This window comes from Saccharomonospora sp. NPDC046836, assembly GCF_040645195.1.
Taxonomy (GTDB): domain Bacteria; phylum Actinomycetota; class Actinomycetes; order Mycobacteriales; family Pseudonocardiaceae; genus Prauserella_A.
The window spans coordinates 1-115,104 of the sequence record NZ_JBEYXW010000018.1 but is presented as its reverse complement, the minus strand read 5'-3'; the positions used below and the strand labels follow the sequence as shown (position 1 = coordinate 115,104).

The window sequence follows — 115,104 nt, the reverse complement described above, 5'->3', positions numbered from 1 at the left end:
GCGTTCGAACCGGAACAGGTACTGCAGGTCGGCGGCGCGCAGATCGAGCTTTCCCGTGATGTAGGCGTCTTCGACCTGCACGATCGGCGCGTTCGTCGCCTGCTTGCGCCAGCGGAGCAGCCCACCGCTGCCTGGTTCGATGAAGGGGCGCAGGAGGTCGGCGGCTCGCACCTCGTACTGCTTGTCCGGATTCGATGCGAACGGGTCGAACGGCGGCCGTTCCGGCTCGCCCGCCGTCTCCGCCAGTCCGTCCTCGACCTCACCCGGGTCACGCCCCCCGAGGCGGCGAAAGCCCGGCATCGGCCTCTCCTCGCGCTCACGTCCTCCTGACGGCCCCAGCGAAGCCGATCTTGAGGAGGTTGCGCAATCGGCCGTTCGGAGCACTCCAGGTGTTCGGACGGCTGCGCAGCGCTGCCGGTTCCGGGTTATTCGTTGGCGTGTACCGGATTGAGCACCCGGTGCAGGAAGGTCTGCGTCCGTTCGTGCTCCGGCGCGCCGATGACCTTGGCGGCCGGGCCCTCCTCGACCACGACGCCACCGTCCATGAACAGCACCTTGTCGGCGACCTCGCGGGCGAACTGCATCTCATGGGTCACCACGAGCATCGTCATGCCCTCCTCGGCCAGCTGGCGCATGACCGCGAGTACGTCCCCGACCAGCTCCGGGTCGAGTGCCGACGTCGGCTCGTCGAACAGCATCACCGCAGGCTGCATCGACAGCGCCCTGGCGATCGCAACCCGCTGCTGCTGCCCGCCGGAGAGCTGCACCGGCATCGACCGCGCCTTCTCCTCGAGGCCGACCTTGCGCAGGTTCTCCCGCGCGATGGCCTCCGACTCGGCGGCGCTGCGCTTGAGGACTTTACGCTGGGCCACGGTGAGGTTGTCGAGCACGGAGAGGTGACCGAACAGGTTGAAGCCCTGAAAGACCATGCCGATGGTGCGCCGGGCCTTGTCGATGTCGGCGTCGGGGTCGGTGAGCTCGAAGCCGTTCACGACGACCGTGCCGGCATTCGGCTCCTCCAGCAGGTTGACGCAGCGCAGCAACGTCGACTTGCCGGAACCGGACGGGCCGATGATGCACACGACCTCGCCTCTGGCGACACTCAGGTCGATGCCCTTGAGCACGTCGAGCCTGCCGAACGACTTGTGCAGGCCGGAGACCTCCACGATCACGTCACTCATGCCGTCACCTTCAGTCCTTCGTCCTGCTTGCGGCCGGTCCGGCGCTCCAGGTACCGCGAGAGGTAGCCGAGTGGGACCGTGATGATCAGGTAGCACAGGCCGGCGAGCAGGATCGGGGTCAGCGAGCCGGTGGCGTTCAGCCCCTCGCGGCCGAACTTCGCCAGTTCGTACTCGTCGCGCACCAGGCCGAGCAGGTAGATCAGCGACGAGTCCTTGGTGAGCAGGATGAGCTCGTTGGTCAGCGGCGGCAGGATGATCCGGAATGCCTGCGGGATCACCACGGTCAGCATGGTCCGTGTCTGCGACATCCCGAGGGAGCGGGCCGCCTCGATCTGGCCGGGCGGCACGGCCTGAATGCCGGCACGCAGGGTTTCCGCGATGTAGGCCGAGCCGACGAGACCGAGCGCGATGGCCGCGGTCGAGTAGATGTCGAACCGCAGGTTGAACGCCAGCGGCACACCGTAACCGAGCGCGATGAACACCAGCAGCGCCGGGATGCCGCGGAAGAACTCGATGTAGATCGTCGCGAGCCACCGGTACGGAGCGACCGACGACAGCTTCATCAGCGCCAGCACCAGGCCGAGCGCGAGCCCCAGCGCGAAACCGAGCACCGTGTAGATGATCGTGTTGACGAGTGCGGTGGAGAAAACCTCAGGGAACTGCGTGGACGCGGCGTCCACATTGAAGAATGCGTGCCGGATCTGGCCCCAGTCGGCGAACACCGCCAGGAGCACCACCACCAGCACGAGGATGGCGTACTGGACGCCGCGGAATGTCTGCGCGCGCTGGCGCCGCGACATCGCCATGAACAAACTCCTCGAGAAGCGGCTCGCCGGGTGCGCCAGTCGGCTGGCGCACATCGGCGAGTCTGTCGTCGGCTACTGGCTGTCCGGCGTCGTACCGAACCACTTCTCGTAGATCGCGTCGTAACGGCCGTCCTGCTTTGCTGCGGCGAGCACCTCGTTGACCTTGGCGAGCATCGCGCCGTTGCCCTTGCGCACCGCGATGCCGTACTGCTCACCGGTCTCGAACTCGGTGGTCACCTCGGTGTCCGGGTTCTTCTTGGCGAAGTCGAGGAACACCGAGTTGTCGTTGATGCCTGCGTCGATCTGCCCGGTCTTCACCGCGGTCTGCAGCAGCCCGAGGTCCTCGAACTGGCGAGTGGTGTAGCCGTGCGCGTCCTTGTGCTCCTCGGCGTAGTCCTCACCGGTCGTGCCGAGCTGCACGCCGAGCACCTTGCCGTTGAGGTTCTCCAGCCCCGTGATGCCGGAGTCCGTCTTCACCAGCAGCGCCTGGTTGGCGTCGAAGTACCCGTCGGAGAAGTCCATGACCTGCTGACGGACGTCGGTGATCGTCATCGCGGCGGCGGCGACATCGCACTGGCCGGTGTTGAACGACTGGCCGGACTCGATGCCCTCGAACGAGGTGTCGAAGATCTCCTGCTGAACGCCGAGGTCTTCGGCGATGAGGTCGACGAGCTCCACGTCGAAGCCGACCGTCTGGCCGTCCTGGGTGAACTGGAACGGCTCGTACGGCAGGTGTGTGCACGTGGTGAGCTTGCCCTCGGCGATCAGCGAGATCTCCTCGCCGGCCTGGGTGTCTTCGCCGGTGTTGACCTCCTCGGCGCAGGCTGCCGTGGTCGCGGCCAGTGCCAGGGCGGGCAGCAGGATGAGCGCTCTGAGGTTTCGTCGACGCGCCACTATGTTCACTCCTAGTAGTTCATACTGGTCGAGTTCACGCATCCTGCCACTCTCTGGGGGTACTGCACAGCATTGGGGACGTTACGGAGACGTTGCGAAGGGTTCAGCCGCTGTTGCAGGGCGCTGCACAATCAGCTGATCACCTGCAGGTGATCAGGCCCCGAAACCCCCACGGAGTCCACAGTGGACGGTTCGGCTGACCCTGCTCGGATAAGCGCGATTCAGGACGCGTCGGCGAGTGGCTGTGGCCGCTCGCCGAGCAACCTCCTCCGGAGCGGGCAACTCGCGGTCTGGAGCGGGCAACTCGCGTGCCTTAGCGGGGGACTCGCGCGCTGGAGCGGGGGACTCGCGCTGCGGAGCGGCGGCCCAGCAGTAGGAACCAGGCCAGGTAGGCGCCGCCTAGTGCCGAGGTGACCACGCCGACCGGCAACAGCGACGCGTCGAGGATGCGCTGCCCGAGGTAGTCGGCGAGCACCACGAGCAGTGCACCCATGACGGCTGACGGCACCAGGTTCGGCCCCGGTCGCCGGGTCAACCGCTTGGCCAGCTGCGGCGCGGCGAGCGCGACGAACGGCACCGGACCCGCCGTCGCCACCGCCACGGCGGTCAGCGCGACCGCGAGCACGAACAGCACGCGCCGGACCCGGTCGACGTCCACGCCGATACCGGTGGCGGTCTCGTCGCCCATCTCCAGCATCAGCAGCGGCCTGCCGTACAGCAGCACCACCGGCACGAGTACCGCCAGCGCCACCACGATCGGCCACAGGTAACCCCAGCCACGGCCGGCCAGGTTGCCCACCTGCCAGGTCACCGCCTGCGACGCCGCCTCCACCGTCGCCCGCGTGAGCAGCAACGAGTTGACGCCGACGAGCACCGCGCTGATACCGATGCCCACCAGCACCAAGCGATCACTGCGCAGCCCCCGGGGCCCGCACAGCACCGACACGACCAGACCGGTGAGCAGCCCGCCGGCGATAGCACCGAGCGCGACGGTCGCGGTACCGGCGCCGAAGATGATGATCGTCGCCACACCGCCGGTAGCCGACCCCGCCGTGAACCCGATGACATCGGGGCTGCCAAGCGGATTCCGGCTCAACGTCTGGAACACCGCACCGGACACGGCGAGTGCGACACCCACAGCCACCGCGACCAGCACCCGGGGCAGCCGCTGCTCGGTGACGATCAAATAGTCGTACCGGCTGCCCTGCCCGGCCAGCGTGCGCAGCACCGCGCCCGGGCTCATCGGGTAGTCGCCGGTGCCGATGGCCAGCACCGCGACGGCGAACGTCGCGACCGCCAGGCAGGCGACGACTGCCGTGACCCTGCTTCTCACTTGCGTACCGTCCTCAGCCTGCGGATCAGGAACACGAACACGAGGCCACCGACGACATCAGTGACGATGCCCACCTGCAGCTCCGCCGAGCCCGCTACCAGGCGGCCGAGGATGTCGCAGGCGAGCAGCACCACGGGGGCCGCGAGGACCGAGAGCCCGAGCACCCACCGCTCGTCCTGGCCGGCGACGAGCCGCACCAGGTGCGGGACCATCAGCCCGACGAAGGCGATCGGCCCGCACGCCGCAGTCGCCACCGCGGCCAGCAGCCCGACCGCGACCATGCCCAACAACCGGATCACCGCGGGTTTGGCGCCGAGGCCATGCGCGGCGTCGTCGCCGAGTGCGATCGCGTTGAGGGAGCGGCCCAGCAGCAGCGCGAGCACCACACCGGCGACGAAGAACGGCACCAACCCGGTGAGATCGCTGAGATCGCGGTTGGCCAGCGAACCCACCAGCCAGAACCGCATCCGGTCGAGCGTGCGCGTGTCGATCACCATCATCGCCTGGTTGATACCGACGAACATGGCCTGCACCGCGACACCGGCCAGCGCCAGCCGCAGCGGGCTACCGGCGCCGCGGCTGCCGCCGATGGCATAGACGAGGGCCGTCGCGCCGAACGAACCGACGAAGGCGAACCAGACGAGCTGGCTCGGCGCGGTGATCCCGAACGTCGCGGACGCGAACACGATCAGCACCGCGGCCCCGTGGTTGATACCGAGGATGCCGGGCTCGGCGATCGGGTTACGGGTGACCGACTGCAGTAGCGCCCCAGCCAGTCCCAGCGCCATCCCGGCCACGATGCCCAGCAGGGTCCGCGGCAGCCGGGTATCGCGCACGACGACGTCGCTGTAGCTGCCGTCGTAGGCGAACAGCGCGTGGAACACGGCGCCGAGCGGCAGCCGGTAGGAGCCGAGCGCGATAGAGGCCAAGACCACCGCGACCAGCGCGGCGAGCACGCCGGCCAGCGCGAGCATCCGTACGGAGCGGCGAGTGTCCCGCGCCGAGATGGTCATCACCATGGCCATCAGAGTAAGGCCAGGCTAACCTCATTGCGTGCAACCCTTCAGTGACCTTTCCCGCAGACGGTTCCTCGGTGGCGCACTGGCGCTCGGTGCCACCGCTGCGCTCGCGGCCTGCGGTTACCAGGAGGACACCGGTGCGGACTCCGGGTCCGGTACGGCGAACTGGTCGTACACAGACGACCGCGACCGCAAGCTTGACGGCCCCGTACCGCAGCGCATCGTCGCCCAGGTGACCGCCGCGGCGGCGCTGTGGGAGTTCGGCATCCGCCCAATCGGCATCTTCGGCCCGTCGAAGCTGCCCAACGGCGACAAGGACCCGCTGGCAGGCAACATCGATCTGTCCACAGTGGAATCCCTTGGCAACGTCTGGGGCGAGTTCAACTACGACCGCTACCTCGCGCTGAGGCCGGACCTGCTGGCGAGCGTGATGTACCTGCCTGACGAGCTCTGGTACGTCCCTGCCGAGCAGGCCGGGCAGGTGGACCAGGTCGCCCCGAGCGTGGGCCTGGACCTCGCCGGGGTGTCGATGCCCGACGGCATCGAGAAGTTCCGCGCGCTGGCCAAGGCACTCGGCGGCGACGTTGACGCCGCCTCTGTCACCGAGGCGAAGGCGGCGTGGGACCAGGCGAACACCGACTTCGCCGCGGCTGTGCAGGCGGCGAAGGGCAAGCGGCTCATGCTCGTCTCCGCGACGCAGGACGGCATCTGGGTCGGCAATGCGCAGGGCTTCCCGTCGAGCAAGCACCTGGACGACAAGGGCCTGACGTTCGTCGAGCCGGCCGCACCCGGCAACGGCAACTACTGGGAGCAGCTGAGCTGGGAGAACGCCGGTAAGTACGAGGCCGAGGTGATCCTGCTCGACAACCGCTTCGGCAACCTGCAGAACGCCGACCTCACGTCGTTCCCGACGTGGCAGCAGCTGCCCGCGGTGCGGGGCGGTCATGTGTTCGGCTGGAACCCCGAGACCCCGTTCTACTACCAGGCCGCGACGGAGCAGCTGAACAGCATCGGCACCGCGTTGCGGAACGTGTGACGCACGTCTACGGCGGCGTTTGCGGCGAAGGGTTACCGTGCGACACGTGCCCGCACCACGTGCCTCGCTACCAGCGACGAACCTCGCCAGGACGGTCGTGTTCGCCGCGTTCATCGCCGTACTCGGGATGTTTCCCGGGATCTATCTCGGCGGCTCCGGCGTTCCGATCGTGCTCCAGAACGCCGGTCCGCTCCTCGCCGGTGCGATCCTCGGCGCGCGCAGGGGAACCGCCGCGGTGTTGTTGTTCCTCGCGCTCACCGCGATCGGGTTGCCGCTGCTGTCCGGCGGCCGTGGTGGTCTGGCACCGTTCGCCGGGCCGAGCGGAGGCTTCCTACTCGGCTGGATCCTCTCCGCACTGGTGGCCGGCCTGATCGTGCAGCGTGCGGCGCGTCCCGGTCTGCCGGTGCTGTTGCTGGCGACCACCGGGGGACTGCTCGCCGACTACGCGATCGGCATCCCGTTCCTCGGCGCCTACACCGGCGACCTCGGCGCGGCTTTCGTGCAGTCGCTCGTGTTCGTGCCCGGTGACGCGATCAAGGTCGTGGCGACAGCGGTGGTCGCAGCCATCGCGCATCGTGCCCTGCCGGACACCGTGCTGCGCCCGGCGGTGCGTAACGAGTGACGCTCGCCGCACCACCGATCCTCGGCAACGCCGCCGTACCTGCCGACCTGCTCGCCCGCGCGCACGGTGCGGCTCGGCAGCTGGCCGGACGGGGAATCGGAGTGGGGGCGCGGGTCGCGGTCGATTCCGCCGACGTCCTGCCCTGGCTGCTCGGGGCGGACCTCCTCGGAGCAGCGACGCTCGTGGTGGAGCCGTCGTGGTCACCACGGGAGCGCGCCGCCGTGCTCGCCGACGCCGCACCGGACACGCTGGTCACCGGCAGCCCAGCACCCACACACGACGGCGTGACGCCGCGGGGCGATGACGCGACACAGTTCTACCTGGCCACGACGTCCGGCAGCAGCGGAAGGCCCAAGGTGCTGGTGCGCACGCGTGCGTCGTGGCTACGCAGCTTCGCCGCACTCGGCGCCGTGCCCTCGCCGGTGCTGATAGCCGGGCCACTGAGCTCGTCGCTGTTCACCTTCGGCGCTCTGCATGCACTGTGGTGCGGCGCCGAACTGCGGTTACAGCCGCGCTGGCGTCCCGAACAGGCCCGCGCCGCGGCAACCGTGCACGTCGTGCCTGCCATGCTGGCCGCGCTGCTCGCCGAGCTGGACCGCAGGCCCGGAGGGTGTGCACTGCGGACGGTCGTGTGCGGCGGTGCCCACCTCGGCGCGGAGCTGCGCGCACGGTTCGCCAGGCTGCTGCCCCACGCGGAGCTGATCGAGTACTACGGCTCGGCGGAACAGTCGCTGATCGCCCTGCGGCGCGGCGGCGACGAGGCACTGTGCCCGGTCCCCGATGTCGAGCTGGACGTCCGAGACGGCGAGCTCTGGGTGCACTCGCCATTGGCGTTCAGCGGGTACCTGCGCGCCGGCCGCCTCGACGCCACCCCTGTCTGGTCGAGTGTCGGCGATCGCGCGGAGTTGTCGGCCTCGGGCGCGCTGACCGTGCACGGCCGCAGCGCGGCCATGGTGTCCAGCGGCGGCAGGCTCGTGCCAGCCGAGGAGGTCGAGGCTGTGCTACGGGCGGTACCTGGCGTGCGTGACGTCCTGGTCGCCGGGACTCCGCACGGCACGCTCGGCGCGGTGGTCACGGCGATCGTCGAGGCCGACGTTCCCCCGTCGCTGCGGGAACTGCGCGCGTCGGCGCGGGCCGGGCTCGCGCCCGGCAAACGGCCTCGCCGTTGGCTGGTGACGAAGGAGCTGCCGCGCACGGCCGCCGGTAAACCGGCGCGTGCCACGGCAACCGCGCAGCTGCGGGACGGCACGTTCCCCGCGGAGCCGCTGTATGACTAGCCACGGTGAACCCACGTGTCCGGTCGTGGTCGCCGCGCGCCGCACACCGATCGGCACCGCGGGCGGGGCGCTGCGCGGGTTCACCGTCGACGAGCTGGCCGCCCCGGTGCTGCGCGCGGTACTGGACGATGCCTGCCTCGACTCCGTGGACGATGTGGTGCTCGGCAACGTGTTCGGCCCTGGCGGCAACCCGGCCAGGGTCGCAGCGCTGCGGGCCGGGCTCCCCACGTCGGTGCCGGGCGTGACGATCGACCGGCAGTGCGCGAGCGGGCTAGCCGCGATCACGCTCGCCGGAGCGCTGATCCAGGCCGGTGCGGGTGAGGCCTACCTGGCGGGCGGGGTGGAGAGCGCTTCGACCGCGCCGTATCGCGCCTGGCGCACCGAACCGTCGACCCAGTACACGCGGGCCCCGTTCGCTCCGGCCGACGTCGGCGATCCCGATATGGGCCCCGCGGCCGACCGGGTGGCTGCCGAGGCCGGGATCTCCCGCGCCCGTCAGGACGCCTTCGCCGCGCGCAGCCACGCCCGCGCCGTCGAGGCACAGCGCGCCGGCCGGTTCGCCGCAGAGCTCGTGCCGCTCGACGGGGTGACGACCGACCAGCGGCCGCGGGACAGCTTCACTGTCGAACGGCTCGCCCGCTTCCACCCCGCGTTCACCCCCGATGGCACCGCCACCGCGGCGAACTCGTGCGGCGTCAACGACGGTGCCGCCGCGGTGCTCGTGGTGAGCGAGCGGCTGCGGCGCGAGCGTGGGCTGCCGGGGCTGCGACTGGTCGCGTCGGCGACCTCGGCCGTGGATCCGAACCGCCTCGGCCTCGGTGCGGTACCGGCAATGCGGTCGGTGCTGCGCAGCACCCCGGATGTGGTGGAGTTCAATGAGGCGTTCGCCGGGCAGGCGCTGGCCTGCCTCGACGCTGCCGGAATCGACGAGCGGACGGTGAGCCCGGACGGTGGCGCGATCGCGCTCGGTCACCCGTGGGGCGCATCCGGCGCGGTACTCGTCGTCAGGCTGTTCTCACAGCTGGTCCGCCAGGCTGCGGGCCGTTCAGGGCTCGCGGCGCTGTCCGCGGGCGGCGGGGTGGGCGTGGCCACGTGGTGGGAGGTTGTGCGGTGATCGAGTTCGCCGGTGTCGGGCACCAGTACGGCGAGCGCACCGTACTGTCCGATGTGGACCTACAGCTGGCCGAACGGCGGGTGGCTTTCGTCGGCGCCAACGGCTCCGGTAAGTCCACACTGGCCCGCATGATCAACGGCCTCGTGCTGCCCAGCTCGGGGCGAGTGCTGGTCGACGGCCTCGATCCCGCCAAGGACGGCCGCAAGGTACGGCGCCGCGTCGGGTTCGTGTTCACCAATCCGGACAGCCAGATCGTGATGCCGACGGCAGGTGAGGACGTGGCGTTCTCCCTGCGTGGCAGCGGACTGTCCAAACAGGAGCGGGCGCGGCGCGCGGCGGACGTGCTCGCCGAGTACGGCCTCGGCGGGTACGCCGAGCACCCCGCGCACCAGCTCTCGGGCGGGCAGAAGCAGTTGCTGGCACTGTGCGCGATGCTCGTGCTCGACCCGGACGTGCTGGTGTGCGACGAGCCGACGACCCTGCTGGACCTGCGCAACAAGCGGCTGTTCGGTGAGCTGCTGGCCGGGCTACGGCAGCAGGTGGTGCTGGTGACACACGACCTGGACCTGCTGGGCACCTTCGACCGGGTGGTCGTGCTCGACGCGGGGCGGGTGGTGGCCGATGACGAACCGGAACCCGCGCTGCGTCACTACCGGAAGCTGGTGCTCGGATGAGCGGCCCCGTGTCAAGCCGCAGCAGTCAACGTGGCGACCACGCGCGCTCCGGCCGTCAGGCCCCGCTATCGGGGCGGCGGTGCGCCCTTGTCGAGGACGTGAGTCGATCGGGTATGGAGCGCACTGTCGACACGATCGCGGTCGCGCGCAAACTCGCGGAGAGGAAGGCATGACACCGCTCGGGCTGTACGAGCCGGGAACGAGCGTGCTGCACCGCATCCCGGCAGGCGCGAAGTTTCTCGGCGTGCTCGTACTCGCCAGTGCGGTGCTGGTGCTGGACTCGCCGGTCGCGCTCGGCGCGCTGTGCGGCGCCGTGGTGCTCGGCTACGTGCTGGCGCGCATCCCGGGCCGCCGCTGCTGGCAGATCGCGCGCACGCTGCTCCTGCTCGTCGGATTCGTGTTCGCCCTGCAGTGGTGGCTGCTCGGGTTACCGGCCGCGGCAGTGGTGTGCCTGCGCCTGGTCGCCGCACTGGCCGCGGCGAACCTGTTCACGCTCACCACGCGGGTGGATGACGTGGTATCCGCTGTGGAGCGCGCGCTGCGGCCACTGCGCCGCTTCGGGGTGCGCCCGGACCGGATCGGGCTGCTGGTCGGGCTGACCCTGCAGGCGGTCGCGGCGCTGTCGGTCATCGCGGGTGAGGTGCGCGAGGCCGCCCGCGCCCGCGGCGCCGATCGCTCGGTGACGGCGTTCGCGGTGCCGTTTCTGGTACGAACCCTGCGCCACGCCGACGAGCTCGGCGAGGCACTGGCCGCCCGCGGCGCCGGCGATCGGTAACGCTCCCCAAATTCTCAGCCGCGGGCGTGGGCGTCGAGGATGTGGGCTACCGCCTCGGTGACCCGCTGAGCCTGGTCCAGGTGCAGCCATTCGTCCGGAACGTGCGCGTTGGAGTCCGGACCGAGCGCACCGGTCACCAGGAACTGCGCCTCCGGGTACTTCTCGCCGAGCAGCCCCATGAACGGGATCGACCCGCCGAGGCCGACACCACGCCACTGCTGGCCGAACACACCGTCGCTGACCTGCGCGAGAGCACTCACCAGCCACGGGGCCAGATCGGGGGCGTTCCAGCCGTCGGCCGACTCGACACCGGTCAGCTCGACCGTCGCGCCGTAGGGAACATCGGTGGTCAGTGCCTCGCTGATGGCGGCGAGTGCCGCAGCCGAGTCGGCGGTCGGCGGGAGCCGGAAGCTCAGCGCGAGCGTGCTGTGGTCGCGCAACACGTTGCCGGCGTCGGCGGGCTCGGGGAAGCCGCTGGCGCCGATCACCGACAGCGTCGGCCGCCAGCCGTTGTTCAGCAGCAGTTCCAGCTCGTCGTCCGACACCGGCCGCGTGTCGCCGTACAGCGGGAAGGCCTTACCCATCGCCCCCGGTGCGACCTCGGCGGTCGCCTTGGCCTCCGCGATGCGGTTCGCGGGAATCTCCACAGTGCACTCGGCGAGCGTGACCTCGCCGGTCTCGGCGTTCTCGACCCGTTCGAGCAGCCTGCGCAGCACCCGGAACGAGCTGGGCACGACCCCGCTCGCCAGCCCGGAGTGCTGGGCGGAGTCGAGCACGCGCACGGTGACGTGGACCTGCGCGAGCCCGCGCAGGCTCGTGGTGAGCCAGAGCCGCTCGTAGTCGTTGCCGCCGGAGTCGAGGCACACCACGAACGAGACGCGACCGAGTCGCTCCGACAGGTGCTCGAGGTAGGCGGGCAGGTCGGGGCTGCCGGACTCCTCGCCGGTCTCCAGCAGCACCACCGCACGCGCATGTTCCCCGCCCGCCGCACGGACCGCCTCCAGCGCGACGGTGGCCGCGTAGCCGGCGTAGCCGTCGTCGGCAGCACCGCGACCGTAGAGCCTGCCGTCCTCCAGCACCGGCTTCCACGGCCCGAGCCCGTCGGACCAGCCACCGACCGGTGGCTGCTTGTCCAGGTGGCCGTACAGGAGCACCGTGCCCTTGTCCTGCGCTCCCGCAGTGGCGGGCACGTCGAGTAGCAGCACGGGACTGCGGTCGCCGAGCCGGACGACCTCCACGCTGGCGCCCGGGATCGAGCGGGCGATCAGCCACTCCCGGACGTGCTCGACCGCCGCGTCCAGCTGGCCGGAGCGCGCCCAGTCCTTGTCGAAGGCCTGCGACAGAGCCGGGATCTCCACCAGGCCGGACAGGCTGGGCAGGACGTCGTTCGCCCACAGTCCACGGACGGTGTCACGCACGGTTCGCTGTTCCACGCGCCCATCCTGCCACCCGTCGGCGGGGTCAGGCCGTGGCGTGGGCGTGCAGGATCCTGGCGACGGCCTCGGTCACCCGCTCGGTCTGGTCCAAGTGCAGCCACTCGTCGGGAACGTGCGCGTTGTTGCCCGGTCCGCGCGGGCCCGTGACCACGAACTGCGCGTCCGGGTAGGCCCGGCCGAACAGCCCGAGGAACGGGATCGTGCCGCCGAGGCCGAGCGCACGCCACGGCTTGCCGAAGACCTCGTCGCTCACGGCGTCCAGCGTGGCCGCGAGCCACGGCGCACGGGGCGTTGCGGCCCAGCCGTCGGCGGCCTCCGCACGGGCGATCTCGACCCGCGCGCCGGAGGGCACGTCCGTGGTGAGAGCCTTCTCGATCGCCTGCAGTGCAGTGCCCGCGTCGACGGTCGGCGGCAGGCGGAAGCTCAGCTTGAGGCTGGTGTAGGGGCGCAGGACGTTGCCGGCGTCCAGAATCGGCGGCAACCCGTCGGCACCGGTGACCGACAGCGTGGTGCGCCAGGTGTTGTTCAGCACCAGCTCGACCGGGTCGTCGCTGGTGAACCGGACACCGTCGGCCAGCGGCAGCTGCGGGGTGAGCAGCCCTTCCTCGACCGCGGCCCTGATCTCGGCGAGCCGCTCGGCGGGGATCTCGACAGAGAGCTCGGGCAGCTTCATCAGCCCGGTGCGCGCGTCCTCGATCCGGTCGAGCAGCGCCCGCAGCACGCGGAAGCTGCTGGGCACGAGGCCGCTGCCGTGTCCCGAATGGACTCCGGAGGTGAGCACGCGCACCGTGAGGTCGAGGAACGCGATGCCGCGCAGGGACGTGGCCAGCCAGAGCCGCTCGTAGTCGGCGCCCGCGGTGTCGAGGCAGATGACCAGCCCGACGCGGCCGAGCCGGGCCGACAGGTGTTCCAGGTAGGCCGCGAAATCAGGGCTGCCGGACTCCTCACCCGTCTCCAGCAGCACGACCGTGCGGGCATGGCTGCCGCCGGCGGCGTGCAGGGCCTCCAGTGCGGCGGCTGCCGCGTACCCGGCGTAGCCGTCGTCACCGGCACCACGGCCGTAGAGCCGCTCGTCCTTGACGACGGGTGTCCACGGCCCGAGTCCCGGCGACCAGTCCCCGGCCGCGGGCTGCTTGTCCAGATGGCCGTAGATCACCACCGTCTCGGGGTTGGTCGCCGCCCGCGCGGGCACGTCGAGCAGGAGCACCGGTGTGCGGCCGGGCAGCTCGACAACCTCGGCCGTTGCCCCGGCGATGTTCCGGGCTTCGAGGTAGGAGCGGACGTGCTCGACGGCAGCGTGGATGTGCCGCGTGGCCGCCCAGCCGGAGTCGAACGCGGGCGAGAGCGCCGGGATGGCCACGAACTCCGCGAGACTCTCCAGCGCCTCCCTGCTCCACAGCCTGTGTACCGTCTCGCGCACCACCCGCTCGTCCATTCCCTGATCGTGGCATGAACTCGCCGTGTCACACGTCACACTGCGTCAGATGATCGACAGTCCGCCTTGCCATCCAGCGCCAAGATCACCGAGAACCGGAAGGTTAACGCTGGTTCGCATCACCGACTTTCGGCTGGCACATGGTCGGTATTCCTAGCGTTTTCGCAGTTCAGGAGGCGATCGCGGGCAACGAATCGGCCTCGGGACCTCTCCAGAACCGCTCCGTTCGTGCCAGGATGGCGGCGTGAACCGTCACCGCCGACGGCACCCGAGCGCTCGGACCCGTGCGTGCAGGTTGCCGCCGGTGCGCCGACGTAGCCGCCACAAGCGGCGCGCGGCACGACCCAAGGAGATAGCGCATGCCGTCCCCCGAACAGTGGACGCGCCCGGAGCCTGGCGCCGGACCGGCCGCCACAGCGGCGGAACCGACTCCAGAACAGGTGATTGCGGGTTTGCGAGCGACGACTGAAGGCGGGGCTGAGCTCACTCAGCTCCTCACCCCCGAAGGCGAACGACGCACATCGGCGCAGTTCGATCCCTACGTCGCCGACATCGACGACGAGGCACTTCGCGGGCTCTACCGGGACATGGTGCTGGTCCGTCGCGCCGACCGGGAATCCAACGCCATGCAGCGGCAGGGCCAGCTCGGCATCTGGGTACCGCTGCTCGGCCAGGAAGCGGCACAGATCGGTTCCGGCAGGGCGCTACGGCCACAGGACATGGCCTTCCCCAGCTATCGCGAACACGGCGTCGCCTACACGCGCGGCATCGACTTCCGCGAGCTGCTCGGCATCTTCCGGTGCACCGATCACGGCGGGTGGGACTTCCACCGCTACGGCTTCCACCCTTACACGATCGTCATCGGCAACCAGGTCCTCAACGCCACCGGCTACGCCATGGGGCAGAAGTTCGAGGGCAAGGTCGGCGACGACGATGGCGAGGCCACCATCGTCTACTTCGGCGACGGGGCCACCAGCCAGGGTGACGTGCACGAGGGCTTCGTGTGGGCCGCGGTGTACGACGCGCCAGTGGTGTTCTTCTGCCAGAACAACCAGTGGGCGATCTCCGAGCCCACCGAACGGCAGTCGCGCCTGCCGCTCTACCAGCGGGCCCGCGGCTACGGCTTCCCCGGCATCCGGGTGGACGGCAACGACGTCCTCGGCTGCCTCGCGGTGACCCGCTGGGCGCTCGAAGAGTGCCGGCACGGCAACGGGCCCGTGCTGATCGAGGCGTTCACCTATCGCATGGACGCCCACACCACGACCGACGACCCGACGCGGTACCGGCTGTCGGAGGAGCTCGAGGTGTGGAAGCACAAGGACCCGATCGAGCGGGTTCGCGTGCACCTGGCCCGCAGCGGTGCCGCCGACCAGGCCTTCTTCGACGACGTACAGGCCGAGGCGGACCGGTTCGCAGCCGAGCTGCGCGACTACTGCTTCAACATGCCCGATCCGCCACCGGAGCGGATCTTCGCCAACGTCTACGCCGAACCCTCCCCGGTGCTGGACGCCGAGCGGGAGAAGTACCTGGCGTACCTGTCCGGCTTCAGCGGGGCGGGTGAGCACTGATGGCGGCTCCTGTGAAATCCACAGTGGACGAAGCGGTGTCCAAAGTGCAGAACCTCACGATCGGCAAGGCGCTCAACCTCGGCCTGCGCACGGCCATGGAGGCCGACGACAAGGTCATCGTCATGGGCGAGGACGTCGGCAAGCTCGGTGGCGTCTTCCGTATCACCGACGGCCTGCAGAAGGACTTCGGCGAGCAACGCGTGCTGGACACGCCGCTGGCCGAGTCCGGGATCATCGGCACCGCCGTCGGACTGGCCGTGCGCGGGTTCCGGCCGGTGTGCGAGATCCAGTTCGAGGGCTTCATCTTCCCGAGCTTCGACCAGATCTCCAGCCAGCTCGCGAAGTTGCACTACCGCTCACAGGGCCGGATCAAGATGCCGGTGGTGATCCGGGTGCCGTTCGGCGGCGGGATCGGCGCGGTCGAGCACCACTCCGAGTCGCCGGAGTCGCTGTTCGCGCACACCGCCGGGCTCAAGGTCGTAGCGTGCTCGAACCCCGTCGACGCGTACTGGATGATCCAGCAGGCCATCGCGTCCGACGATCCGGTGCTGTTCTTCGAGCCGAAGCGGCTGTACCACTCCGGCGCGTTGAAGGCGCCGGTCGACACCACGGCCACGCCCGATCCGCTGTTCGCCTCGCGCGTGGTGCGGCGCGGTGATGCCGCCACGCTGGTGGCCTACGGCCCTTCGGTGAAGGTGTGCCTCGACGCCGCGACCGCGGCCGCGGAGGACGGCACCTCGCTGGAGGTGATCGACCTGCGCACGCTCTCCCCGCTGGACCTGGAACCGGTGTTCGAGTCGGTGCGCCGCACCGGCCGGCTGATTGCGGTCAGCGAAGCGCCTTCGGAGGCCTCGCTCACGTCCGAGATCGCCGCACGCGTACAGCAGGAGTGCTTCTACTCGCTGGAGGCACCGGTGCTGCGCGTGGCCGGATTCGACACGCCGTACCCGCCGTCGAAGCTGGAGGAGCACTACCTGCCCGACCTCGACCGGGTGCTGCATGCCGTTGACCGCGCCCTGGACTGGTGAGGGGGACACGTGCCTGAGTACAAGCAGTTTCCCCTTGCCGACACCGCGGAGGGGCTGACCGAGGCCGAGATCCTCAACTGGCGGGTCGGGCCCGGCGACGAGGTGACCGTCAACCAGATCGTCGTGGAGATCGAGACGGCGAAGGCGGCTGTCGAGCTGCCGATCCCGTGGGCGGGTGTGGTCACCGAGCTGCTGGTGGAGCCGGGGCAGACGGTCGAGGTCGGCACGCCGATCCTCACCGTCGACGTCGACCCGGGCGGGGCACCGGCGCCGACCCCGGCGGCCAACGGCTCGGCACCCGCCGCCGCACCGCCCGCCGAGGAGGAGATGAAACCCCTCGTCGGCTACGGCTCCAAGCAGGTGGTGGCCAAACGTCGCCCGCGTAAGGTCGCCACGGCCACACCCACGCCGGTCCCGGCCAACGGAGCCGCTCCGGCTCGCGGCGGGTACGTCCCGTTGGCGAAGCCGCCGGTGCGCAAGCTCGCGAAGGACCTCGGGGTGGACCTGCACGGGCTGACCGGTTCCGCCGAGGGCGGCGTGATCACCCGCGAGGACGTCGAACGTGCCGCGGCGCCACAGGCCGCACCAGCGCCGGTCGGGACCGGTGCGCGGGAACGCCGGGTGCCGATCAAGGGCGTACGCAAGGCAACCGCGCAGGCCATGGTGGCGAGTGCCTTCACCGCACCGCACGTCACCGAGTTCCTCACCATCGACGTCACGCCGATGATGGAGCTGCGCGAGAAGCTCAAGGCAGCCCCGGCCTTCGCCGGTGTGAAGCTCACACCGCTGGCCTTCGCGGCGAAGGCGGTGTGCCTCGCGGTGCGCCGCACGCCCGACGTCAACGCGGTGTGGGACGGCGACGCCGGCGAGATCGTCTACAAGGACTACGTGCACCTCGGGATCGCCGCGGCCACCCCGCGCGGCCTCGTGGTGCCGAAGATCCGCGACGCCGACGGCAAGTCGCTGGTGGATCTCGCCGGTGCGCTGGAGGAGCTCACCACCACGGCCAGGGCGGGCAAGACACCGCCGGAGGCCATGCTCGGCGGCACGTTCACGATCACCAACGTGGGCGTGTTCGGCGTCGACACCGGCACGCCGATCATCAACCCCGGCGAGTCGGCGATCCTCGCGCTCGGCGCCATCCGCGACATGCCGTGGGTCGTGGACGGCGAACTGGCCGTGCGCAAGGTGATGCAGCTGTCGCTGAGCTTCGACCACCGGGTGATCGACGGTCAGCAGGGCTCGCAGTTCCTCGCCGACGTCGGCGCGCTGCTCGCCGACCCGGCGATGGCGATCACGTACTGATGCCACCGAGCTGCCGGAGGTACTGCTCCGGCAGCTCGGTGTCCAGCGAGGGAGCAAAACGGCTACGTCACGCGTTGTCTCCGGTATGGCCGTCGTGTTCTTGCTCTATGTGGTTGCCGAGGTGGCCGCCGTCTGGGCGGTCGCGTCGCTGATCGGCTTTCTCGGGACGCTCGGATTGCTGCTGGCCGGCGCGTTCCTCGGCTCCTGGCTCGCGCGTCGGGAGGGTGGCAAGGCGGCGAGTGCGTTCATGATGACCGCCAGGGCAGGCCGTCCCGCACACGCCGAGGTCACCGACGGAATGCTCGTCGGGCTCGGCGGCCTGCTGATCCTGCTGCCCGGTTTCGTGAGCGACATCGCCGGCCTGCTGCTCCTGCTGCCGCCGACCCGGGGCGTCGTGCGCCGGGCATGGCTGCGGCGGATCGAGCGGCGCGCCCCGCTCGGCCAACCGCGGCAGGGCCGGGTGATCGTGGTCGACAGCGAGGTCGTCAGCGACAGCACGCCCGCCAAGGACCAGCCGCCCCGGGTCATCGATTCCCAGTAGCCGCACCGCGCCCCTCGGCAGGTAGCGTCTCCTCCGAGCAGGAGGTTCGCAGGTGGCGCAGGATGTCAAACGCTCGTCCGAACGGGCCAAACGGCTCCCCCGAGCGGTCCGGGAGAAGCAGATCCTGGACGCCGCGGTGTCCGTGTTCGCCCGCCTCGGCTACCACTCCGCGTCAATGGACGAGATCTCCGAGGTGGCCGGCGTTTCGAAGCCGATGATCTACAGCTACCTCGGCGCGAAAGAGGACCTCTTCCTGCACTGCATCCGCCGCGAGGCAGACAGGTTGCTGCAGGCCGTGCGGGCAGGCATCAAGCCGGAGCTGTCGCCGGACATGCAGCTGTGGCACGGGTTGCGCTCGTTCTACGGCTTCGTCGGCGAGTACCGGGAGTCCTGGACCGTGTTGCACCGGCAGGCACTGACGGTGGGCGGTCCGTTCGCCGGTGAGCTGGAAGCCTTGCGCGGCAAGGCAATCGACCTCGTCGCCGAGCTCGTCGTGTCCGCGGGCGCCCGGAAGGGGCTCGGCGCGCAGGCCGAGTTCTCCGGCAAAGGCATGGCGGCCGCACTGGTCGGCGCGGCCGAGTCGCTCGCCGACTGGTGGCTCGACCACCCCGACGTCTCCGACGCCGTACTCGCCTCGTGGTTGATGAACCTGACCTGGCTCGGGTTCAACGACCTCATCGAAGGCCAGGTGTGGCGGCCTACGGAGTCGTGATCGTGCCCGCGAGGTGCGGTTTCGGCCTGCTGGCGTGCCACAGCTCGAACGCCCAGCCGGCATCGGCCCGCCAGGACGTGAACCCGACCCTCGATGGCAGCAGCACCGGCAGCTTGAACCGCACGTCGACGGTGTAGGCGCCTGGCAACCTGCCCTCGAAGGCCGCCAGGCAACGCGCCTTGGTCCACATGCCGTGCGCGATCGCCCCGCGGAAGCCGAACATCCGTGCCGTCAGCGGGTGGAGGTGGATCGGGTTGCGGTCGCCGGACACCTCGGCGTAGCGCCTGCCGATGTCGCCGGGCACCCACCAGATCGCCCCCGCCGACGGTGGCGCCAGCGACGTCTTGCCGCCACCGGAGCCGGCACCGGCACCACGCCGCAGGTAGGTGCTCACATCCGTCCACACCGTCTCGCCACCGGTGACGACCTCGGTCACGACGTCGAACTCGGTGCCCTTGTCGTGCGTGCGCAGCCGCTCCGCACGCACTCGGAGCGTGAGCTCCTCGCCGAGGCGTAGCGGCCGGTGCAGGGTGATCCGGTTCGCCACGTGCACCATGCCGAGCAGCGGGAACGGGAACTCCGGCTCCGACAGCAGCGCCACCTGCAGCGGAAACGCCAGTATGTGCGGGTAGGTCACCGGCAACTCGTCGGTGAGCCTGAACCCGCAGATCCGGTTGTACGCCGCGACGTGGCCCGGATCGGCGCTGACGCCGGCGTACACGTACTCGGTGTCCGGCAGGGTCTCGCCCCCGGCCTTACGCAGCCCGCCGAGCACCGCTCTGGGGTAGAGCTTCGCCAGGCTCGGCGCGCGGTGGAGCTCCTTCACAGTCACCGTCACGCTCCCAGGAACGCCTGACCGCAGACCCGCACGACGTTGCCGTTGACGGCGGACGATGCGGGGTTGGCGTACCAGGCAATGGTCTCGGCCACGTCGACCGGCAGCCCGCCCTGCGCGAGGCTCGACAGCCGCCTGCCGACCTCGCGGATCACCACCGGGACCGCGGCGGTCATCTTGGTCTCGATGAACCCTGGTGCGACGGCGTTGATCGTCCCGGGATGCTCGGCCAGCCGCGGTGCGGCCTCGTCGACCATGCCGATGACACCGGCCTTGCTGGTGGCGTAGTTGGTCTGGCCCAGGTTGCCCGCGATCCCGGCAATGGACGAGACGCCGATGATGCGGCCGCCCGCCCGCAGCACGTTGCCCGCGAGCAGCTTGTCGTTCGCGGCGAGCTGGGCCAGCAGGTTCACCGACAGCACGGCATCCCAGGCGCCCTCGGTGAGGTTGCCCAGCGTCTTGTCCCTGGTGACCCCGGCGTTGTGCACGACCACATCGACGCCACCGTGCCGCTCGGTGAAATACCCGGCGAGCCGGTCCGGCGCGTCCTCGGCGGTGATGTCCAGCTGCAGCGCCGAACCGCCGATGTCGTTGGCGACCGCGGACAGGTCCGCGCCCTGCGCCGGGATGTCGAGCACGACGACGTGGGCGCCGTCGCGGGCCAGCACCTCGGCGATCGCGGCGCCGATGCCGCGCGAGGCACCGGTGACGAGAGCGACCTTGCCGGCGAGCGGCGCCTCCCAGCTCGGTGGCGCCTGCGCCTCCGTGACCCCCGCTGTGCCGATGCCGATGACCTGCCCGTCGACGAACGCCGACTTGGCCGACAGCAGGAAGCGGAGGGTCGACTCGGTGGCCTCCTCCGCGCCGGCGGCGACGTGGACGAGCTGCGCGGTCGCGCCGCGCTTGAGTTCCTTGCCGAGCGAGCGGGTGAACCCTTCGAGCGCGCGCTGCGCGATGCGCTCCCGGCCCTCGGCCAGTTCGGGTGGGGTGCCGAACACGACGACCCGGCCGGACGGGCCGATTTTGCGGATGACCGGGTGGAAGAACCGGTGCAGCTCACGCAGTTGCGCTGGTTCGGTGATGCCGGTCGCGTCGAATACGAGCGCACCGTAGCGGGCATCGCCGACGGGGCTGCAGAGGACCTCGATACCGACGGAGGCGAGCTGCCCGCCGAGCGTCTTCTCCAGCCGCCCGCCGGGCGCGGCACCGAGAAGTGCGGGACCATCGAGGGCGGGTTGACCCGGCTGGTAGCGCCGCAGCGTGGGCGGGTTGGGCAGGCCGAGCCTCGGCACCAGGAATCTGCCGACCGGTGTTCTGGTGAACTGCTGATACCTGTCCGCCATCGGTATCCCTCCCGTGCCGATTGTGCACTGTCAGCCTAATCTACTCACGAGTAGGTGCGTCGACGCTGACCAGGAGGAGCGATGACCTCAGCGCAGAAGCCGCGGAACACGAGCAGGAACAACACGCCGGCCATCCGCAAGGTCGCGATCGTCGGCGCCAACCGCATCCCCTTCGCGCGGTCGAACGGGCCGTATACCGAGGCCGCCAACCAGGACATGCTCACCGCCACGATCGACGGCCTCGTCAGCCGGTTCTCCCTGCAGGGCGAGCAGATCGGCGAACTCGCCGCGGGCGCGGTGCTGAAACACGCCCGCGACTTCAACCTCGCCCGCGAATGCGTGCTCGGCAGCAGGCTCGCGCCGACCACACCGGCCGCGGACGTACAGATGGCGTGCGGGACGGGCCTGCAGGCGGTGGTCAACGTCGCCAACAAGATCGCCCTCGGGCAGCTCGACTCCGCGATCGCCGGCGGGGTCGACACCACCAGCGATGCGCCGCTCGCCGTCAACGACAGCCTGCGCCGCCTGCTGGTGCGGTTCGCCGCCGCAAAGACAGTGGGCGAGCGGCTCAAGCTCCTCACCCGGATCCGGCCCGGCCACGTCGTTCCGGAGATCCCCCGCAACGCCGAACCACGTACCGGACTGTCGATGGGCGAGCACGCGGCGCGCACGGCGAAGGCGTGGGACATCTCGCGCGGCGAGCAGGACGAGCTCGCCGCCGCCAGCCACCAACGCCTCGCCGCCGCCTACGACCGTGGCTTCTTCGACGACCTGGTGACGCCCTACCTCGGCCTCACCCGCGACCAGAATTTGCGGCCGGACTCGACCGCGGAGAAACTCGCGAAGCTCGAGCCGGTCTTCGGCGGACCGGAGGGCACGATGACGGCCGGCAACTCGACGCCGTTGTCCGACGGCGCGTCCACCGTGCTGCTGGCGACCGAGGAGTGGGCGCGGGAGCGCAGCCTGCCGGTGCTGGCGTACGTGACCTTCGCGCAGACCGCAGCCGTCGACTACGTGCACGGTGACGAGGGCCTGCTCATGGCTCCCGCCTACGCCGTGCCCCGGCTGCTCGACCGGGCCGGGCTCACGTTGCAGGACTTCGACTTCTACGAGATCCACGAGGCGTTCGCCTCGCAGGTGCTCGCGACGCTGAAGGCCTGGGAGGATCCGACGTTCGCCAAGGAACGGCTGGGCCGCGACGAGCCACTCGGCTCGATCGACCGCGGCAAGCTCAACGTCAACGGTTCCTCGCTCGCCGCAGGCCATCCGTTCGCGGCCACCGGTGGCCGGATCGTCGGCACGCTGGCGAAGCTGCTGCACGAGAAGGGCTCCGGGCGCGGACTGATCTCCATCTGCGCAGCGGGTGGCCAGGGCATCACAGCGATCCTGGAGAGGTAGCCGGTAACAGCCCCCAAGGCCACCTTGGTTGCGTTCAACGCAACTATGGTGGCCTTGGGGACGTAAATCGGTGCCGATCTGTCGGTGGGCGTCCCTACCCTGGCGACATGTCCTCAACCGACAACGGTGTCGCGGTACGGGCGCGCGGCCTCGTCAAGACCTATGGCTCGACACGCGCGCTCGACGGCGTGGACCTGGAGATCCGCACGGGGCAGGTACTCGGCCTGCTCGGGCCGAACGGCGCGGGTAAGACCACCGCCGTCCGGATACTGACGACCCTGCTCACACCGGACTCCGGCGACGCGGAGGTGGCAGGGCACAACGTACTCACCGAACCGGACGCGGTCCGCCGGTCCATCGGGCTCTCCGGCCAGTACGCGGCAGTCGACGAGCACCTGACCGGGTTCGAGAATCTGTACCTCGTCGGCAGGCTCTACGGCCGCAGGCGGGCCGCGGCGCGGGAACGCGCCCGTGAGCTGCTCGACCGCTTCCAGCTCGCCGAGGCCGCCGACCGGCCGGCGAAGGGCTATTCCGGCGGCATGCGGCGCAGGCTGGACCTGGCGGGCGCACTCGTGGCCGAGCCGAGCGTCGTGGTGCTGGACGAGCCGACCACGGGGCTCGACCCGCGCGGCCGGATCGAGATGTGGGAGGTCATCGGGGAGCTCGTCGCCACCGGCGCGACCGTGTTGCTCACGACTCAGTACCTGGAGGAAGCCGACCAGCTCGCCGATTCCATCGTCGTCATTGACCGCGGCCGGGTCATCGCCCGCGGCACGGCGGACGAGCTCAAGGCGCGGATCGGCGGGGAACGGCTGGAACTGGTCGTGGCCATACCCGAGGAGCTCCCAGTGGCGGTGCGCGTGCTGAACGAGGTCGGTGTCGGCGAGGCAACCGTTGACGAGCACACCCGCAAAGCCGACGTGCTCGTGGACACCGGACCGAAGGCGCTGGTCGAGGTTCTGCGCAGGCTCGATGCGCAGGACGTCACGGTGCAGGACGTCGGGCTGCGCAGGCCATCGCTCGACGACGTGTTCCTGTCACTGACCGGGCATTCGACCGGCGAGGAGGTGGCCAGGTGAACGGGCTGGCCAAGCTGGTCTCCGACAGCGGGGTGATCACCTGGCGCAACGTCATGAACGTGCGCCGCAACCCCGAATGGCTACTCGGCGCGACGGCGTTCCCGATCATGTTCGTGCTGATGTTCGCCTACGTCTTCGGCAACGCCATCGGCGGACCGGGCGGCGACAGCGCCGACTACCGCGAGTTCCTGATCGCCGGGATCTTCGCGCAGACGGTGGCGTTCAACTCCTCCTACACCGTCATCGGTTTCGCCAACGACCTGCAGAAGGGCATCATCGACCGGTTCCGCTCGCTGCCGATGTCGCGGCTGGCCGTCATCATCGGGCGGACGACTGCCGACCAGGTGCTGAGCGTGTTGGTGCTGGTGGTCATGACGTTCACGGGCCTGCTCATCGGCTGGCGCATCCACAGCAGCGCGGCCGACGCGGCGCTCGGCTACCTGATGATCTTGCTCTTCGCGTTCGCGCTGTCGTGGGTCGGCGCCTACATCGGGCTGCTCACCCGCAGCGTCGAGGTCGCCAACAGCGCCGGGCTCATCTGGCTCTTCCCGCTCACGTTCGTCTCGTCGGCGTTCGTGCCACAGGAGAGCCTGCCCGGCGTGCTGGGCACGATCGCCGACTGGAACCCCTTCACCGCGGCGGTGAACGCCACCAGGGACCTGTTCGGCAACACCAACCCGGCGGGCTGGCCGCCACCGTCGGGCTGGCCGGCGGAGAACGCGGCACTATACGCGGTACTGAGCTGCGTAGCGATCATCGCGATCTTCGCGCCACTCGCCACCGCCCGGTACCGGAAGGTGGCGAGCCGGTAGTGCACGGCGGGTAGTGGACGTGTTGCCCGCTACCCGCCGTCTTCAGTCGTCTACAGTTCTCTAGCTTCAGATCTAGACAGCGCTAGAAGCTCTTACCTTTGGCCGGGTAGGCCTTGGGCAGCCGGAAGCCGTGCTCGGCAGCCACCTCGCGGAGCCGATCCGGATAGTCGGTGATGATCCCGTCCACACCATCGTCGATGAGCTTGCGCATGGTGTTCTTGTCGTTGATCGTCCACGGGATCACCTTGATGCCTGCCCGGTGCGCCTCGTCGACCAGCGCCTTGGTCGTGAACGGGACGTAGTTCGGATCGTTGATCGTGCCGCCCTGCGGGTTGCCGTGCACGGGCGAGAGCGCACTCGCACCGAAGGAGGCCACCGCCCGGACCGGGCTGCCACCGAAGTCGTCGATGTCGAGACCACCGAGCCATGGCGACTTGCCGGGCTGGCCAACCTGCAGGAACTCCGGCTGGGTCAGCGCGACCACCGGCAGCCAGGGCGCGCGCTCGCGCAGGAGCATGAGCGCACCCCAGTCGAAACTCTGGATCGTGACGTTGCGGGCGAACCCGGAGCGGCCGACCTCGCGGATGACACGGTCGACGAACTGCTCCCGGGGAGCCGTCTCGTGCGGCGCTGCCGCCTCGACCTTCGTCTCGATGTTGAACCGGATGTGCGACGCACGGCGCTCGCGCACGAGCGCGAACAGCTCGGCGAGGGTCGGCATCTTCGCGCCGGGGGACAGCTGCTGGTCCGGGTAGTTCGGCAGCCGCTGCGACCCGCAGTCCAGCGACCGCACCTGCGCGAAGGTCAGGTCCTTGATGTACTTGCCCGCGTACGGGTACTGCGGGTCGCCGGGTGTGACCGGCGCGGTGTCGGCGCATTTGGCCGGGTTGATGCGACGATCGTGGGTGATCACGTCGCGACCGTCGCGGGTGACCTGGATGTCGAGTTCGAGAGTGGTCACGCCGAGGTCCATGGCGCGGGCGAACGCGGCGAGTGTGGCCTCCACGGTCAGGCCGATGCCGCCTCGGTGAGCTTGGATGTCGAAGTACTTCTGCTTCGGTTTCGCGGTGGCCAGGCCACCACCGACGAGCATTGCCACCAGTCCTGCCGCGATGATCGCGAGCACACGCTTCGTCATGGTCACGGCGGTGACCTTGGCAGCCCCGGGTGACCAACAGGCGAACCTTAGTTGTCGACCTTGACCGCTAGCGATTTCTGCCGACGTATTGGATCAGTCCTAGATGATCCAATAGTGTCCAACGATGGACCCGGTACGGAATCCTTTCGCCCCCGGCGCGGGCCAGCGCCCGCCCGAGCTGGCCGGCCGCGAGCGCGAGCTGGCCGCCTTCGACGTGGTGCTGGAACGGGTCGCCAGAGGGAAACCGGAACGCAGCCTCATGCTCACCGGACTGCGCGGGGTCGGCAAGACCGTGTTGCTCGGCGAGCTGCGCTCGATGGCGGTTCGCCGCGGCTGGGGCGCCGGAAAGATCGAGGCGCGGCCGGACGCCGAGCTACGCAGGCCGTTGTCGGCCGCGCTGCACAGGGCGGTCCGCGACATCGCCGTCCGACATCGTGCGCCGGACCGGGTCGATGAGGTGCTGGCGGTACTCAAGGCGTTCGCCCTCAAGGCCACCAAGCCCGACGCCAAGCTTCGCGATCGCTGGCAGCCGGGCATCGACGTGCCGCCTGCACAGGGCCGCGCCGATACCGGCGACATCGAGATCGACCTGGTGGAACTGTTCACCGATGTCGCCGAGCTGGCCACGGACGTCGGCACCGGAGTGGCACTGCTGATCGACGAGGTCCAGGACCTGATACCTGAGGACGTGTCGGCGCTGTGCGCCGCATGCCACGAGCTGTCCCAGTCCGGTGCGCCGCTGGTGGTGGTCGGTGCCGGCCTGCCGCATGTGCCCGCCGTGCTCTCGGCCGCGAAGTCCTACTCCGAGCGACTCTTCCGGTACACGCGAATCGACCGGCTCGGCCGGGAGGATGCCGACCGCGCGGTGCTCGCCCCGGTGGAACGGGAGGGCGCCGAGATCGCACCACGAGCGCTGGACGAGCTCTACGACGCCTCGGCCGGCTACCCCTACTTCATCCAGGCCTACGGCAAAGCGGCCTGGGATGCCGCGCCGTCGAACCCGATCACGGAGGAGGATGTGCGCGTCGCCGCGCCGGAGGCCGAGGCGGAACTGGCAGTCGGCTTCTTCGGGTCCCGCTACGAACGCGCAACACCTGCCGAGCGCGAGTACCTGCGTGCCATGGCGGAGCTGACGCGCGGCCGCGACGAGAGCGCGAGCACGTCCGACGTCGCGGTCTACCTGGGCCGCAAGCCGTCCTCGCTCTCACCCGCCAGGGACAGCCTGATCAAGAAGGGGCTCGTGTACTCGGCGGAACGCGGGCACATCGCCTTCACCGTGCCGCACTTCGGCAACTACCTACTCGGTCGCGGCGACGATTGACGTCGCTAGGGCTCTCTACAGTCAGTTCTAGACGACCCGATAAGCCTCTAGCCTGGATGCTCGTCGGAAGAAGTAATCGTCTGCCAACGATCTTTCGTTACGTAAGCCATCTCACCGGACAATCGAGTGGCAACTTTGTGAAAAAAGGTACATACTTGGAGGGAAAGGCAAGCCAACGAGACCCCCAAGGGGATGCTGCAGAGCCAATGAACAACATCGCTGCCCGACTCCGTGCCCGTCGTGCCGAAACCCGCACCCGCCGTGCCATCAACCGAGCGATCGACAACGCGGCCACCGCGACCGTTCGCCAGGAGCTGATCGCGATCGCGCAGACACGCCCGCGCCGCGAGCAGCCGCCCCGCGTGTGACTCAAGTTACAATCAGATAGAGGTGTAACGCCGCCGAAGGCGCGGTCGATACCTCTCATGACCCCGTGATGCTGGCGGACCCCCGACCTGGCAGCATCACGGGGTTTCCAATTTTCAGGCCCCGACAGCTAACATTGACTAAGTCAATGAATACGTTGGGGTAGTCAATGATGGAGCTGTCCGAGCGGATCTCCGGTGTCCGCGCCTTCAACCGCCTGTACACGCGAGTGATCGGCGTCCTCGACGAAGGGCTCGTCGGAACCTCGTACTCACTCGGCGAAGCCCGGGTGCTCTACGAACTCGCCCAGCACGATGTCGGTGAGGTGCCCGAGCTGCGCAAGCGGCTGGCCCTGGACCCGGGATACGCCAGCCGGTTGCTGGGCCGGCTCGAAAACCGCGGGCTCGTGGTGCGAAGCCCGGCGCCCAGCGACGCGCGGCGACACATCGTGGGCCTGACCGAGGATGGACGCGCCGCCCAGAGCGCTCTCGAAGAACGCACCAACACCCAGATCGGCGAACTGCTCGCCACACTGCCGGAGATCGAACAGCACCGGCTGCTCGCCGCCATGCAGACGATCACCGGCCTGCTCGACGAGCACCGGCGCGATCCCGTCCTCGTGCTGCGGCCACCCCGCCCCGGCGACTACGGATGGGTCGTCCAGCGACACGGCGCGCTCTACGCCAAGGAGTACGGCTTCGGTCCAGCGTTCGAGGGGCTCGTCGCCGGGATCATCGCCGACTACGTGGCCGCCGAAGGCAGCCCCGGCCAAGCGGGCTGGATCGCCGAGCTCGACGGTGAGCCGGTCGGTTCGGTGTTCTGCGTGCGGGGCAACGACGCCGACACCGCGAAGCTGCGGCTGCTGCTGGTCGAACCCCGTGCCCGCGGTTTCGGTGTCGGCAGGCGACTGGTGTCCGAATGCGTCGAGTTCGCGCGCCGGTCGGGCTACCGGGCCATGGAGCTGTGGACACAGAGCAACCTGACCGCTGCCAGGAACATCTACCAGCGCGCCCGGTTCACGCCGGCAGGCAGCGAGCCGCACCACAGCTGGGGCCAGGAACTGGTGGCCGAGGTGTGGCGGCGAGAGCTGTAGAAGTCAGCGGCCCATCGTGTAGAACTCGGCATTCGGCCGCAGCGCCGTCAGGTGGGCCAGACGGTTCGACATCGCGAACAGTGCGGTGATCGCGCCGACGTCCCAGATCTCGTCGTCGGTCAGGCCCGCAGCCCGCGCGGCGGCGAGCTGCTGCTCGCCGAACTTCGCGGAGTCCTGCGCCAGCGTGAGCGCGAGGTCGACGATCGCTCGCTGCCGGTCGTCCAGCTCGGCCTGCCAGGGGTTGCTGGACACGCGATCGGCGAGCTCACCGTCCTTCGCCCGGATCCGCAGGATCGCGCCGTGCGCCACGACGCAGTACGTGCAGTGGTTGGCTCCCGAGGTCGCGACGACCACCAGCTCACGCTCGGCCTTGCTCAGTCCCTCGGCCCGGTTCATCAACGCGTCGTGATAGTCGAGGAAGGCCCGCAGCTCGTCCGGACGGTGCCCCAGCGCGCGGAAGATGTTCGGCACGAAACCCGACTTCTCCGCGATCTCGCCGATGCGCACACGCAGGTCGTCAGGCAGTTCCTCCGGTTCGACGACGCCGAATCTGCTCACTGTGTCCGTCATGGATGTCACGCTAGTTGTGTCAGTTTCGGCTGTCCTCGTTCGTCTGCCGGGTGACCATCGAGAAAGGGAGGGACACCATGCCCCAGTACGTCGGTCTGCTTCGCCACGTCGAGGACTCCAACGCACACCAGAGCCCCGACGAGGCACAGCGGACACTCGAGGCCTACTTCGGTTGGAGCGCGGACCTGGAACGGGCGGGCAAGCTCGTGTTCAGCGGCGGGCTGTCGACGAGCAACAGCCGGGTGGTCAGGTTGGCCGACAACGTGCTGACCTCGGCCGACGGGCCACACACGGAGGCGACCGAGGTCGTCGGCGGGGTCATCGTGATCGAGGCCGGCGATCTGGACGAGGCCGAAAAGATGTTCGGCACCCACCCACACCTGAACTTCGGCCCGATCGAGGTGCGCAAGCTCGGGGACAACGGCTGCGAGCCGTGACATGACCGAATCGGCCGGCGTGGTAGAGCATCTGTTCCGGCACAGCGCCGGGCAGATCATCGCCACGCTGGCCAGCCGGCTCGGGCCCGCACGGCTCGACCTCGCCGAGGAGGCGCTGGCCGACGCGTTCGAGCAGGCATTGCGCACCTGGCCGCACAACGGCGTCCCGGACAACCCCCGGGGCTGGCTGTTCCGCGCAGCACGCAACCGGGCGATCGACCTGGTACGCCGGGAGCAGACGCTACGGGCGAAGCTGCCGTTACTGGCGGAGCTGGATCCCGACACCCAGTCTCCCGGCCGGGACGCCGAGCTGGCGATGATGCTGCTCTGTTGCCATCCGGAGCTGCCCCAGACCTCGCAGGTGACACTCACCTTGAAAACCGTCGGCGGGCTCGGTGTGCAGGAGATCGCGGCGGCGATGTTGACCAGTCCGGGTGCCGTCACACAGCGGCTGGCGCGGGCGAAGCGGTGGCTGCGCAGCCGCGAGTCACTGGAGCTACCGCCCGCCGCGGCACTCGCCGAGCGGGTGGACAGCGTGCTCGCTGTGCTGTACCTGCTGTTCAGCGAGGGCTACGACAGCACGACCGGTGATGCCGCGGTGCGCCGTGAGCTGTGCGGTGAGGCCATCCGGCTTGGCAGGCTGCTGCTCGCCGACCTCCGCACCGACCTGCCACGGGCGCGGGCGCTGGTCGCGCTGCTGCTGTTGCAGGCGAGCCGGTTGCCGGCCCGCGTCGACGACGAGGGCGAGGTGTTGCTGCTCGCCGAGCAGGACCGCTCCCGCTGGGACAGTGCACTCATCGCCGAGGGCACCCGGACGTTCGCGGCGGCCTGCACCGGCTCCGAGTTGTCCGCCTACCACGTGGAGGCGGCGATCGCGCTGTGCCATGTGGCGAGCGAGGGACCGGAACAGACGGACTGGCCACGGATTCTGCAGCTCTACGACCAGCTCGCCGCGTTGCGCCCGTCACCGGTCACCTGGCTCAACCGGGCGATCGCGCTGGCGATGGTGCAGGGGCCCGCGGCGGGGATCGCCGAGCTGGAGCGGCTGGAGAACGACGAACGGCTCGCCGGGTACCGGCCACTGCCGGCCGCGCTCGGCGCATTGTGGCTGCGGGCGGGGGAACCCGGCAGAGCCGCCGCGTACTACCGGGCGGCACTGGCCCTGCCGGGCTCGGAAGCGCAACAGCGGTTCCTGCGCCGCCGGCTGGCCGAATGCGCAGGTTGAGCGGCCAAGCGAGCTCAGTGCCCGGCGGCCACCGGCCGCAGGTTCTCGTCACCCTCGTCCACGTGGTAGTCGGCGTCCTCGGTGGTGTCCGTGCCGTTGAACGCCTTGACGCCACGCGCGATCAGCGTCACGACGACCGCGACCAGCAGGTTCGCGATCAGCGCGACGATCCCGACGTAGATCTGCACCGTCGAACCCGCGAACGGCTGCCAGCCGAAGATGTTCAGCTTGTCCAGCGCGAGCGCCGACCCGCCGAAGTGGGCCCGCCCTGTCGCCGGGTTCGGGATGTTGTAGAGCAGCAGCATTCCCCAGAACATGCCGACGATCCACCCGGCGACCAGACCCCACCGGTGCAACCACCGGGTGTAGAGCGCGATCGCGACCGCCGGGAGCGTCTGCAGGATCATCACGCCACCGATCAGCTGCAGATCGATCGAGAACTGCGGGTCGATGAACAGGATGAACGCCACCGCACCGAACTTCACGATCAGCGACGCGAACTTGGCCTGCCGTGCCTCCTCCGCAGGCGTGGCGTTGCGCTTGAAGAACTCCTTGTAGATGTTGCGGGTCCACAGGTTCGCCGCGGCAATTGACATGATCGCCGCAGGCACGAGCGCGCCGATCCCGATCGCGGCGAACGCGATGCCCGCGAACCACGCCGGGAACTCGTTATGGAAGAGCTGCGGGACGATGGTGTTGGTGTCCGGGTTGCCGGTCGCCTGGTTGATGAGCGGCTCGGTCCCCGCAGCGATCGCGGCGAAGCCGAGCAGCGCCAGCAGACCCAGCAGCAGCGAGTACGCCGGCAGCGCCGACATGTTCCGCTTGAGCACGTTGCGACCACGCGAGGCGAGCACGCCGGTGACCGAGTGCGGGTACAGGAACAGCGCGAGTGCCGAACCCAGCGCCAGCGTCGCGTACTGCAGCTGGTTGTTGGAGTTGAGCAGCACGCCGTCATTCGGTGACGGTGTTTCGGCGAACTTCTGCTCAGCCGCGGTGAAGATCGAGTCCCACCCGCCCAGCCTGACCGGCAGGTAGATCACCGCGACCAGGATCACCACATAGATCAGCAGATCCTTGACGAACGCGATCAGCGCGGGGGCACGCAGCCCGGACTGGTAGGTGTAGACCGCCAGGATGATGAAGGCGATCAGCAGCGGCAGGTGGCCGAGGAAGCCGCCTGCGTTGAGCCCCATCGAGCGCAGCACGGCCTCGAGACCCACCAGTTGCAGCGCGATGTAGGGCATCGTCGCCACGATGCCTGTGATCGCGATCAGCGTGGCCAGCAGCGGCGAGCCGTACCGGCCGCGCACGAAGTCGGCGGGCGTGACGTAGCCGTGGGCCCGCGACACCGACCACAGCCGCAGCAACGGCAGGAACACCAGCGGGTAGGCGATGATCGTGTACGGCAGCGCGAAGAACCCCATCGCCCCCGCACCGAACAGCAGTGCGGGGACGGCGACGAACGTGTACGCCGTGTAGAGGTCACCACCAATGAGGAACCAGGTGATCCAGGAGCCGAACTTGCGGCCGCCGAGCCCCCACTCGTCGAGATGGTCGAGAGTCTGCCCCGCCCGCCAGCGCGCGGCGACGAAACCGAGCACTGTGACGACAAGGAAGAGCAGACAGAAGATGATCAGCTCAGGTACCTGCAGGTCGCTCACCGCGCGCTCCCCTCATCCAGCTCGTCGACGTCGGTGGGCCTGCTGAGCGGGGCAACGGCGCGCCTGTCCTTGGTCGCGAAGTAGACCACCACCGTGCAGGTGACACCGATCGCGATCCCGACGAACTGGAACCAGTAGAAGAACGGCATCCCCCACAGCGTGGGGTCCGACCGGTTGAACAGCGGAGTCAGCAAGATCCAGAACGGAATGATGAGCAACAGGTTCCAGGGACTGAAGTGCAGCCCTGTCCCCTTTCGGCCGGTTGGCGCTGCCATAGGACTTCACCAGCTCTCGTCACGGTGTGTGGTTGACCAACAACATGAGTTGTCGACCTTAAGCCGTCCGAACACGAACTGGGTAATGTCACGGCCGATGTCGAGACATTGGCGAGTACTGTTCGCGGTCGTGCTGCTGGCCGCCGTGCCGCTGACCGGGTGCGCGAGCGAGGTCAGCGGCACTGCCACACCGGCGGAATCCGGAACGACCACCAACGCGCCGGACGCCGGGTCGGCTCCCGCCGACCCGCCGGCACCCGCGCTGGCCGGCCCAGGCCAATGCGTGGACGGCAACGACCTCACGCCCCTGGACTGCGCCCAGCCGCACACGGTCGAGATCACGAAGGCAGGCACCTTCGGTGCCGACCTGCCTGCCGAGCCACCGGACCGCGCGGCGGTGTTCGCGGCGGCGTTCCCGCAGTGCCGGGAGGCGGCCGCCATGTTCCTCGGCAACACCAACTACGACGCCACCACCCTCGGCGCGTGGTTGCTGTGGGCCGGCGCCGACGAATGGAAGAGCGGCAACCGGTGGTACCGCTGCGGAGTCGCGCAGCTGAGTGTGGCCGGGGAGGCCGAGTCCCGCACCGGCTCGGTCCGCAACATCCTGGCAGGCGATGGTCTCTACGAGTTCCAGATCTGCTCATCGGTGCGGCCCTCTGAGGAGCTTCCACAGCGGGTGGCGTGCACCGGTGCGCACACCGGCGAGGCGATCGGCGCCGTTCGGATGGGGACGCCGGACCAGCCCTTCCCCAGCCAGCAGCAGTTCGACGCCACGGCGGCGCCGGCCTGCCGGGCGGCACTGCGCGAGTACCTCGGCGCCACGCGTGACGACGTGGCCGCCTCGTGGCGCTGGCCGGACGAGGCGAACTGGAAGCACGGCTTCAACAACATCACCTGCTATGCCGAGACCGCCCAGCCGGTGACCACACCGCTGCGCGGCATCGGTACCTCACCACTGCCCCGGTGACGGGCGAGCTTGCCTCGCCACGCGTTCGCCGCTTCAATGTCGGCGCGACATCAAGATCAAGGGGCAGTGGACATGACAAGAATTCGCCTCGCCGTGCTCGTTCCGGCGGTGGCAGGCACGTTGCTGGCCGGGGTGGCACCGGCCGTGGCGCTGCCGATGGCTCCTCACCCGTCGGCCGATGCGGGCATTCCCGAGCACTACGCAGGTCAGCGACTGGATTGGCACCCCTGTGCCGACGACGAGCTGCCCTCGGAAATGCCATCGGGCGCGGAGAACATCGAGTGCGCCAGCTACCGCACGCCCCGTGACTGGACCCGACCGGACGAAGGTGTGGACCTCACCATCGCGGTGAGCAGGCTGGCGGCGACCGAGGGCCCGGCGACGGCGAGCGTCGTCACCAATCCGGGTGGTCCCGGCGCACCGGGGCGCAGCTTCCCTGCACGCCTGCGCGACCAGGACCGGCTGCGCGCGCACCAGGAGATCATCGGGTTCGACCCGCGCGGTACCGGCAAGAGCACCAACATCACCTGCGGCGGAGCGATCGGCACCGGCAACTCACTCGACCCACGTGACCGCAGCCGGGACAACCTCGACCTGATACTGGACGCCACGAAGTACGCGGCGGAGTCGTGCCGGGTCAAGTCCGGCGAGCTCGGTCCGTTGGTCAACACGTACCAGACCATTCACGACCTCGACCTGCTGCGGGTGCTGCTCGGCCGCGACACGATCAACTGGGTCGGCTACTCGGCGGGCACGTGGCTGGGGGCGCACTATGCGCAGGAGTTCCCCGAGCACACCGGGAGGTTCGTGCTGGACTCGGCGACCGAGTTCACCGGCACCTGGCAGGAGTCGTTCGAGTGGCAGCCGCGTGGCTTCGAGCGGCGCTGGCGGCAGGACTTCCTGCCGTGGCTGGCGAAGTACGACTCGCACTACCACTTCGGCGCTACCGGCGAGGCCGCCAGGCTGACCTACGAGCGAATGCGTGCCGCGCTGGCGCAACAGCCTGTGGACCTCGATGGTGAGCAGGTCGGTCCGAACGAGCTCGACTCGGCGATCGCGGGCCAGCTGTACGACAAGGAGGACTTCCCAGGGCTCGCCGACTACCTGGTGAGCGTGCGGACGCTGACCGGGGACACCGAGCCACCCGCCCGGGAGGCGGCGGCACTGGAACTGGTCGCCGAGAAGGTGACCGATGTGGTCGGCCCACAGCCGCTGATCGTGCCGAGCGAGTACGACGATGCCTACGACGCGAGTTTCTGGACCATTCCCTGCAATGAGGGTCGGTGGTTCGGCAACCGGGGCAGCGTGATCCGGCAGTCGGAGGTCCTCGGCAGGCAGTACCCCCTACTCGGCTGGGGCTGGCTGGTGCAGCCGTGCATCTTCTGGGAGGGCCGGCCAGTGCAGCTGCCCCGGCTTGACGGTGCGGGGGTGCCGCCGGTGCTCATCGTGCAGTCGGAGCACGATCCGGCGACGCCGATCGAGGGCGCACGGCGAGCACATGAGGCGTTCGCGGGCTCCCGGATGCTGACGATCACCGACGAGGGCGACCACGGCATCTACGCGGGCGGCAACGCCTGCGCCGACGGTGTGGTGGAGGACTACCTGGTGGACGGCATCGTTCCCGACGACACGACGTGCCCCGGCATGCCGCTGCCAGTTCCCGAAGGCGCGTAAGTAGTCCCCCAAGGCCACCTTGGTTGCATTGAACGCCACCAAGGTGGCCTTGGGGGACACTTCTCCACAGCCTGTGCACAGAGTTGTCCACAGGCTGTGTGTAATTCGGACGCTCCGGTATTAGTATCGGCCCCGTGGTGCGACTGCCGTTGAGCGAAGCCGAGCGTGCCCGTGGCGAACGGCTGGGAGCCGTACTCCGCGAAGCGCGCGGGGAACGGAGCATGGTCGAGGTCGCCGCCGAGGCCGGGATCTCCGTCGAGACACTGCGCAAGATCGAGACCGGCCGGATACCAACCCCGGCGTTCTTCACGGTCGTCGCGGTGGCCGATGCCGTGGGCGTCTCGCTCGATGTACTGCGCGGGGCCGTGGACGCGGGGGCCGGAAATGACCGATTAACGGCGGTTCCGCTGAGACCGTGATCACGTTACCTTGCCAGGCATGTCTCAACGAGCCGGTGAGGAACAGCAGCTGACAGAAGTCCCGCTGGGTTGGCGGGCCCGGCTGCGGCAGGTCGGTCCGGGGATGATGGCGGCGGCGACCGGCGTCGGCGCAGGCGACCTGGTGGCCACCATGGTCGCGGGCTCTCGCTACGGCTACACCCTGCTCTGGGCGGTGATCGTCGGCACGATCTTCAAGGTCGCCCTCGCCGAAGCCGTCGGCCGCTGGCACCTCACGTCCGGGCAGACCATACTGGCCGGCTGGCGCTCGCTCGGGAAGACGGTGCTCGTCTACTTCGGCGCGTATGCCGTGGTCTGGGGCTTCGTCTACGGAGCCACCGCGATGTCGGCGTCGGCGCTCCCGCTCAACGCACTGTTTCCCGGGCTTTCCGTGCGGTACTGGGCGATCATCTGCGGGCTGATCGGGTTCGCGCTCGTCTGGTTCGGCCGGTACGCGCTGATCGAGAAGATCATGACGATCTTCGTCGGGATCATGTTCGTGACCGTCGTCGGCACGGCCATCCTCGTCGCACCGAACCTCCTCGACGCGGCGGACGGCCTCGTGCCCCGCCTGCCCAGTGGTTCGTTCGTCTACGTGATGGGCCTGATCGGCGGCGTCGGCGGCACGATCACGATGGCGGCCTACGGCTACTGGACCATGGCCAAGGGCTGGCGCTCACCGAAATGGCTGCCGATGATGCGGCTGGACAACACGGTCGGCTACATCACCACCGCGATCTTCGTGCTGGCCATGCTGGTCGTCGGCGCCGAACTGCTCTTCGGCCAGGACGTGATCTCCGGCGACGCGGGCCTGCTCATGCTCGGCGACATCCTCGCCAACGACTACGGCCAGTGGGCGCGCATCCCGTTCCTCATCGGCTTCTTCGCGGTGTCGTTCACCTCACTGATCGGCGTGTGGAACGGCGTCAGCCTGCTCTTCGCCGACTGGTGGCGCACCTGGCGGCTGCCCTCCGGTGCGGCCGACAGCGCCGACGACTACGACCGCAAGGCAGGCGAGCGCAGCCCGGCGTTCCGCGCCTACGTCCTGTGGCTGACGTTCCCGCCGATGGCGTTGTTGTTCCTGGACCGGCCGTTCCAGCTCACCGTCACCTACGGGGTGCTCGGCGCACTGTTCATGCCGTTCCTCGCGGGAACACTGCTGGTGCTGCTGAACTCCCGGCGGGTACCGAACGAGGCACGCTCGCGGTGGATGTCCAACGGCCTGCTCACCATCTGCCTGGTGCTCTTCGCCTATCTCGCCGTCAACGAGATCATCGGCCTGTTCGAGTGAGGACGCCGCTCAGCGCAGCACACACCACACGACGAGGACGGCCGTCACCAGCACGGTGACCAGTCCGAGCGGCACAGCAGCAAGGAGCCACACCCCGACGACACCGAGGTCCGGTCCCCGCACCAGCTGCGCCACCAGGCGCACCGGGGCCGGGCCGAACGGGGTGTCCGTCTGCCCTGGCGCCTCGTAGCTGATCGGCGGCCGGGTGGCGGTCCGGACCACCGCACCGACCATGACCGGCAACGACAACCACGCCGCGGCGGACAGTGGAGCCCCGAGCAGCACCGTCACCACCAGCACGACCAGCGCCCATCCAGTGGCGACGGCGGCCAGGCCTGCGGCATGCCATCCGCGCAGCGCCACGTCGGGCCCGTCGAGCCAGCGCCGCAGCCCGGGGGAGCGCCACAGCCAACCGAGGCCACCGGCGAAGGGCATGACGGCCGCGTACGCACCGAGCGCCACCAGCACCACGTCGGGCAAGCCCGGCAACGCCGCATGCGCGAACGCCACGAGTACCGCGAGCAGCAGCGCCGGGACGGCGTAGCGGGATCGGCCCACCATTCCGGCGAGCACGAACCGGGGCAGCGACCCCAGCCGGTGTCCCGGTACCGGCCGCGCTGCCGGCAGCATCAGCAGCGGATCCAGGAAGGTCACCGCGACGACGCGCACGATTCGTTCATGCCACCCGGCCACGAGGCGCGGCCTACCCGCCGCGAGCGCGACCGGCAACCGCAGGGCGTGCCCCACTCCGGCGGCCAGCGCCAGCACCACGACCGCGGTGGTACCGAGCACAGCGGCGCCGACGAGCACTGTCCACATCGGAGCCCGAGCGACCGCGGCCAGCAGCGCACCGGTATAGGTCAGCGCGAGCAGGCGCAGCAACCACACCGTCCACACGCGAACGCTGATGCTCCGCGCACGGTCGCGGCCGGTGAAGTCGAGCCACGTCAGCGCAGCGGGCTCAGCCCACAGGAACGACCTGCGCAGTAACGGGGCCCAGGTGAGCAGAGCCAGCACGGTGAGCAACGCGAGCAGCAGCCGTGGTGTGGTGCCGCCCGCGCCAAGGAGCACCGAACGCCAGCCGTCCAGCTGGTAGAAGGCGCTGCCGAGCCAGGCGGCGCCGAACCACGCCAGAAAGCTCGTGGTCTCGCCTGTGAAGAGCCCGCCGAACCGCGCGCGTCCGGGTACCCGGACCGCCGCCTTCGCGGTCATCCCAGCTCCACCACCTGATCGGCCGAGGCCAGCAGCGGCGGATGGTGAGTGGCGAGTACCACTGCCGCACCGGACTCGACAGCGCGTGCGACGACCTCGGTGAGCCACTCCTTGCCCGCGGCATCCAGTGCCCGCTCCGGCTCATCGAGCAGCAGCACGTCGAACGGCCGGGCCGTCGCGCCGAGCAGCAGCAACCTGCGCCGCTGCCCTGCGGAGAACTGCCCCGCGGCCACGGTCGCGCGCTCGTTGAGGCCCGCGTCGGCAAGCAGCGCGTCGTAGTCCAGCTCGACACCGAACGAGCCCGCGATCAGGTCGAGGTGCTGGACAGGGGTGAGCTCGGCGAAGAAGTCGGAGTCGTCCAGCAGGGTCGACACGGCACGTCGGAAGTCCCGCTGCCGTTCATCGGGTACCTCACCGCCGACGGTGACCACGCCCTCGGTGGGTTGCTGCGTGCCGTAGAGGCAGCGCAGCATGGTCGACTTGCCGCTGCCGTTGGGACCGACGAGGGCGAGGCATTCCTCTGCGCCGACGCGCCAGCCGAGGCCGCGGAACAGCCAGTGGTCGCCGGCCTGCACCCCGACGTCATCGACGTCGATCATCGCAGCAGACGGATCACCCTGGCGAAGGTCTCCAGGTCGGGCTCGTGCACCGTGACGTAGCTGAAGCCGAACGCCTTGCGCTGGGCGAGCACCTGTTCGGCGATCTGCTCCGCAGTGCCGGCGAGCAAAATCGGCACTTCGCCGATTTCCTCGGCGCTCAGGTCCGGGCTGTACTGCCTGAGCTGGTCCAGCGCCGTCGCCCGATCGTCGGTGACCACGACCTTCTGGATCAGCACGTTCAGCTCGATCTCCTCGAACCGATCCCCGGCTTCGGCACGGACGAAGTCGACCCGCTGGGCCAGCTCCCGCGGCCCCGCCAGGGTGGCGGAGGAGCCGTCGCGGTTGAACCGGACACCGCTGAAGCCCACGATGTCGGCTTCCCGTGCGGCCAGCCGGAGCATCCGGTCCCGCTGCCCGGCGAGCAGCAGCGGCGGCCCTGGCTGCTGCGCAGGCCGGGGCGCGCCCTCAGCGAAGTGCGTGCGCAGCTCCGCGATGGTGTTGGCGAGGTGGTCGATCCGCTCACCCGGCGCCGAAAACGGCAGGCCCGCGGCATCGAACTCGGCCTTCACGTAGCCGGTGCCGAGTCCGAGCTCGAGCCTGCCGTCGACCAGCTGGTCGGTTCCGGCGACCTCGCGAGCGAGCAACGCCGGGTTGTAGAAGCTGGTGTTGATCACGTAGGGACAGAGCCGCACGCGTTCGGTCGCCTCCGCCGCCAGCACCAGCGCGGGGAAGGGGGCCGGCAGGCCGAGGTGATCCGGGGCCCCGATGACGTCGTAGCCGAGTTCCTCGGCGCGGCGGCACTTGTCCACCCAATCGCTCCGGCCGCCCATGGCCACCATGTTCACCCCGAACCGGAAGGCACGCGTCGTCGCAGCTGTCACCCATCCGACCGTACCGAAAAAGGCTCGACTCAGCCCAGGCGCTGCTTGAGGGCTGCCAGCTCGTCGCGCAGGGCGGACGGCACCTTTTCGCCGATCTTGTCGAACCACTCCTCGATCAGCGGGATCTCCTGGCGCCACTCGTCGACGTCGACGTCGAGCGCGGCCTGGATGTCGGCCAGCGGCTCCTTCAGCCCAACGATGTCGAGGTCATCGGCCCGCGGCACGTAACCGACCGGCGTCTCCACCGCCGCAGCCGTGCCCTCGATGCGCTCGACGATCCACTTGAGCACACGCGAGTTCTCGCCGAAGCCAGGCCACAGGAACCGCTTGTCGTCGCCACGGCGGAACCAGTTGACGTAGAAGATCTTCGGCAGCTTGACGCCGTCGGCACCCTTGCCGATCTCCACCCAGTGCTGGAAGTAGTCGGCGGCGTGGTAGCCGAGGAACGGCAGCATCGCCATCGGGTCGCGCCGCACCTCGCCGACCTTGCCAGCCGCGGCAGCGGTCTTCTCCGACGACATCGTGGCGCCCATGAACACCCCGTGCTGCCAGTCGCGGGCCTCGTTCACGAGCGGCACCGTCGTGGCACGGCGGCCACCGAAGAGGATCGCCGAGATCGGCACGCCCTTCGGGTCGTCCCACTCGGGTGCCAGCGTCGGGCACTGCGACATCGGCGTGCAGTACCGGGAGTTCGGGTGCGCGGCGGGCTCGGTCGACTCGGGCGTCCAGTCCTGCTGCTTCCACGACGTCAGGTGCGCGGGCTTGCTGTCCATGCCCTCCCACCAGATGTCGCCGTCGTCGGTGAGGGCGACGTTGGTGAAGACCGTGTTGCCCTTCTCGATGGTGCGCATGGCGTTCGGGTTGGTGTGCCAGTCGGTACCGGGCGCGACACCGAAGAACCCGAACTCGGGGTTGATCGCGTAGAGCCTGCCGTCCTCACCGAAGCGCATCCACGCGATGTCGTCGCCGAGCGTCTCGGCACGCCAGCCGGGGATGGTCGGCTGCAGCATCGCCAGGTTGGTCTTGCCGCAGGCGCTGGGGAACGCCGCCGCGATGTAGTAGGCCTTGTTCTCCGGGGAGATCAGCTTGAGGATCAGCATGTGCTCGGCGAGCCAGCCCTCATCGCGGGCCATCACCGACGCGATCCGCAGCGAGTAGCACTTCTTGCCCAGCAGCGAGTTGCCGCCGTAACCCGACCCGTAGCTCCAGATCGTCCTGGTCTCCGGGAAGTGGCTGATGTACTTGGTGTCGTTGCAGGGCCACGGCACGTCCTCCTGGCCCTGCTCGAGCGGCGCGCCGACGGAGTGCAGCGCGGGCACGAACTCGCGCTCGGTGCCGTCCTCCTTGACGAACTTGTCCAGGGCGGCCTTGCCCATCCTGGTCATCACGCGCATGGAGGCCACGACGTAGGCGAAGTCGGTGATCTCGATGCCGAGCTTGGGGTTGTCATCACCGAGCGGGCCCATGCAGAACGGGATGACGTACATCGTGCGACCCCGCATGCAGCCCCGGTAGAGCTCGGTCATGGTCGCTTTCATCTCGTCCGGGTGCATCCAGTTGTTGGTGGGCCCCGAGTCGGACTCCCGCTCCGAGCAGATGAAGGTGCGCTCCTCGACGCGAGCGACGTCACTCGGGTCGGAGGCGGCCCAGTACGAGTTGGGCTTCGCCTTCAGCGGAACGAAGGTGCCTGCCTCCACGAGCTCGGTATTGATGCGCGCGGCTTCCTCGTCGGAGCCGTCCACCCATACCACGCGGTCGGGGGTGGTCAGCTCCGCGACCTCCCGCACCCAGGACAACACGCCACTGTGTGTCGTTGGCGCATTGTCCAGCCCGGGGATGGCTACTGCAGTCATCTCATCTCCTGTCTTCGACGACAAAGCCCACAACCGAACTTCGTCGTCCAGACGCAGGCTCCGAGCTCGTCAGACCGAATGGCTTCGCGCACCGGCAAGCGGTGTGCTCGTTTTTGGGGATTCCCTGAGCGTAGCGGCCAAACACGCGCCGATCCGAGCGCTGACCTGTCGGTTCTCTCACAAGAACGATCAGGGAATCGATTCAGTTCTTGCTGAATCGCGCCAGCAAGAAAGACTTTCCTGCGCAAAGAAGGAAGACCCGGCACGAAATTCGTGCCGGGTCTTCGCGTTCTGCAGCCTCACCCATTCAGGGGATTAAGTGCCGAGGTCGCGCAGATAGGGGTCTTGGATCAGCGGGCGGTGATCCAGGTGACAAGCCCAATTGACAAACAGGTTTTCCTAATGACATCGTGAGGCCATGGCCAAGGGACTCGACGTCCTGCGCGAGGCCGACTTGCGTGGGGAACTGTCACCGCTGCGCAGGCGGATCCTCGCCGAGGTACGCGAGCCCGCCTCGGCAACCGTGGTGGCCACCCGGATCGGCGAGAGCCGGCAGCGGGTCAACTACCACCTGCGCGAGCTCGAGAAGGCCGGGCTCGTCGAACTGGTCGAGACCCGGCAACGGCGGGGTGGCACCGAGCGGGTGGTACGTGCCACGGCGCGGACCGTGGTGGTCGCGCCGGAGGTCCTGGGCGACCTCCCGACCGACGACCAGGACCAGTTCGCCGCCGAGACCCTGCTCGCGACAACCGCCCGCACCTTCCGCGATGTCGCCGCGATGCGCGACCAGGCCGGCGATGCCGGCAAGCGACTGGTGACCTTCACCATCACGGCCGACGTCGGGTTCTCCGAACCGGCCGACATCGCACGGTTCGCCGAAGATCTCGCGGCGCACGTCGGCGACCTGGTGGCCGCGTACGACACGCCACGGGCGCGCCGACGGTACCGCGTCATCATCGGTGGTCATCCCGCGGCCGACCTGACCGAGAAACCTGACCAGAACCCCACTCGAGAAACCAGCTAGGGAGAGACTGATGAACACCAGCAGCCCGACGGGCGACACCAAGCGGCCGATCCTCGAGTTGGTGGTCAACGCCTCACAGGCCGAGGTCTGGCGGGCGGTGAGCACCACCGAAGCCCTACACGAGTGGTTCGGCTACGACTACGACGATCGACATGGCGGCCGTCCGGAGCGTCCCGCTGCCGGGCTCGATGACGAGGTACGCGCCTTCGTGGAAGATTCGACACTCCTCCCACCCGGGCGCATCGTGTTCGAGGACGACACCGAACTCACCCTCACCGCCGACGGCCGGCACACCATCGTGCGTCTCGTGGTACCCGAGGTCGCGGACGCGACATGGGAGGAGCTGTACGAGGGCGTCGCGGAGGGCTGGCGCTTCTACCTGGAACAGCTGCGCTTCTGGCTGGAGGCGGCACCGAAGGGCGCTCGCCGCACCGTTTACCTGGCCGGGGAGGCGACGGGACCAGAGGTGATCGCGCTGGTAGGCCCGGGCACGCCGTGGTACGACGCCAGCGTGGTCACCCGCGACGGCTGGCTGATCTCCGTCGGCGCCGACCCGAACGCCATGGAACTCGCCCAGGTCAACGTGATCGTATCCACCTACGGTCTCGACGACACCGCTTTCGCCGCCATCCGGGAGAACTGGGCCGCCCGCTGGCGCGCCACAGCCAAGAACCCTGAGGTCATCACCGTGGAACGCGCGGCGATCTAGTCCCGGGCGCGACCGTGCCTTAGTTCTGGCTGATCCACTGGCCCGTGGTCGAGTCGATCTTGGCAACGCCCTCGACGGCCTGCTGGCCCCCACCCCAGAGGCTGTCGCTGCCAGCGGCCACACCGGACCCGCTGCCCTTCTCGGTCCACTCGCCGTCGCCGGTGTGCTCCAGCACCGTGGACTCGCCGTCCGGGCCGATGACGACCGCAACGTCGGCCTCGCCGTCACCGTCGACATCAGTGAACGCGATCGTGTTGCCGCTGCCGTCCTCGACCACCGCGGTGTCGTTGACGCCGTCGGAGTCCGTGTCCACCGTGGCGGGACCGACCTCGACATCGCCCTGGGGCATGTCGGCCGTGATCACGCCACCCGAGCTGGTCTGTGTCTCCCCGGCGTCGGCGCCGGGGTCACCGGACTCGATCGACACCCAGTCGCCGCTGGCCTCGTCGTAACTCGCGTGCGCGACGATATCGCCCTGCGCGTCGATCGCGATGTACTCGTCGGCCTCGCCGTCGCCGTTGTTGTCGATGAACGCCTGACCACTGCCGTCCGAGTGCTCGATGAGTGCGGTGTCGTTGACGCCGTCCTCGTCGATGTCGAAGTTGACGTCGGCGGAGTAGTCCTCGCCGTCGACGGTGACACTCATCTCATCCGAGGTACCGGTGGTGTCACCGGTGTCCGAGCCACCGTTCTCGTCGACCCACACTCCGAACGCCCCCTCTGGTCAGGGTTGCTTGCTGATTCTTTCTTGGGACTCACGTTATTCCGGTTCGGTTCCCCGCACCAGTTCCTTACTCTGCCCGGGCCCGGTCACGCAGAGTGCGGATTCGGCCGAGGAAGGCCTCAGCGCGCTCTCTGCCCTCGGCCACGTCCTTGATCCGCTTGGTGACCAGTGCGAGCTTCTTGGACCGCTCCTGCGCATCCATCTTGATGGTCTTGTCGACCTCCTTGAGCTCAGCCTCGATCGCCTCGATGCGCCTGCTCAACGCATCGTCCAGTGCCAGTGCGAGCTGCTGCTCCGCCTCGATGAGCTGCTCGGCGACCAGCTGGTCCAGCGTGGAACGCGCGTCGGCGATCGACTCGACGAGCCATTGCTTTGTGTGCTGTTTGTCAGCGGCATGCCTGCGCGTGCGTGCCATCCACCAGCCCGCACCGAGCCCGATCACGATCGTCGCGGGCAGCACCACCGGGTTGAACAGCGCGAAGCCGGCCAGCGGCGCGGCCGCGAGTTTCGCCGCCCCGGCACCGCCGGAGACGCCCATGAACACCAGCAGCTTGTCCTCCGCGGTCGGCGGTCGCTTGTCCGGTGGCCGCAGCACCACCGGCGGACCGCCGCCACGGGCGAACTGGGCACGAATGATGTCGAGCTCCTCCGCCGAGAACAGCTCGGCGAGCGCGACATCGGTGACCTGGTTGAGCCGGTGCGCGAGCTGGCCCGACACCCGCTGCGAGATCGTCTGCAGCGCCATGTCCACCTGCTGCGGCAGCTGCACGAGCTGCTCGCGATCGGCGGAGTCGATCTGCTGGCGGAAATACGACTGGGCGTCCCGCATCTGCCTGCTTGCCTCGTGGCCGAGCTCGACGCGCGTGCGCTGCACCTCGCCGCGCAGCTTCAGCTGCCAGCCGCGGGTGGACGAACGGCGTTCCACGGTGAGCTCGTCGCGCCGGGCCCGCAGCTGCTCGGCCTCCGACTCGCCGGACGACAGCGCCCTGCGCTCGGCGTTGAGGATCGCGTGCTGCTCGGCGAGCGCGCTGGACAGCGCCCGCAGGGTGTTGGCCTCGCCGAGCATCACCGACCGGCCGACCAGCAGCTCCTGCAACGCGCCCTGCAGCTCGGCGACGCCGGACTTCTCCCGCAGCATGGTCGCGGCCTGCTCGTTCGGGGCCCGGCCGGCCATCTCGAACATGCGCGCCGAAACCGGGTGGATCAGCGCGTCGGCGAAACGGGGCGCGTGCTCGGCAAGCAGGGCACGGTCGGCGTCGAGCACCTCACGCCAGCCACGGAACTGGTCGATCTTCGACAGCGCGAACAACACGGTCTCGACCCGGTCGGCCATCGCGCGCAGGAACTGCAGCTCGGTGGCGGTGAACGGTGCGGAAGCGTCGACGACGAACAACAGCGCCGTTGCGTTTGCGGCCGCCTCCATCGCGAGCTCGCCGTGCGCCGAGTCGAGGCCGCCGACACCGGGCGTGTCGACCAGCGAAAGGCGTTCCAGCAGCGGGACGGGGCCGCAGACCTCGACATAACGTGGTGGGAGCTGGCCCTCGGGAAGCTCGTGCGCTGCCGAGACCCAGCGGATCAGCTCCTCCAAGGGGAAGCCGACGGGCGCCAGCTGCCCTGGATAGCAGGCCTTGGCGAGCCAGTCCTCGGCATGGTCGAACACCAGGTACGTCGCTGTGGCGACCTCGGCGTCGACGGGGGAGAGGCCCGGCGTGGCCAGCAACGCGTTGACCAGCGAGCTCTTGCCACGATTGGTCTCGCCGACCACCACCACCGACGGCTTCGTCGAGCGTGCCCGGCGCTGCTCCTCGACCCACTTCGCGACCTGCGGGTCCAGTTCCCGCAGCGTGGCCAGCAACGACTCGCGTGCCTGCTTGACCTGCGCGGGCAGTGTCGGCTTGCCGGCCGAGGGTGCCGTGATCACAGCACCGGACTTTATCGCCTTGTGTAAACGGTCACGATCGGCGCGCGCAGCAGCCGGTCGTGATCGAGAAACCCGACGACCTCGGTCTCCGCGACGGTGCCCTCCAGGCCGGCGTCCTCGGTCGGCACCGCACCGCCCGCCTCGTGCAGCGTCGGGTCGAACCGCTGACCGTCGGGGCGCAGGGCATGTACGCCGATCCCGGCGAGACCCTGCTCGATGCGCTCGGCGACGCCACCGCTGCGCGCGCGGTCCATCGCGTACAAGCACAACTGGATCAGTGCCTGGCGATCAGCGAGCGCCTGCTCGTGGTCGATCGGGATGGCGGCGAGTCCTACGGGTTCCACGTCGCCTTTCGACGCGGTACCCGCCGGTGCGGTTCCCCCTCCGAGCGCAGGGATCTGGCCGGTCGGCTCGTCGTTCTGCTTACGGAACCAGGAGCTCACCGGGCACCGCCCACCTGCTCGCGCAGCTGTTGCCAGATGAGGAAGTAGGCCCGGTGCACGACGTGCGCCACCCGGCTCTGCGCAGGCGTCGCGCCGAACGAGGCGAAGGAGCGCCACCAGCCCGCCCGCTCCAGCGCGTACGTCGCGAGACCGGCTCGCGACTCGCCGGGCTTGCCGAGCTGCGCGGGGATCTCGGCATTGCTGCCGACGCGCAGCACCTCCTCGCTGAGATCCGGCGGCATCTCCACTGCCCCGGATGCCACGAGCGTGAGTGCCTCGAGCAACCGCAGCTGGTGCGCCTCGGGCTTGGCGAGCAGCACCTCGATGGCGTCGTGCACGCGCTGGCGCTCCGCCGGGTCACCGGAGGCGTGCGCCAGCGCGGTGATCGAGGCCAGCGCGGCGGCGGCCTTGATCCCGTCGGCGCGGGCGGCGAACACGGTCGCCAGCCGCGAGCGCACTGCGGCTAGCCCCGATGCCTCCAGCAGCCGACGGCGCAACGTTCCCGCGGTGATCTCCGGATCGGCACGGATGATCTCGACAGCGTGCCGGATGCCGAAGAGATCGAGCTTCTCCAGCAACCGCACCCGCACACCGGCAGGCACCTCGCACTCCCAGCTGGTGAACATGTCCGCCGAGAGCAGCATCATCTCGAGGATGTCCTCCTCGAGGCCGACCAGGCGGCGCAGCGCGTCCGCGTCGGCCGAGGTGAACTGGCCCGACTCGGCGGTCTCGGCGAGCAGCCCGATCACCGGCAGCACGTCGGCAACCCGCGGCTTGAGCGTGTCGGCCTGCCGCTCGGCGAGCATGGACGCGGCCTTCCACACGTCGCCGTCCGAACCGTCCACCGACTCCGGCGCGATCGTGTCGGCCTTGTTCAGCGCGGCGATCGCGTTGACCGGCCCCGCCTCGCGGCTGGCGGTGGCCGCGGTGAACGCGGCGAGCGCCTGCTGGTCGTCGGCCCTGATGCCCTGCGTGACCACGTAGAGCACGGCCTCGGCACCGGCGACGGCATTGCGTGAGGTCTCGTCGAGCTCGCCGGTGCCGTCGCCGTCCCCGTCGTCCTCGGCTGCCTTGGCGGCGCCGAGCAGCTGCTCGGTGCGCGACACCGACGCCGCGTCCAGCGAGCCGAGGCCGGGGGTGTCGATCACGGTCATGCCCTGCAGCACCGCGTTGGTCAGGTATGCCTCGATGTGGGACACCTCGTCGATGTCCACGCCCAGCTCGGCCGGGATCATCCCGTCCGGCGCGAACGGCAGCACCTGCTTGCGCCCGTCGGTGAACACCACCTCGATGCGGTCAACGGTGCCGTACTGAAAGCGGGTGACGAGCCGGGTGCACTCACCCACGTCGGTCGGCGCGACGCGGCGCCCGATCAGCGCGTTGACCAGTGTGGACTTACCGGACTTGATCCGGCCGGCGACAGCGACCTGCAACGGCGCGCCGAGCCTGCGCAGGACCTCGGCGAACCCGGTTGCCGTCCGCGGTGAGACCTGCGGCTGCAGCCGACGGCACAGGTTGGCCACCGAGGTCGACAGTGGACCCGCCAACCGCACGCCTTCCACCGCCGTCATGCCGCTCACCCCTCGTTCGCTCCGGCGATCCTCCCACCGCGTCATCCTGTACGCGCAGCCGCAGTGCGACTGCAGGTGGACGCGGGGCGATGTCCTCGCACCCTACTGTTGGACGGTGCGCCGGCTCAGTCTGTGGATGCGGATGCACCCGATGGTCGGCGACAGCCTCATCGCGGTGCTACTGCTGCTCATCGACACCGCGTACTTCTTCGTGTCGATGTTCGAGGTGGTCCCGCATCACCTCCCGCCGTGGTACCTGGCGCTGCCGATGGACATCGTCACGGTGCTGCCGCTGATCCTGCGCCGGAAGTACCCGGTGTTCTCCGCCTACGCCCTGCTCGTGCTCGGCGCCGTGCATGCGTGGCTGGCTCTCGGTCTCACCGCCGCCGTGGCGAGCGGGATCAGCGTCTACAGCGTCGTCGTCTATGTGGGCCGACGGCAGGGCGTGCTGTACCTCGCGTCGATCACCATCGCCTCGGTGGGCCAGCTGTATGTGCAGTTCGACGAGGAATGGGTCATCAACGCCATCGTGTCCACCCTCTACATGGCGTTCTGCTGGGTGCTCGGTGAGTTCGTCGGCGCACGCCGCGCCTACCAGGCCGAGCTGGAAGCGCGGCTGCACCTGCTGGAGACCGAACGCGATCAGGCGGCCCGGATCGCCGTCGCCGAGGAGCGTGGACGTATCGCCAGGGAGCTGCACGATGTCGTCGCCCACGCGGTGAGCGTGATGGTCGTGCACGCCGACGGCGCCTCCTACGCCATCCGCGCCAACCCTGGCCTTGCCGAGACCGCCGTCCGAACCATCTCCGACACCGGCCGCGCGGCGCTGGCCGAGCTGCGCAGGCTGCTCGACGTACTGCGCGGCGAGGAGACCGACGCCGAGCCGAGAGTGCCGCAGCCGACCGCTGCCGACCTTGCCGATCTCGTGGCACGGATGCGCAGTGCGGGCCTGCCGGTGGAGCTGGACGTCGGCGAGCTGGGGGAGCTGCCGGCGGGCGTGTCGCTCGGCGTGTACCGGATCGTGCAGGAGTCGCTGACCAACGCCTTCAAACACGCCGGCAACGGGGCGCGGGCGCAGGTTCAGGTGCATCGCTATGTCGACACGATCGACGTCGAGGTGAACGACGACGGCGCTGGAAAGGCGCGGCAGCTGGTGCCCGCCGACGGCGAGCGGCCGGTACCCGGCGGCAACGGCCTGATCGGCATGCGCGAGCGCGCGAACGTTTATGGCGGAACGCTCACCGTCGGCCCGCGCCCCGGCGGCGGCTGGCAGGTACACGCCCGGTTGCCCGTTAGGTTGGACCGGTGATCCGGGTCTTGGTGGTCGACGATCAGGAGCTCATGCGCGTCGGGTTCCGGATGGTCCTCGGCGCGCAGGAGGACATCGAGGTCACCGGTGAGGCGGGGGACGGCGCCGAGGCGGTGCGGCTGGCAGGGGAGCTGCTCCCGGACGTGGTGCTGATGGACGTGCGGATGCCGGTGCTCGACGGTGTCGAGGCGACAAGGCGGATCGTGACCGCGGGCACCTCGAAGGTGCTCGTGATGACCACCTTCGACCTCGACGAGTACGTGTACTCGGCGCTGCAGGGCGGTGCGAGCGGGTTCCTGCTGAAGGACACGCCACCGGACCATCTCGTGTCGGCACTGCGCGCGGTGGCCAGCGGCGACGCGGTTGTCTCGCCCGGGGTGACCAAACGGCTGCTGGAACGCTTCCTCGGCGCGGGCGCGCCGGCGCCGCGCGATGCCTCGGTGCTCGACGCCCTCACCGGCCGGGAGCGGGAAGTGCTCACGCTGGTCGCGAAAGGACTGTCGAACACCGAGATCGCCGAGAAGCTCTTCCTGTCCGAGGCGACGGTGAAGACCCACGTTGGCCGGATCCTGGCGAAACTCGACCTCCGCGACCGGGTGCAGGCGGTGGTGCTCGCCTACGAGACCGGGCTGGCCCGTCCAGGACTCGGTTAGGTCAGTCGGTGACGTACCACTGACCGTCGATGAACTCCAGCACGGAGTCGCCGAGGTCGCCGCTGGTGAACGTGGCCGTGGCCTGGACCGCGCTCGCTGGGATCGCGACCTTGGTCGGCGACTCCACGGTGATCCCGTTCTCGTCGACAGTGGCGCCCCGCAGCGCCTGCTTCTGGTCGGGCGAGATCAGCTGGAACATCAGGCCGAAGGTCTCGGCGCACGAGCCGAATCCCTGGTCCTCTGCCCTTTTCGCGGCCGGGCCCGCGATCTCGCAGGCAGTGTCGGTGTCCTCGCTGCCCACCGCGGCGAGGAACTGCTCGAACCGTTCGATCGCGCCCGCGGTCCCCGGGCTGGCCTCCTCCACCGGGCTGGTCGTCTCCACCGGAGCCGACGACTCCGGCGACGAGCTCGGCGTTGTGGTCGTCGCCTCCGCGGCGCCGGACGTGGGCGAGGCGGGCTCCGACTCTGCCGGTTCAGTCCCGCCACACCCAGCCAGCACGGCAGCGGCCAACATGATCACGCCCGCGAATGCCCGCATTACTACCCCCGTCCGTCTAGTGACAGCGGAAGCATAACTGTCACAAACGGGTCCGATGGGCAATACGGGAAAAGTCAACCGTTCCGGTACTGCGCCATGTCGACGGCGTGGATGTCCAGGCCTGCCTGGAAGACCTCGCGGAACCAGCGGCCGAAGTCCGGCTGGGTGCCGTCGACGTCCGTGATGCCGTAGGTGTGCATGAGAGTCCACGACGCGAGCGTCTGCCCGGCGAAGCGGTCGACCTCCGGGTCGGTGGCGAGCGCGACGACCCCGCGTGCGAGATAGTAGGGCGTCTCGGACAGGGCGAACTCGGGACGTTCGTCGGTCACGGCGTCCCGCCAGTTGTCCTCGGTCACGCCGTAGAGGTCCAGCATGGCCTCCGAGCGCAGGTAGCCCGGCGTGACGGCCAGCCCGGTGCAGCCGTGCTTGGCGAGCTCGGTGCCGAGTGCCCTGCCGAGTGCCCGGATGCCGGATTTCACCAGATAGTAGGGAATTCCCGCACCGACGTAGTCATCGGTGTCACCGTCGGTCACCTCGATCACCAGGCCACCAGCCTTACGCGTGACCAACGGCAACAGCCGGTGTAGTGCGATCAGGTGCGTCTCCACGCCGTTGCGCACCATGGTGAGCGCGTTGTCCAGATCGGACTCCCAGTAGGCGGCCGTGAAGTCGGCATACGGGTCACCTCCCCAGACGTCGTCGACGAGGATGTCCAACCTGCCATCCACTTCGGACTCGATGCGGGAGCGAAGTGCGTCCACATCGGGCACCGAGGTGAAGTCGCAGCGCACCGCGATGCCAGTACCGCCGGCGGCGGACACCAGCTCCGCCGTCTCCTCGATTGTTTCCGGCCTGCCCATCGGCGACTGTTGCGCACGCGTCGTGCGTCCGGTGACGAACACCGTGGCACCGGCCCGGCCCAGCTCGACGGCGATCGCCCGCCCGCAGCCCCGCGTCGCTCCGGCGACCACAGCAACCTTGCCCCGCAGCGGCATGTTCATCCGTACCAGCTCCCCACTATCGAATCGATGTCCTCGGCGAGACGGTCTGCCAGCTCGCCGTCCGGCCGGATCGACCAGTCCACGGCCGCGCCGTTCACGGTTGCCAGCAACGCACGGGCCGCCCGTTCCGGCGCGGGTCCGCGCCACCCTGGGCCGGTTGCGCGCCGGATGAGCTCGCACAGTTCGGCTTGCAGCGCGGCATACTGGAGGCCGAGTAGCTTGCGCAGCACGGGATCGCCGATGTCGACGCCGAGCTGGCCGAGATGGTTTGCCGCGGTGGCCGCATCACCGAGTCCGGAGTAGACAGCCACGAGTGCATCGCGTAGTCCGTCCCGCGGTGTGGCCGCCGCATCGGCGACCGTACGCAGTTGCTCGACGGATTGGCGTGCACCTGCCTCACTCAACGCGCGCAACAGACCACGCTTCGAACCGAACCGTTGCGCCACACTGCCGACGGCCACCCCGGCCTCCTCGGCGACCTGCGCGAGCGTGAATCCGGGCCCTGTCCTGCCAATCACCACACTCAACGCGGCGAGCAGGCGCTCGTCACTGATACTCCGCGGTCTCGCCACCGTGTAATTGAACCACCATTCATTAACTTTGGCCAACCGAGTTCAGGGTTCTCTCAGGGTCATCACGGATCGCGGACTACTGCCGGATGGTCCAAGCTACGACTACAGGGGAATGACAAGGTCGGTCTGCAGGATGACGCGCCGCGGGGGCCCGTTGAGTCACGATGGGTACGGGCGCGGGCAGAAAGACCCGGTTCATCGCCCCGCATACCAGGCAAGCGTCACTGCGGCCGCCCGCCGCACCAGGAGGACATGATGATCGAGGCACAGGGCCTCACCAAGCGGTACGGTAAGACGCTGGCGGTCGACAGTCTGTCGTTCAGCGTCACTTCCGGCCGGGTCACCGGCTTCCTCGGGCCGAACGGCGCCGGCAAGTCCACGACAATGCGGATGATCCTCGGCCTGGACAATCCCACGACCGGTCAGGTGCGCATCGGTGGCAAGCGCTACCACGAACTCACGCATCCACTTCGGACAGTAGGAGCACTGCTCGACGCGAAATGGGTGCACCCCAACCGCTCCGCACGCGCGCACCTCGCGTGGATGGCGAAGTCCAACAAGATCTCACCGAAACGGGTCGACGAGGTACTCGAGATCGTCGGACTGACCAGCGTCGCGAGCAAGCGCGCAGGCGGGTTCTCGCTGGGCATGTCGCAGCGCCTCGGCATCGCCGCCGCGCTGCTCGGTGACCCTGAGGTGCTGCTCTTCGACGAGCCGGTCAACGGTCTCGACCCCGAGGGCATCCTGTGGATCCGCAAGTTCATGCACCGGCTCGCCGAGGAAGGCCGCACGGTCTTCGTCTCCAGCCACCTGCTCTCGGAGATGGCGCTGACGGCAAGCGAGCTCGTCGTGATCGGCAAGGGAAAGCTGATCGCACAGAGCAGCACCGAGGAGTTCGTCGCGCGCGCCACCGACAGCACCGTCAAGGTGCGCAGCCCGCAGCTGGGCAAGCTCCGCGATGCACTCGCCAAGGCCAGCGCCCAGCTCGCCGACAGCGACGGCGCGCTCATTGTGTCCGGTTTGGACAGCGCGAAGATCGGTGAGATCGCGATGGACAACGGCGTTGTGCTGCACGAGCTGAGCCCGCAGCGCGGCTCGCTCGAGGAGGCGTTCATGCAGATCACCGGTGACTCGGTGGAGTACCACGCGGACCTCGAGGCCGAGGCTCAGCACGTGACCGCCCCCACCGCCGGCTGACGACTTACCCAGAAACCGAGGAAACGATGACTCTGCTCGCAGTCGAACGGATCAAACTGCTGACCACGAGGTCGCCGTGGTGGTGTGCTGCGGCCGCCATCGCACTGACCGTGGGCTTCACCGCGCTCGTGGTCGCCAACGCCGACGAACGGTTCCCGGCGACCGTCGCCACCACGCAGTTCGGTTACAGCTTCGGACTCGCGGTGATCATGGTGCTCGCCGCGCTGGCGGTGACCACCGAGTACCGCTTCGGCACCATCCGCACCACCTTCCAGGCCGTGCCCAACCGCGCTGCCGCACTGGTCGCGAAGACCACGGTGATCGCGATCCTTTCGCTGGTCCTCGGCGAGATCATCGCGTTCGCGTGCTGGGGGCTGTCGACGCTCCTGCAGCCCGAAGCCGACCTCGCGCTCAACAGCACCGCGGACTGGATCAACGTCGCGGGCGTCGGGGTGGTCTTCGCACTCACCTCGGTGATCGCGGTGGCCGTCGGCATCCTGATCCGGCACAGCGCGGGCGCCATCTCGCTGCTGCTGATCTACAACCTCGCCGTCGAGAGCCTCATCCGGCTCATTCCGACCATCGGTAACGACATCTACGAGTGGCTGCCCTTCAACGTCGCCAACAAGTTCCTCACCGGTGACGGGGCATCGAACATGGGCCGCGCTCCGGATGCAGGGGCGCCCATGTCCACCTCGACGCTGAGCCCCGGCTGGGCACTCGCCTACTTCGCGGGCGTCGCGGTGGTGCTGCTGGCCATCGCGATCACCACCGCACGGCGACGGGACGCCTGAGCACGAAGAAGACCACCACAGGGAAACATCCGCATCCGCTCGCAGCATTCGGGGCGTGACGGAGGCGGATAACGGGGAAAGGTGACGAGGTCCGGGCCGCGATCGGGGGCGGCCCGGACCTCGTTGCGTTATGCGGCATCGAAGCACCGCATTAAGACCCGGTTAACTCTCTGTGAGAGCCCCCACTTGGCCCAGCGTATGGCCCTGGAGCGGGGGATATTGGGGGCGACCCGTCAGGACTCTACGGAGGTGACCCTTGACGGTGACAGATATTCCCCGCTTGGAACCGATGGTCGAGCTCGAATGGTCGCGGGCCATCGAACTACCCAGGGCCGCAGGGACGGCGACCCGACCGGCCGACATCCGTGTTGCGTGGGTGCACCGCGCGCCCGAGGACCGCGTGCTGGCGCTCTACCGTGCCGCGTGCGCAAACGACGAACCCGTGCCGTCGCCGTGGTGGCTACGTGCCGTGGCCGCCGGTGCACTCGAATCACGCGAGCTCGGCTTCCGCATCGAGGACCGTATCGACAAACTGCTCGGTAGACGCCCCGGGTGGGAGTACGTGCCGTGGGCCGCCGACGGCGAGTCGGGCTACTGGGAGTTCATGCCGTCCGAGGGCGGGCGCAGCGGTCATCGCATTCCCACCACGATCCTCAACACCGAACGCCACCCTGGCTGGATCGACGTCCTGCCCGCGCACAGTGGGATCACCCCGGAGCCGATCGCCGTCGCCGGGCTCGGCGGGCTGCGTGCGCGGCTGGGGGAGTTCGAAGCAGTGCGCTGAACCGCGGCTATCGTGCCTGCTCGTGGAAAGCGAGCAGCAGCCGCGGCTGCGCAGCGTGGTCAGCTACGTCAAGCGTGGCGGGCGGATGACGGTCGGGCAGCAACGTGCCTGGGACACCGTGTGGCCGAAAATCGGACGGCCGGTGCCCCGGCTCGACCCGGGCCCGATCGACTTCGCCGGGTGGTTCGGCCGGTCGGCGCCGGTCATCCTGGAGATCGGCTCCGGCATGGGCGAGACGACCTCGCAGCTGGCGGCGGCGGCTCCCGAGGTCAACTACGTCGCCGTCGAGGTCTACGACGCCGGGCTCGGCCAGCTGATGCTGCGTGCCGAAACGCTCGGGGTGGAGAACCTGCGCCTGCTGCACGGCGATGCTGTGCCCCTGCTCACCGAGCATGTGCGGCCGGAGTCGCTCGCGGGCGTGCGGATCTTCTTCCCCGACCCGTGGCCGAAGAAGCGGCACCACAAGCGGCGGCTGATCCAGCCCGACTTCGTGCGGCTGATCGCCTCACGGATCGCCGTCGGCGGCACGCTGCACCTGGCCACGGACTGGGAGAACTACGCCGAGCAGATGCTCGAGGTGTGCGCTGCGGAGCCGACCCTGCGCAACCGGTTCGACGGCTGGGCACCGCGGCCGGAATGGCGCCCGGTGACGAAGTTCGAGCGGCGGGCCGAGGAGGAGGGCCGGGCCAGCCACGACCTGATCTTCGAGAAGCTGCCGTGACCGGCGAGTGCTGCACCTTGGGCTCACCGACCTCGAGCAGGCACAGGTGAACACCTTCCGGCATGCCCTGCACACCTGTGCCCGCCGCCTGACCACCACCCGTCCCAGCGCGCCGTGAGGGTCGCTACTCCTCGGCGAGGGACTCCGCGCGCACCCGGTTCAGTGCGGGGCGGCAGACGGACGCGGCCAGCACGGCCACCCCGGCACCCAGCACCACCGGCGCCAGAATCCACGGGCTCAGCACAACCGCTCCGTCCTCGACGAGGATGAACAGGCCCATCCCGACGAGCACGCCGACAGCCCCGGCACCCAACGTGGCCACCAGCGCGGGCATCGCGGCCTCGGTACGCAGTGCCCGCGCGAGCAGGCGCACCGGCGTACCGGCTGCGATCAGCGCACCGAACGTACGGCGCCGGTCCATGACCGATCCGGCGGTCGCGATCGCCGCGCTGCACCCGCTGAGTACCGCAGCCACGATCAGGCCGAGCACGGTGACGCGTCGCAGGTCCGACAACAGCATCTGCTGATCAGCGAGCAGCGCCTGCCTGCTCTCGATCTGCAGACCCCCGGCCGCACCTGCCAGTGCCGTGCGCACGACCTCGCCGTTGTTCGCCGCCGTGGGCACCGCGACGGTCACCTGCTCGGGAGTGACCCCGGCAGGCAGGACCGCCGGATCGATGATCGGCGTACTGGACATGCCGGGGTCCGTCGCGCGGATGGGCTGCGTCGGGATGTTCGCTGCGAGTGGTACCCCCGGCGCACCCCATTCGGTGGTCACCGTGACACCACGCAGGGCGAGCGGGTACTGGCTGTAGATACCGGGTGTTCCCGCGCAGGCGTCCGACATGTCCAGCCGCAGGAGCGTGCCCGCCGTCACGCAGTCGAGCACCAGCGCCTCCTGCCCGGAGTCCGGCCCGTTCATGAGCATGACCGAACCGACCGCGACAGCACGTTCCCGCTGCCCGTAGCGAGCAAGCTCGGTGTTCGTCCGCTCGACGATCTGCCCGGCGCCGGCCGCATCGGTCGTCACGTACAGCACGGAGTCACGGAACGGCGAGCTGGAACCGGCCATCGACTCGAACGTCGGCAGCAGCGTCAACGCCATCGAGCCGGTGAACACCGCGAGCACGACACCGGCGGACGCCCGGTAGGCGCCACGCGGGTCGTCCCGCAGGCGCCGCCCGGCCAGCAGCGTCGCCGGCCTGCGCCAGATCCGCACGAACACGCCGCCGATCGCCGAGGTGACCCACGGCCCCACGAACGCGGCGGAGCCGACGATCAGCGCGAGCCCGAGAAGTGCCGGCGACAGGTCCGATGATGTCGAGACGACGTAGCCGAAGAACAGTCCGGCCAGTGGCAGAGGCAGCAGCCGCCACCAGTGCAGCGGCTTGCGCTCGTGTGCGCCGGTGGCCCCCAGCGGCGTCAACATCACCCTGCGCAGCCCGAGGACGGCGGCGAGCAACACGAGTGCCGGGATGGCAAGGACGAGCACCACGGCCAGTACGGCAGGCAGCTGGAAATCGGAGGGCTGCCAGGTGCCACCGCCCCACGGGATGATCGCGGCGAGCCGGTGCAGCAGCAGCGGGCTGATCGCCGCACCGAGCAGGGCACCACCGGCCGCGGCGATCGTCGTCTCCGCCGCCACCATCGCGATCACCTGCCGCGGAGTGGCACCGGCCAGCCGCAACGCGGCCAGTCTGCGCTCCCTGCGCGCGGCGGTGAGCCGCGCCGACGACGCCACCAGCACCAGGCTCGGTACCAGCAGCACGACCACGCCAACACCGGCGAGCGCCTGCAGCAGTGGGTCCTGCTCGGCCCCACCGACACCGAACCCGTGCTGCTGCCAGGCGACCGGCGGCATGGTCGCCGGATCGTGCCCGACGAGGGCGACCAGCTGGTCCGGGTACTTCAGCGCCTCCGTGCCGATGGTCCCGATCACATCACCGCCGAACCGGTCGGCGAGCTGCGACCCCGGCAGCCGGTCCGTGAGCCGGGCCAGTGCGGGCGAGAGCAGCGCCTCACCAGGGCCTGGCAGCCGCTCGATGCCCGGCGGCAGCTCGATCGTCGCCGGATCGCTGAGCGCGGCAACGTCCACGCGGGTGATCTTGTCGCCACGGGTGAAGTCGTCGGTCGTGGTCAGCGCGAGCGTGGCAGGGCCGTCCTCCCCCGACCCGTAGGACGGCACCTGCCACATCGACCGCTCGCCCCGTGCCTCGGTGGCGAACGGCAGGCCGACGAGCAACAACACCAGCCCGGTCGCGACGGCCACGCCGAGACCGGTCAGGATCGCCGAGGCCCTGGTGCGCCGGTCGGCACGCAGCACCCGCAGCGCGAGGCGGACGCTGTTCATGCCGTTGCCCCCGCGTCGATCCGGCCGTCACGAATGGTCACCGTCCGGGGAACGGAAGCGGCGAGGTCGCGGTCGTGGGTCACGAGCACGACCGCGGCACCGGACTCACCGGCAGCGGCCAGCAACGCGGCCATGGTGGCCCGTCCGGTGCGGGAGTCCAGTGCGCCGGTCGGTTCATCGGCGAAGATCACGCTCGGCCGGTGCGCCAGCGCCCGCGCGATCGCCACCCGCTGCGCCTCACCCCCGGAGAGCTCACCCGGCCTGCGCTTCTCCTTGCCGGAAAGCCCGAGCCTGCCCAGCCACTCGCGCGCGGCGGACAGCGCGTCCGACCGCGACCGCCCGCCGAGGAGCAGGGGCAGCGCGGCATTCTCCTCCGCAGTGAGCTCGGCGACGAGGAACCCCGACTGAAAGACGAACCCGAACTCGGTACGGCGCAGCTCGCTGCGCTTGGTCTCGCCAAGCTGGTCGATGCGGGTGCCGCCGAGCAGCACCGCACCCGAATCAACAGGCAGGATGCCGGCCAGCACGTGCAGCAACGAGGTCTTGCCCGAGCCGGAAGGGCCGACGATGGCGACCGCCTCGCCCGGCTGGATGTCGATGTCCACACCGGCCAACGCGTGCTGCGTGCCGTAGCGTTTCACGAGGCCGCGCCCGGACAGCGCGGGGCGGGTTGCTGTCGCAAGTGGACCGCGCGGATCTGTCGTCTGTGTTGGCATGCACGAAAGCGTCCCGCGTCGGCCCGGGTCACCACTTCGGACAGAAGGTCAGGTCCTGACCCGCGGACCTCAGCCGATCGGCCGAGGCGACACCGGCCTGTCGGCCAAGGTGCGCGGCGACGGAAATCCTCTACGGTCGCCATTGTGTTCGCACCACAATCCCGGCGCAAGGTCGCCGACTTCCTGCAGCGGCTCGGCCTACCCGGCATCGTGCTGCTGGCCGCACTGCTGTGCGACCTGGTCATCATCGGCTTCGCCAGCTTCGACCACATCGGACCCATGGGTTCAGACCTTTTCCTGCTGCCAGGAATCCTGGCGCTGTCGGCCTGTGCGCTGTGGGCACGGACGCAGCCGGTGGCGGCAATGTGGACCGGCGCCGTCACCATCGTCGCCAGTACCGTCGTGATCCGCACCGCCCACGCCAGTGCCTACACCGCGCTGCTGCCGCACATCTCGTTCGCCGAGACCGTGGCCGGTCTCGAGCTGGTGTTCTTCTGCGTACGTGCCGCCAACGCCGCGATCGCGTTCGTGTCGACGTTCGCCTTGGTCAGTGCCGCCCTGCTCGCTGTGCTCGGCCGGGCCTCGATCATCGGCAGCAGCTCGAGCCTGACGGAAGCAGCCGTGGTCGGCCTGGTGTTGCTGGTCGTGACCGTCGTGGTCGCAGTGCAACTACGCAAACCGGTACCGCGCAAGGCTCCTTCCGCGGTGATGTCACTGGTACGCAGGCAGTGGCCCCTGGTGGGCGCACTCACGCTGGCACTCTTCTTCGACACCTACGTGTTGATGTTGTTCTCGTCCAACATCGCGGGATTGCTCCTGCTGTGTACCTCGGCCGGTGCCGCACTGGCCGCCGTTCTGGCAGCGCGCTACCCCCTCCGCGCCGCGCTCGCACTGGCCGGCCTGATGGCGGTGGGCGCGCTCGCGATGACCGGGCTCGGCCTCGGCGGGCCGTACTACAACCTCGGCGGGTTCACGTTCACACACGTGCTCGCGGGGATGACCGTCGTGGTGCTACTGGTGCGGCAGGAGCGGCCGGGACCGGTAGCAGGCAGCATCGGCCTGCTCAGCGCGGTCATCGCCGGTGGCGCCGTCGTGAACGTCACCCGCAACGATGTCGACGCGGTGCGCCTTCTCGGCGTCGGGGCACTGCTACTGCTGGGGATCGCCGTGGCGATCGGGCTCTACCTCCGGGCCCGTGACTCCGAGCGAACGCGGGCAGTCGAGGTGGCGGTGAGCGACGCGCAGACCGCCGAGCGGATGGCGCTCGCCCGCGAGCTGCACGACGTGGTCGCCCACCACGTGACCGGGATCGTGGTACAGGCACAGGCGGCGAAGCTGCTCGGCGCGAAGGACCCGCACGTCATCACAGATGCGCTCGGGCAGATCGAGAACGCAGGTACCGAGGCGCTGGCCGCGATGCGCAGGCTGGTGCGGAGCATGCGCGGCGACGCCCCCGCTGGCAGCAGCGAGTTCAGTGAGCAGGCCACCACCGATTTCGTCGCCGACCTGCAGCGCCTCGTCGAGGCGGGTAACCACGGAATACCCACAGAACTCGAGCTGGACCTGCCGCCGGGACTGCCTCAGGAGGTGTCGCGCTCGGCGCTGCGGATCGTGCAGGAGTCGCTGACCAACGTCGGCAAGCACGCCACGGGTGCGAGCAGGGCAGTCGTGTCGGCAGGCGTCGCAACCGGGGAGCTGCACATCCGGGTGAGTGACGACGGGGCCGGTGCGTCACCACCGGCGGGATCGGGTGGATACGGTCTGATCGGTATGCGCGAGCGGGTGGACCTGCTGCGTGGACGGCTCTCGGCCGGTCCAGGCCCCGACGGTGGCTGGCTTGTCGAGGTGTGGCTGCCGGTGGACGGGGAAGGGGAACAGTGATCCGGGTACTGATCGCCGACGACCAGGACATGGTACGGATCGGGTTCCGCATGATCCTCGACGCGCAGGATGACATCGAGGTGGTCGCCGACGTCCCGGACGGCATCGAGGCCGTGCGCAGGGCCCGTGAGCTGCGGCCGGACGTGTGCCTGCTCGACATCCGGATGCCGGGTATGGACGGTCTGCAGGTCACCAAGCAGCTCGCCGGTCCGGACGTCGCCGACCCGTTGAAGGTCGTGGTCGTGACGACGTTCGACCTGGACGAGTACGTGAACGCGGCATTGCAGGGCGGCGCGTCCGGTTTCCTGCTCAAGGACGCCGGGCCGGCGTTGCTGATCGAGGCGATCCGCGCCGCCGCCCGAGGGGACGCGTTGGTGTCCCCGCAGATCACGGTGCGGCTGCTCAAGCATTTCGGCACGCAGCCGAAGTCCCGCGTGGTGGCCGAGCAGCCGGCGGAGCCGCTCACCCCGCGCGAGCTCGATGTCGTCAAGGCGACCGCGCGCGGGCTCACCAACACCGAGATCGGCGCAGAGCTGTTTCTCTCGGTGTCCACCATCAAGACGCACCTGGCCTCCGTGCAGGGCAAGATCGGCGCGCGTAACCGGGTGGAGATCGCCGCGTGGGCGTGGCGCAACGGCGTCGTCGACGACGAGTAGCTCACTAGAATCGGCGCCATGACTCGCCGGCTGCGCGCTCCGATCGTCCTGCCCGCCGACCCCGCCTGCACCGTCGTGCGGGACGGTGTGGTCGACATCGATGACGCCGGCCGCATCGGCTACTGCGGACCTGCCGCGTCGGCGCCGGGGGAGGCCGACGTCACCGAGTTGCCGGGCATCCTCCTGCCGGGGCTGGTGAACACGCATGCGCACAGCCCGATGGTGTTGCTCCGCGGCATGGGCAGCGACCTGCCGCTGCTGCGGTGGCTCCGCGAGGTCATCTGGCCTGCGGAGGCGAAGCTGCGGCCCGAGGACGTACGGACCGGGATGCTGCTGGGTTCCGTGGAGATGCTGTGCCGGGGCGTCACGACCAGCGCCGAGATGTACTTCCACGCCGAGCAGCTGGCCGACGCCGTGCTCACCACCGGCGCCCGCGTCGTGCTCGGCGGTCCCATCATCGACCTGCCGGGGCTGGACTGGCGCGCCATGCTCACGGCAACCGAGCGGTGGATCGACACCGATGGCCTGCGCTTCGGCCGCGGCGAGCGCATCGAGCTCTCCTACGCCGCGCATTCGGCTTACATGCTGCCGGTCGACGCACTACGCGCCGTCGCCAAATCCGCGTCCGCCCGCGGCGCACTCGTGCAGATCCACGTAGGTGAAGCCGCCGATGAGGACGAGCTGCAGCGGGCCGAGTTCGGTTCGGTGCCACGGCTGCTGGACCAGGTGGGACTGCTCGACGGCAGGCTCATCGCCGCGCACGCCGTGCATCTGTCCGATGAGGACATTGCGCTGCTCGCCGCGCGGGGTGCCGGTGTGGCCCACTGTCCGGGGTCGAACGCCAAGCTGGCATCGGGTATCGCGCGGCTGGCCGACCTGCGCGCGGCCGGGGTACCGGTCGGGCTTGGCACGGATGGTCCGGCGAGCAACGACGACCTTGACCTGTGGGAGGAGGTCCAGCTCTCGGCGTTGCTGGCCCGTCTGTCCACTCAGGACTCTACTGCGGTGACGGCTGCCGATGCGCTGCTGCTGGCCACCCGCGGCGGCGCCGAAGCACTGGGGCGCAGCGACATCGGCTCGCTCGAGAGCGGGCGGTGGGCCGATGTGGTGCACGTCGACGTCGACGACCCGGCGTTCGCAACGGGCCTCGACGTTCCCGACGACCAGTTGCTGGCGAACCTGGTGTGGGCGGCGGGCTCGCGCCGCGTGCGCGAGGTGTGGGTGGCCGGCGAGCAGGTGGTGGCCGGCGGGGAGCCGGTGCGTGTGGACCGTGCCGAAGTGCAGGCGAAGGTGGCAGCCGCCGCCACCCGCCTACGGCAGTGAGACCTGTGGGCGTGGGCGGATGGTGACCTCGGTCAGGTGGGCATCGGGGCCGGCGGTCACGGCGGCGACCACAGCGGCCGCGACCGACTCGGGGCGCAGGTACTTCTCCGGGGCGTAGTCGCCGCCCTCGCTGGCGACAACGGCCTGCTGCATTTCTGTGTCGGTCCGGCCGGGGAACACCGAGGTCACGCGGAGCCCGGCGGCCTCCTCCTCGGCCCGCAGCGCGTCCGCGAAGGCGCGCAGGCCGAACTTGCTCGCCGCATAGGCACCCCATCCCGCACGCACGGACAGTCCCTGGCCGGAGTTGATCAACACGACCTGACCGCGCGCGGCACGCAGCGCGGGCAGCAGCAGCCGGGTCAGCTCGGCCACCGCCACCACGTTGACCTCGAAGTGCCGGCGCCACACCTCGGCCGGCGATTCCTCGACGGTGCCGAGCCGGGCCACACCGGCCGAGTGCACCAGGACGTCGAGTGAGTCGATCTCCGCAACCGCACGCGCGACAGCCGAAGCATCGGTGAGATCGACTGCCCAGGGCCGTGCCCCCGGCAGCCGACTAGCGAGCTCGGTGAGCGCAGCCTCGTCGCGTCCACCGAGCAGCAGTTGGTGCGTCGGAGCGAGAGCCTGCGCCACCGCGGCGCCGATTCCACGCGAGGCGCCGGTGACGAGTGCGAGCGGTTGGTCAGCCATGCCGCCTACCGTAGACGGCATGGCTGAGCCGGCCATTCAGCTACCGGACGCCGATCTTGCCGGTGCCGAACTTGCCCTTCTTCCACACCGCGACGATCGAGGGCCGCGGGTTGGCCGAACCGCCGTCGGGCCAGTGCGACAGCGGGTCAGCGGCACTGGAGCCCTCACCGGGGTGCTGCACGGCGACCAGCACGAGGTCGTCGGTCACCACCGGGCCGCAGGTCTCCGCGGCGATCGGCACGGTCAGGAACTGCTTGACCTGGCCACGGTTCGGGCCCTCGACCGGCACGGAGAACAGGCCGTCGTTGGAGCCGAGTGCGTTGCCGTCGGTGGAGATCCACAGGTTGCCGTACGGGTCGAACGCCACGTTGTCCGGGCAGGAGATCGGGCTGACCTGGTCCTTCGGGAAGCCACCGAAGTAGGTGTCCGCGGTTGCGGGGTCACCGCAGACCAGCAGCAGCCGCCAGGCGAAGGTGGTCGACGCCGCGTCGCCGCGGTGCTCCTCCCACTCGAGGATGTGACCGTTGCGGTTGCCGTTGCGCGGGTTGGCCTCGTCGGCAGCGCCCTTGCCCGCGGCACCGCGGTCGCTGTTGTTGGTCAGCGCGGCGTAGATGCGGCCGTTGACCGGGTTGGGCTCGATGTCCTCGGGACGGTCCATCTTGGTCGCGCCCACCTTGTCGGCTGCGAGCCGCGTGAAGACGTAGACCTCCTCGGCGGTGAAACCCTCCACAAAGGACTTGTTGCCCCTGGCGAGCGGGATCCAGGTGCCGTAACCGTCGAACTCGCCGTCGGCGGGGAGCTTGCCGCTGCCGTCGATCTCGCTGACCGGGCTGTCGCCGACGAACTTGGCGACGTAGAGCGTGCCGTCGTCGAGCAGGCTCGAGTTGTGCCTGCGGGCGAAGGCGCTGGTGCCCTTCTTGTACTTGCCCTTGGAGACGAACTTGTAGATGTAGTCGAACCGCTCGTCGTCACCGGAGTACACGGCGACCCGGCCGTCCTTGGTGATCTTGATGGTGGCGGCCTCGTGCTTGAAGCGGCCGAGCGCGGTGTGCTTGATGGGCTTGGCGTCCGGGTCGTTCGGGTCGATCTCGACGACCCAGCCGAACCGGTTCACCTCGTTGGGCTCCTGCGTGACGTCGAAGCGCTTGTCGAAGCGCTCCCACTTACGGCTCGTCCCACCGCTGGTGATGCCGTACCGCTTCAGCCGCGCCGACGCGACCGGGTCGGTGACCGCACCGGCGTTTGCGAAGTACTGGTTGAAGTTCTCCTCACCGGAGAGCACCGTGCCCCAGGGCGTGACGCCGCCTGCGCAGTTGTTCAGGGTGCCGAACACCTTGCGACCGCTCGAGTCGGCCGAGGTCTTCAGGTACTTCGAGCCTGCGACGGGACCGCGGACCTCGAATTCGCTCTGCACGGTGATGCGGCGGCTGTACCGGCTCGGCACGACCTCGAGGCCGCCCCTGGACTTCCGGACCGCCTGCACCACGGTCAGCCCGTGCGCGGCCCAGCCGATCTTCACCTGCTCCTCGGTCGGGTTGTTCGCGTCGTAGGTGCCCGCGGGGAACATCTCGCTCTCGGTGGTGTACTCGTGGTTGACCACGAGCAGGTTGCGCCTGCCTGCACCGTCCTGCGGGATGAGCCCGACGAAGTCGTTGTTGTAACCGAACTGCTTCGCCTGCGCGGCGGCGGTCTGGTTGTTGAAGTCGAACTTCGGCGCACCGGGCAGCACCGCGTCGCCCCAGCGGATGACCACGTCCTGCTCGTAGCCCTCCGGGGTCACGACGGCGTCGGCGGTGTTCGGGGCAACCGCGTCGAAGTCGGTGCCCGGCACCGGGCGACCCGGCTTACCCGGCTTGCCTGCCAGCGCGGGCGGCACCGTACCGGCCGCGGCCGCGGTACCGGACAGGGCGGCGAAACCGGCGGCGGCCGCGGTCATCACGGCACCCGCGCGCAGGGCACCACGGCGGGAAAGCATGTTTCTGACGACGTCGCCGAAGTACTCGTTGTCGGATGTGTTGGGTGCCGGGTGCGCACATGCGTTTCCGCACCGGTACTCGCACGTCACGGCGGACCGGCCGGAGCGGTGAGAGGTCAGCAATGGGAGATAACGCCCGGGCTCGACAGACACACGGCCTCCAGTTCACTCAGTCAGGGGAACGAAAGTGACCGTATGTGTCCAAAGCGAGCCAATTACGTCCAGCAGGTAAACGGACGGCGAATGGTCACACCTCTTCGCCGATCAACGCGGCCCCGGCCGGCATCGTGCGGGAATCGGAAGTACGGCTGCCGACGGCGAGCAGTCCACCCGCGAGCACACACAGCACCGCGGCGATCAGGAACGGGCCCTGCGCGAAGCCCAGCCACTCCGCCAGCTGGCTCACGAGGGTCGCGGCGGCGGCACCACCCAGCCAGCGGCAGAAGTTGTAGCCGGCACTGGCGACCGGACGCGGCGCGTCACTGACCGACATGGCCGTGCCGGTGAACAGGGTGTTCAGCAGCCCGGACACCAGTCCACTGAGGATGATCGCGACCACGAGCAGCGGTTTGCTCGGGACCAGCATCACCAGCAGCAGGGCCGCGTAGCCGAGCACGGCGACCACCGTGGCCCTGCGCTCACCCAGCCGGGCCGCGAGCCGCGGCGCCAGCGCGACACCGGCGACGGCGACACACAGGCCCCAGCCGCAGAAGATCAGTCCGATTGCGACAGCGCTCCACTGCAGAACGAACGGCGACCACGCCAGCACGGCGAAGAACGCCGCCGTGTAGAACGCCGAACCGATCGAGGTGCGCAGCAGGCCGCTGTGGCCGAGCGCCCGCAACGGGTCCAGGATCCCGGTGCGTGGCCGGTCGGCACGGGAGTCGCTGGTGAGGAACAGCGCGCACAGCACGAGCGCGCAGGCCATCAGCACCGACGTGCCGAGGAACGGGCCGCGCCACGAGAAGCTGCCGAGTAGTGCGCCCAGCAGCGGGCCGACCGAAAGACCGAGGCCGAGCGCCGCCTCGTAGAGCAGGATGGCACCGGCCTGCCCACCTGCGGCGGCCCCGACGATGACCGACAACGCGGTCGCGATGAAGAAGGCGTTGCCGAGCCCCCACACGGCCCGCAACGCGACGAGCTGCTCGATGGAACCAGCCATGGCACATAGCGCAGTGGCCACCACGATGAGGGAGAGCCCGGCCACCACGGTCCGTTTGGCACCGAACCGGGCGCTCGCCGCGCTGGTGACGAGCATCGCGACGACCTGGACGGCGAGATAGGACGAGAACAACAACGTCACCTGCGACGGCGTCGCGTGCAGCCCCTCGGCGATGGACAGCAGGATCGGGTCGACAAGGCCGATGCCCATGAAGGCGATGACGGCGGCGAACGCGGTGATCCAGACCTGCTTCGGCTGTCCCTTGACGGCGGCGAGCAGGCTGGAATGGTGGTCAGCGTTCATCGGCCGGTACCTCCTCCTTGGTCTCCTTGGTGCTGCTGGGTACCAGCAGACGCCGCAACGCCGGGATCGCGAGTTCGATGGCCCCCCGGTCCTCGGGCGGCAGCACACTGAGCCGCTCGCGCAGGAACTCCTCACGTGCGGCGACCAGCTCGTCGTAGAACCGGCGGCCCTGCGCGGTCACGCTCACCAGCACGGCGCGACGGTCGGCCGGATCGGGTACGCGGATGACGAGCCCGTCGCGTTCGAGCCGGGTGACGACGTCGGTCAGTGAAGGGAGGCGGACGCCCTCGAGGTCGGCCAGCACGCTCATCCGGCGCGGACCGCCGGCGACGAGCTCGGCGAGCACCGAACCCTGGGTGAGGGTCAGCGTGTGCCGTGGGCCGTGCCGCCGCACCAGGTAGTAGAGGCGGAACACCAACGGGCGCAGTTCATGGGCGAGCTCGGCGACTCCTGACATCACTTAGCCAGGCTAACAAAAATGCTTAGGGTGTCGAAGTAATCCGCGGCACACGTAGGCTGCGGGCATGGACGCCGTGGTATTCGATCTCGACGGGGTGCTCGTCGACTCCGAGCAGCTGTGGGACGAGGTGCGGCGCTCGGTCGTCGCCGAGCACGGCGGGACGTGGACCGCCGAGGCGACCAGGGCGTTGCAGGGGATGAGCACGCCGGAGTGGGCGCGCTACCTCGTCGAGGAGCTGAGCACGCGGCTCACCCCGGAAGAGGCCGCCGACGTGGTGGTCGGCGAGATGGCCCGGCGCTACGCGGACGGTCCGCCCGTGCTGCCGGGCGCCGAGCCGGCCGTGCGCGCGGTGGCGCAGCGGTACCCCGTTGCCATCGCGAGCTCGTCGCCGCCCGTGCTGATCGACGCCTTCCTCAGCGCCACCGACCTCACCGGCCTCGTCGGCGCGGCGGTGTCGAGCGAGCACGTCGGCGCTGGCAAGCCGGCACCGGACGTGTACCTGGAAGCGGCGGCCCGGCTCGGGGTCCCGGCCATGGCCTGCGCGGCTGTGGAGGACTCGACCAACGGACTGCGCGCGGCGCTGGCCGCCGGGATGACCGTCTACGCCGTGCCGAACCCGCACTTCCCACCGGACCCCGCCGTGCTCGCGCAGGTCCCGGTGGTGCTCAGCCAGATCAGCGAGCTACCCGCGAAGCTGCCGTGACAGCAAGGGAGCGGAGGCACACTCGGTGCGTCCGCTCCCTGGCACTAGCGACCTGCCGGGCTCAGCGTTCGGCCTCGCCACTGATGAACTTCTCCACCGCGTCGCGGGCAGTGGAGTCGTCGTACTGCTCCGGCGGCGACTTCATGAAGTAGGAGGACGCCGACAGCAGCGGGCCGCCGATGCCGCGGTCCTTGGCGATCTTCGCGGCACGCACCGCATCGATGATGATGCCGGCGGAGTTCGGCGAGTCCCACACCTCGAGCTTGTACTCCAGGTTCAGCGGAACGTCACCGAAGGCGCGGCCCTCGAGCCGGACGTAGGCCCACTTGCGGTCTTCCAGCCACTGCACGTAGTCGGACGGGCCGACGTGCACGTTGGCCTTGCCGAGGTCCCGGTCGATCTGCGAGGTGACGGCCTGCGTCTTGGAGATCTTCTTCGACTCGAGCCGCTCCAGCTCCTTCATGTTCTTGAAGTCCATGTTGCCGCCGACGTTGAGCTGCATGGTGCGGTCGAGCTGGACACCACGGTCCTCGAAGAGCTTGGCGAGCACCCGGTGCGTGATCGTGGCGCCAACCTGCGACTTGATGTCGTCACCGACGATCGGCACGCCGGCCTGCTCGAACTTGGCTGCCCACTCCGGGTCGGAGGCGATGAACACCGGGATGGCGTTGACGAAGGCGACGCCGGCATCGAGCGCGGCCTGTGCGTAGAAACGCGCGGCCTCCGTGGAACCCACCGGCAGGTAGGCGACCAGCACATCCGCGCCGGACTCCCGCAGCGCGGCGACCACGTCGGCAGGCGGCTCGTCCGACTCCTCGATGGTCTCCTGGTAGAAGCGGCCGAGCCCGTCCAGCGTGTGGCCACGCAGCACCGGAACACCGAGGGGCGGCACGTCGCAGATCTTGATCGTGTTGTTCTCGCTGGCCAGGATCGCCTCGGCGAGATCCTGACCGACCTTCTTGGCATCGACGTCGAATGCGGCGACGAACTCGATGTCCCGGACGTGGTAGTCGCCGAACTGCACGTGCATCAGGCCAGGCACGCGCGAGTTCGGGTCGGCGTTGCGGTAGTAGTGAACACCCTGGACCAGCGATGCCGCACAGTTGCCGACCCCAACGATGGCCACCTTGACACGGCGGTTCTCGCCCATGCCGGTATCTCCCTTACTCGTCTTCATGTGTAGGTCTGCCGAGCCGCGACTCAGTCCCGCCCCTCTCGCTGCTCGGCCTGTTCGTGCGCGATCAACTCGTTGAGCCAGCGCACTTCCCGCTCACTTGCCTCCAGCCCCAGCTGATGCAGCTCACGGGTGTAGCGATCGATCTTCTCCTCGGCCCTGGCCAACGCTGCCCGAAGACCTTCACGGCGCTCCTCGACGCGGCGCCGCCGACCTTCCAGGATGCGCATCCTGACGTCGGCCGGTGTCCGCGAGAAGAACGTGAAGTGGACACCGAATCCCTCGTCGTCCCACGTCTGCGGACCGGCATCGGCGAGCATCGCGGCGAAGCGTTCCTTCCCCTCCGCGGTGAGCTTGTACACACGTTTCGCCCGCCGGTTCCAGCCCGTCCCAGCCTCAGCGTCCTCCTCGACGATCAGCTCGGCGCGCAGCAACCGCCGCAGGGTCGGATACAGGGAGCCGTACGAGAACGTGCGGAACATGCCGAGCGTCTCGTGCAGCCTCTTCCGCAGCACGTAGCCGTGCATGGGTGCCTCGTGCAACAGCCCCAAGATCGCGAACTCGAGCACAACGCACCCCCCTCCGGGAACGAAACGACATCGCTCGGCGTTTCCGCTCCAGATCGCCGGGCGCGTCCGCAAACCTACCGCCCGATTATATCGGTGTGATACATCGAAGTGGCGCAGCTAACCTCCGGATAACCCCTCAACCAGACAACGTTCACCAATTCGTTATCGAAGGGGCGGCGTGTCGGAGGGAGCGCTGACGCCGCTCCGCGGAATGTCTCGTCACCAACGATCGCGAAGCACGTACTCTGTTGAGGTGCGAAACCAGCGGCAGGTCGTCGACTACGCGCTACAGCGCCGTGCGCTGCTGGCCGAGGTCTATTCCGGCCGGGTGGGCACGATGGACGTCTGCGACGCCTCGCCCTACCTGCTCAGGGCGGCCAAGTTCCACGGCCAGCCCAGCACGAACTCGTGCCCGGTGTGCCGCAAAGAACCACTGACACTGGTCTCCTGGGTCTACGGCGACGAGCTCAAGCACGTCGCGGGTTCGGCCCGCGCACCTGAGGAACTGGAACGCATGGCCAACCTTTTCGGTGAGTTCACCGTCTATGTGGTTGAGGTGTGCCGGTCATGCGGATGGAACCACCTGGTCCAGTCGTACGTCCTGGGAACTGGAACACCTCGCCCACACTCACGGAGGACCGCAGGTCAGTGACGGCAGATACCGGCTGGAACGGGGTCCCGCCGCGCACACAGAGTTTCGGTCCGCAGAACGGCGTCCCCCGACGCGCCGATCTCGGAGGGTCTTGAGTGAACGACCAGGGAAATCACCGCTGGCCGGAGCAGGAACCTGGCCGCGGTAGACACAGTCAGCGGCCGACCGGCGACGATGCGGGACCACAGTGGCCGACAGGCGACGAACCGGCACGTCCGGCGCGCCCGCCACGCCACGTCCGGCCGCAGCAACCAGCACAGCCACCACGCCAGCCGCAATGGCCAACGGGTGACGACCAGCCAGGGGCACCCCGCTGGCCGGGCGAGTCCGGCCAGCCGGCCCGCCACGCCCGCGGCGGCAGGCAGCAGCCACCGCCGCCCGGCCGCAGGCAACCTGGGCCACCGCCACCCGGCGCCCGCCCGCCCGGCGGCCCACAGCAGGGTGGCTACCGGCAGCCGCCACCGTCCCAGCAGCGCCCCGGCCACCCGCCGGCCGGTGCCGGCGCAGCGGGGGTCGAACGCGAGCCCGAGCTGATCACGCATCGCGCGTACAACGGCACCGGATTCGACGACGGCGGCCGCGACGATCCGTACGACGACTACGACGAGCGCTGGTCCGAAGAGGACGAGCAGCGCTTCCGTGAGACGGGCCTCGCCGACGACGAGGACGGCACCGGCAGGAAGGGCAAGGGCAAAGCGCCGCTGACACCGGCGCAACGTAAGAAACGCCGGTGGCGCCGCATCCGCCGGTCGATCTACGCCCTCGTCGGCCTGTTCCTCGTGTTGCCCGCACTCGCCTTCGTCATCACGTACTTCATGGTCGATGTGCCCTCACCGAGTGACGTGGCGCAGCAGCAGGCCAAGGTCGTGACCTACTACTACGCCAACGGCCAGGAGATGGGGCGGGACATCCCGCCCGACGGCGGCAACCGGATCATCCTCAACTCGTCCGACATCACGCCGGTTGTGCGGCACGCCATCTACTCGGCCGAGGATGCCACGTTCGAGACCAACCCCGGTTTCGACATCACCGGTATCGCACGGGCGGTGTTCAACCAGCTCACCGGTGGCGTCGGCGGTGGTTCCACCATCAGCCAGCAGTACATCAAGGTGGCCACGGAGAACGACGACTACAGCTACCTGCGTAAGTGGAACGAGCTCGTCAAGGCGTTCAAGATGAACAACGAGCAGTCCAAGGACGAGATCATCACGGCGTACGCCAACACCATCTACTTCGGACGCGGCGCGTACGGGATCGAGACCGCCGCGCAGGCGTACTTCAACAAGCACGCCAAGGACCTCAACGCTTCCGAAGCCTCCCTGCTCGCCGGCATGATCCAGCAGCCGGGCCGCTCGGAGAACGAGGAAGTCCGGCTCAAGCGCTGGACCTACGTGATGGACCAGATGGTCGCGAACAACTGGCTGTCCGCGGCGGAGCGGGACCAGGCCACCGTGCCAACGCTCATCCCGGTCGAGGACTCCAAGCCCAACGCGATCACCGGCCCCAACGCCTACATCGAGCAGCGGGTCAAGGCCGAGCTCGAAGCCAAGGGCTACCCGGAGGAGAAGATCCAGGCAGGCGGCTACCGGGTCTACACCACGATCGACCAGCGAGCGCAGGACCTCGCGGTGCAGGCTGTCGACAAGGTGATGGGCGGCCAACCGCAGGACCTTCGCAAGGCAATAGTCGCCGTCGACCCGAAGACCGGCGGTGTGCTCGCCTACTACGGCGGGCCGAGGGAACCGGGGGTCGACGAGATCGACTGGGCGAACACGCAGCGCAACCCGGGCTCGTCGTTCAAGCCGTTCGACCTCGTGGCACTCCTCCAGCGCGGCAAGGGGCTCGGCGAGACCTACGACGGCAGCTCACCACGCACGTTCGGCACCGTGACGGTCCGGAACTCGGACAACGAAGAGTGCAAGCGATGCACGGTCGCCGAGGCGATGGAACGCTCGATCAACACCGTGTTCTACGACATCGTGCTGAACGAGGTCGGACCGCAGGCCGTTGTGGACGCCGCGCTCGCCGCCGGTGTACCTGAGCAGCACGGCGAGAAGAAGACCATGGGCAGCGTCGACGGCAACATCTCCATCGGTGGTGGTGACACCATGGTGACGCCGACCGATATGGCAGCCGCCTACGCGACGTTCGCGGCGGACGGGATCCAGCGGGAGACCCATTTCGTCACCAAGCTCACCACGTCCGACGGCGAGGTGCTCTTCGACGAGAGCACACCAGGCGCGACCGAGGGCACGCCCGCATTCTCCGAGGATCCGGAGAAGAGCAAGCAGATCGCGGGCAACGTCACCGATTCGCTGAAGCCGGTGCTGACCCGCTCGGAGCTCACCTGCGCGGGCGGCCGGGAATGCGCGGGCAAGACCGGTACGCACCAGTACGTCGGGCCGAACGGCGACAAGTCGATCAACGAGAACGCCGAAGCCTGGATGGTCGGCTACACACCGCAGATCTCCGCCTCGGTGTGGGTCGGAACCGGTAAGAACCAACCGATCCGCGACGCCAGCGACCGCCGCGTCTACGGCAGCGGGCTGCCCGGCGAGGTCTGGAAGGAGTTCATGGACTCCTACCTCGAGGGCGCGCCCGAGATGACGTTCGACCAGGTGGACCCGATCGGCCAGGTCCCTCAGGCACCGCCGCAGGACGACTCGTCGTACACGCCGCCGTCGAGCACCAGCAGCAGTAGCAGCAGCAGCTCTCCGCCGCCGGTGACGTCGGACGTCCCGCCGCCGGAGAGCAGCCAAAGCGAGGAGATCCTCCCGACGGACGAGATCACCCCGCCCGACGACGAGACAACGACGACCGAGTCGAGTGAGTCCAACAGCAGGCCGACCTGGCCGCTTGGCAGAGGCCAGAACGGCGGCGGTTAGAACGCACAGCAACAGCGACGACGTAACATGCGGCGCGTGCCCAGCGATAAACACGATCCGCCCTCGACGGGGACGCCAGACACCGTGTCGCTGGACGGCACGCAACGCGCGATCCCTACCTGGACCGAGCCGCTGGCCGCCACCGCGAGCGCTCCCATCGGCGGCCCGCTCGGCGAACACGCGACCGTGGGCAGGCACTGGTTCTGGTCACCCCTGCGGGTCGGGCTGCTGCTCGCGGTACTGACGCTGACGGCAGGCTGGTTCGGCAAGGCCGCGTGCATTCAGCAGTTCGTCAACGACCAGGGCCAGACCGAGCTGGACTGGCGGTCCGGCCGCCCCTACGTCGCGATGTGCTACTCCGACGTGGTGCCGCTCTACACCGCGGAACGGCTCGACCGCGGCGACACCTTCCCGTACGCGACGAGCTGGGTCGACAACGCAGGCACCGACCGGGCGCAGGTGCGGTTCATGGAGTACCCGGTACTCACCGGGTTGTTCCAGTGGGTCAACGCCAAGCTCACGCACGCCTGGACGGACGTGTCCGCGGCCGGCTGGCTGCCGGGTGCGCTACCCGTCGCCGTCTACTTCAACATCACCGCGCTGTTCCTTGCGCTGGCGTGGCTGGTCACCGTCTGGGCCGTCGCCAGGATCTCCCGAAGACGGCCATGGGACGCCGTGCTCGTCGCGATCTCACCGCTGGTCATCGTCCACGCGTTCACCAACTTCGACACGCTGGCCGTCGCGCTCGCCACCGCCGGCCTGCTCGCCTGGTCGAGACGACAACCCGCGCTCGCCGGACTGCTGCTAGGGCTCGGCGCCGCGGCGAAGATGTACCCGCTGCTGTTGCTGGGGCCCCTGCTCGTGCTGTGCCTCCGGGCCGGCAAGTTGCGCGCGTGGACCACGGCGGCGGGCACAGCCGCGGGCACCTGGCTGGCCGTGAACCTGCCATTCCTGCTGTTCCTGCGTCAGGGCTGGGCCGAGTTCTTCCGGCTGAACACCGAACGCGGCATGGATCCCGACTCGATCTACAACGTGATCTCGCACTTCACCGGCTGGGCCGGCTTCGACGGGCCGCTGGCGCACGGCGAGACACCGACCGTGCTGAACTCGGTGAGCGGTGCACTGTTCCTGCTCTGCTGCGCCGGCGTCGCCTACCTCGCGCTGGCGGCCCCGACTCGCCCGCGCCTGACGCAACTGTGTTTCCTGGTGGTGGCCACGTTCCTGCTGACCAACAAGGTGTGGAGTCCCCAGTACTCGCTGTGGCTGGTGCCGCTGGCTGTGCTGGCACTCCCGCGCTGGCGCCTGCTGCTCGGCTGGATGATCATCGACGCGCTGGTCTGGGCGCCGCGGATGTTCTACTACCTCGGCATCGACAACAAGGGCCTGCCGGAGAGCTGGTTCCTCGGCACCGTGGTAGTCCGCGACCTCGCAGTAATCGCTCTGTGCGTGCTGGTGGTGCGGGAGATCTACCGGCCGTCGGAGGATCTCGTCCGTGCCGACGGTGTGGACGATCCCGCCGGCGGTGTACTCGACAAGGCCCCTGATGTCGTCGTGCTCAGGCGCCCTGCCCCGGTGTCCTGACGGGCTGACAGGAAGACCACGAACAGGCAGGCGAGCAGCGCCGCGCGTCCCCACACCCCGACCACCACGGCCTGCGCGGCGAACCCGTCGTGGATCATCCCGCCGCCCTCGGCGAGCGCGCCGTACCAGCGGAAGATTCCGATCCCCATCGCGAGATCGGCCAGCAGGTAGGCCACCACCCAGCCCCAGGGGATCCGCACCAGGACGAACATCGGCAGCAGCCAGAGCGTGTACTGCGGCGAATGCACCTTGTGCAGCAGCAGGAACGCACACAGTGCGGCCGCGCACACCGGCAGCAGGGGGTAGCTGCCTTCGATCCGGTAGCGCCGCCAGCCGAGCCAGTAGGCCAGTGCCACCGCAGCCAGTACCAGCAGAGGTGAGGCCACATCGGCGAACGACTGGAACGCCACGTCGTCGTCGAAGAAGGGCCGCACGCCCCAGTACCAGACGGAGTTCGTCGTCGCATCGACCGCACGCCGTCCCTGGAACTCGAACGATGCCCACCAGCCGTCGAACCCCAGCAGCGCGAACGGCAGGTTCACGGCGATGGCCGTCCCGCCTGCGATTCCCACCACCCGCAGCGCACCGCGGACGTCGCGGCCGCCCGCGGTGAGCACGTACAGCGCCAGCGGCACCACGAAAAGGCCCGGGTACAGCTTCGCGGCGGCACCGATGCCCAGCAGCACCGCCGCCCAGCCCGCACGTCTGTGCAGCGAGCCTCTGCCCTGGTAGACGACGAAGAACGCCGCCACCGAGAACAGCACAGCTGGCAGGTCCCAGTTGTGGAAGGCGTACAGCACCAGCGGTGGGCCGACCGCCCACAGCAGCGCCCGCCACCCGGCGAGCCTGCCCAAAAGCCAGGCGGTGAGCACCCCGAACGGTGCGAGCAGCAGCGCCGAATAGAGCAGGAACTCGGCGTCGTTGTTCGCGAACAGCCCACCCGCCCACACGATCAGCCCGGTGACCACCGGATATTCCAGCGTTCCTCCCACGAGCTGGTCGCCGTCGAGGCCGCCGTGCACGTAGGGGAACGTGTGCTGATCGATGTCGCGACCGAGCCAGAGGAACTGGATGTCGGAGTAGCAGACGTCGGTGAAGTTCCGTTCGGCGTAATCCGGGGTGCTGCGGCCCGCGTCGTCGAACTCCGGCCCCGCGCAGCGGAACTTGTTGGCCAGCCCGAACGCGAGCGTGACCCCGCACAGCAGGACCACCAGGGCCAGCTGCGCGGAGCGCGGGCGCGGCAAGCTACCCAAGTCCCTGCAGGAACTCGATGTCCGCGACCTGTCCCTCAGCGGGAGTCTCCACGATGACGGGAGCGCCCGCGGCTTTGGCGATCTCGGCCAGCTGGGCAGGGTCGATGGTGCCGTCGCCACCAACGACATTGGCGTGCCGGTCGCGCTGCGAACCGAACTCGTCCCGCGAGTTGTTCAGATGCACCAGGTCGATTCGCCCGGTGACGGCCAGCACGCGGTCCACCACGCCGTCGAGCTCCCACCCCGCCGCGTAGGCGTGACAGGTGTCCAGACAGAACCCGGGGCCGAACTCGGCGACCGCATCCCACAGCCTGGCGAGCATGTCGAGATCGCGGGCCATCGCGTTCTCGCCGCCCGCGGTGTTCTCGATGAGCAGCGGGACACCGAAGCCGCCCTGCTCGGCCTGCCGCTCGAAGAGCTTGCGCCAGTTGGCGATGCCCTCGGCGGGATCCTCGCCCTTGCGCACGTGACCGCCGTGCACGACCAGCCCCCTGGCACCGACCTCGGCAGCACCGGCCGCATGCTGTGCGACGGTCTTACGGGACGGGATCCGGATGCGGTTGTTCAGCGAAGCCACGTTCAGCACATACGGCGAGTGGATGTACACCGCGACGCCCGCGGGGCCGAACTCGTCGGCCTGCGGATGCCGTTGCGGTTTCTTCCAGTCCTGCGGGTCGGAAAGAAAGAACTGCACCACACCTGCACCGACCTCGCGGGCGGCGGCCAATGGGTCGTCGTCGCGGACATGAGCGCCGATCAGCATTGGACGAGGGTAACGATGCACACCGGGCCCAATCGAGTACCGTGACGCCAGTCCTACGAATTTCACCGTGGCCATACACACAGCGTGAAGGCGAGGAGATCATGGGGACTGGGGCCCAGCGGTACATCGCCCGGCTCGGCGTGGCCGGAATCGCCCTCACCGCGACCGCGCTGCTGGCGCTGCCCGGCACCGCTACCGCCGCTCCCGTGGTCGCCGGCAGCTGCGACGCCACACTGGAAGGCGCCGACGGCGCGCCACTCACCCTCGACCTCGGTGCCGCGCTGAACGCGCCGGGAGTGCTCGGCGTCGGGCTCGGGTCAGGCTCCGACGCGGCACTGTCCCTGCCGGTGAAGGATCTTCTCGACGGCCTCGGTGTGAGCCGGGCCGAGCCCGTGGCGGCCACGCTCGGCGAGGTCTGCGCGACCGGTCAGAACGCGGTCAACGCGCTCACCGCCCCTGTGCAGGGCGTGCTTCCCGAGCCGCCGAGCCCGGCCGACCCCGCACCGCCCTCTGAGGAGCCGGAGAGCCCTGGCCAACCTGCACCTGTTGCGCCGGCACCGGAGGACCCCGCGCCCGTGACGCCCGGCGCAGGCGGCACCGGTGTCGGCAGCACTGCGCTGCCGGTGCCACCGGCCGGCACCAACGGCGACGTCCCGATCCAGTCGGCCACGACAGGCGAGGACGACGCCGCCGCGGCAGTGGCCGCCATCCAACCGGTCGCGCCGAGGGTGGCCCCTGACCTCAGCCAGCCCGATGCGGCCCGCGCACCGGAGGTAACCGCCCGCGAGTCCGGCACCGCGCAGGCGCTGCCCACCGCAGGCACACCCGATCGGCTCCCGATGCTGCTGGCCGTGGCGGCGCTCGTGCTCGTGGCCGCCGCGCTCGTCCGTACCTGGATCCGCGGCCGCGCGGAATAGGAGCACCCGCGTCACGCGGGCTCCGCTGCTTCGTTAGGTAGGTGGGAAGCGGACGACCACGCACAGCGCACGCGCGTATCTTGTGCGTTGACGGATCGTTGTTTCCTGACACTTGGCCAACGCGGAGGGACAGCTGCTGTGCGGACCACGCCGACTGCTCTGGCGAGGATGACCCGGAAGGTGCTCACCACGACGGCGGTGGTCGCGGCTGTGGCCGGCCTCGGCGTGCTGGCGCAGGGCACCGCGGCCGCGAGTGTCGCGGAACCGCAATCGTGCAACGCCGCCGTCACCGGTCAGATCGGCGAGCAGGTCACCCTCGACGGCACAGCGGTCAAGGAACTGGTCCGCACTGGAGCGCGGGAGGCCAAGACGGTCTTCCTGCTCCACGACCTGACGATCTGGCCCGACCACGTAGCGAACGAGATCGCCAAGAAGCAGCTCATCGTGGGCAGCGTGCCCGATGCGCAGAGCGGCACCGTCAACGGTGAGGTGATCGGCGCCGCCGTCCGCGACGCCCTGCGCGGCAGCGCCGGGCTCGGCGCGCTACCCGCCACCCAGGAGAGCACTCTCACCAGCATCGCGAACACGGTGGCCGGCAACTGCGGGCTGTCGCTGTTCGCCTCGAACTACGTAGCCCCCACGACGCCGAAGAGCGAACAGCCCCCGGCCGACCCCAGCACGCCCCAAGGCACTCCGGCCGCCCCGACCACCCAGCCCGGCCCCGCCACCGGACTGGGCAGCGGCTCACTCGAGGGCACCGGCCTGACCACCGTGCCACCGCGCGACTACAGCGGCATCCCGACCGCCAGCGCGCCCAGCGCGGGCCTCGGCGTCCCGCCCAGCCTGCGCTACCCGCCGTCGAACGGGGTGCCCGGTTCACCCGAGCTCGGCGTTCTCGGCGCCGACGGTGGCCAGGACTCCCGCGAGAAGGCCACTGACGTGCGCACCGCGGGCAACGCCGACGCGCTGGCCACGCCTGCCTCGACGAGCCAGGTACAGCTGCCGATGCTGCTGGCCGTGGTCGTGCTCGCGGCCGTTACGGCCGCGCTCGTGCGCACCTGGGTCCTGCGCCGGGTCGCCTGAGGGGCGTTCACCAGGCGCCGTTAGACTGCGTCGACAACCCTCCTGTCACGGAACGTCCGTGACCGCCAAGCCCATAGGAGGTGAGTGGTTGTGTCACGCCATTACGAGGTAATGGTCATCCTCGATCCCTCGCTCGACGAGCGCACGGTCGCCCCCACGCTGGACAACTTCCTCAACGTGATCCGCACCTCGGGCGGCAGCGTGGAGAAGGTCGACGTCTGGGGCCGTCGCCGGCTCGCCTACGAGATCAACAAGAACGCCGAGGGCATCTACGCCCTGCTCGACCTGCACTCCGAGCCGGACGCCGTCAAGGAGCTCGACCGTCAGCTGTCGCTGCAGGAGACCGTGCTGCGCACCAAGGTCATCCGGCAGCAGCCCCCGCGCGGCGCCAAGGCCGCGGCGAAGATCGCCGCGAAGGCCTGAGGCAGGTAGCCATGGCCGGAGACACCGTCATCACAGTGGTCGGCAATCTGACCGCCGACCCGGAGCTCCGCTTCACGCCGTCGGGTGCGGCAGTTGCGAACTTCACGGTCGCGTCCACGCCGCGCACCTTCGACCGCCAGTCCGGTGAGTGGAAGGACGGCGAGGCCCTGTTCCTGCGCTGCAACATCTGGCGGCAGGCGGCGGAGAACGTCGCCGAGACGCTGACCAGGGGCGCGCGGGTGATCGTGCAGGGCAGGCTCAAGCAGCGTTCGTTCGAGACCAAAGAGGGCGAGAAGCGGACCGTCGTCGAGCTCGAGGTCGAGGAGATCGGCCCGTCGCTTCGCTACGCCACCGCCAAGATCAACAAGGTGAGCCGCGGCAGCGGCGGAGGCGGATTCGGTGGTGGCTCGGGTGCCCCCGCCGACGACCCGTGGGGTTCCGCGCCACCGGCGAGTGGCGGCGGCTTCTCCGACGAGCCGCCCTTCTAAACCAACCACGACACAGTTCCTCAGGAGTACACAGTGGCGAAGCCACCCATTCGTAAGCCCAAGAAGAAGGTCTGCGTGTTCTGCAAGGCCGAGAAGAAGGGCCACCCCGAGTACATCGACTACAAGGACACCAACCTGCTGCGGAAGTACATCTCCGACCGCGGCAAGATCCGTGCCCGCCGGGTGACCGGCAACTGCAGCCAGCACCAGCGCGACATCGCCATCGCGGTCAAGAACTCCCGCGAGATGGCGCTGCTGCCCTACACCTCGACCGCTCGCTGAGAAGGGAGTCAGACATGGCGAAGATCATCCTGACGACCGACGTGGCGAACCTCGGTGGCCCCGGCGACATCGTCGAGGTCAAGGACGGCTACGCGCGCAACTACCTGCTGCCTCGCGGTTACGCCATCACGGCGACCAAGGGTGCGGAGAAGAACGTCCAGACCATCCGCCGGGCGCAGGAGAGCCGTCGCATCCGCGACCTCGACCACGCCAAGGAGATCAAGGCCACCATCGAGGGGCTCGGCACGATCGAGCTCGCCGGGAAGGCCGCCGAGGGCTCGAAGCGGCTCTTCGGCTCGATCACCACGGCCGACATCGTCGGTGCGATCAAGGCGGCAGGCGGGCCGCTGCTCGACAAGCGCATCATCGAGCTCGGCGAGCACATCAAGACCGTCGGCAAGCACACCGTGAACGCCCGCCTGCACCCGCAGGTGATCGCGGACGTGCGCCTCGAGGTCACGGCCAAGTAGTCAAGGCCGCATCAGTGGCGGGATCCCGGAAGGGGTCCCGCCACTGGCGTCTTCTCGTGGGAACTCGCACCAGGCCGCACACGTCCGAGTGAACGGGCGTCGCCGGCAAACGACCGCTTGACGAGCACTCGGCGCGCTGAGGAAACTTGATCTCGCTTTGCGGGCGAAGGGGGATGAGCAGGCGATGCTCGATCCAGGTGGTGGCGTTGGGGCAGTGGGCGGCGCCGTCGGCAGCGTCGTGATGATGGCCGCCCCGTCGGTGATGGGTGCTCCGCCACCGCCCCAGGGCGGCGGCTTCAAGTTCAAGGCTGAGGAGCTGGAACGGGTCATCCAGCAGTGGGAAGACCTGCGCGACGCACTCATGACCGATGAGGCGGACGCGGTGCGGATGGCTCACTTGCGGGCACCCGGTCGGGAATTCGCCAGCAGCGACTTCGCGGACCAGGCCAACCCGTCCGGCAAGGCCTTCCTGGTCGCCAACCGGCGTATGCAGGAGTACGTCACGGCCTACATCGACGCGCTGCGCACAGCCAAGCAACGCATCAGCACCCGTGAGGAGCAGTCGCAGAGCGACATCGCACAGGCAGGTGAACAGCCGACATGAGCCTGCGCCCCCGAGCAGTCCTCGCCCTCGCCGCACTGTCCGCTGCCACGCTGACCGCCTGCGGTACCGACACCGAGGCAGGCCAGGCGGCACCGGCCAGCAGTGCCTCGTCGGCCAGCACCGGCGCACCGTCCAGCTCGGCCGAGCAAGCCGGTCCGTCCGTCACCAACCCACTCGACGCGACCGCGCTCGTCACCGCGCCGTGCGACGCCCTCTCGGCCACCGACCTGGACCGGCTCGGATTGGGCGAGGGACGCGAACGTTCGACCTCCGGTGGTGTCGACGCGACCGCCTGCAGCTGGCAGTACGCCACGGAGAGCGGGAACCGCATCGACCTGTCCGTGGTGACCGAGAACGCCAACGGGCTTTCCGCGATCTACGAGCAGCGGGAGACCAACGACTACTTCGAAGAGACCGAGATCGGCGGCTACCCGGCGGTCTACACCTCGACCCTCGACAACCGCAGCGATGGCGGCTGTGGGCTGTGGGTCGGGTTGAACGACGAGGTGACGCTCCTCGTTCTGACCAACCTGAACTACGGGCCGGAGGTCAGTGATCCGTGCCCGGTCGCCGACCAGGTGGCCCAAGCCACCATCGCCACACTGGGGGGTTGATGCGCCATGGTGCTCTTCCTTGTTCCGATCGTCGCTGGTGCCGCGGCCTACAGTGCGGCGACGCAGGAGGAAGCGGGAAGCTACTCCTCCGGTGACGGCAGCCGCAGCGTTGACGCCTACCAGATCTGGGAGCAGATCACGACCGGCCCCGGCGCCGGTTCGATCATCGACGGGCAGGACTCTGCGGGACGGCTGCAGCGGGTCTACGCGGGCCGGGTCCAGCAGATCGAAGAGCTGAGCAGGCTCATGGACGAGGCCTGGCAGGGCGACGCCGCCGATGCGGCCAGCGCAGGCGCGCATCCACTCCGGCAGTGGATGGAGGATTCCGGTACCAAGCTGCGGGAGAGCGACCGCTACCTCGGCGAGCAGGGTTCGGCATTCCAGACCGTGCACTCGAAGGTCCAGCCCATTCCGCGGCAACCACCGGAAAGCGGCTTCCTCAACGACATCACGCCGTGGGAGACCGACACAGACCGCGCCATCAGGGACTACAACACCAAGGCACAGGCCAACGTCGACGCGTTCAACGAGTACTACCTGGCGAGCTCCGACAACGCCAGCAACCTGCCCGTCTACAACGCACTCGACGGTCAGATCGGCGAGGTCGACATCGACGACGACGGGGGCGGCGTGCGTCCGCCGGGCAAGAAGCCCGGCGATGGGGATGAGACCGGTGGTGGCGACCGAACGGGCGGCGACCGGACCGGCGGGGACGACCCCGGCGGAAGCGTCCGGCCTGGCGTCCGGCCTGGCGTCCGGCCTGACATCGGTGGCCTCGACCGTCCCCCCGGCGGCACCCCCGATGACTCGATCCGGCTCCCCGAACAGGGCGACAACCAACGGCGAACGGGCTACGACCCTCCGGACTACACCCGGCCCACCTGGGACGACCGCACCGGGACCTCCGGCTACGACCCGGGGAAGGTTTCGACGGGCGACTACTCGACCGGCAGGTACGGCCCCGGTGGTCTGAACGGCATCGGATCGGGCGGCGGTTCGAACTCGGGCTCCGGCGGTTTCGGTGGCGTCGGCGGTATCGGCGGCTTCGGTCCCGGTGGCGGTGGCGGTGGGTCCTACAGCGGCAGCGGTGTAGGCGGTGCGGGCGCGTCCGGCGCGGGTTCCGGGTCCAACCCCGCGCCCGGCGCCACCTCCGGTGCGGGCCGCGCCATGGGCGGCGCAGCCATGGGTGGTGCCGCGGCGGCCGGCGCGGCTGGGGCGCGCGGCGCGGCGGGCATGCCGATGGGCGGCATGGGTGCGGGTGGCGGTCGCGGTAAGGGCTCCGACGACGAGGAGCACCAGTCCAAGTACCTCATCCAGGAGGATGGCGACTCGCTGTTCGGTTCCGACGAGCTGACCGCCCCGCCGGTGATCGGCGAGTAGGCACTCCCGCTGCACAAGAGAAGAGGGACCACGGTGCTGGACCAGCAGGTGACCTTGACGACGGGCACGCTGCTCAACCTGATCCGCCGTCGCGGCGCCGAGCCGCACACCGTGCTCGCGAGCGCGCCGATCTGGGAGGACGATCGCGCACAGCGTGCTGCGGCGGAGCGGGCCAACCAGGAGCTGCAGGGCTACGGGCTGTACGCGCGCGGCGGGGTTCACCCCGGGCTGCAGGCGACCGTCGAGGCGGTCGCGCGGCCTGCGCTGGAGTACTTCGCCTGGATCAACGGCGGCTACGACGGCCAGGCCCTGAACTACACCGTGCTCGCCGGTGTCGCGGGCAACGAGGCCTTCGTGCTCGCCCGCAACACCGACCACGAAGGGGTCGTACTGGCCTCGTTGCGCCCGCAGGAGCTGCTGGAGAACTTCGTCGCGCAGCTTCCGGTGCTCGGGCCGGGCCGTGGCCAGCCGCTGCGTGTGCCCAAGACCCAGGTGGTCGGCGACCGTCGCCGCTCGGATGCCTACGACGAGGGCGGCGGCGTGCTGCGCGGAGGGTCCCCGAGCGCGGCCGCGGCGGAGGCCGACGAGCTGCGCCGGGTCCTCGGCCTGCGCCGGCTCGGCGGCGGCAGCCTGTACGTGGCGGCGCGCAGCCGCAGCGGCAGGCGGGAGCGCGTCCAGCGGCCGCTGAACTACATCGACACGAGCGAGGGCCGCTGGCTGACCGAGGAGGTACCGGGCGCGGGCGAATCCATGATCGCCTGCACACCGGCGACCCCGCAGCTCATCGCCGACCGGTTACGAACTGCCCAGAACAGGCTTCCAGTCGCGTGATCCCGGCCCACCGTTCAGCCCAACGGGTGGGCACTCCACGCTCAGTAGCTCTCATCCACAGGTGCCACGTCGCCTGGTGACAAGCACCATTGGCGACACGCCGAAACCGAAGATCGACGCGACACGCCGCAGCGGCTAAAACAAAGTACTCCACACCGGAAGCACAGGGCCTGACCAGGGACTTTCATGAAGTCGACCACAACCATCCCCAGGTTTTCCACAGGGCTCGGCCCACCTGTGATTGATTGCGCCAATTCATCCACAGGTAGTGCACAGGCCGGTCCCCAACCCGAATTGCGCTGCTCCGTCCGAGCGATCTAGCGTGCTCCGGCGGCAGTGTCGCCGGATCCGATATAGTCGAACACATGTTCGACGTCTGACCTCAGGAGGTGCCAGCACCGGTGGCGATCACCGACGACCGCAGTCCCGCTTTGGCCACGCCCGAGCACGGCGGGTTCGATCGTCAGCCGCCACAGGACATCGCGGCGGAACAGTCCGTGCTGGGCGGCATGCTGCTGTCGAAGGACGCGATCGCCGATGTCGTCGAGGTGCTGCGCCCCGGGGACTTCTACCGCCCCGCGCACCAGGCCGTCTACGACTGCGTCCTGGACCTCTACGGTCGCGGGGAGCCCGCGGACCCGATCACCGTGTCGGCCGAGCTGGAGCGGCGCGGCGAGCTGAACCGGGTGGGCGGCGCCCCGTACCTGCACACCCTGATCGCCACGGTGCCGACAGCCGCGAACGCGGGCTACTACGCACAGATCGTCGCCGAGAAGGCCATCCTGCGCAGGCTGGTCGAAGCCGGCACGCGGATCGTGCAGTACGGCTATGGCGCGGACGGCACCGACGGCGGTGACGTCAACGAGGTCGTCGACCGTGCGCAGGCCGCGATCTACGAGGTCACCGAGCGGCGCACCAGCGAGGACTACGTCGCGCTGGAGGAGCTGCTCCAGCCCACCATGGACGAGATCGACGCGATCGCGTCCCGCGGCGGTACCTCGCAGGGCATCCCGACCGGTTTCACCGACCTCGACGAGGTCACCAATGGGCTGCACCCCGGCCAGATGATCATCGTCGCCGCTCGGCCTGGTGTCGGGAAGGCACTGGCACTGGACACGCCGCTGCCTACGCCGACGGGCTGGATCACCATGGCTGAGGTTGCTCCCGGCGACCAGCTGATCGGCGCCGACGGCAAGCCGACGACGGTGGTAGCAGCGACCGAAGTGATGCACGATCGCCCCTGCTACGAGGTTGAGTTCTCCGACGGTTCCGTGCTCATCGCGGACGCGGAGCACCAATGGCTGACCGAAACCCGCGCCTCCCGCCGTGCCCGGAATGGCCGCGCCGAAGTGCGGACCACCGAAGAGATCGCGGCCACGCTGCGGTGCGACACCGCCGACCAGCGGATCAATCATTCCGTGCGGGCCGCTAGTGCGATCGACCTGCCGGAACAGGTTCTGCCGTTGCACCCTTACGCGCTGGGGGCCTGGTTGGGCGATGACCATTCCAGCGGTGCCCGCTTCACCACGACCGATCCCGAGATCATCTGCTACCTCGAAGGGGACGCCGGACTGGCGGTGCGGTCGTACGGCAACAGCCTGTACGAGCTGTGGCTTCCCGCGCCCGAACCTGCACCCACCTGCCCGGATTGCGGCCAACCTTCGACCGGGTTCCAGCTGTGCCAGTCCTGCCGCGATGGACAGGGATCGGTGCAGGCCATTCTCCGTTCGCTCGGTGTCCTGGGTGACAAGCACATTCCGCTCGACTACCTACGCGGTTCGATCGCGCAACGGCGTGCGCTGCTTGCCGGGCTACTCGACATGGACGGCGCTGTCTCCAGCTCCGGTTCAGTGCAGTTCACGGTGACCAACCGCCGACTGGCCGAGGACACCCACGAGCTCGTCGTGAGCCTCGGTTACCGCTGCTCGATGACCACGAACCGGGTCAGGGGACGCAGCGAACACACCTCCACCGCGTACACCCTGAATTTCACCACCGAGGACCGGGTGTTCCGACTGCAGCGGAAACATCTGACCCACAAGGAGCGGCTCGCCGGCCGCCTCTGCAGCCCGCCCGTGCGCTACATAGTTGATGTGCGAGCGGTGGCCAGCGTGCCGGTCCGATGCGTCGAAGTGGCCGCCGCAGACCATCTCTACCTCGCGGGCCGGTCGATGATCCCAACGCACAACTCGACCCTGGGGCTGGACTTCGCACGGTCGTGCTCGGTCCGGCACGGCATGACCAGCGTCATCTTCTCGCTCGAAATGAGCCGGACCGAGATCGTCATGCGCATGCTGTCGGCCGAGGCGCGAATCCGGCTGGCCGACATGCGAGGTGGGCGGATGTCCGATGACGACTGGACCCGGCTCGCGAGGCGGATGAGCGAGATCAGCGAGGCACCGCTGTTCGTGGACGACTCGCCGAACCTGACCATGATGGAGATCCGCGCGAAAGCGCGGCGGCTCAAGCAGCGCAACGACCTCAAGCTGGTCGTGCTCGACTACCTGCAGCTGATGACCTCGGGGAAGCGAGTGGAGTCGCGGCAGCAGGAAGTGTCGGAGTTCTCCCGGCACCTGAAGCTGCTGGCCAAGGAGCTCGAAGTCCCGGTGATCGCGATCAGCCAGCTGAACCGTGGCCCCGAACAGCGCACCGACAAGCGGCCCATGCTGGCCGACCTGCGTGAGTCCGGTTCGCTGGAGCAGGACGCCGACATGGTGCTGCTCATCCACCGACCGGATGCGTGGGAGCGGGACGACCCGCGGGCGGGCGAGGCCGACCTGATCCTCGCCAAGCACCGCGCCGGCCCCACCAGCACGATCAGCGTGGCCCACCAGCTGCACTACAGCCGTTTCACCGACCTCGCGCACGAGTAGCCCCCCGCCGGGAATACGGCACATCGGCGGGACGTCATATAGGTTACTGGTTGAAGATTCAACATTGGAGTCGCGATGACCGCTCCCGCCGACCGGATGCCTGTGCTCTACCTCAGCCACGGTGCACCCCCGCTCGCCGACGACGCGCTCTGGACGCGCCAGCTCGCCGGCTGGTCCGCCGACCTGGCGAAGCCGGCCGCGATCCTGGTGATCTCCGCGCACTGGGAGGAGGCCCCGCTCACCATCGGCGCCACCACGACAGTGCCGCTCGTGTACGACTTCTGGGGTTTTCCCGAGCACTACTACCAGGTGCGCTACGGCGCGCCCGGTGCCCCTGAGCTGGCGGCGAAGGTGCGCAAGCTCCTGCACAGCAGCCGGACGCCGGTGCACGACGCACCCGAGCGTGGCCTCGACCACGGCGCCTACGTGCCACTCGTCGAGATGTTCCCGAACGCCGACGTGCCGGTACTGCAGATCTCCATGCCGTCGCTCGATCCACAGGAGTTGTTCGGGCTCGGGCGCAGGCTCGCGCCGCTGCGCGACGAAGGCGTGCTGATCATCGGTAGCGGCTTTTTCACCCATAACCTGCACGAAATGCGTGCGGTCGACGGGCCGGACGGCGCACCGCCTGCCTGGTCCGCGGAGTTCGACCACTGGGGCGAGCAGGTGCTCAGTACAGGTGACATCGACGCCGTGCTCGACTTCCAGCACAAGGCACCGGCCGCGCAGCTCGCCCACCCGCGCACCGAGCACTTCGCGCCGCTGTTCGTCTCGCTCGGCGCGGCCGACGGTGTGGCCACACCGCGCACGGTGATCGACGGCTACTGGTACGGGCTCGCCAAGCGGTCCATTCAGCTGGGCTGACCCGCGGACGAAAAAGGCCGGGCCCGGGAGACCACGCTGTCTCCCGGGCCCGGCCCGGCTATTACCTCAGTACGACGTCAGCGGTTCAGACACCGACCGGCTTGATGTCGACACCGTCGAGCACACCCTGGAACACACCCGACGCGGAGTCCAGCGTGGGCAGGTCCGCCTGCGGGGCCAGCGAGCCTGCGTCGAGCGTCGGCAGTGCGGCGTTCGGCAGCTCGGGGGCACCCAGCTCCGGCAGCGCGGGCAGCGCGGGCGCACCCGGGACGGTCGGCAGACCGGCCAGCTCCGGCAGTGCCGGCAGCTCCGGCGTACCCGGGACGGTCGGCAGGTCGGCGCGGCTCGCACCGGTCGGCAGGGCCGAGACCGCGGGCAGCGTCCTCGGAAGTGCCGGCAGCTCGGTCGCGGGCAGCTCGGCACCCGAGATCGGCAGGTTGATCTGCGGCTCCTGGTCGGCCACCGAGACGTCGGTGACGTTGCTGGTCGTGGAGGACACGACCGCCAGCAGGCCCAGCGGGATGTCGTAGACCTGGACGAGCGCGCCCAGCGGCAGCTGTCCGTCCACACCCGACAGTGCGTTCGTCGGCCCGGCCGTGGTGGTCTCGCCACCGGTCTCGCCGGTCAGGTTGTTGTCAGCCACCGCGTGCGCGACACCGCCGACCGAAGCAGCGAGGCCGAACACCTGCGGAACCGCGGCAACCGGGACATCCACGATGTCGCCGGACAGCGCGCCACCGACACCCGAGGTCTCGATGTCGCCGCCCGAGGTGACCTCGGTGGTGTTGAGGCCCTCGCCGGTCGCCACCGCGGTCAGGGTGGCGGCGGAGCCGAACACCTGCGCGATGGGCAGCGCCTCGGCGCTGATCACGTTGCCTGCGATGGAGCCACCGTCACCGTTGGAGCTGGCGTCGCCACCGGCCTCCGACACGACGTCGTTGGTCGACTCGCCCGACACGACACCGACCCAGCTCGCGCCGAGGCCGAACACACCGCCGGCCGCGCCGACCGGAGCCTGGATGATGTTGCCGGCCACCGAGCCGCCCTCACCCGTGGTGCTGGCGTCGCCGCCTGCCACCGAGTCGGTGAGGTTCTCGCTCGTGCCACCCGCATTGCCGATCCAGCTGCCACCGATGCCGTGGACCTGGAGGGGCAGCGACACCGGAACGAAGCCGATGTTGCCTGCGCCGGTGCCCTTCTTGCCGTTGGCGTGGACGTTGTCGCCAGCCTCGGAGATCGTGTCGGCCGTGGCCTCACCGAAGCCGTTGCCGATCCACGTGCCGCCGATGCCGAACACCTGAGCCGGAAGCGAGACCGGGACGGACACGAGGTTCGCGGCAACGAAACCGTTGTCGTCCTCGGTGTTGCCGCCGCCACCGGCCTTGACGACCTTGGTCTCCTGAGCGGAGCCGCGGCCCTGGCCGATCCAGCTGCCGCCGATGCCGAACACCTCGGCCGGCACAGCCAGCGGGACCTGCACGAGGTTGCCCGAACCGGCCGAGTCGTTGCCGCGGGTGCCGTTGTAGCCACCGGCGTCGACGGTCTTGTCCTCGGTCGCGTTGCCCGAGGCGTTGCCGATCCAGGTGCCGCCGATGCCGAAGGCCTCGACGGTGGAGGCGACCTGGCCGGTCACCGTGTTGCCGGAGACCACAGAGCCGTCACCGTTGGAGAAGGTGCCGTCGCCCGCGAAGGCGCTCGTGGTGTTCTCGTGGCCCTTGGCGTGCGCGTTGCCGATCCAGGTGCCACCGACGCCGAACACCTCGACCGGCAGCGCGACGGGCAGGTCGGCGATGTTGCCGGAGGCCGCAGCGTCCTCGCCGCTCGTGCTGGAGAACCCACCGGCCTTCATCTCGGCGGCCGAGCTGGTGCCGGCCGACGCGCGCTCGTCGGTGTCGCCGGTCACCGAGTTGCCGACCCACGCGGCCGCGGTGCCGGTCACCGACGCGAGCAGCGCGCCCTGCGGCTGCGCGACGTTGCCCGAGAGGAACGAGGCGTCGCCGTCGGTCTGGATGTAGCTCGGGATGTTGTTGATGCCCGGGGTGGTGTCACCCGCGGTGGCCGCGACCTCCGAGGCGCCGTTCGCGTTGGCGTTGCCGCCCCACGACACCGCGTCGTTGGCCACACGGACCGGCAGGGCGATGGGCGCGCCCGCCACGTTGCCCGCGCCGGCGCCCTTGTCACCGCCGGTGACGATGTAGCCACCGGACTCCGCTTCGCTCTGAGCGTCGAAGTCGGTCTCGGCGTTGCCGAGGAACCAGCCGAGGGCGTTGCCCGAAGCCTGGATCGGCGTGGCGAACTGCGGTGCCACGACGTTGCCTGCGAGCCCGCCACCGGTGCCGTCGGTCTCGATGTCGCCCGTGGTGGACGCGCTCTGCGAGGCGCTGCCCGAGGTCTTGCCGCTACCGCCGAGCCCACCGGCGTTGCCGGAGATCTGCACGGGCAGGGCCCAGTTGAGGGCGACGACGTTGCCGGCGAGGCCGCCACCGGCGCCGCTCGTGCTGACGTCGCTGTTGTGGGCGTAGCTCTGCTCGCTGTCGGATTCGACCTCGGCGTCCCCGAGGACACCCACCGCGTTGCCCGTGATCTGGATGGGCACCGCCAGGTTGCCGACGACCTTGTTACCCATCAGCGGGTCGTCGGTCGGCTCCAGGGTGGGCGCGGTCGCCTGGGTGGCGCGCTGCTGCGCCGGTGCCTGCGCCGTGGCGCGGCCGATCATCGAGGTGGCCTCGCTGACCTTGCTCGCGGCCTGGTTCACGCGCATCGTGGCCGGTGCGGTCACCTTCGCGGCGGGAGCCGCGGCGTTGCTCGCGGGCGCGAGCACCTTGTTCGCCAGGTCGGTGACGGGCTTGGTGCTGATCTCACCCTGGTAGCCCGGCAGGTTGACCTGCCCGACCGGGGTGCCGACGGCGTTGTCCGCGATGTCGACGGGGACGCTCACGGTGAGGTCGAGCGGCCCGGCGGGGGTGTCCGGGTCGACCTTCTCGTTGGCAGAAGCGATGCCGGTGCCCAGCATCAGCAAACCACCGGTGACCAGCGCGGTCTGGATTCCGCGCTTCGCCCAGGTCTGCATAGTGAGGTGTTCTCCTTTTCCTTGGTTCCCTTGCGGGGGCTTGATGCGCTCCGTCGTGGCGCGAGGGGAGTGACCGACGGAAGGCGGGCAGGCGAGATGCGTGCCACGCGGGCGGAAAAGCGGGGAACACAAGCTGACGCGCATGCGGGCGCGGGAGACGGCCGCAGGGGTTGCGTCAGCTACCCCGCGGCAGAAATCAGTCTGGCGTCACACCGGGCTGCGAGCCCGGCTGCGTCGGCAGATACCGGACGCCGGAACGGATGGAACCGATCACGGCGTCGTCGAACGCGGCAACGAAACCGGCGGGAACGCCGAACAACGTGCCGTCGAGGTGGGGACCACCGTGCACGCCGGTGGGAGAGGGAATGGACGAGGGAACGACCGGCAGGCGCAACGGCGCTGTCGGTGCGGATTCCTTGTCCTGGTCGACGACCGGAGCGGACGTCTCGGTCTCGACCGGAGCGGAGTGGTCGGCCACCTGCTGCTCGACCGGACCGTCCTGCGCCGCTGCCGGTGCGCTGTGCTCAGGCTGAACCGGCTCCGCCGCAACGGTTTCGTCGGCCTGCAGCCCCGGCTCCTCGACGGGAGCGTCCGACACGGAGTCGTCCGTACCGCCGACAGCGGGCAGCCCACTCAGATCCGGCAGCGGCACCAGCGTGCCGCCCCGCGGCTGCAGCGCGTCCCAGAACTCCTGACCGAGATCGCGGGGGTCCTGGGGCGTGGTCAGCAGCCGGGTGACGGTGTCGACCGTCTCACCGACGGGCCGTACTACCGCGTTCTCCCAGACGTGATCGACCGACCGCTTCACGTCGGCGCCGAGCTTGCCGTCGCCGAACTGGAAGGGCTGTGCCTGCACGTCAACCGGTTCGGCCGCCGCGAGCAGGTCGCGGATCTCCGGCGCGGTGCCGGTGGCCGCGGTGGGCTCCGGCTGTGCCGGGTCGTTGTCCGCCGATGCCGCCGATGCCGACGCTGTGGAGACAGCCCATGCGGCAGCGGTGGCGGCGACGGTGCCGCCTGCCACGAGGAGGGCACGCGAAAGCCACCGGCGGACGCGTCCCGCGCCCTGGGTGGTGATCGCTGCCGTCGTGGCCACAGCTCTCCTGCCGGAAGGTCGTGCTCGGTGTTGGGAGCGATGACGAAGTGTGCTCGAACTGGCACTCATCGCTTGCGTGACACCGAGACTGGCAAAACACAGCGCCGTCGCGCACCTTCAACACGACTGAATGGCACGATCGTGTGAAGAACACTGAGTGTTCGCGGCTCTGACGTTCCGTCATCGTCGGTGGACACAGGGATTCGCCGTATCGCCGAACATTGTTGGTATCGACCGCTACGGTTGGTCCGTGAATCAGAGAACGCCGAAACTTCCGGTGCTGTCGGAAGACCCGGATGTGACCGCATCGGTGCCGCGAGGACTGCGGGTCTGCGCAGCGCTTGCCTGGCGGTTCCTGGTGGTGATCGCGGCGCTGTACGTCGTGGTGGAGATGGTCGGGTACCTCGGGGTCGTCGTGATCCCGGTGTCGATCGCACTCCTGCTCGCCGCGCTGCTCGCGCCGGCCGTGCGCCGCCTGGTCCAGCTGCGGGTTCCGCGCGGGCTGGCCACCGCCGTCGTGATGATCGGCGGGCTCGGCCTCGTCGGCGGCCTACTGACGTTCGTCATCGTCCAGTTCACCGACGGGCTGCCGGCGCTGCAGCAGCAACTGACCGAGAGCCTCAACCAGATCGAGGACTGGCTCATCAACGGCCCGCTGCATCTGCGCGAGACCCAGATCGAGGACGCGGTCAACAGCGCGATCGGGATGATCCAGCAGAACCAGGCCGCGTTAACCTCCAGCGCACTGACCACGGCCGGCACGGTCGGCGAGTTCCTCACCGGTCTCCTGCTCACACTCTTCGTGCTGATCTTCTTCCTGGTCGGCGGCAACGACATCTGGAACTTCCTCATGCGCGGCGTGCCACGGCACGTGCGCACCCGCGCCGACACCGCGGGCCGCAAGGGTTTCGCCTCGCTGGTGAGCTACGTCCGGGCGACAGCGGCGGTCGCCGTCGTCGACGCGGTCGGCATCGGAATCGGACTGTGGATCGTCGGGGTGCCACTGGTGATCCCACTGTCCACACTGGTGTTCCTCGGTGCCTTCATCCCGATCATCGGCGCCGTCGTGACCGGCGCGGTCGCGGTACTGGTCGCGCTCGTCACGAACGGTTTCGTCACCGCGCTCATCGTGCTCGCCATCGTCGTCGGCGTGATGCAGCTCGAGGGCCACGTCCTGCAGCCGCTGCTGCTGGGCCGTGCCGTCAAGCTCCACCCACTGGCCGTGGTCCTCGCCATCACCGTCGGCCTCGTCGCCGCCGGCATCCCCGGCGCGCTGCTGTCCGTGCCACTGCTCGCGGTGCTCAACGCCGGGATCAAGTCGCTGATCAACGATTCCCCGCCCGCGCAAGACGATGTGGACGTCCCGGCCGATGACGGAGCGCGGCCGGAATCCGAGGACTCACCCGAGGAGGTCGGCGAGGGGGCGCCCGAGCCACGATGACGGCGCGGTCGGCCGAGCTGCACGACCCTGCCACACCCGTGTGGTGGGGGACCATCGCGCTGCGCTGGATAACGCTGGCCTTCGCGCTCGGCGCGACAGTGATGCACCACAACGGTTACGTGCGCCCGTGGCTGGCGTGGACGGCCTTCGCGGTCATGGTGGTCTGGTCGTCGGTGACGACGGCCGCCTTCGCACGCGAGTCGCTGCGGACGCGCTGGCTCGTCGTCGCCGACGTCGTGGTGACGTGCACGGTGATGCTCTGGTCGCCGCTCGTGCTGTCCGACACGCAGTACGCCGCAGTGGCACCGCTGACCACGACCGTGTGGGCAGCGGTGGCGCCGGTCACGGCCGGGGCCAGGTTCGGTGCCGTCGGCGGGGTGCTCGGCGGGCTGGTGGTGGCCGTCTCGACCGCGGTTGCCCGGCTCGGGGTCGATCTGGACGTGGCCCGCGACGGCTTGCTGCTCACCGCCAGCGGGCTGCTGATCGGCGTCACCGCAAGCACCGCGCGCCGCTCACAGGCGACGCTGGCACAGGCCATGCGCACCGAGGCGGCGACCGCGGAGCGGGAACGGCTCGCACGGTCCATTCACGACAGTGTGTTGCAGGTGCTCGCCAGGGTTCGCCGGCGTGGCACGGAACTCGGTGGTGAGGCAGCGGAGCTGGCCAGGCTCGCCGGCGAGCAGGAGATCGCGCTGCGGGCACTCGTCACTACGGAACCATCCGGGTCCGCAGGCGAGGACGCGGACCTGCGGGCCGCACTTCAGCTGCTGGCGACCCCGCGCGTGCAGGTGTCCGGGCCGGCTGGGCGGGTAATGCTGCCTGCCGAGGCGGTGACCGAGCTCGTCGCGGCGACAAGCGAGGCACTGTCCAATGTCGAGAAGCATGCCGGTGTCGACGCCAAGGCCTGGGTGCTGCTGGAGGATCTCGGATCGGAGATCGTGCTGACCATCAGGGACGATGGTCCTGGCATCCCGGCAGGCCGGCTGGAAACGGCGGAGGCCGAGGGCAGACTGGGGGTCGCCACGTCGATCCAGGGTCGGGTCAGCGCGCTCGGCGGCACCTGCACGCTGGACACCGCGCCGGGCGCGGGTACGGAATGGGAGATTCGCGTGTCACGACCGCGGCAGCGCAGGAGGGGGAGCCGATGACGGTCTCGGTGATGATCGTCGACGACCATCCGATCTGGCGGGACGGCGTGGCACGGGATCTGGCTGAACGGGGCTTCGACGTCCGTGCCACCGCCGCCGACGGCGATTCGGCCGTACGCATCGCGCGTGCGGTGCGGCCGGATGTGGTGCTGATGGACCTCAACCTCGGCGAGACCTCCGGCGTGGTCGCCACCCGGTCGATCACCAGCGAGCTGCCCGACACCCGCGTACTCGTGCTCTCCGCAAGCGGCGAGCATCACGACGTGCTGGAGGCCGTCAAGGCCGGCGCGTCGGGGTACCTCGTCAAGTCGGCGTCGGTGCACGAACTCGTGGACGCGGTGCAGCGCACGGCCGAGGGCGATCCGGTGTTCACCGCCGGGCTCGCCGGGATGGTGCTCGGCGAGTACCGGCGCATGGCCGACGCGCCGGCCGGTCACGAGCCGCCGCCGCAGCTGACCGACCGGGAGACCGAGGTGCTGCGCCTGGTCGCCAAGGGCCTCACCGCGCGGCAGATCGCCGACCGGCTGGTGATCTCGCACCGCACGGTCGAGAACCATGTGCAGTCCACGCTACGGAAACTGCAGCTGCACAACCGGGTCGAACTGGCCCGTTACGCCATCGAGCACGGACTCGATCGCGACGAGGACTGAACCGGCGCTCTCAGGGACGGTTCCGGGGATTTCCCGGATCTGCCACGCACCCACGATTGCCTACCATCGTTTACGTGGCTGAGGGTGAGACCGACGACGTGCAGACCGATGTGACCGACGAGCGGACGCGGCTGCGAAACCTGCGGGTGTCGGACGCGGAGCGCGAACATGTGGTGGAGCTGCTGCAGAAGGCGATCGGGCGCGGAATGCTCGACCTCGACGAGTTCACCGAGCGCACCGACATCGCGCTGGCAGCGCGCACGCGCGGGGAGCTGAACGCGGTGCTCATCGACCTGCCGGGGCTGGCGCATTCCGACGCGGTGCCGACGGTGGCCGCACCCGCACAGCCCGACGTCGGCGGGTGGACGCCGCAGGCGGGGCGACTGGAGCTCAAGGCACACGGCTCGTCACTCGTGCGCAAGGGCCGCTGGCACGTCCCAGCCGAGCTGCTGGTGCGCAACAAGTACGGCGAGACCAAACTCGACTTCAGCGAGGCCGACGTCACCAGCTCGGTGGTCCACGTGAAGCTGGACGTCAAGTGGAGCGCGGCCACCATGATCATTTCGGAGGAGGCCGCCGTGGATCTCAACGGACTCAGCGAGATCAAGTGGTCCGCGATCGACGACAAGACCAACTCCAACGGCAGGGCGGGCGTGCCACGTTTCGTGGTTACCGGTCGCGTGCACGGCGGTTCGCTGACGGTCCGCTACCCCCGCCGGAGCCTGTTCAGGTAGCGCTCCCCAAGGGCTTTCAGGCTCCGTTGGCGGCGGTTCGGGCTGCGGCGGCTGTGGCAGTGGCGAGCGCCGCCTGCGCGGCACGTTCGCACTCGTCGAGGGTCACCGCCGCGAGGCCGGCACCGACCGCGCGGACCGACCCGCCGTTCATCGACAGGCTCGTCACGCCCAGCCCGGTCAGTACCCGCGCCAGCAACGGATCGGCCGCCGCCTCACCACACACGCCGGCGGGCTTACCGGTGGCCTTCGCGGCCTCGCCGACCATGGCGATCAGCCGCAGCAGGGCCGGCTGCCACGGGTCGTTGAGCTTCGCGACCGCGCCGAGCTGGCGATCGGCGGCGAACGTGTACTGCGCCAGGTCGTTGGTCCCCACGGACACGAAGTCGACGGCGTCAAGGACCTCGCGCGCGCTGAGCGCGGCGGCAGGCACCTCGATCATGACCCCCGCGCCCGCGATGCCCATGGCCCGCACGTGCTCGGCGAACCACGCCGCTTCCTCCGCCGTGGCGATCATCGGCGCCATCACCGACACGTCCGCGCCGGAGTCGGCTGCCGCACCCGCGATGGCCTCGAGCTGCCGGTCGAGCACACCGGTGCGATCGAAGGCCACCCGGACACCACGCACGCCGAGTGCCGGGTTCGGTTCGATCTCCGGATCCAGGAACGCCAGCGGCTTGTCGGCGCCGGCGTCCAGTGTGCGCACGATGACCGGCTTGCCACGGAACGGCTCGAGCACCGCCGTGTAGGCGGCACGCTGCTGTGCCACCGACGGCTCGTCGTCGGCATCGAGGTAACAGAATTCGGTGCGGAACAGCCCGACGCCTTCGGCGCCCGCCTCCGCGGCGGCGCGCGCGTCGGCCGGGGCGCCGACGTTGGCCAGCACCTTGACCCGGTGACCGTCGGCGGTCTCGCCGCGGCCGTTCCATTCCGCGGGACCGGCAGCGGTCGCGGCCACCACGGGAGCACCCACGTCGACGGCCTCTATCGCGCCGGTGCCACCGTCCACCGAGATCGCCTTCGCGTCGAACGCGAGCACGCCACGTGCGGCAACGACGGCGGGGATGCCGAGCGAGCGGGCAAGGATGGCCGTGTGACTGGTGGGCCCGCCCTCCTCCGTCACCAGCGCGAGCACCTTGGCGGGGTCGAGCCCGGCGGTGTCGGCAGGGGCGAGGTCGCGTGCGACGAGCACGCTCGGCGCGGTCAGCTCCGGAACTCCTGGCGGCGCGATGCCGAGCAGTTCGGCGATGATCCGATCCCGCACGTCCTCGATGTCACGTACCCGTTCGGCCATGTAGCCGCCCGCGTTCGCGAGCGCGTGGGCGAAGTTGTTCGCGGCCTCGTAGACGGCCCGCGCGGCGGGGATCCGCTGCGCGGTGACCAGTTGCTCGGCCTGGCTCACCAGTGCGGGATCGGCCGCCATGGCCGCCGTGGTCGTCAGGATCGCGGCGGCGTCGCCGGTCGCGGGAGCGGCCATGGCCTCCAGCCTGCTCGCCACAGCCTGCGCAGCCGGTGCGATGCGTGCCGCCTCGGCATACGGGTCGTCCGGGCCGGGACTGCCGGCTGGCTCGCTGATCGACTCGGTGACCTTGATGACGGGCCCGCTCGCGCGGCCGGGGCTCACGCCCACTCCCGACAGCTGTGCGTCAGACATGTTCCTCCAATGGAAAGCCCGCCTGGCTCACTGTAGTTCGGCCGCGGTCGGATAGGAGGGCTGGGCGCCGCGGCGGGTGACCGAGAACGCGGCGACCTCGACCGCCTGGCGCGCGGCGTCCACGAGGCCGGAGCCCGCGGCGAGCGCCGTGACGAGTGCGCCCGCGAAGGCATCGCCTGCGCCGGTCGTGTCGACGGCCTCGACCTCAGGCGAGGCGACGTGGGTGCATCCCTCGGCGGTGACGACGACAGCGCCGAGTGCGCCGCGGGTGACCACCGCCGAGCGCGGGCCGAGGCTCAGCAGCTGGGCTGGGTCGGCCGAGTCGGCGCCGAGCAGCCAGGCCGCCTCGTGCTCGTTGACGAGCAGCACGTCCAGTGCCGCGAGCGTGGCAGGGCCGACCTTGGCCACCGGCGAGAGATTGAGCACGGTACGTACGCCCGCAGCGGCGGCGGCTGCGATGGCGTGTTCCACCGTCGGCAGCGGAATCTCCAGTGAGGCGACGAGTACGCCGGCACCGGGCAGCGCGCGGCCGACGTCGGCTGGATCGAGCGCGCGGTTGGCGCCGGGGGAGACGAGGATCGAGTTCTCACCGTCGGGGGTCACCGTGATGTAGGCGACACCGGTCGGCCGCTGGACGATCCGCACCAGCTCGGTCCGCACGCCCGCGCCACTCAGCGAATCGAGGAGGAGCCGCCCGTTCCCGTCGTCGCCGACCGCCCCGAGCAGAGCGACATCGGCACCGAGGCGGGCCGCCGCGACGGCGGTGTTGGCCCCCTTGCCACCGGGCAGGATCTCCGTGTCCCCACCGAGGACGGTCTCGCCGCCCACGGGGCGTCGTTCCGTGGCGACGACCAGGTCCGCATTCGCAGACCCCACGACCAGCACCCGAGCAGCAGTCACGGGATCAAGCCTGCCATGAGATCAGCGGGGCCGATCGGGGCCCGCTCTTGTGCGAATGTGAATTCCTTTGTAACTTTCCGAGCGGCTGATGCGACAATCAGGCGAGTGTTCGCACCAGTCATCACCTTTTCAGGTGAGTCTGAGGGCCGGGCGTCATTATGCCGGCCAGGCGGACTCTCCACTGACACACCGCGTTCGCGCGGTGTTTTGTCCGGCCCCGGTCCCCAGGACCAGTCGGGCATCGGGTCGCCGGCACCGGTCACGTAGCCCCCCGAGTGATCGGTGTCGGCGGCGCCCTGATGAGCGTTACAGCACCACGTTGACGAGCCGACCGGGTACCACGATCACCTTGCGTGGTTCGCCGCCGGCGAGCAGCGCGGTGACCTTCTCGTCGGCCAGCGCCGCGGCCCGCACATCGTCGGTGCCTGCGTCGGCCGCCACGGTGACCCGCGAGCGCACCTTGCCGTTGACCTGGATCGGGTACTCGACGGTGTCGTCGACCAGGTACTTCTCGTCCGGCACCGGGAACGGCCCGTGCACCAGGGTGTCCGGGTGGCCCATCCGGTTCCACAGCTCCTCGGCGATGTGCGGGCACAGCGGCGCCAGCATCAGCGCCAGCGGCTCCGCCAGTCCGCGCGGCGTGGCCTCCGCCGAGCCGTAGACCTTGGTGACGTAGTTGTTCAGCTCGATGAGCTTCGCGCCCGCGGTGTTGAACCGCAGTTCCGCGTAGTCCTCACGCACCCCGGCAGTGGTCTTGTGCAGCTGCCGCAGGTCCGCGTCGGTGAGCTCGGCGTCGTTGACCCGTACCCGGCCGCTCTCCTCGTCGACCACCAGCCGCCACAGTCGCTGCAGGAACCGGTGTGAGCCGACGACGTCCTTGGTCGCCCACGGCCGGGAGTCGGCGAGCGGCCCCATCGCCATCTCGTAGAACCGGAACGTGTCGGCGCCGTAGTTGTCGGCCATCTCGTCCGGTGTGACGACGTTCTTGAGGCTCTTGCCCATCTTGCCGTATTCCTGGGTGACCTCTTGCCCATTGTGGAAGAACTTGCCGTCCCGCTCCTCCACCTCGTCCGCCTGCACGTAGAAGCCCCTGGCGTCCCGGTAGGCGTAGGCCTGGATGTAGCCCTGGTTGAACAGCTTGCGGTATGGCTCGCTCGAGGAGAGGTAGCCCAGGTCGTACAGCACCTTCTGCCAGAAGCGCGAGTACAGCAGGTGCAGCACCGCGTGCTCCACACCGCCGACATAAAGGTCCAGTCCGCCAGGGTCGTTGACTCCGTGCTCGGCGGGTCGCGGACCCATCCAGTACTTCTCGTTCTCCGGGTCGACGAACCGCTCGGTGTTCGTCGGGTCGATGTAGCGCAGCTGGTACCAGCAGGAACCCGCCCACTGCGGCATGACGTTGGTGTCCCTGCGGTACTTCTTCGGCCCGTCGCCCAGGTCCAGGGTCACCTCGACCCAGTCGGTGGCCTTCGCCAAGGGCGGCGCGGGTTCGGAGTCGGCGTCCTCCGGGTCGAACGTCTTCGGCGAGTAGTCCGCCACATCCGGCAGCACCACCGGCAGCTGGTCCTCGGGCAACGGGATCGGCATCCCGTCGGAGTCGTAGACGATCGGGAACGGCTCACCCCAGTAGCGCTGCCGCGCGAACAGCCAGTCGCGCAGCTTGTACTGCACGGTGCCCTGGCCGTGGCCGTGTTCCTCCAGCCACGCGATGATCGCCTGCTTGGCGTCATCGACACCCATGCCGTTGAGGCTCAGGTCCTCGTTCGAGGAGTTGATCGCCGGCCCGTCACCGGTGTAGGCCTCGCCGTCGAAGCCCTCGCTCGGCTGCACCGTCCGCACGATCCTCAAGCCGAACCTGCCTGCGAAGTCCCAGTCGCGCTGGTCCTGCCCGGGAACGGCCATGATCGCGCCGGTGCCGTAGCCCATCAGCACGTAGTCGGCGATGAACACCGGGATCTGTTCGCCGTCGACCGGGTTCGTGGCGAAGGAACCGGTGAAGACACCCGTCTTGTCCTTCATCTCCTGCCGGTCCAACTCGGACTTGCGGGAGGTCTGCTGGCGGTAGGCGGCCACGGCCTCCGCGGGTGTGGCCGCACCACCGGTCCACCGCGCGTCGACGCCCTCCGGCCACTGCTCGGCGGTGAGCGTCTCCACCAGCGGGTGCTCGGGCGCCAGCACCATGTAGGTGGCACCGAAGAGCGTGTCCGGGCGGGTGGTGAAGATCTCGATGACCTCGTCGCCTGCGGGAAAGCGCACGTTGGCGCCGCGGGAGCGGCCGATCCAATTGCGCTGCATGCTCTTGACCTTTTCCGGCCAGTCCAGCAGCTCCAAGTCGTCGACCAGACGGTCGGCGTAGGCGGTGATGCGCATCATCCACTGGCGCAGGTTCTTGCGGAACACCGGGAAGTTGCCGCGCTCGCTGCGGCCGTCCGCGGTGACCTCCTCGTTGGCCACCACGGTGCCGAGGCCGGGAGCCCAGTTCACCGGCGCCTCGGAGATGTAGACCAGCCGGTGCGAGTCGATGATCTTGTGCCGCTCGACACGGCTCAGCTCGCTCCAGGCCCGCCCGTCCGGCGTCGGCCGGTCACCGGCCGCGTACTCCTTCTCCAGTTCCGCGATCGGGCGGGCCTTGGCCTGCTCGTCGTCGTAGTAGGAGTTGAAGATCTGCAGGAAGATCCACTGTGTCCACCGGTAGTAACCGACGTCCGTTGTCGCGATCCGGCGCCGCTCGTCGTGGCCGAACCCCAGCCGCCGGATCTGGCTCAGGTACCGCTCGATGTTGGCCTCGGTGGTGGTGCGCGGGTGCGTGCCGGTCTGCACCGCGTACTGCTCGGCGGGCAGGCCGAAGGCGTCGAAGCCCATCGTGTGCAGCACGTTGCGGCCGATCATCCGGTTGTACCGGGCGTAGACGTCGGTACCAATGAACCCCAGCGGGTGGCCGACGTGCAGTCCTGCACCGGACGGGTACGGGAACATGTCCTGCACGAACAGCTTGTCCGAGGGCAACGGCACGCTGTCATCGACGAGCGGTCCCACCGGGTTCGGGGCGTGGTAGGTCCCGTGGTCAGCCCAGTAGTCCTGCCAGCGCCGCTCGATCTGCCCGGCGAGTGCGGCGTTGTAACGCTGCGCGGGAGTCGTCTCGGTGCTGTCTGTCATCGCCGAACCCTTCGCTCTACCCACCTGCTCGAAAACAACGGAACCCCTCCGCCTCCAGGGCGTGAGGGGTTCGCCGCACCGACCGGAATCTCCGGTCAGCGCGGCCGGCTAAGGAACAGGCTGGCCGTATCCACAGCTCTCATCGTAGCCACCCCGACCACCGCGTTTTCGGCAAGCCCTACCTCATGGCCAGCGCGATGACCTGCGTCACCTGGCCGCTTGAGAAGTTGTCGTCACTCACGAGCAGGAGGCTGCGCTCGCCGGTCGCCAGGCGCGGGCCCCAGGTCATGCCCTCGACATTGTCGACGTGGTCGATCGGAAGGTCGGCGAGGTCGGCGACGAGCTTCTTGCGCACCGGCTTCACCTCGGGCGCATCGGCCAGCGACGGCACAGCCAGGACGTTGCTGGCGCCGCGGGTGTCGATCTCGAAGATCCGCACCCGGTTGCCCACCCCGCTGACATAGGCGCGTTCGAGCACGAGGAACCGCGCCGGATCGCCGCCCGCGGCCAGGATCGACACGACACCGTTGTTTGCCGAGCCGCCGGGTGCCGGCGTCGCGAACACCGGTTCCTGCTGGTAGGCGTACTGCCTGAGCACGGGACCGAAGCGACTTTGCACCGTGATCCTGGACAGCGCACCGTGCTCGGGAGTGGCCTCGGGGCCGTCCTGCTGGAGAGGTCCTTCCAGCGCCGTCACCACGAGCGAGCCGGCAGCGGCGAACGTCATCGCTTCGAGTACCTGGTTCGGGCGCGGCCCCGCGGTCTCCGAAACCCGCTCGTTCTCCGGAATCGGCAGGTCTCGTACATAGGCACCGGTGCGAGTCGCCTCCCGCACCGACGGGTCGGGCGTGGCGGCAACGCCACTGCGGTCGCCTTCCTGGCTCCAGTAGTAGGTGCCGCACCACGGGTCGACGCGCAGTTCCTCGGGGTCGACGGCGTCCGTCGGGTAGGTGGAGCCGTCGGGCTGGGTCAGTGCGTGCGTGCCGGTGAACGTCACCTCGCCGAGCCCGCGGGCGGTGACCGGGATCTTCGCCGTGTAGAAGCGCGCCGGCTGCAGTTGTGAGCGGTCGTCGCTGAGCAGGACGTACTGGCCGGTGCGGTAGTCGTAGTCGATACCCGAGAGCCCGCCGACTGTCGTGCCGGCGAACGGCAATGCGTTCGGCACGGTCCGCACGCCGAGCACGCGCACCTGTTGGTCGGCGTGGGCCGGTGGGGTGGCGAAGGTCAGCAGGGCAAGCCCGAGCAGGCCGGTGACAAGGCGTTTTCCAGACATGGCCCACAGCACATCGCATCAGGGTGTCAGGCAGGTGTCATCGAGCTGGCAAGTATTGTCGGCCGCGTGTTCGTGGTCGCGCTGGTTCCCGCACTGCTCGGCATCCTGGTCGGCTGGGGTGGTTACCTCGGCCTACGGGAGAAACTGCCGCGGGATCGCGGTGCCGGTGTGCGAACAGCGGCCACGCTGCGCAGCGACGAGGCGTTCCGGGTGGCGAACAAGGTCGCCGGACTGCCGACCGTCGTCGCGGGTGCGGTGGGTGTGGTCGCCGGTGTGGCCGGGCTGCTCATGCCCAGTGCCGCAGGCACCATCATCGCCGCGGTGGTGGGGCTGATCGGGATGTTCGTGCTCGTCGCGGGCGGAGGGCTCCTCGGCCACCGTGCCGCTGCCGCCGTTCCCCTGCCGCGCGAGGTGCCGTCGAGTTGCGCGGGATGCGCCTGCGGGGGCTGTTCGCTTCTGGGCGGAGCGAAGACCGAGACGGCGTCCTGATCCCGTCAGTTGCGTTGCAGGTCGCCGGGATGCGTGGCCAGTAGCGCGGTCGGCAGGCCCTGCCTGCGCAGCACCTGACCCCACAGGTCCCGCTTCGGCGTTGCGAGCACATCGCCCGGCAAGGCAGGGACGATCAGCCAGTCACCGCGGTCGATCTCGCCGGCCAGCTGGCCCGCGTCCCAGCCCGCGTAGCCCGCGAAAACCCGCAGACCACGGACCTTCGACACCAGCGCGTCCGGATCGGCGTCCAGGTCCACCAGCGCGACCGGACCGCGTACCGCGATGACCCCCGGGACACTCGCCGCGGTCTCGCCCGTACGCAGCGCCGCAAGGCACAAGGCCGTCTTCTTCTCCACCGGGCCGCCCACGAACACCGCCTGCGGCTCCACCACATGCTCGCCCCAGGCCGGCAACACCTCGTCGACCGGGACATCGCTCGGCCGGTTCAGCACGACCCCGAGGGTGCCCTCGTCGCGGTGATCGATCACGAACACGACGGTCCGGCGAAAGTTCGGGTCGAACATCGTGGGGGCAGCGACCAGGAGTGTGCCTGGTTCCACCTCGGCGTCCGCTCGCACGTGTCCATGATCCCACTCGTAGTGTCGGCTGGCGTTACGGTGCCATATCTCCGCGATCTCACCGCAACATGCGCCGAACACACCTAAGCTGAGGACTTGTGACAGCGGGAACGCAGGCGACGGCCAGGCTTGCCGTGCCGCGTGCACTGGTGGCGATCCCCGCTTTTCGCAAGCTGCTCTACCTGCGGTTCTCCATGCACTGGGGCGACGGCGCCTTCCAGGCGGGCCTCGCGGGCGCGGTGTTGTTCAATCCGGAGCGGGCCGCTGATCCGCTCACCATCGCGGGTGGGTTCGCCGCATTGCTGCTGCCGTACTCGATCGTCGGCCCGTTCGCCGGTGCGCTGCTCGACCGCTGGGACCGGCGCCGCGTGCTCGTAGTGGCCAACGCACTGCGAGGGCTGGCGATCCTCATCGCCGCCACCGCGGTGGGCGCGGGTCTCGATGGTGCACCGCTCTTCTCGCTCGCCCTGCTGGTGATGGGCATCTCCCGGTTCGCGGGGGCAGGGCTGTCGGCGTCCCTGCCGCATGTCGTGCCTGCCGAGCGGCTCGTCACCGCGAACGCGCTGTCGGCGACACTCGGCGCCGCGATCGCCGTGGTCGGCGGGGCGTGTGCGATCGGCCTGCGTGCTGTCCTCGGTGCCGGTGACGTCGGTTCTGGCTGGACGACGTCGTGCGCCGCTGTCGGCTCGGTGCTCGGCGCCATACTCGCGACCCGTTTCCGGCGGGGCAGCCTCGGCCCGGACCGGGTCGACGAGCCCGCCAGCACGTTCGCCGCCGTCGCGGCCGGGCTCGCGTCGGGCGCGCGGGCGGCCGCCCGTACCCCGAGCGTGCGCGCGGGGCTGATCGCCCTGCTGGCACATCGTGCCGCCTTCGGCATCTCGCTGCTGCTCACCGTCCTGCTCATGCGGTACTCCTTCACCGACCTGGGGCCGCTCAGGGCCGGGCTGCCGGGCCTGGGGCAGCTCGCGCTGATGGGCGGCGTCGGCATCCTGCTCGCGGGATTGCTCACGCCGCGCCTGGTCGCGCGGTTCGGCAGGCGAGGTGCGACCGTGTGCGTGCTGGCCGTCGCGGCTGCCGCGCAAGCCGGTCTGGGTTTACCCATGACGCTGCCTTCGGTGCTGCTCGCGGCGTTCGTCATCACCTCGGCAGGCCAGGTGCTCAAGCTCTCGGTGGACGCGGCCGTGCAGCACGACATCGGGGACGAGACGCGCGGCCGGGTCTTCGCCCTCTACGACACGCTCTTCAACATCACGCAGGTCGCCGCGGTGTCGTTCGCGGCGCTGTTCGCACCGCTCGACGGGCACTCGCACGGGTTGCTGATTGTCGCGACGGGGCTCTACTTGGTCGGTATCGCCGGATTCGCCGCGTCCACCCGTTAGGGTGAGAACGTGACCATGGCTGGTAACGCAGCGTCGGCGACCGTCACATCGCGAGACGGCCTCGTCCGCGCCACCGTTGATTCGTCCGGAACGCTGACCGGGCTCGAGTTCGCCCCAACAGCATTCGAGCGCAGCGATCCGGAGTCCCTCGCGCAGACCGTGCTGGAGGTCGTCCAGCAGGGCAGAACCAGGGTCCAGCACGAACGCGATGCGCTGAAGCCGCCGCCCGTGCCGCCGCGGCCGACTCGGAAGCGCATTCGGCACACGCGGCAGGTTTGATTACTGTTAGGCCGCGTCTGAGTTTGGGTAACTGAGGGGGGACCGGGTGCGCTACCGAGTCGAGGTGGCTGATCGCCCAGATGCGTTGTACGCCCTGTGGGACGGGCAGATCTTCCGTGCACAACGCTCGACCGCGGACGAGTCGATCTTGCTCGTGGCACTGCCTGGGGAGACACCGGACGGCTTCGACGCCGAATGGAACGGCGCCCCGGCGAAGGTCGTGCCGGCTGCCGAGGCACCGGCGACATTCGGCATCCACACCTACTGCTTCCACGACGACGAGCCCTACCGGGTCGAACCGCGCTCGGGCGAGGGCGAGCTGACACTGCGCTGGGCGGGCCGGGACGACGAGGTCGCCCGGACGCTCGGCCTCAGCGACTTCACCACCACCACGGACGATCCGGAGAGCCTCACCGTCCTGTGGCAGGAGCGGCACGACTTCGCCGACGACAGGGCGCCGCGCAGTGCGCCAGGAAGTGGCGACGGGCAGGCGCTGCTACGGGCCATCGGGCGGACGCTGCTGAGCTTCCTGCCACCGGGCTGGCAGCGGGTGGGGGCGCAGTTCCGGCAGGTGGGGGACTACGCCGAACTGGAGGTGCGAGCCGTCGCCGATGACGTGGCGGTGTCGCTGTCGGCGCCGCCGCAGCTCAGCCAACTGTTCGCGCAGTTGCGCTCGGCGATGTACGAGCCCGACACGGGTACCTGGTTCCAGGGCACCTACACCCTGGATGCGAGCTCGAACTTCGACTTCGACTACGACGCCGAGCGGGAGCCGGACTGGCGCCTGCCGCCGGCGGGTCGTACCACTGCCCGCAGCTACGACATCGAGCTCGGCTACTACCCGCGCAAGCGCTTGCCGGCGTGGCTGGCAGCGAAGGCGGGGCTCCCACTGGACGTGACGTTCCGCCAGGCCCGGGTCGTCGACAGCCATGCCGCGGGTGAGAAACCGGTGATCAACCGGCCACCGGTGCCAAAGGAGGAAGTGCAGCGCATCCTCGGCTACCTCTACCGCGCGCCGATCACGGTCGCCAGGCCGGGCGCACTGCCGGATCTCTTCACACCCGGCCCGCCGAACGTGCCGGACGCGTTCCACACCGACGGCGTCTGGATCTGGCCCGCTGCGGTGCCGCACTACCTGCGCAAGTACGGGGTGCCGCCGGAGGCGGAACTGCTGGACCACATCCGCGCACACGACTACCGGCCGCCCTACGTCGGCCGGCTCCTGCGGGCAACGGCGGAGGCGGAGATCCTGGGCCTGCCGTACCCACCACGCACCGCCGAGGACCTTGCCGAGCCGGACGCCGTCACCCGTGTCGAGCGTGGCGCGGAGCCGAAACCGGCGCTGCGCGCCTCGGAGGTTCTCACCGTGTTGTCGCGGCGGCTCGCCGAGTACGGCATCGCCGACAACGCGTACCGGATCGGCGAGACCGCCGACGGAGCGTGGTGCCTGCACCGCACGGCGCACGGCTGGGAGGTCGCCCGGTACACCGACGGCGCGCCGGTCGAGCCACGGCACTTCCCCCGTGCGCAGCAGGCAGCTGAGGCGCTACTCGGTGCGCTACTGCTGGTACCGGGCCGCGCACGGCAGGGCGCGTCCGAGGACTCCGAGGCGCCGGAACCGGCCGCGCAGGCCTCGGACTGGCCGATCCTGCCGCTGCGGGGCGAGCCGCCGCTCACGTACTACCGCGGCAAGCGCCTGGTCACGCTGCCCGCCGCAACGGTGGTGCAGCGGTACGGCAACGAGAGCGGCAACCTAGTCCATCCACAGGGCACCCAGTTCCCGGAGACGTCACTGGCCTTCGAACGTGAGCACGACGTGCACACGTACCTGGTGCGGCGGCCGATCCGCGTGCTCACCGGCGTGACCCTGCCGTGGGGACCACTGCCGGGCGGCGCCGTCGCGTACCTGCTACCCCGCGCGATCGGGCACCACGTCGAATCCGGAGCCCTTCAACGGCAGAAGTGACTGCACCCAAGGCCACCTTGGGGGACGTTTCAGCGGGCGGTCACTTCGGCGGTTCGATGCCCTGCTCGACGGCCCACTTGCGTAGTTCGGCCACGGCCTCGTCGTACCCGAGCGGCCCGCGGTCGAGCCGCAGTTCCTTCAGGTACTTCCACGCCTTGCCCACGAGCGGACCCGGCTGGAGCCCGAGCAGCCGCATGATCTCGTTGCCGTCGAGATCGGGGCGCACCCGCGCGAGGTCCTCCTGCTCGGCAATGCGGGCGATGCGCTCCTCGAGCTCGTCGTAGGTCCGCTGAAGTGCGGCGGCCTTGCGCTTGTTACGCGTCGTGCAGTCGGCCCGCACGAGCTTGTGCAGCCCGGGGAGCAGCTCGCCGGCGTCGGTGACGTAGCGGCGCACGGCCGAGTCGGTCCACTCACCCTTGCCGTACCCGTGGAACCGCAGGTGCAGGTACACGAGCTGGGACACGTCGTTGATCACGTCGTTGGCGTACCGCAGCTCGCGCAAACGCTTGCGCGTCATCTTGGCACCGACGACCTCGTGGTGGTGGAAGCTGACTCCGCCGCCCTGCTCGAACTTCCGCGTGCCCGGCTTGCCGATGTCGTGCAGCAGCGCGGCCAGGCGCAGCACCAGATCAGGCCCCGTCACCGGCTCGTGTCTGGTCTCCAGGTCGATCGCCTGCTCGAGCACGGTCAGCGAGTGCTGGTAGACGTCCTTGTGCTGGTGGTGCTCGTCGATTGCGAGACGCATGCCCGGCACCTCGGGCAACACGTGATCCGCGAGCCCGGTGTCGACCATCAGCTCGATGCCCCGTCGCGGCAGAGCGCCGAGCAACAGCTTCGACAGCTCCGCCTGCACCCGCTCGGCGGTGATCCGGTCGATCTCGCCGGACATCCGGGTCATCGCGTCGACCACCCGCGGCGCAGGTTCGAAGCCGAGCTGAGCGACGAAGCGTGCCGCCCGCAGCATCCGCAACGGATCGTCGGCGAAGGACTCCTCCGGGGTGGCCGGCGTGTCCAGCGACTTGCGTGCGAGAGCCTCGAGGCCGTTGTGCGGGTCGATGAACTTCTTGGTCGACAAGTCGATGGCCATCGCGTTGACGGTGAAGTCACGGCGCACAAGGTCGGCCTCGATCGTGTCGCCGAACGCCACCTCGGGACGTCGCCCGACGCGGTCGTAGCTGTCCGCGCGGAAGGTCGTGATCTCCAGCGTCGCGCCGTTCTTGGCGGCACCCACCGTGCCGAACTCGATGCCGGTGTCCCACACCGCATCGGCCCAGCCGGACAGGATGGCCTGGACACGGTCCGGCCGCGCGTCGGTGGTGAAGTCCAGATCGGGAGACAGCCTGCCGAGCAACGCATCGCGTACGCTGCCGCCGACGAGGTACAGCCGGTGGCCTGCCTCGGCGAAACGTGCGGCGAGCTCGTCGGCGAGCGGGGAGATGCGCATCAGCTCCGTCACCGCATTCTCCTTCGCGGTGATGTGGTTCACGCCGATCCCACCCCCGACGCGGTCCCCTTACAACACAAGCGGATCAACACAGACACGAGAAGCCAGCCTACCGGCGGCACCGTTTGCTCTAGCATCGCAGCATGCCTGGATCGGTCGGTCGCTCCGGTGGCGCAAAACCGGGACGACGGTCCCGGCGACGCCGCGGTAGGCGGCTGACCACGGTCAACGAGACGTCGGCCGGCGGGTTGGTGGTTGATCCCCAACGCCAGCACGCGGTGCTGATCGGCCGGCTCGACCGGCAGGGCCGGTTGCTCTGGTCCCTGCCGAAAGGTCACATCGAGGACGGCGAGACGACCGAGGAGACCGCCGTGCGCGAGGTGAAGGAGGAGACCGGCATTACCGCGCACGTGCTGCGGCCTCTCGGCACGATCGACTACTGGTTCGTGGCCGAGCGCAAGCGGGTTCACAAGACCGTGCATCATTTCCTCCTCGAAGCGGGCGGCGGCGAGCTCTCCGACGAGGACGTGGAGGTCACGGAAGTGGCCTGGGTGCCGCTGACCGAGCTGGAAAGCAAGCTCGCCTACGCCGACGAGCGCAAGCTCGTGCGCAAGGCACGCGACATGTTCGAGGGAGCACCCGAGTGAGCAAGCTCAGCGCGCTGGCGCTGGCATTGGCGTTCCTCATCGCGCAGGGCCTTTCCGGCGCGACCGTTGCCGCGCAGCCACTGGCGGCACCGAACTGGCTCCGGCTGGACGTCGCGCAGCTGAGCCCGCGCATGGTCACTCCTTCCACCGACGAGCTGGTCGTCACCGGCACGGTCACCAACGTCAGCGACCGCACGATCACCGAGGTCGTCGCACGTCTGCAGCTCGGCGCCCGGCAGACGAGCCCGTACGAGCTCGAGCAGTCCCTGATCGAGCCGCCCCCCACCGACTCCGGCGCCTCGGCGTGGGTCGGCGTCGCCGACTCCCTCGAGCCGGGCAACAGCGTCCCTGTCAGGATCTCCGTCCCGATCGCCGAGCTGCCGCTGTCGACCCCCGGGGTGTACCCACTGCTGGTCAACGTCAACGGCACACCGGCCTACGGCGGCGCGGCACGGCTCGCGGCAGTGCACATGTTCCTGCCGGTACTGGACTCGGCCACCGGCTCCGGAAGCTCCCAAGCGACCCCGGTCTCGGTGCTGTGGCCGATTACCGCGGCGAAGCCCAGCGTGGTGTCGGCGCCGACCGGCGGGTCACTCGTGCTCGGCGATGACGGGGTCGCCGCCCAGCTCAAACCGGGAGGGCGGCTCGACGCGCTGGTCAGCGCGGCGGCGACACAGCGGGACAACCCCGCGGTGTTCGGCTCGCTGTGCTTCGCCATCGATCCCGAGCTGCTCGACACCGTCGAGGCGATGAGCAACGGCTACCAGGTGCGCGTGCCCGGCGGCCAGGTAGAGGGCTCCGGCCGGGACGACGCCGGCCGCTGGCTGGCGCAGCTGAGGGCGCTGGTCGCCGGCCACTGTGTGATCCAGCTGCCCTACGCCGACGCCGATCTCACCGCCGTGTCGCGCATCAGCTCGCCGACCGACCTCGTGGGCACTGCACTGAACGGTGCGTCGATCCTGGAGAAGCTCGGCGTGCAGCCGCGGCGGGGCGTGGTCTGGGCAGGCGGCACGCTCGATCACACGACCGCGCGCGCGGTCGCCGACGCCGGGGTCACCACGGTCATCACCACCGCTGCAGGCGGCGACGAGCAGGACTCGTCGGTGCTGGACGGCACCCGCATGCGCGGTCTGTCACCCGACTCGCTGGTCGCCACGGCAATGCGCGGACAGCGCAGCGACGCCGCCAGCGCGCAGACACCCGCCGACCAACCTGCCATCGCAACGCAGAACGGGCTCGCCGCACTGGCATTCCGGACCGGGCTCGGTGAGAACACCAGCGGCACCGTGCTGATCGCGCCGCCGCGGCGCTGGGATGCGCCTGCCGGCGAGCTGGTCTCGTTCCTGGATTCACTCGCGGCATTGCAGGCCGCCGGCACGGTACGACCGGAGTCACTGGACGAGGTACTGGCGGCGCCCCCCGGTGCCGGCACTACCGGATCGAACGGCGGGGCGTCCGGCGCCAGCACCGCCACGGTGTCCAGCGAGGTCATCGGTGAGCTGTCCGAAGTGGAGAACACCGCCGCCGACCTGCAGAGCGCGATGACGGTGGACCCGACCCGCCAGGTGCAGCCCGCGGCGGTGATCCAGCCGCTGCACAACGCGGTGCTGCGCGCGACGTCGACCGCCTGGCAGAGCGATCCCAGCCTGCGCATGGCGGCCGCAGGGTCCGCGACCGCGCAGCTGAGCGATATGCGCAGGCAGGTGACGGTGACCACGCTGTCCCAACCGGTGTCGCTGGCCTCGGGCTCCAGTCCGCTGCCGGTGACGCTGAGCAATGCGCTGCCTGTCGCCATTACGGTGCGCATCAAGCTGGAGAACAGTGCGGGCCTGCGGCCTGCCCGGATCCAGGACACCCCGCTCACCGCTGACAGCAAGGTCTCGCGCTACATCCCGGCCGAGGCCCTGCGATCCGGGCGCTTCAACGTCGACGTGTCGCTCACCACGCCCGGTGGCACCAAACTCGGCAACACGGCCCGCCTCGAACTCACCTCGAACGAGTTCGGCGTGGTCACGGTGGTGCTCACCGCCACGGCGGCAGGCGCGCTCGTGTTGCTGTCCGGAAGGCGGCTCTACCTGCGGGCTAAGGGACGCCGGAGGACCGAAGGCCGGTAGTCGCTGAGATTTGCCCCGTCGGCAGATTACCCTGAATCGACCAAGCTTTGCCGCCGACGGATTGGGCACGTGTGGACAGAGAGCCGGGCCAGCCGCCCGAGCGTGCGGGTAGGCCTCCGCGTCCCGACCGTGTTCCGCCCGCGCGAACCGGGCGTAAACCGCCGCCCCCGGACCCCCGACAGCCCCGCCAGGGACCCGAGCGGGGCTTCGACGTACCGCCGCCCGTCGAGCCACGCCAGAACGGCCGCGTGCCGCGCTTTCGCGGCCGCCCGCCAACGCCACCACCCGGCGGGCGGCAACTGCCGGGCCGTCAGCCCCCACCGCAGGTGCCGCCCGGCCCGCCGCCACAACAGGGACCGCCCCGCCGGGGACGGCCGGCTGAGCAGCAACAACGTCAACAGCCCGTACGGCCGTGGCGGCAGGAAGCGGAGCCCAACCGCCGGGTGACACCACCGCCGCCGAGCGAGTCGACGATGTTCATCCCGCGCGAGCGCGGGATGCCGCCCGGCGTGCGCTGGCCAGCCGCGGACCCCGACGTGCTGCGGCCCTACGACGAGCTCGCCACCCGGATGATGCCGCGGATCCTCGACGGCCCCCGGCCATCCGAGATCGGCGAGCGGCTGCCACCGATGCAGCTGGAGCGGCCGAAGGAGGAGCCGGCCAAGGGGCCGTCGCTGGCCAAGGCCAGCAGCCGGATGGCCATCGCCACGCTGACCAGCCGGATCACCGGCTTCGCGTGGAAGGTCATGCTCGCGTGGGTGGCCACGCTCGGCGTGCTCTACGACTCGTTCACCGTCGCGAACACGCTGCCGCTGATCATCAACGAACTGCTGCTCGGCGGCGTGCTGACCAGTGTGGTGGTGCCGCTGCTCGTGCGGTCGCAGGACGACCGGGACGGCGGTGAGGCCTACACCCAGCGCCTGCTCACGATGGCGGTGACGATCCTCGGCATCGGCACGGTCGTGTCCACCGCGCTGGCGCCGTGGCTGACCTCGCTGCTCATGGATGAGACCGGCGAGGCGAACGCGCAGCTCGCGACCTGGTTCGCCTACCTGCTGCTCCCCGGACTGCTGTGTTACGGCCTGTTCGCCGTGCTGTCGGCGATCCTCAACGCCAAGCAGATCTTCGGCCCCGCCCAGTGGGCCCCGGTGGTCAACAACCTGGTCATCTTCGCCACCATCGCCGCGTTCGCACTGGTGCCGGGCGATCCGACGATCATCCCGACCGAGATGAGCGACCCGAAGGTGCTGGTACTCGGCGTCGGCGTGCTGGCCGCCATGGTGGCCCAGTCGCTGTTCCTGGTGCCTGCCCTGCGCCGATCGGGCTTCCGGTTCAGGTGGCGCTGGGGCATCGACCAGCGGCTGAAGGAGTTCGGCGGGCTCGCGCTGTGGATCCTTGGCTATGTCGCGGTGAGCCAGATCGGCATGGTCGTCAACACTCGGGTGCTCACCGGCGGCGCCGCGGGCGGCACCTCGATCTACTCCAACGCGTGGCTGCTCTTCCAGCTGCCCTACGGCGTCATCGGCGTCTCGCTGCTCACCGCGCTGATGCCGAAGATGAGCCGGGCCGCTGCCGACAGCGACTTCCGCGCGCTGATCAGTGACCTTTCGTACGGTTCGCGACTGACGACACTCTTGCTGCTGCCGGTGTCGGCCGTGATGGCGGTCGCAGGCACATCCATCGGTGTCGCGCTGTTCGCACTGGGCGAGGGTTCGGTCGCCGATGCCGAGCGGCTCGGCCAGGCCCTCGCCGTGTCCGCGTTCGGCCTCCTGCCCTACGCGCTGGTCATGCTGCAGATGCGGGTCTTCTACGCGATGAAGGACTCGCGGACGCCGACGTTGATCATGGTCGTGATGACGGCGGTGAAGATCCCGCTGCTCTACCTGGCCTCGGCGATCCTGCATCCGGTGAACGTCGTGCTCGGCGTGATGATGGTGAACTCGCTGGTCTTCGTCGTCGGTGCCGTACTCGGCCAGGTCTGGCTGTGGGTCAAGCTCGGCAACCTGCGCAGCAAGCGGGTGCTCGGCGTCATCCTGTTCACGGTCGTCGCCAGCGGGCTCGGCGCGCTCGCCGCCGTGCTCGTCGGGATGCTCGTACCCGATGCCGCCGGACCGGTACTCGGCTCCTGGATCAAGCTCATCCTGCAGGGCGTCGTCGGCATCGCTGTGTCGTTCGGTGTGCTGATCGCACTGAAAGTTGACGAGTTGACCCCGGTCACCCGCAGAATCACTCGGTTGGTCCGGCGCGCGTAACCTGCCGTTTGCAACGAGTATTCACGTACCCTCGTCGGCAGACGTGTGGTCGAGCGAAGGCAGGGGGTCCGACCCGAGGTGGGCGCGAGTACGCGGGGTGGATCGCTGGCGCCGGGTGGCGTCGTTGGCGACGGCCGCTACCGGCTGCTCGCCCAGTTCGGAATCGACGAGCGCGCCGGCGCGCACTTGTGGCGGGCACGTGACGGGCAGCTGCGCCGCGATGTCGCACTCACGATGCTCGTCGGCGATCCCGCCGACGCGGAGGCGGCGCGGCTCGGCAGACGCACACTGGAACGCGCCGCGCACGCGGCGAAGTTCAACCACCCTGGTGTGGCACGCGTGCTGGACGTGCTCAGCCTAGGCAACGGCATCTCCTCCAGCGAGGGCCTGCTCGGCATCGTGGTGGCCGAGTGGACCAAGGGAACCGATCTCATCGACCTCGTCGCGGAACGGCCCGTCGAACCGGGCACTGCGGCGCGGATGGTGCAGGCGCTCGCCGAGTCGGTGGAGCTGGCGCACCAGTCCGGCCTGGTGCTGGGCATCGATCACCCGCAGCGACTGCGACTCACGCCGGACGGACGGCTCCGGCTGGCGTTCCCCGGGCCACTGCCCGACGCGACGCTGCGCGACGACGTCAAGGCGCTCGGCGCCGTGCTGTACCTGCTGCTCACCGGCCGCTGGGCGCTGCCGGGCGGGCCGCCCGCACTGCCTGCCGCGCCGCGCTCGCCAACGGGGCGTGTGGTGCCGGCCCGCTCGCTCTCGCCGCGCGTTCCGCCGGAACTGTCGGCGCTCGCCGTGCGCACGATCGAGGACGGCGGCCATGGCGGTATCCGGACGAGTGCGGCGATCCTGCGGGTGCTCGACCAGGCTGCGGAGGCCGCCGAGCGCACGCAGCTGATCAGCAAGGATCCCAGCATCGATCCCGATGGCGGGGTGTGGACGACCAAGAAGCCTGTCCGCGATGCCGCCAGCCGGCGCAAGCTCGCGCTCGGTGTCACGGTGGTCGTGGTCGCGGCCGTCGCCATCCTGGCCTGGCTCGGCATGATGGCGATCAGCTTCTTCCAGGACGATCCCGGTGCCATCGGCCCCGAGGTCAACCTCGCCGAACCGACGACGACGCAGCAGCAGGCGCCGCCACCGCAGAACCAGAATCCGCCGCCCGCGGCGCCCAGCGCGACCGGCGAACCAGTGGCCCCCACCGACATCACGGTCTACAACCCGGAGGGTGAGGGCGACGGTGTCCGCAATGCCGGGCGCGCGATCGACGGGGACCCGACGACCATCTGGCGCACCGACCAGTACCGGCAGCAGTTCCCGACGTTCAAAGCCGGGGTGGGGCTGATCGCGCAGTTCGACAACCCGATCGACCTCGCGGAGGTCCGAATCACCGGCAACAGCCCCGGCACGAGGGTGGAGATCAGGGTCGCCGACGAGGCGAATCCGCCGCTCGACGCCACGAGGGTGGTCGGATCCGGCGAGCTGCGCAACGTCGAGACCGAGATCACGCTGCGGGAGCCGACCTCGGCGCAGTACGTGATCGTCTGGGTCAGCAGGCTCTCCGGCGACGCACCGCAGTACGTCTCGGAGATCGGCGAACTGGCCTTCCTGCCTGCCCAATAAACAGTCACACGCTCTTAGAGCGCGTCTGAGAACCGTCCTCCGTGCGAGCGGTGATCCAGATGGATGCATCGCAAGGCGGAGGAGGGAGCCATGACGGAGTCATGGTGACCG

At 69.4% G+C, this 115,104-nt stretch carries 105 protein-coding genes (1 of these 105 only partly in view); 62 read left to right on the top strand and 43 right to left on the bottom strand.

From position 1 onward, the window contains the following. The 6 genes from ABZ863_RS20970 to ABZ863_RS20945 all read right to left on the bottom strand — a co-directional run. Positions 1–300 carry the start of an oxidoreductase gene (locus tag ABZ863_RS20970; RefSeq protein WP_358538101.1) on the bottom strand. 2,073 nt of this gene lie to the left of the window's left edge, so the window shows 300 of its 2,373 coding nt (coding positions 1–300); it begins with the start codon at positions 298–300; the stop codon falls past the left edge of the window. Positions 301–425: 125 nt separating this feature from the next. Next, on the bottom strand, positions 426–1,181 hold the full coding sequence (locus tag ABZ863_RS20965; RefSeq protein WP_358538099.1) for an amino acid ABC transporter ATP-binding protein: 756 nt from the start codon (positions 1,179–1,181) through the stop codon (positions 426–428). Beyond that, positions 1,178–1,987, bottom strand: a complete 810-nt coding sequence (locus tag ABZ863_RS20960) for an amino acid ABC transporter permease (protein ID WP_358538096.1) — start codon at positions 1,985–1,987, stop codon at positions 1,178–1,180. Before ABZ863_RS20960 ends, ABZ863_RS20965 begins: the two co-directional genes overlap by 4 nt. Before the next feature lie 72 nt (positions 1,988–2,059). Continuing rightward, positions 2,060–2,923 carry a transporter substrate-binding domain-containing protein gene (locus ABZ863_RS20955; protein ID WP_358538095.1) on the bottom strand — a complete coding sequence of 288 codons (864 nt, stop codon included), beginning with the start codon at positions 2,921–2,923 and terminating at the stop codon, positions 2,060–2,062. A 271-nt stretch (positions 2,924–3,194) separates the two neighbouring features. Next, entirely contained in the window at positions 3,195–4,214 is a 1,020-nt protein-coding gene (locus ABZ863_RS20950) for an iron chelate uptake ABC transporter family permease subunit (protein ID WP_358538093.1), read from the bottom strand. Further along, positions 4,211–5,233, bottom strand: coding sequence for an iron ABC transporter permease (locus ABZ863_RS20945; protein WP_358538090.1), 1,023 nt, complete (start codon positions 5,231–5,233; stop codon positions 4,211–4,213). The genes ABZ863_RS20950 and ABZ863_RS20945 overlap by 4 nt, the downstream gene beginning before the upstream one ends. A 34-nt stretch (positions 5,234–5,267) precedes the next feature. Between ABZ863_RS20945 and ABZ863_RS20940 the strand changes: the two genes are divergently transcribed. The 6 genes from ABZ863_RS20940 to ABZ863_RS20915 all read left to right on the top strand — a co-directional run bounded on the left by ABZ863_RS20940 (position 5,268) and on the right by ABZ863_RS20915 (position 10,731). Continuing rightward, the gene (locus tag ABZ863_RS20940; RefSeq protein ID WP_358538088.1) at positions 5,268–6,269 is read left to right on the top strand and encodes an ABC transporter substrate-binding protein; all 1,002 of its coding nucleotides are present in this window, start codon (positions 5,268–5,270) and stop codon (positions 6,267–6,269) included. A gap of 46 nt (positions 6,270–6,315) precedes the next feature. Then, positions 6,316–6,891 (top strand): biotin transporter BioY, encoded by a 576-nt coding sequence (locus ABZ863_RS20935; protein ID WP_358538086.1) that lies wholly within the window; start codon positions 6,316–6,318, stop codon positions 6,889–6,891. Next, a complete protein-coding gene (locus tag ABZ863_RS20930; protein ID WP_358538083.1) occupies positions 6,888–8,168 on the top strand; it encodes an AMP-binding protein in 1,281 nt (426 codons plus the stop codon). The genes ABZ863_RS20935 and ABZ863_RS20930 overlap by 4 nt, the downstream gene beginning before the upstream one ends. After that, the gene (locus ABZ863_RS20925; RefSeq protein WP_358538081.1) at positions 8,161–9,282 is read left to right on the top strand and encodes a thiolase family protein; all 1,122 of its coding nucleotides are present in this window, start codon (positions 8,161–8,163) and stop codon (positions 9,280–9,282) included. The genes ABZ863_RS20930 and ABZ863_RS20925 overlap by 8 nt, the downstream gene beginning before the upstream one ends. Next, complete coding sequence (locus tag ABZ863_RS20920) at positions 9,279–9,956, top strand: ABC transporter ATP-binding protein (protein WP_358538079.1); 678 nt, start codon at positions 9,279–9,281, stop codon at positions 9,954–9,956. Before ABZ863_RS20925 ends, ABZ863_RS20920 begins: the two co-directional genes overlap by 4 nt. Positions 9,957–10,125: 169 nt before the next feature. Continuing rightward, positions 10,126–10,731, top strand: coding sequence for an energy-coupling factor transporter transmembrane protein EcfT (locus tag ABZ863_RS20915; RefSeq protein ID WP_358538077.1), 606 nt, complete (start codon positions 10,126–10,128; stop codon positions 10,729–10,731). 14 nt (positions 10,732–10,745) lie between these two features. Here the strand turns inward: ABZ863_RS20915 and ABZ863_RS20910 are convergent, their stop codons facing one another. Then, entirely contained in the window at positions 10,746–12,164 is a 1,419-nt protein-coding gene (locus tag ABZ863_RS20910) for a M20/M25/M40 family metallo-hydrolase (protein WP_358538075.1), read from the bottom strand. Between the two features lie 28 nt (positions 12,165–12,192). After that, the gene (locus ABZ863_RS20905; RefSeq protein ID WP_358538073.1) at positions 12,193–13,602 is read right to left on the bottom strand and encodes a M20/M25/M40 family metallo-hydrolase; all 1,410 of its coding nucleotides are present in this window, start codon (positions 13,600–13,602) and stop codon (positions 12,193–12,195) included. 359 nt (positions 13,603–13,961) lie between these two features. Here ABZ863_RS20905 and pdhA point away from each other — a divergent pair, with 359 nt between their 5' ends. The 5 genes from pdhA to ABZ863_RS20880 all read left to right on the top strand — a co-directional run bounded on the left by pdhA (position 13,962) and on the right by ABZ863_RS20880 (position 18,756). Further along, positions 13,962–15,170 (top strand): pyruvate dehydrogenase (acetyl-transferring) E1 component subunit alpha, encoded by a 1,209-nt coding sequence (gene pdhA / locus ABZ863_RS20900; RefSeq protein WP_358538071.1) that lies wholly within the window; start codon positions 13,962–13,964, stop codon positions 15,168–15,170. Then, entirely contained in the window at positions 15,170–16,198 is a 1,029-nt protein-coding gene (locus ABZ863_RS20895) for an alpha-ketoacid dehydrogenase subunit beta (RefSeq protein ID WP_358538069.1), read from the top strand. The genes pdhA and ABZ863_RS20895 overlap by 1 nt, the downstream gene beginning before the upstream one ends. 9 nt (positions 16,199–16,207) lie before the next feature. Further along, a complete protein-coding gene (locus ABZ863_RS20890) occupies positions 16,208–17,503 on the top strand; it encodes a dihydrolipoamide acetyltransferase family protein (protein ID WP_358538066.1) in 1,296 nt (431 codons plus the stop codon). Between the two features lie 85 nt (positions 17,504–17,588). After that, on the top strand, positions 17,589–18,044 hold the full coding sequence (locus ABZ863_RS20885) for an FxsA family protein (RefSeq protein ID WP_358538064.1): 456 nt from the start codon (positions 17,589–17,591) through the stop codon (positions 18,042–18,044). A 52-nt stretch (positions 18,045–18,096) separates the two neighbouring features. Further along, the gene (locus ABZ863_RS20880) at positions 18,097–18,756 is read left to right on the top strand and encodes a TetR/AcrR family transcriptional regulator (RefSeq protein WP_358538062.1); all 660 of its coding nucleotides are present in this window, start codon (positions 18,097–18,099) and stop codon (positions 18,754–18,756) included. Here the strand turns inward: ABZ863_RS20880 and ABZ863_RS20875 are convergent. Together ABZ863_RS20875 and ABZ863_RS20870 are read right to left on the bottom strand one after the other, a co-directional pair. Then, a complete protein-coding gene (locus ABZ863_RS20875; RefSeq protein WP_358538060.1) occupies positions 18,743–19,588 on the bottom strand; it encodes a MaoC/PaaZ C-terminal domain-containing protein in 846 nt (281 codons plus the stop codon). The two genes, ABZ863_RS20880 and ABZ863_RS20875, sit on opposite strands and share 14 nt — an antisense overlap. Positions 19,589–19,590: 2 nt before the next feature. After that, entirely contained in the window at positions 19,591–20,934 is a 1,344-nt protein-coding gene (locus ABZ863_RS20870; protein WP_358538058.1) for a 3-oxoacyl-ACP reductase, read from the bottom strand. Positions 20,935–21,015: 81 nt separating this feature from the next. On the opposite strand from ABZ863_RS20870, the gene ABZ863_RS20865 reads away from it, so the two are divergent. The 3 genes from ABZ863_RS20865 to ABZ863_RS20855 all read left to right on the top strand — a co-directional run bounded on the left by ABZ863_RS20865 (position 21,016) and on the right by ABZ863_RS20855 (position 24,223). Further along, positions 21,016–22,332, top strand: coding sequence for an acetyl-CoA C-acetyltransferase (locus ABZ863_RS20865; RefSeq protein ID WP_358538055.1), 1,317 nt, complete (start codon positions 21,016–21,018; stop codon positions 22,330–22,332). A 107-nt stretch (positions 22,333–22,439) separates the two neighbouring features. After that, positions 22,440–23,411, top strand: a complete 972-nt coding sequence (locus ABZ863_RS20860; RefSeq protein ID WP_358538052.1) for an ATP-binding cassette domain-containing protein — start codon at positions 22,440–22,442, stop codon at positions 23,409–23,411. Next, complete coding sequence (locus ABZ863_RS20855; protein ID WP_358538050.1) at positions 23,408–24,223, top strand: ABC transporter permease; 816 nt, start codon at positions 23,408–23,410, stop codon at positions 24,221–24,223. Before ABZ863_RS20860 ends, ABZ863_RS20855 begins: the two co-directional genes overlap by 4 nt. Positions 24,224–24,305: 82 nt before the next feature. Here the strand turns inward: ABZ863_RS20855 and ABZ863_RS20850 are convergent, their stop codons facing one another. Then, the gene (locus ABZ863_RS20850) at positions 24,306–25,361 is read right to left on the bottom strand and encodes a glycerophosphodiester phosphodiesterase (protein WP_358538174.1); all 1,056 of its coding nucleotides are present in this window, start codon (positions 25,359–25,361) and stop codon (positions 24,306–24,308) included. 124 nt (positions 25,362–25,485) lie between these two features. Between ABZ863_RS20850 and ABZ863_RS20845 the strand changes: the two genes are divergently transcribed. The 3 genes from ABZ863_RS20845 to ABZ863_RS20835 all read left to right on the top strand — a co-directional run bounded on the left by ABZ863_RS20845 (position 25,486) and on the right by ABZ863_RS20835 (position 28,141). Then, positions 25,486–26,682 carry an AAA family ATPase gene (locus tag ABZ863_RS20845; RefSeq protein WP_358538048.1) on the top strand — a complete coding sequence of 399 codons (1,197 nt, stop codon included), beginning with the start codon at positions 25,486–25,488 and terminating at the stop codon, positions 26,680–26,682. A 206-nt stretch (positions 26,683–26,888) separates the two neighbouring features. Next, positions 26,889–27,050 (top strand): hypothetical protein, encoded by a 162-nt coding sequence (locus ABZ863_RS20840; RefSeq protein WP_358538046.1) that lies wholly within the window; start codon positions 26,889–26,891, stop codon positions 27,048–27,050. 167 nt (positions 27,051–27,217) lie between these two features. After that, positions 27,218–28,141 carry a helix-turn-helix domain-containing GNAT family N-acetyltransferase gene (locus tag ABZ863_RS20835; protein ID WP_358538044.1) on the top strand — a complete coding sequence of 308 codons (924 nt, stop codon included), beginning with the start codon at positions 27,218–27,220 and terminating at the stop codon, positions 28,139–28,141. A 3-nt stretch (positions 28,142–28,144) separates the two neighbouring features. On the opposite strand, the gene ABZ863_RS20830 is transcribed toward ABZ863_RS20835, so the two are convergent. Continuing rightward, on the bottom strand, positions 28,145–28,711 hold the full coding sequence (locus ABZ863_RS20830; protein ID WP_358538042.1) for a peroxidase-related enzyme: 567 nt from the start codon (positions 28,709–28,711) through the stop codon (positions 28,145–28,147). A gap of 77 nt (positions 28,712–28,788) precedes the next feature. Between ABZ863_RS20830 and ABZ863_RS20825 the strand changes: the two genes are divergently transcribed. Together ABZ863_RS20825 and ABZ863_RS20820 are read left to right on the top strand one after the other, a co-directional pair. Then, positions 28,789–29,148 (top strand): YciI family protein, encoded by a 360-nt coding sequence (locus ABZ863_RS20825; RefSeq protein WP_358538040.1) that lies wholly within the window; start codon positions 28,789–28,791, stop codon positions 29,146–29,148. 1 nt (position 29,149) lies between these two features. Further along, positions 29,150–30,373 (top strand): sigma-70 family RNA polymerase sigma factor, encoded by a 1,224-nt coding sequence (locus ABZ863_RS20820; RefSeq protein ID WP_358538038.1) that lies wholly within the window; start codon positions 29,150–29,152, stop codon positions 30,371–30,373. A 14-nt stretch (positions 30,374–30,387) separates the two neighbouring features. Here the strand turns inward: ABZ863_RS20820 and mctP are convergent, their stop codons facing one another. Continuing rightward, a complete protein-coding gene (gene mctP, locus ABZ863_RS20815; RefSeq protein ID WP_358538036.1) occupies positions 30,388–32,034 on the bottom strand; it encodes a monocarboxylate uptake permease MctP in 1,647 nt (548 codons plus the stop codon). Continuing rightward, positions 32,031–32,309 carry a DUF3311 domain-containing protein gene (locus tag ABZ863_RS20810; RefSeq protein WP_358538034.1) on the bottom strand — a complete coding sequence of 93 codons (279 nt, stop codon included), beginning with the start codon at positions 32,307–32,309 and terminating at the stop codon, positions 32,031–32,033. The genes mctP and ABZ863_RS20810 overlap by 4 nt, the downstream gene beginning before the upstream one ends. A 97-nt stretch (positions 32,310–32,406) precedes the next feature. Here ABZ863_RS20810 and ABZ863_RS20805 point away from each other — a divergent pair, with 97 nt between their 5' ends. From ABZ863_RS20805 to ABZ863_RS20790, 4 genes are all read left to right on the top strand, one after another. Beyond that, positions 32,407–33,276 (top strand): septum formation family protein, encoded by an 870-nt coding sequence (locus tag ABZ863_RS20805; RefSeq protein WP_358538032.1) that lies wholly within the window; start codon positions 32,407–32,409, stop codon positions 33,274–33,276. Positions 33,277–33,348: 72 nt separating this feature from the next. Next, positions 33,349–34,950, top strand: a complete 1,602-nt coding sequence (locus ABZ863_RS20800; protein ID WP_358538029.1) for an alpha/beta hydrolase — start codon at positions 33,349–33,351, stop codon at positions 34,948–34,950. A 134-nt stretch (positions 34,951–35,084) separates the two neighbouring features. Beyond that, positions 35,085–35,369, top strand: coding sequence for a helix-turn-helix transcriptional regulator (locus ABZ863_RS20795; protein WP_358538026.1), 285 nt, complete (start codon positions 35,085–35,087; stop codon positions 35,367–35,369). A 19-nt stretch (positions 35,370–35,388) separates the two neighbouring features. After that, the gene (locus ABZ863_RS20790) at positions 35,389–36,678 is read left to right on the top strand and encodes an Nramp family divalent metal transporter (RefSeq protein WP_358538023.1); all 1,290 of its coding nucleotides are present in this window, start codon (positions 35,389–35,391) and stop codon (positions 36,676–36,678) included. A 9-nt stretch (positions 36,679–36,687) separates the two neighbouring features. Here ABZ863_RS20790 and ABZ863_RS20785 read toward each other — a convergent pair whose 3' ends face one another. The 4 genes from ABZ863_RS20785 to ABZ863_RS20770 are packed head-to-tail and all read right to left on the bottom strand — an operon-like array spanning position 36,688 to position 41,223. Continuing rightward, a complete protein-coding gene (locus ABZ863_RS20785) occupies positions 36,688–37,890 on the bottom strand; it encodes a DUF6297 family protein (RefSeq protein ID WP_358538021.1) in 1,203 nt (400 codons plus the stop codon). Further along, positions 37,887–38,489 (bottom strand): ATP-binding cassette domain-containing protein, encoded by a 603-nt coding sequence (locus tag ABZ863_RS20780; protein ID WP_358538019.1) that lies wholly within the window; start codon positions 38,487–38,489, stop codon positions 37,887–37,889. The genes ABZ863_RS20785 and ABZ863_RS20780 overlap by 4 nt, the downstream gene beginning before the upstream one ends. Beyond that, complete coding sequence (locus ABZ863_RS20775; protein ID WP_358538017.1) at positions 38,486–39,370, bottom strand: LLM class F420-dependent oxidoreductase; 885 nt, start codon at positions 39,368–39,370, stop codon at positions 38,486–38,488. Before ABZ863_RS20775 ends, ABZ863_RS20780 begins: the two co-directional genes overlap by 4 nt. 29 nt (positions 39,371–39,399) lie before the next feature. Further along, the gene (locus ABZ863_RS20770; protein ID WP_358538015.1) at positions 39,400–41,223 is read right to left on the bottom strand and encodes a phosphoenolpyruvate carboxykinase (GTP); all 1,824 of its coding nucleotides are present in this window, start codon (positions 41,221–41,223) and stop codon (positions 39,400–39,402) included. Positions 41,224–41,641: 418 nt separating this feature from the next. On the opposite strand from ABZ863_RS20770, the gene ABZ863_RS20765 reads away from it, so the two are divergent. Together ABZ863_RS20765 and ABZ863_RS20760 are read left to right on the top strand one after the other, a co-directional pair. Further along, positions 41,642–42,247 (top strand): helix-turn-helix domain-containing protein, encoded by a 606-nt coding sequence (locus ABZ863_RS20765; protein WP_358538013.1) that lies wholly within the window; start codon positions 41,642–41,644, stop codon positions 42,245–42,247. Positions 42,248–42,257: 10 nt separating this feature from the next. Continuing rightward, positions 42,258–42,956: an SRPBCC domain-containing protein gene (locus ABZ863_RS20760; RefSeq protein WP_358538010.1), complete on the top strand. Its 699-nt coding sequence runs from the start codon at positions 42,258–42,260 to the stop codon at positions 42,954–42,956. Between the two features lie 19 nt (positions 42,957–42,975). Here the strand turns inward: ABZ863_RS20760 and ABZ863_RS20755 are convergent, their stop codons facing one another. The 4 genes from ABZ863_RS20755 to ABZ863_RS20740 form a co-directional block, all read right to left on the bottom strand. Continuing rightward, positions 42,976–43,662 carry a hypothetical protein gene (locus ABZ863_RS20755; RefSeq protein WP_358538007.1) on the bottom strand — a complete coding sequence of 229 codons (687 nt, stop codon included), beginning with the start codon at positions 43,660–43,662 and terminating at the stop codon, positions 42,976–42,978. Positions 43,663–43,747: 85 nt separating this feature from the next. Then, positions 43,748–45,598 carry a dynamin family protein gene (locus tag ABZ863_RS20750; protein WP_358538172.1) on the bottom strand — a complete coding sequence of 617 codons (1,851 nt, stop codon included), beginning with the start codon at positions 45,596–45,598 and terminating at the stop codon, positions 43,748–43,750. Between the two features lie 14 nt (positions 45,599–45,612). After that, a complete protein-coding gene (gene grpE / locus ABZ863_RS20745; protein ID WP_358538170.1) occupies positions 45,613–45,999 on the bottom strand; it encodes a nucleotide exchange factor GrpE in 387 nt (128 codons plus the stop codon). A 41-nt stretch (positions 46,000–46,040) separates the two neighbouring features. Beyond that, a complete protein-coding gene (locus ABZ863_RS20740) occupies positions 46,041–47,615 on the bottom strand; it encodes a dynamin family protein (RefSeq protein ID WP_358538004.1) in 1,575 nt (524 codons plus the stop codon). A 151-nt stretch (positions 47,616–47,766) separates the two neighbouring features. Here ABZ863_RS20740 and ABZ863_RS20735 point away from each other — a divergent pair, with 151 nt between their 5' ends. Both ABZ863_RS20735 and ABZ863_RS20730 read left to right on the top strand, forming a co-directional pair. Further along, positions 47,767–48,924: a histidine kinase gene (locus ABZ863_RS20735; protein ID WP_358538167.1), complete on the top strand. Its 1,158-nt coding sequence runs from the start codon at positions 47,767–47,769 to the stop codon at positions 48,922–48,924. Further along, positions 48,921–49,577 carry a response regulator transcription factor gene (locus ABZ863_RS20730; RefSeq protein ID WP_358538002.1) on the top strand — a complete coding sequence of 219 codons (657 nt, stop codon included), beginning with the start codon at positions 48,921–48,923 and terminating at the stop codon, positions 49,575–49,577. Before ABZ863_RS20735 ends, ABZ863_RS20730 begins: the two co-directional genes overlap by 4 nt. Before the next feature lies 1 nt (position 49,578). Here the strand turns inward: ABZ863_RS20730 and ABZ863_RS20725 are convergent, their stop codons facing one another. From ABZ863_RS20725 to ABZ863_RS20715, 3 genes are all read right to left on the bottom strand, one after another. After that, complete coding sequence (locus ABZ863_RS20725; protein WP_358538000.1) at positions 49,579–50,115, bottom strand: hypothetical protein; 537 nt, start codon at positions 50,113–50,115, stop codon at positions 49,579–49,581. Positions 50,116–50,189: 74 nt separating this feature from the next. Further along, positions 50,190–51,110, bottom strand: coding sequence for an SDR family oxidoreductase (locus ABZ863_RS20720; protein WP_358538165.1), 921 nt, complete (start codon positions 51,108–51,110; stop codon positions 50,190–50,192). A gap of 2 nt (positions 51,111–51,112) precedes the next feature. Next, complete coding sequence (locus tag ABZ863_RS20715; protein WP_358537997.1) at positions 51,113–51,688, bottom strand: TetR/AcrR family transcriptional regulator; 576 nt, start codon at positions 51,686–51,688, stop codon at positions 51,113–51,115. Positions 51,689–51,943: 255 nt separating this feature from the next. On the opposite strand from ABZ863_RS20715, the gene ABZ863_RS20710 reads away from it, so the two are divergent. The 4 genes from ABZ863_RS20710 to trmB all read left to right on the top strand — a co-directional run bounded on the left by ABZ863_RS20710 (position 51,944) and on the right by trmB (position 55,184). Beyond that, positions 51,944–52,885: an ATP-binding cassette domain-containing protein gene (locus ABZ863_RS20710; protein ID WP_358537995.1), complete on the top strand. Its 942-nt coding sequence runs from the start codon at positions 51,944–51,946 to the stop codon at positions 52,883–52,885. Between the two features lie 26 nt (positions 52,886–52,911). Then, entirely contained in the window at positions 52,912–53,679 is a 768-nt protein-coding gene (locus ABZ863_RS20705) for an ABC transporter permease (RefSeq protein WP_358537993.1), read from the top strand. Positions 53,680–53,968: 289 nt separating this feature from the next. Beyond that, a complete protein-coding gene (locus ABZ863_RS20700; protein ID WP_358538163.1) occupies positions 53,969–54,463 on the top strand; it encodes a hypothetical protein in 495 nt (164 codons plus the stop codon). 22 nt (positions 54,464–54,485) lie between these two features. After that, positions 54,486–55,184 (top strand): tRNA (guanosine(46)-N7)-methyltransferase TrmB, encoded by a 699-nt coding sequence (gene trmB / locus ABZ863_RS20695; protein ID WP_358537991.1) that lies wholly within the window; start codon positions 54,486–54,488, stop codon positions 55,182–55,184. Between the two features lie 124 nt (positions 55,185–55,308). On the opposite strand, the gene ABZ863_RS20690 is transcribed toward trmB, so the two are convergent. Beyond that, a complete protein-coding gene (locus tag ABZ863_RS20690; RefSeq protein WP_358537989.1) occupies positions 55,309–57,534 on the bottom strand; it encodes an FtsX-like permease family protein in 2,226 nt (741 codons plus the stop codon). Continuing rightward, positions 57,531–58,250, bottom strand: a complete 720-nt coding sequence (locus ABZ863_RS20685) for an ABC transporter ATP-binding protein (protein WP_358537988.1) — start codon at positions 58,248–58,250, stop codon at positions 57,531–57,533. The genes ABZ863_RS20690 and ABZ863_RS20685 overlap by 4 nt, the downstream gene beginning before the upstream one ends. A gap of 144 nt (positions 58,251–58,394) precedes the next feature. Here ABZ863_RS20685 and ABZ863_RS20680 point away from each other — a divergent pair, with 144 nt between their 5' ends. Genes ABZ863_RS20680 through ABZ863_RS20670 form a run of 3 tightly spaced genes read left to right on the top strand, consistent with a single transcriptional unit; the run spans position 58,395 to position 62,110 of the window. Continuing rightward, positions 58,395–60,131, top strand: a complete 1,737-nt coding sequence (locus ABZ863_RS20680; RefSeq protein ID WP_358537986.1) for a histidine kinase — start codon at positions 58,395–58,397, stop codon at positions 60,129–60,131. After that, a complete protein-coding gene (locus tag ABZ863_RS20675; RefSeq protein WP_358537984.1) occupies positions 60,128–60,787 on the top strand; it encodes a response regulator transcription factor in 660 nt (219 codons plus the stop codon). The genes ABZ863_RS20680 and ABZ863_RS20675 overlap by 4 nt, the downstream gene beginning before the upstream one ends. Before the next feature lie 18 nt (positions 60,788–60,805). Beyond that, positions 60,806–62,110, top strand: coding sequence for an amidohydrolase (locus tag ABZ863_RS20670; protein WP_358537983.1), 1,305 nt, complete (start codon positions 60,806–60,808; stop codon positions 62,108–62,110). On the opposite strand, the gene ABZ863_RS20665 is transcribed toward ABZ863_RS20670, so the two are convergent. The 4 genes from ABZ863_RS20665 to ABZ863_RS20650 all read right to left on the bottom strand — a co-directional run bounded on the left by ABZ863_RS20665 (position 62,099) and on the right by ABZ863_RS20650 (position 66,700). Further along, positions 62,099–62,800 carry an SDR family oxidoreductase gene (locus tag ABZ863_RS20665; protein WP_358537980.1) on the bottom strand — a complete coding sequence of 234 codons (702 nt, stop codon included), beginning with the start codon at positions 62,798–62,800 and terminating at the stop codon, positions 62,099–62,101. The two genes, ABZ863_RS20670 and ABZ863_RS20665, sit on opposite strands and share 12 nt — an antisense overlap. Positions 62,801–62,840: 40 nt before the next feature. After that, entirely contained in the window at positions 62,841–64,928 is a 2,088-nt protein-coding gene (locus tag ABZ863_RS20660; protein ID WP_358537979.1) for a PhoX family phosphatase, read from the bottom strand. A 94-nt stretch (positions 64,929–65,022) separates the two neighbouring features. Continuing rightward, positions 65,023–66,240, bottom strand: coding sequence for an MFS transporter (locus ABZ863_RS20655; RefSeq protein ID WP_358537978.1), 1,218 nt, complete (start codon positions 66,238–66,240; stop codon positions 65,023–65,025). After that, positions 66,230–66,700, bottom strand: a complete 471-nt coding sequence (locus ABZ863_RS20650) for a MarR family transcriptional regulator (RefSeq protein WP_358537976.1) — start codon at positions 66,698–66,700, stop codon at positions 66,230–66,232. The genes ABZ863_RS20655 and ABZ863_RS20650 overlap by 11 nt, the downstream gene beginning before the upstream one ends. 64 nt (positions 66,701–66,764) lie before the next feature. Between ABZ863_RS20650 and ABZ863_RS20645 the strand changes: the two genes are divergently transcribed. Beyond that, positions 66,765–67,403, top strand: a complete 639-nt coding sequence (locus tag ABZ863_RS20645) for an HAD family phosphatase (RefSeq protein ID WP_358537973.1) — start codon at positions 66,765–66,767, stop codon at positions 67,401–67,403. Positions 67,404–67,464: 61 nt separating this feature from the next. Here ABZ863_RS20645 and ABZ863_RS20640 read toward each other — a convergent pair whose 3' ends face one another. Together ABZ863_RS20640 and ABZ863_RS20635 are read right to left on the bottom strand one after the other, a co-directional pair. Further along, positions 67,465–68,553, bottom strand: coding sequence for an inositol-3-phosphate synthase (locus ABZ863_RS20640; RefSeq protein WP_358537971.1), 1,089 nt, complete (start codon positions 68,551–68,553; stop codon positions 67,465–67,467). A 50-nt stretch (positions 68,554–68,603) separates the two neighbouring features. Continuing rightward, entirely contained in the window at positions 68,604–69,146 is a 543-nt protein-coding gene (locus ABZ863_RS20635) for a PadR family transcriptional regulator (RefSeq protein ID WP_358537969.1), read from the bottom strand. 253 nt (positions 69,147–69,399) lie between these two features. On the opposite strand from ABZ863_RS20635, the gene ABZ863_RS20630 reads away from it, so the two are divergent. The 3 genes from ABZ863_RS20630 (at position 69,400) to ABZ863_RS20620 (ending at position 74,264) form a co-directional block, all read left to right on the top strand. Further along, a complete protein-coding gene (locus ABZ863_RS20630) occupies positions 69,400–69,798 on the top strand; it encodes a DUF5318 domain-containing protein (protein WP_358537967.1) in 399 nt (132 codons plus the stop codon). 95 nt (positions 69,799–69,893) lie between these two features. Then, on the top strand, positions 69,894–72,683 hold the full coding sequence (locus ABZ863_RS20625) for a transglycosylase domain-containing protein (protein ID WP_358537966.1): 2,790 nt from the start codon (positions 69,894–69,896) through the stop codon (positions 72,681–72,683). 36 nt (positions 72,684–72,719) lie between these two features. Next, positions 72,720–74,264 (top strand): glycosyltransferase 87 family protein, encoded by a 1,545-nt coding sequence (locus ABZ863_RS20620; protein WP_358537964.1) that lies wholly within the window; start codon positions 72,720–72,722, stop codon positions 74,262–74,264. On the opposite strand, the gene ABZ863_RS20615 is transcribed toward ABZ863_RS20620, so the two are convergent. Beyond that, positions 74,150–75,508 (bottom strand): glycosyltransferase 87 family protein, encoded by a 1,359-nt coding sequence (locus ABZ863_RS20615; RefSeq protein WP_358537962.1) that lies wholly within the window; start codon positions 75,506–75,508, stop codon positions 74,150–74,152. The genes ABZ863_RS20620 and ABZ863_RS20615 overlap by 115 nt on opposite strands. A gap of 1 nt (position 75,509) precedes the next feature. Then, positions 75,510–76,280, bottom strand: coding sequence for a deoxyribonuclease IV (locus ABZ863_RS20610; protein WP_358537960.1), 771 nt, complete (start codon positions 76,278–76,280; stop codon positions 75,510–75,512). Positions 76,281–76,381: 101 nt separating this feature from the next. On the opposite strand from ABZ863_RS20610, the gene ABZ863_RS20605 reads away from it, so the two are divergent. From ABZ863_RS20605 to ABZ863_RS20550, 12 genes are all read left to right on the top strand, one after another. After that, entirely contained in the window at positions 76,382–77,197 is an 816-nt protein-coding gene (locus ABZ863_RS20605) for a hypothetical protein (protein WP_358537958.1), read from the top strand. Between the two features lie 168 nt (positions 77,198–77,365). After that, complete coding sequence (locus ABZ863_RS20600; protein ID WP_358537956.1) at positions 77,366–78,280, top strand: hypothetical protein; 915 nt, start codon at positions 77,366–77,368, stop codon at positions 78,278–78,280. Positions 78,281–78,370: 90 nt separating this feature from the next. Then, positions 78,371–78,703 carry a 30S ribosomal protein S6 gene (rpsF, locus tag ABZ863_RS20595; protein WP_358537954.1) on the top strand — a complete coding sequence of 111 codons (333 nt, stop codon included), beginning with the start codon at positions 78,371–78,373 and terminating at the stop codon, positions 78,701–78,703. Between the two features lie 11 nt (positions 78,704–78,714). Further along, the gene (locus tag ABZ863_RS20590) at positions 78,715–79,191 is read left to right on the top strand and encodes a single-stranded DNA-binding protein (protein ID WP_358537952.1); all 477 of its coding nucleotides are present in this window, start codon (positions 78,715–78,717) and stop codon (positions 79,189–79,191) included. A gap of 33 nt (positions 79,192–79,224) precedes the next feature. Then, entirely contained in the window at positions 79,225–79,473 is a 249-nt protein-coding gene (rpsR, locus tag ABZ863_RS20585) for a 30S ribosomal protein S18 (protein ID WP_358537950.1), read from the top strand. Positions 79,474–79,487: 14 nt separating this feature from the next. Next, positions 79,488–79,943: a 50S ribosomal protein L9 gene (gene rplI / locus ABZ863_RS20580; RefSeq protein WP_358537948.1), complete on the top strand. Its 456-nt coding sequence runs from the start codon at positions 79,488–79,490 to the stop codon at positions 79,941–79,943. Between the two features lie 184 nt (positions 79,944–80,127). Beyond that, the gene (locus tag ABZ863_RS20575; protein WP_358537946.1) at positions 80,128–80,547 is read left to right on the top strand and encodes a hypothetical protein; all 420 of its coding nucleotides are present in this window, start codon (positions 80,128–80,130) and stop codon (positions 80,545–80,547) included. Further along, positions 80,544–81,161: a DUF3558 domain-containing protein gene (locus tag ABZ863_RS20570; protein WP_358537944.1), complete on the top strand. Its 618-nt coding sequence runs from the start codon at positions 80,544–80,546 to the stop codon at positions 81,159–81,161. The genes ABZ863_RS20575 and ABZ863_RS20570 overlap by 4 nt, the downstream gene beginning before the upstream one ends. A 6-nt stretch (positions 81,162–81,167) precedes the next feature. Beyond that, a complete protein-coding gene (locus ABZ863_RS20565; protein ID WP_358537941.1) occupies positions 81,168–82,541 on the top strand; it encodes a PPE domain-containing protein in 1,374 nt (457 codons plus the stop codon). A gap of 33 nt (positions 82,542–82,574) precedes the next feature. Further along, positions 82,575–83,372 carry an ESX secretion-associated protein EspG gene (locus ABZ863_RS20560; RefSeq protein WP_358537939.1) on the top strand — a complete coding sequence of 266 codons (798 nt, stop codon included), beginning with the start codon at positions 82,575–82,577 and terminating at the stop codon, positions 83,370–83,372. Positions 83,373–83,773: 401 nt separating this feature from the next. Then, positions 83,774–86,245: a replicative DNA helicase gene (gene dnaB / locus ABZ863_RS20555; protein WP_358537937.1), complete on the top strand. Its 2,472-nt coding sequence runs from the start codon at positions 83,774–83,776 to the stop codon at positions 86,243–86,245. Between the two features lie 75 nt (positions 86,246–86,320). Then, positions 86,321–87,109 (top strand): class III extradiol ring-cleavage dioxygenase, encoded by a 789-nt coding sequence (locus tag ABZ863_RS20550; protein WP_358537934.1) that lies wholly within the window; start codon positions 86,321–86,323, stop codon positions 87,107–87,109. A gap of 85 nt (positions 87,110–87,194) precedes the next feature. Here the strand turns inward: ABZ863_RS20550 and ABZ863_RS20545 are convergent, their stop codons facing one another. After that, positions 87,195–90,179 carry a hypothetical protein gene (locus tag ABZ863_RS20545; protein WP_358537931.1) on the bottom strand — a complete coding sequence of 995 codons (2,985 nt, stop codon included), beginning with the start codon at positions 90,177–90,179 and terminating at the stop codon, positions 87,195–87,197. 196 nt (positions 90,180–90,375) lie between these two features. Next, a complete protein-coding gene (locus tag ABZ863_RS20540; RefSeq protein ID WP_358537928.1) occupies positions 90,376–91,272 on the bottom strand; it encodes a hypothetical protein in 897 nt (298 codons plus the stop codon). A gap of 277 nt (positions 91,273–91,549) precedes the next feature. On the opposite strand from ABZ863_RS20540, the gene ABZ863_RS20535 reads away from it, so the two are divergent. The 4 genes from ABZ863_RS20535 (at position 91,550) to ABZ863_RS20520 (ending at position 95,245) form a co-directional block, all read left to right on the top strand. Further along, positions 91,550–92,713, top strand: a complete 1,164-nt coding sequence (locus ABZ863_RS20535; RefSeq protein WP_358538160.1) for an AI-2E family transporter — start codon at positions 91,550–91,552, stop codon at positions 92,711–92,713. Beyond that, a complete protein-coding gene (locus ABZ863_RS20530; RefSeq protein ID WP_358537925.1) occupies positions 92,710–93,861 on the top strand; it encodes a DUF5931 domain-containing protein in 1,152 nt (383 codons plus the stop codon). The genes ABZ863_RS20535 and ABZ863_RS20530 overlap by 4 nt, the downstream gene beginning before the upstream one ends. Then, positions 93,858–94,511: a response regulator transcription factor gene (locus ABZ863_RS20525; RefSeq protein ID WP_358537923.1), complete on the top strand. Its 654-nt coding sequence runs from the start codon at positions 93,858–93,860 to the stop codon at positions 94,509–94,511. The genes ABZ863_RS20530 and ABZ863_RS20525 overlap by 4 nt, the downstream gene beginning before the upstream one ends. A 74-nt stretch (positions 94,512–94,585) precedes the next feature. Then, positions 94,586–95,245: a DUF1707 domain-containing protein gene (locus ABZ863_RS20520; RefSeq protein ID WP_358537920.1), complete on the top strand. Its 660-nt coding sequence runs from the start codon at positions 94,586–94,588 to the stop codon at positions 95,243–95,245. Positions 95,246–95,261: 16 nt separating this feature from the next. Here the strand turns inward: ABZ863_RS20520 and ptsP are convergent, their stop codons facing one another. The 4 genes from ptsP to ABZ863_RS20500 form a co-directional block, all read right to left on the bottom strand. Continuing rightward, positions 95,262–96,896 carry a phosphoenolpyruvate--protein phosphotransferase gene (gene ptsP, locus ABZ863_RS20515; protein ID WP_358537918.1) on the bottom strand — a complete coding sequence of 545 codons (1,635 nt, stop codon included), beginning with the start codon at positions 96,894–96,896 and terminating at the stop codon, positions 95,262–95,264. Between the two features lie 27 nt (positions 96,897–96,923). Continuing rightward, positions 96,924–97,796: a ribokinase gene (locus ABZ863_RS20510; protein ID WP_358537915.1), complete on the bottom strand. Its 873-nt coding sequence runs from the start codon at positions 97,794–97,796 to the stop codon at positions 96,924–96,926. A gap of 306 nt (positions 97,797–98,102) precedes the next feature. After that, the gene (gene leuS, locus ABZ863_RS20505) at positions 98,103–100,952 is read right to left on the bottom strand and encodes a leucine--tRNA ligase (protein ID WP_358537912.1); all 2,850 of its coding nucleotides are present in this window, start codon (positions 100,950–100,952) and stop codon (positions 98,103–98,105) included. A 178-nt stretch (positions 100,953–101,130) separates the two neighbouring features. Beyond that, entirely contained in the window at positions 101,131–102,225 is a 1,095-nt protein-coding gene (locus ABZ863_RS20500; protein WP_358537911.1) for an esterase-like activity of phytase family protein, read from the bottom strand. 66 nt (positions 102,226–102,291) lie between these two features. Between ABZ863_RS20500 and ABZ863_RS20495 the strand changes: the two genes are divergently transcribed. After that, positions 102,292–102,714, top strand: coding sequence for an SdpI family protein (locus ABZ863_RS20495; RefSeq protein ID WP_358537908.1), 423 nt, complete (start codon positions 102,292–102,294; stop codon positions 102,712–102,714). Between the two features lie 5 nt (positions 102,715–102,719). Here ABZ863_RS20495 and ABZ863_RS20490 read toward each other — a convergent pair whose 3' ends face one another. After that, entirely contained in the window at positions 102,720–103,340 is a 621-nt protein-coding gene (locus tag ABZ863_RS20490) for a YqgE/AlgH family protein (RefSeq protein WP_358538158.1), read from the bottom strand. A 50-nt stretch (positions 103,341–103,390) separates the two neighbouring features. On the opposite strand from ABZ863_RS20490, the gene ABZ863_RS20485 reads away from it, so the two are divergent. From ABZ863_RS20485 to ABZ863_RS20475, 3 genes are read left to right on the top strand one after another with little or no spacing between them, the layout of a single operon-like run. Further along, entirely contained in the window at positions 103,391–104,671 is a 1,281-nt protein-coding gene (locus tag ABZ863_RS20485; protein ID WP_358537905.1) for an MFS transporter, read from the top strand. 15 nt (positions 104,672–104,686) lie between these two features. After that, on the top strand, positions 104,687–104,950 hold the full coding sequence (locus tag ABZ863_RS20480; RefSeq protein WP_358537902.1) for a YbaB/EbfC family nucleoid-associated protein: 264 nt from the start codon (positions 104,687–104,689) through the stop codon (positions 104,948–104,950). A 46-nt stretch (positions 104,951–104,996) separates the two neighbouring features. After that, positions 104,997–106,916 carry a TNT domain-containing protein gene (locus tag ABZ863_RS20475; RefSeq protein ID WP_358537900.1) on the top strand — a complete coding sequence of 640 codons (1,920 nt, stop codon included), beginning with the start codon at positions 104,997–104,999 and terminating at the stop codon, positions 106,914–106,916. A gap of 40 nt (positions 106,917–106,956) precedes the next feature. Here ABZ863_RS20475 and ABZ863_RS20470 read toward each other — a convergent pair whose 3' ends face one another. Further along, on the bottom strand, positions 106,957–108,402 hold the full coding sequence (locus ABZ863_RS20470) for a CCA tRNA nucleotidyltransferase (RefSeq protein ID WP_358537898.1): 1,446 nt from the start codon (positions 108,400–108,402) through the stop codon (positions 106,957–106,959). A gap of 101 nt (positions 108,403–108,503) precedes the next feature. On the opposite strand from ABZ863_RS20470, the gene ABZ863_RS20465 reads away from it, so the two are divergent. From ABZ863_RS20465 to ABZ863_RS20450, 4 genes are all read left to right on the top strand, one after another. Then, positions 108,504–109,007 (top strand): NUDIX hydrolase, encoded by a 504-nt coding sequence (locus tag ABZ863_RS20465; RefSeq protein ID WP_358537896.1) that lies wholly within the window; start codon positions 108,504–108,506, stop codon positions 109,005–109,007. Next, positions 109,004–111,121 carry a DUF6049 family protein gene (locus tag ABZ863_RS20460; protein ID WP_358537893.1) on the top strand — a complete coding sequence of 706 codons (2,118 nt, stop codon included), beginning with the start codon at positions 109,004–109,006 and terminating at the stop codon, positions 111,119–111,121. Before ABZ863_RS20465 ends, ABZ863_RS20460 begins: the two co-directional genes overlap by 4 nt. A 473-nt stretch (positions 111,122–111,594) precedes the next feature. Beyond that, on the top strand, positions 111,595–113,373 hold the full coding sequence (gene murJ / locus ABZ863_RS20455; RefSeq protein ID WP_358538156.1) for a murein biosynthesis integral membrane protein MurJ: 1,779 nt from the start codon (positions 111,595–111,597) through the stop codon (positions 113,371–113,373). A 78-nt stretch (positions 113,374–113,451) separates the two neighbouring features. Next, on the top strand, positions 113,452–114,993 hold the full coding sequence (locus ABZ863_RS20450) for a protein kinase family protein (RefSeq protein ID WP_358537890.1): 1,542 nt from the start codon (positions 113,452–113,454) through the stop codon (positions 114,991–114,993). The last annotated feature ends 111 nt before the right edge of the window (positions 114,994–115,104 follow it).

Bases quoted from the DNA above. Each gene is read 5' to 3' on its own strand.
- ABZ863_RS20545 (WP_358537931.1), bottom strand. From the start codon at position 90,179: ATGCAGACCTGGGCGAAGCGCGGAATCCAGACCGCGCTGGTCACCGGT.
- ABZ863_RS20530 (WP_358537925.1), top strand. From the start codon at position 92,710: ATGACGGCGCGGTCGGCCGAGCTGCACGACCCTGCCACACCCGTGTGG.
- ABZ863_RS20710 (WP_358537995.1), top strand. From the start codon at position 51,944: ATGATCGAGGCACAGGGCCTCACCAAGCGGTACGGTAAGACGCTGGCG.
- leuS (WP_358537912.1), bottom strand. From the start codon at position 100,952: ATGACAGACAGCACCGAGACGACTCCCGCGCAGCGTTACAACGCCGCA.
- ABZ863_RS20525 (WP_358537923.1), top strand. From the start codon at position 93,858: ATGACGGTCTCGGTGATGATCGTCGACGACCATCCGATCTGGCGGGAC.
- ABZ863_RS20640 (WP_358537971.1), bottom strand. From the start codon at position 68,553: ATGGGCGAGAACCGCCGTGTCAAGGTGGCCATCGTTGGGGTCGGCAAC.
- ABZ863_RS20655 (WP_358537978.1), bottom strand. From the start codon at position 66,240: ATGAACGCTGACCACCATTCCAGCCTGCTCGCCGCCGTCAAGGGACAG.
- ABZ863_RS20600 (WP_358537956.1), top strand. From the start codon at position 77,366: ATGACCCGGAAGGTGCTCACCACGACGGCGGTGGTCGCGGCTGTGGCC.
- ABZ863_RS20570 (WP_358537944.1), top strand. From the start codon at position 80,544: ATGAGCCTGCGCCCCCGAGCAGTCCTCGCCCTCGCCGCACTGTCCGCT.
- ABZ863_RS20810 (WP_358538034.1), bottom strand. From the start codon at position 32,309: ATGGCAGCGCCAACCGGCCGAAAGGGGACAGGGCTGCACTTCAGTCCC.
- ABZ863_RS20480 (WP_358537902.1), top strand. From the start codon at position 104,687: ATGGCTGGTAACGCAGCGTCGGCGACCGTCACATCGCGAGACGGCCTC.
- ABZ863_RS20870 (WP_358538058.1), bottom strand. From the start codon at position 20,934: ATGGCGGACAGGTATCAGCAGTTCACCAGAACACCGGTCGGCAGATTC.
- ABZ863_RS20760 (WP_358538010.1), top strand. From the start codon at position 42,258: ATGAACACCAGCAGCCCGACGGGCGACACCAAGCGGCCGATCCTCGAG.
- ABZ863_RS20720 (WP_358538165.1), bottom strand. From the start codon at position 51,110: ATGCCGCTGCGGGGCAAGGTTGCTGTGGTCGCCGGAGCGACGCGGGGC.
- ABZ863_RS20735 (WP_358538167.1), top strand. From the start codon at position 47,767: ATGGTCGGCGACAGCCTCATCGCGGTGCTACTGCTGCTCATCGACACC.
- ABZ863_RS20765 (WP_358538013.1), top strand. From the start codon at position 41,642: ATGGCCAAGGGACTCGACGTCCTGCGCGAGGCCGACTTGCGTGGGGAA.
- ABZ863_RS20945 (WP_358538090.1), bottom strand. From the start codon at position 5,233: ATGGTGATGACCATCTCGGCGCGGGACACTCGCCGCTCCGTACGGATG.
- ABZ863_RS20770 (WP_358538015.1), bottom strand. From the start codon at position 41,223: ATGACTGCAGTAGCCATCCCCGGGCTGGACAATGCGCCAACGACACAC.
- ABZ863_RS20690 (WP_358537989.1), bottom strand. From the start codon at position 57,534: ATGAACAGCGTCCGCCTCGCGCTGCGGGTGCTGCGTGCCGACCGGCGC.
- ABZ863_RS20780 (WP_358538019.1), bottom strand. From the start codon at position 38,489: ATGATCGACGTCGATGACGTCGGGGTGCAGGCCGGCGACCACTGGCTG.
- ABZ863_RS20785 (WP_358538021.1), bottom strand. From the start codon at position 37,890: ATGACCGCGAAGGCGGCGGTCCGGGTACCCGGACGCGCGCGGTTCGGC.
- ABZ863_RS20885 (WP_358538064.1), top strand. From the start codon at position 17,589: ATGGCCGTCGTGTTCTTGCTCTATGTGGTTGCCGAGGTGGCCGCCGTC.
- ABZ863_RS20955 (WP_358538095.1), bottom strand. From the start codon at position 2,923: ATGCGTGAACTCGACCAGTATGAACTACTAGGAGTGAACATAGTGGCG.
- ABZ863_RS20610 (WP_358537960.1), bottom strand. From the start codon at position 76,280: ATGCTGATCGGCGCTCATGTCCGCGACGACGACCCATTGGCCGCCGCC.
- murJ (WP_358538156.1), top strand. From the start codon at position 111,595: ATGTTCATCCCGCGCGAGCGCGGGATGCCGCCCGGCGTGCGCTGGCCA.
- ABZ863_RS20740 (WP_358538004.1), bottom strand. From the start codon at position 47,615: ATGACGGCGGTGGAAGGCGTGCGGTTGGCGGGTCCACTGTCGACCTCG.
- ABZ863_RS20845 (WP_358538048.1), top strand. From the start codon at position 25,486: ATGGACCCGGTACGGAATCCTTTCGCCCCCGGCGCGGGCCAGCGCCCG.
- ABZ863_RS20825 (WP_358538040.1), top strand. From the start codon at position 28,789: ATGCCCCAGTACGTCGGTCTGCTTCGCCACGTCGAGGACTCCAACGCA.
- pdhA (WP_358538071.1), top strand. From the start codon at position 13,962: ATGCCGTCCCCCGAACAGTGGACGCGCCCGGAGCCTGGCGCCGGACCG.
- ABZ863_RS20800 (WP_358538029.1), top strand. From the start codon at position 33,349: ATGACAAGAATTCGCCTCGCCGTGCTCGTTCCGGCGGTGGCAGGCACG.
- ABZ863_RS20850 (WP_358538174.1), bottom strand. From the start codon at position 25,361: ATGACGAAGCGTGTGCTCGCGATCATCGCGGCAGGACTGGTGGCAATG.
- ABZ863_RS20465 (WP_358537896.1), top strand. From the start codon at position 108,504: ATGCCTGGATCGGTCGGTCGCTCCGGTGGCGCAAAACCGGGACGACGG.
- ABZ863_RS20965 (WP_358538099.1), bottom strand. From the start codon at position 1,181: ATGAGTGACGTGATCGTGGAGGTCTCCGGCCTGCACAAGTCGTTCGGC.
- ABZ863_RS20820 (WP_358538038.1), top strand. From the start codon at position 29,150: ATGACCGAATCGGCCGGCGTGGTAGAGCATCTGTTCCGGCACAGCGCC.
- ABZ863_RS20670 (WP_358537983.1), top strand. From the start codon at position 60,806: ATGACTCGCCGGCTGCGCGCTCCGATCGTCCTGCCCGCCGACCCCGCC.
- ABZ863_RS20590 (WP_358537952.1), top strand. From the start codon at position 78,715: ATGGCCGGAGACACCGTCATCACAGTGGTCGGCAATCTGACCGCCGAC.
- ptsP (WP_358537918.1), bottom strand. From the start codon at position 96,896: ATGTCTGACGCACAGCTGTCGGGAGTGGGCGTGAGCCCCGGCCGCGCG.
- ABZ863_RS20790 (WP_358538023.1), top strand. From the start codon at position 35,389: ATGTCTCAACGAGCCGGTGAGGAACAGCAGCTGACAGAAGTCCCGCTG.
- ABZ863_RS20895 (WP_358538069.1), top strand. From the start codon at position 15,170: ATGGCGGCTCCTGTGAAATCCACAGTGGACGAAGCGGTGTCCAAAGTG.
- ABZ863_RS20905 (WP_358538073.1), bottom strand. From the start codon at position 13,602: ATGGACGAGCGGGTGGTGCGCGAGACGGTACACAGGCTGTGGAGCAGG.
- ABZ863_RS20685 (WP_358537988.1), bottom strand. From the start codon at position 58,250: ATGCCAACACAGACGACAGATCCGCGCGGTCCACTTGCGACAGCAACC.
- ABZ863_RS20860 (WP_358538052.1), top strand. From the start codon at position 22,440: ATGTCCTCAACCGACAACGGTGTCGCGGTACGGGCGCGCGGCCTCGTC.
- ABZ863_RS20725 (WP_358538000.1), bottom strand. From the start codon at position 50,115: ATGCGGGCATTCGCGGGCGTGATCATGTTGGCCGCTGCCGTGCTGGCT.
- ABZ863_RS20830 (WP_358538042.1), bottom strand. From the start codon at position 28,711: ATGACGGACACAGTGAGCAGATTCGGCGTCGTCGAACCGGAGGAACTG.
- ABZ863_RS20575 (WP_358537946.1), top strand. From the start codon at position 80,128: ATGCTCGATCCAGGTGGTGGCGTTGGGGCAGTGGGCGGCGCCGTCGGC.
- ABZ863_RS20915 (WP_358538077.1), top strand. From the start codon at position 10,126: ATGACACCGCTCGGGCTGTACGAGCCGGGAACGAGCGTGCTGCACCGC.
- ABZ863_RS20665 (WP_358537980.1), bottom strand. From the start codon at position 62,800: ATGGCTGACCAACCGCTCGCACTCGTCACCGGCGCCTCGCGTGGAATC.
- rplI (WP_358537948.1), top strand. From the start codon at position 79,488: ATGGCGAAGATCATCCTGACGACCGACGTGGCGAACCTCGGTGGCCCC.
- ABZ863_RS20835 (WP_358538044.1), top strand. From the start codon at position 27,218: ATGATGGAGCTGTCCGAGCGGATCTCCGGTGTCCGCGCCTTCAACCGC.
- ABZ863_RS20500 (WP_358537911.1), bottom strand. From the start codon at position 102,225: ATGTCTGGAAAACGCCTTGTCACCGGCCTGCTCGGGCTTGCCCTGCTG.
- ABZ863_RS20705 (WP_358537993.1), top strand. From the start codon at position 52,912: ATGACTCTGCTCGCAGTCGAACGGATCAAACTGCTGACCACGAGGTCG.
- ABZ863_RS20565 (WP_358537941.1), top strand. From the start codon at position 81,168: ATGGTGCTCTTCCTTGTTCCGATCGTCGCTGGTGCCGCGGCCTACAGT.
- ABZ863_RS20550 (WP_358537934.1), top strand. From the start codon at position 86,321: ATGACCGCTCCCGCCGACCGGATGCCTGTGCTCTACCTCAGCCACGGT.
- ABZ863_RS20925 (WP_358538081.1), top strand. From the start codon at position 8,161: ATGACTAGCCACGGTGAACCCACGTGTCCGGTCGTGGTCGCCGCGCGC.
- ABZ863_RS20700 (WP_358538163.1), top strand. From the start codon at position 53,969: ATGGTCGAGCTCGAATGGTCGCGGGCCATCGAACTACCCAGGGCCGCA.
- ABZ863_RS20605 (WP_358537958.1), top strand. From the start codon at position 76,382: ATGGGGACTGGGGCCCAGCGGTACATCGCCCGGCTCGGCGTGGCCGGA.
- ABZ863_RS20840 (WP_358538046.1), top strand. From the start codon at position 26,889: ATGAACAACATCGCTGCCCGACTCCGTGCCCGTCGTGCCGAAACCCGC.
- ABZ863_RS20865 (WP_358538055.1), top strand. From the start codon at position 21,016: ATGACCTCAGCGCAGAAGCCGCGGAACACGAGCAGGAACAACACGCCG.
- ABZ863_RS20805 (WP_358538032.1), top strand. From the start codon at position 32,407: ATGTCGAGACATTGGCGAGTACTGTTCGCGGTCGTGCTGCTGGCCGCC.
- ABZ863_RS20645 (WP_358537973.1), top strand. From the start codon at position 66,765: ATGGACGCCGTGGTATTCGATCTCGACGGGGTGCTCGTCGACTCCGAG.
- ABZ863_RS20960 (WP_358538096.1), bottom strand. From the start codon at position 1,987: ATGGCGATGTCGCGGCGCCAGCGCGCGCAGACATTCCGCGGCGTCCAG.